The organism is Anaerospora hongkongensis (assembly GCF_004339805.1).
Lineage (GTDB): Bacteria > Bacillota > Negativicutes > Sporomusales > DSM-15969 > Anaerospora > Anaerospora hongkongensis.
The window spans coordinates 216,413-306,653 of sequence record NZ_SLUI01000006.1 but is presented as its reverse complement, the minus strand read 5'-3'; the positions used below and the strand labels follow the sequence as shown (position 1 = coordinate 306,653).

The 90,241-nt window shown below is 45.5% G+C and carries 92 protein-coding genes and 1 rRNA gene; 26 read left to right on the top strand and 67 right to left on the bottom strand.

Annotation, left to right across the window (positions count from 1 at the left end):
• The 5 genes from EV210_RS11120 to EV210_RS11100 all read right to left on the bottom strand — a co-directional run.
• Nucleotides 1-241: ribosomal RNA gene (locus tag EV210_RS11120) — 16S ribosomal RNA — on the bottom strand; the annotation flags it as partial.
• A 391-nt stretch (nucleotides 242-632) separates the two neighbouring features.
• Nucleotides 633-1,016 carry a type II toxin-antitoxin system death-on-curing family toxin gene (locus tag EV210_RS11115; protein ID WP_132080033.1) on the bottom strand — a complete coding sequence of 128 codons (384 nt, stop codon included), beginning with the start codon at nucleotides 1,014-1,016 and terminating at the stop codon, nucleotides 633-635.
• Nucleotides 1,016-1,258 (bottom strand): AbrB/MazE/SpoVT family DNA-binding domain-containing protein, encoded by a 243-nt coding sequence (locus EV210_RS11110; RefSeq protein WP_132080030.1) that lies wholly within the window; start codon nucleotides 1,256-1,258, stop codon nucleotides 1,016-1,018. Before EV210_RS11110 ends, EV210_RS11115 begins: the two co-directional genes overlap by 1 nt.
• A 98-nt stretch (nucleotides 1,259-1,356) precedes the next feature.
• Complete coding sequence (gene mnmL / locus EV210_RS11105) at nucleotides 1,357-2,298, bottom strand: tRNA modification radical SAM protein MnmL/YtqA (RefSeq protein WP_132080027.1); 942 nt, start codon at nucleotides 2,296-2,298, stop codon at nucleotides 1,357-1,359.
• Complete coding sequence (locus EV210_RS11100) at nucleotides 2,288-4,057, bottom strand: B12-binding domain-containing radical SAM protein (protein WP_132080024.1); 1,770 nt, start codon at nucleotides 4,055-4,057, stop codon at nucleotides 2,288-2,290. The genes mnmL and EV210_RS11100 overlap by 11 nt, the downstream gene beginning before the upstream one ends.
• Before the next feature lie 86 nt (nucleotides 4,058-4,143).
• Here EV210_RS11100 and EV210_RS11095 point away from each other — a divergent pair, with 86 nt between their 5' ends.
• The 6 genes from EV210_RS11095 (at nucleotide 4,144) to ligD (EV210_RS11070) (ending at nucleotide 10,192) form a co-directional block, all read left to right on the top strand.
• Complete coding sequence (locus EV210_RS11095) at nucleotides 4,144-4,926, top strand: N-acetylmuramoyl-L-alanine amidase family protein (protein ID WP_132080021.1); 783 nt, start codon at nucleotides 4,144-4,146, stop codon at nucleotides 4,924-4,926.
• Between the two features lie 116 nt (nucleotides 4,927-5,042).
• The gene (pepF, locus tag EV210_RS11090; RefSeq protein WP_132080018.1) at nucleotides 5,043-6,929 is read left to right on the top strand and encodes an oligoendopeptidase F; all 1,887 of its coding nucleotides are present in this window, start codon (nucleotides 5,043-5,045) and stop codon (nucleotides 6,927-6,929) included.
• 123 nt (nucleotides 6,930-7,052) lie between these two features.
• Nucleotides 7,053-7,358 (top strand): zinc-ribbon domain containing protein, encoded by a 306-nt coding sequence (locus EV210_RS11085; protein WP_132080015.1) that lies wholly within the window; start codon nucleotides 7,053-7,055, stop codon nucleotides 7,356-7,358.
• 143 nt (nucleotides 7,359-7,501) lie between these two features.
• Nucleotides 7,502-8,449 (top strand): non-homologous end-joining DNA ligase, encoded by a 948-nt coding sequence (ligD, locus tag EV210_RS11080; RefSeq protein WP_132080012.1) that lies wholly within the window; start codon nucleotides 7,502-7,504, stop codon nucleotides 8,447-8,449.
• Between the two features lie 2 nt (nucleotides 8,450-8,451).
• Nucleotides 8,452-9,288, top strand: coding sequence for a non-homologous end joining protein Ku (ku, locus tag EV210_RS11075; protein WP_132080009.1), 837 nt, complete (start codon nucleotides 8,452-8,454; stop codon nucleotides 9,286-9,288).
• Nucleotides 9,278-10,192: a non-homologous end-joining DNA ligase gene (ligD, locus tag EV210_RS11070; protein WP_132080006.1), complete on the top strand. Its 915-nt coding sequence runs from the start codon at nucleotides 9,278-9,280 to the stop codon at nucleotides 10,190-10,192. Before ku ends, ligD (EV210_RS11070) begins: the two co-directional genes overlap by 11 nt.
• A 54-nt stretch (nucleotides 10,193-10,246) precedes the next feature.
• Here ligD (EV210_RS11070) and pckA read toward each other — a convergent pair whose 3' ends face one another.
• From pckA to EV210_RS11045, 5 genes are all read right to left on the bottom strand, one after another.
• Entirely contained in the window at nucleotides 10,247-11,812 is a 1,566-nt protein-coding gene (gene pckA / locus EV210_RS11065) for a phosphoenolpyruvate carboxykinase (ATP) (RefSeq protein WP_132080003.1), read from the bottom strand.
• 169 nt (nucleotides 11,813-11,981) lie between these two features.
• Nucleotides 11,982-13,475 (bottom strand): threonine synthase, encoded by a 1,494-nt coding sequence (thrC, locus tag EV210_RS11060; RefSeq protein ID WP_132080000.1) that lies wholly within the window; start codon nucleotides 13,473-13,475, stop codon nucleotides 11,982-11,984.
• Between the two features lie 32 nt (nucleotides 13,476-13,507).
• Entirely contained in the window at nucleotides 13,508-14,179 is a 672-nt protein-coding gene (locus tag EV210_RS11055; protein ID WP_132079997.1) for a B3/B4 domain-containing protein, read from the bottom strand.
• 45 nt (nucleotides 14,180-14,224) lie between these two features.
• Nucleotides 14,225-14,695, bottom strand: a complete 471-nt coding sequence (ybaK, locus tag EV210_RS11050) for a Cys-tRNA(Pro) deacylase (protein ID WP_132079994.1) — start codon at nucleotides 14,693-14,695, stop codon at nucleotides 14,225-14,227.
• A 107-nt stretch (nucleotides 14,696-14,802) separates the two neighbouring features.
• Nucleotides 14,803-15,063: a CPF_0552 family protein gene (locus EV210_RS11045; RefSeq protein ID WP_132079991.1), complete on the bottom strand. Its 261-nt coding sequence runs from the start codon at nucleotides 15,061-15,063 to the stop codon at nucleotides 14,803-14,805.
• 176 nt (nucleotides 15,064-15,239) lie between these two features.
• Between EV210_RS11045 and nadE the strand changes: the two genes are divergently transcribed.
• Both nadE and EV210_RS11035 read left to right on the top strand, forming a co-directional pair.
• A complete protein-coding gene (nadE, locus tag EV210_RS11040) occupies nucleotides 15,240-17,153 on the top strand; it encodes an NAD(+) synthase (RefSeq protein ID WP_132079987.1) in 1,914 nt (637 codons plus the stop codon).
• A complete protein-coding gene (locus tag EV210_RS11035) occupies nucleotides 17,146-18,033 on the top strand; it encodes a radical SAM protein (RefSeq protein WP_132079984.1) in 888 nt (295 codons plus the stop codon). The genes nadE and EV210_RS11035 overlap by 8 nt, the downstream gene beginning before the upstream one ends.
• 4 nt (nucleotides 18,034-18,037) lie before the next feature.
• Here the strand turns inward: EV210_RS11035 and EV210_RS11030 are convergent, their stop codons facing one another.
• The 4 genes from EV210_RS11030 to EV210_RS11015 form a co-directional block, all read right to left on the bottom strand.
• The gene (locus EV210_RS11030) at nucleotides 18,038-18,394 is read right to left on the bottom strand and encodes a hypothetical protein (protein WP_132079981.1); all 357 of its coding nucleotides are present in this window, start codon (nucleotides 18,392-18,394) and stop codon (nucleotides 18,038-18,040) included.
• Nucleotides 18,395-18,419: 25 nt separating this feature from the next.
• Nucleotides 18,420-19,964, bottom strand: coding sequence for a hypothetical protein (locus EV210_RS11025; RefSeq protein ID WP_132079978.1), 1,545 nt, complete (start codon nucleotides 19,962-19,964; stop codon nucleotides 18,420-18,422).
• An 89-nt stretch (nucleotides 19,965-20,053) separates the two neighbouring features.
• Nucleotides 20,054-20,938: an SPL family radical SAM protein gene (locus EV210_RS11020; RefSeq protein ID WP_132079975.1), complete on the bottom strand. Its 885-nt coding sequence runs from the start codon at nucleotides 20,936-20,938 to the stop codon at nucleotides 20,054-20,056.
• A 151-nt stretch (nucleotides 20,939-21,089) separates the two neighbouring features.
• Nucleotides 21,090-21,293 carry a TOBE domain-containing protein gene (locus EV210_RS11015; protein WP_132079972.1) on the bottom strand — a complete coding sequence of 68 codons (204 nt, stop codon included), beginning with the start codon at nucleotides 21,291-21,293 and terminating at the stop codon, nucleotides 21,090-21,092.
• 352 nt (nucleotides 21,294-21,645) lie between these two features.
• Here EV210_RS11015 and EV210_RS11010 point away from each other — a divergent pair, with 352 nt between their 5' ends.
• Nucleotides 21,646-22,512 (top strand): hypothetical protein, encoded by an 867-nt coding sequence (locus EV210_RS11010; protein WP_132079969.1) that lies wholly within the window; start codon nucleotides 21,646-21,648, stop codon nucleotides 22,510-22,512.
• Here the strand turns inward: EV210_RS11010 and EV210_RS11005 are convergent.
• From EV210_RS11005 to EV210_RS23325, 4 genes are all read right to left on the bottom strand, one after another.
• Nucleotides 22,492-22,653: a DUF255 domain-containing protein gene (locus tag EV210_RS11005; RefSeq protein ID WP_132079966.1), complete on the bottom strand. Its 162-nt coding sequence runs from the start codon at nucleotides 22,651-22,653 to the stop codon at nucleotides 22,492-22,494. The two genes, EV210_RS11010 and EV210_RS11005, sit on opposite strands and share 21 nt — an antisense overlap.
• A gap of 191 nt (nucleotides 22,654-22,844) precedes the next feature.
• Entirely contained in the window at nucleotides 22,845-24,338 is a 1,494-nt protein-coding gene (locus tag EV210_RS23100; RefSeq protein ID WP_132079963.1) for a recombinase family protein, read from the bottom strand.
• A 49-nt stretch (nucleotides 24,339-24,387) separates the two neighbouring features.
• Nucleotides 24,388-24,531 (bottom strand): hypothetical protein, encoded by a 144-nt coding sequence (locus EV210_RS22635; RefSeq protein ID WP_165898873.1) that lies wholly within the window; start codon nucleotides 24,529-24,531, stop codon nucleotides 24,388-24,390.
• Between the two features lie 364 nt (nucleotides 24,532-24,895).
• A complete protein-coding gene (locus EV210_RS23325) occupies nucleotides 24,896-25,030 on the bottom strand; it encodes a hypothetical protein (protein ID WP_279388501.1) in 135 nt (44 codons plus the stop codon).
• A 538-nt stretch (nucleotides 25,031-25,568) separates the two neighbouring features.
• On the opposite strand from EV210_RS23325, the gene EV210_RS10995 reads away from it, so the two are divergent.
• Nucleotides 25,569-26,708: a hypothetical protein gene (locus EV210_RS10995; RefSeq protein ID WP_132079960.1), complete on the top strand. Its 1,140-nt coding sequence runs from the start codon at nucleotides 25,569-25,571 to the stop codon at nucleotides 26,706-26,708.
• 256 nt (nucleotides 26,709-26,964) lie between these two features.
• Here EV210_RS10995 and EV210_RS10990 read toward each other — a convergent pair whose 3' ends face one another.
• Nucleotides 26,965-27,441 (bottom strand): MarR family winged helix-turn-helix transcriptional regulator, encoded by a 477-nt coding sequence (locus EV210_RS10990; protein WP_132079958.1) that lies wholly within the window; start codon nucleotides 27,439-27,441, stop codon nucleotides 26,965-26,967.
• Between the two features lie 201 nt (nucleotides 27,442-27,642).
• Between EV210_RS10990 and EV210_RS10985 the strand changes: the two genes are divergently transcribed.
• Nucleotides 27,643-29,064 (top strand): MFS transporter, encoded by a 1,422-nt coding sequence (locus EV210_RS10985; RefSeq protein ID WP_165898872.1) that lies wholly within the window; start codon nucleotides 27,643-27,645, stop codon nucleotides 29,062-29,064.
• 321 nt (nucleotides 29,065-29,385) lie between these two features.
• Here EV210_RS10985 and EV210_RS10980 read toward each other — a convergent pair whose 3' ends face one another.
• On the bottom strand, nucleotides 29,386-29,925 hold the full coding sequence (locus EV210_RS10980; RefSeq protein WP_132079952.1) for an N-acetylmuramoyl-L-alanine amidase: 540 nt from the start codon (nucleotides 29,923-29,925) through the stop codon (nucleotides 29,386-29,388).
• A 215-nt stretch (nucleotides 29,926-30,140) separates the two neighbouring features.
• On the opposite strand from EV210_RS10980, the gene EV210_RS10975 reads away from it, so the two are divergent.
• Nucleotides 30,141-31,034, top strand: a complete 894-nt coding sequence (locus tag EV210_RS10975) for a LysR family transcriptional regulator (protein WP_132079950.1) — start codon at nucleotides 30,141-30,143, stop codon at nucleotides 31,032-31,034.
• Between the two features lie 57 nt (nucleotides 31,035-31,091).
• Here the strand turns inward: EV210_RS10975 and EV210_RS10970 are convergent, their stop codons facing one another.
• The 4 genes from EV210_RS10970 to EV210_RS10955 form a co-directional block, all read right to left on the bottom strand.
• Nucleotides 31,092-31,412 (bottom strand): thioredoxin family protein, encoded by a 321-nt coding sequence (locus tag EV210_RS10970; RefSeq protein WP_132079947.1) that lies wholly within the window; start codon nucleotides 31,410-31,412, stop codon nucleotides 31,092-31,094.
• Nucleotides 31,413-31,492: 80 nt separating this feature from the next.
• Nucleotides 31,493-33,541: an alkaline phosphatase family protein gene (locus EV210_RS10965; protein WP_132079944.1), complete on the bottom strand. Its 2,049-nt coding sequence runs from the start codon at nucleotides 33,539-33,541 to the stop codon at nucleotides 31,493-31,495.
• 38 nt (nucleotides 33,542-33,579) lie between these two features.
• Nucleotides 33,580-34,800: a thioredoxin-disulfide reductase gene (gene trxB, locus EV210_RS10960; protein ID WP_207900705.1), complete on the bottom strand. Its 1,221-nt coding sequence runs from the start codon at nucleotides 34,798-34,800 to the stop codon at nucleotides 33,580-33,582.
• Nucleotides 34,801-34,844: 44 nt separating this feature from the next.
• A complete protein-coding gene (locus tag EV210_RS10955; protein WP_132079938.1) occupies nucleotides 34,845-36,470 on the bottom strand; it encodes a BCCT family transporter in 1,626 nt (541 codons plus the stop codon).
• Between the two features lie 292 nt (nucleotides 36,471-36,762).
• Here EV210_RS10955 and EV210_RS10950 point away from each other — a divergent pair, with 292 nt between their 5' ends.
• Together EV210_RS10950 and EV210_RS10945 are read left to right on the top strand one after the other, a co-directional pair.
• Nucleotides 36,763-37,722, top strand: coding sequence for a permease (locus EV210_RS10950; RefSeq protein ID WP_132079935.1), 960 nt, complete (start codon nucleotides 36,763-36,765; stop codon nucleotides 37,720-37,722).
• A gap of 15 nt (nucleotides 37,723-37,737) precedes the next feature.
• A complete protein-coding gene (locus EV210_RS10945) occupies nucleotides 37,738-38,520 on the top strand; it encodes a TIGR03943 family putative permease subunit (protein ID WP_132079932.1) in 783 nt (260 codons plus the stop codon).
• A 43-nt stretch (nucleotides 38,521-38,563) separates the two neighbouring features.
• On the opposite strand, the gene EV210_RS10940 is transcribed toward EV210_RS10945, so the two are convergent.
• Nucleotides 38,564-38,866, bottom strand: coding sequence for a hypothetical protein (locus EV210_RS10940; RefSeq protein WP_132079929.1), 303 nt, complete (start codon nucleotides 38,864-38,866; stop codon nucleotides 38,564-38,566).
• A gap of 172 nt (nucleotides 38,867-39,038) precedes the next feature.
• Between EV210_RS10940 and EV210_RS10935 the strand changes: the two genes are divergently transcribed.
• Nucleotides 39,039-39,668: a CBO0543 family protein gene (locus EV210_RS10935; RefSeq protein WP_132079926.1), complete on the top strand. Its 630-nt coding sequence runs from the start codon at nucleotides 39,039-39,041 to the stop codon at nucleotides 39,666-39,668.
• Nucleotides 39,669-39,769: 101 nt separating this feature from the next.
• Here EV210_RS10935 and EV210_RS10930 read toward each other — a convergent pair whose 3' ends face one another.
• Both EV210_RS10930 and EV210_RS10925 read right to left on the bottom strand, forming a co-directional pair.
• Nucleotides 39,770-40,075 (bottom strand): MGMT family protein, encoded by a 306-nt coding sequence (locus EV210_RS10930; protein WP_165898871.1) that lies wholly within the window; start codon nucleotides 40,073-40,075, stop codon nucleotides 39,770-39,772.
• Between the two features lie 14 nt (nucleotides 40,076-40,089).
• Nucleotides 40,090-40,989, bottom strand: a complete 900-nt coding sequence (locus tag EV210_RS10925) for a LysR family transcriptional regulator (RefSeq protein WP_132079924.1) — start codon at nucleotides 40,987-40,989, stop codon at nucleotides 40,090-40,092.
• A 332-nt stretch (nucleotides 40,990-41,321) separates the two neighbouring features.
• Here EV210_RS10925 and EV210_RS10920 point away from each other — a divergent pair, with 332 nt between their 5' ends.
• Nucleotides 41,322-41,981, top strand: coding sequence for a LysE family transporter (locus tag EV210_RS10920; RefSeq protein ID WP_132079921.1), 660 nt, complete (start codon nucleotides 41,322-41,324; stop codon nucleotides 41,979-41,981).
• A 47-nt stretch (nucleotides 41,982-42,028) separates the two neighbouring features.
• A complete protein-coding gene (locus EV210_RS10915; RefSeq protein WP_132079918.1) occupies nucleotides 42,029-42,313 on the top strand; it encodes a putative quinol monooxygenase in 285 nt (94 codons plus the stop codon).
• A gap of 71 nt (nucleotides 42,314-42,384) precedes the next feature.
• Here the strand turns inward: EV210_RS10915 and EV210_RS10910 are convergent, their stop codons facing one another.
• Nucleotides 42,385-43,554: an MFS transporter gene (locus tag EV210_RS10910; RefSeq protein ID WP_132079915.1), complete on the bottom strand. Its 1,170-nt coding sequence runs from the start codon at nucleotides 43,552-43,554 to the stop codon at nucleotides 42,385-42,387.
• 70 nt (nucleotides 43,555-43,624) lie between these two features.
• A complete protein-coding gene (locus tag EV210_RS10905; RefSeq protein WP_132079912.1) occupies nucleotides 43,625-44,320 on the bottom strand; it encodes a FadR/GntR family transcriptional regulator in 696 nt (231 codons plus the stop codon).
• Between the two features lie 161 nt (nucleotides 44,321-44,481).
• Between EV210_RS10905 and EV210_RS10900 the strand changes: the two genes are divergently transcribed.
• Nucleotides 44,482-44,856, top strand: a complete 375-nt coding sequence (locus EV210_RS10900; RefSeq protein WP_132079909.1) for a hypothetical protein — start codon at nucleotides 44,482-44,484, stop codon at nucleotides 44,854-44,856.
• Entirely contained in the window at nucleotides 44,840-45,781 is a 942-nt protein-coding gene (locus tag EV210_RS10895) for a hypothetical protein (RefSeq protein ID WP_207900704.1), read from the top strand. The genes EV210_RS10900 and EV210_RS10895 overlap by 17 nt, the downstream gene beginning before the upstream one ends.
• Before the next feature lie 82 nt (nucleotides 45,782-45,863).
• On the opposite strand, the gene dmpI is transcribed toward EV210_RS10895, so the two are convergent.
• From dmpI to EV210_RS10870, 5 genes are all read right to left on the bottom strand, one after another.
• Nucleotides 45,864-46,055 carry a 4-oxalocrotonate tautomerase DmpI gene (gene dmpI, locus EV210_RS10890; RefSeq protein WP_132079906.1) on the bottom strand — a complete coding sequence of 64 codons (192 nt, stop codon included), beginning with the start codon at nucleotides 46,053-46,055 and terminating at the stop codon, nucleotides 45,864-45,866.
• A gap of 114 nt (nucleotides 46,056-46,169) precedes the next feature.
• The gene (locus EV210_RS10885; protein WP_132079903.1) at nucleotides 46,170-46,571 is read right to left on the bottom strand and encodes a MerR family transcriptional regulator; all 402 of its coding nucleotides are present in this window, start codon (nucleotides 46,569-46,571) and stop codon (nucleotides 46,170-46,172) included.
• 415 nt (nucleotides 46,572-46,986) lie between these two features.
• Complete coding sequence (locus tag EV210_RS10880; RefSeq protein WP_132079900.1) at nucleotides 46,987-47,598, bottom strand: DNA-3-methyladenine glycosylase; 612 nt, start codon at nucleotides 47,596-47,598, stop codon at nucleotides 46,987-46,989.
• Nucleotide 47,599: 1 nt separating this feature from the next.
• The gene (locus EV210_RS10875) at nucleotides 47,600-48,097 is read right to left on the bottom strand and encodes a pyridoxamine 5'-phosphate oxidase family protein (protein WP_132079897.1); all 498 of its coding nucleotides are present in this window, start codon (nucleotides 48,095-48,097) and stop codon (nucleotides 47,600-47,602) included.
• Between the two features lie 12 nt (nucleotides 48,098-48,109).
• On the bottom strand, nucleotides 48,110-48,745 hold the full coding sequence (locus EV210_RS10870) for a helix-turn-helix transcriptional regulator (RefSeq protein WP_132079894.1): 636 nt from the start codon (nucleotides 48,743-48,745) through the stop codon (nucleotides 48,110-48,112).
• Between the two features lie 181 nt (nucleotides 48,746-48,926).
• Between EV210_RS10870 and EV210_RS10865 the strand changes: the two genes are divergently transcribed.
• On the top strand, nucleotides 48,927-49,310 hold the full coding sequence (locus EV210_RS10865; protein WP_132079891.1) for a RidA family protein: 384 nt from the start codon (nucleotides 48,927-48,929) through the stop codon (nucleotides 49,308-49,310).
• Nucleotides 49,307-50,401 carry a threonine synthase gene (locus tag EV210_RS10860; RefSeq protein WP_132079888.1) on the top strand — a complete coding sequence of 365 codons (1,095 nt, stop codon included), beginning with the start codon at nucleotides 49,307-49,309 and terminating at the stop codon, nucleotides 50,399-50,401. Before EV210_RS10865 ends, EV210_RS10860 begins: the two co-directional genes overlap by 4 nt.
• A gap of 65 nt (nucleotides 50,402-50,466) precedes the next feature.
• Here the strand turns inward: EV210_RS10860 and EV210_RS10855 are convergent, their stop codons facing one another.
• Both EV210_RS10855 and EV210_RS10850 read right to left on the bottom strand, forming a co-directional pair.
• Nucleotides 50,467-51,168 carry a response regulator gene (locus EV210_RS10855; protein ID WP_132079885.1) on the bottom strand — a complete coding sequence of 234 codons (702 nt, stop codon included), beginning with the start codon at nucleotides 51,166-51,168 and terminating at the stop codon, nucleotides 50,467-50,469.
• Nucleotides 51,155-52,384, bottom strand: coding sequence for a sensor histidine kinase (locus tag EV210_RS10850; protein ID WP_243650514.1), 1,230 nt, complete (start codon nucleotides 52,382-52,384; stop codon nucleotides 51,155-51,157). Before EV210_RS10850 ends, EV210_RS10855 begins: the two co-directional genes overlap by 14 nt.
• Before the next feature lie 166 nt (nucleotides 52,385-52,550).
• On the opposite strand from EV210_RS10850, the gene EV210_RS10845 reads away from it, so the two are divergent.
• Together EV210_RS10845 and rnk are read left to right on the top strand one after the other, a co-directional pair.
• Nucleotides 52,551-53,171, top strand: a complete 621-nt coding sequence (locus tag EV210_RS10845) for a beta/alpha barrel domain-containing protein (RefSeq protein ID WP_132079882.1) — start codon at nucleotides 52,551-52,553, stop codon at nucleotides 53,169-53,171.
• A 135-nt stretch (nucleotides 53,172-53,306) separates the two neighbouring features.
• Nucleotides 53,307-53,720 (top strand): nucleoside diphosphate kinase regulator, encoded by a 414-nt coding sequence (rnk, locus tag EV210_RS10840; protein WP_132079879.1) that lies wholly within the window; start codon nucleotides 53,307-53,309, stop codon nucleotides 53,718-53,720.
• Nucleotides 53,721-53,776: 56 nt separating this feature from the next.
• Here rnk and EV210_RS10835 read toward each other — a convergent pair whose 3' ends face one another.
• The 5 genes from EV210_RS10835 to EV210_RS10815 all read right to left on the bottom strand — a co-directional run bounded on the left by EV210_RS10835 (nucleotide 53,777) and on the right by EV210_RS10815 (nucleotide 58,181).
• Nucleotides 53,777-54,550, bottom strand: a complete 774-nt coding sequence (locus EV210_RS10835; RefSeq protein ID WP_132079876.1) for a TyrR/PhhR family helix-turn-helix DNA-binding protein — start codon at nucleotides 54,548-54,550, stop codon at nucleotides 53,777-53,779.
• Nucleotides 54,551-54,592: 42 nt separating this feature from the next.
• Nucleotides 54,593-55,603, bottom strand: a complete 1,011-nt coding sequence (mreB, locus tag EV210_RS10830; protein WP_132079873.1) for a rod shape-determining protein — start codon at nucleotides 55,601-55,603, stop codon at nucleotides 54,593-54,595.
• A gap of 314 nt (nucleotides 55,604-55,917) precedes the next feature.
• Entirely contained in the window at nucleotides 55,918-56,172 is a 255-nt protein-coding gene (locus EV210_RS10825) for a hypothetical protein (protein ID WP_132079870.1), read from the bottom strand.
• A gap of 183 nt (nucleotides 56,173-56,355) precedes the next feature.
• A complete protein-coding gene (locus tag EV210_RS10820; protein ID WP_207900703.1) occupies nucleotides 56,356-57,576 on the bottom strand; it encodes an MFS transporter in 1,221 nt (406 codons plus the stop codon).
• A gap of 158 nt (nucleotides 57,577-57,734) precedes the next feature.
• Complete coding sequence (locus tag EV210_RS10815; protein ID WP_132079867.1) at nucleotides 57,735-58,181, bottom strand: MarR family winged helix-turn-helix transcriptional regulator; 447 nt, start codon at nucleotides 58,179-58,181, stop codon at nucleotides 57,735-57,737.
• Between the two features lie 125 nt (nucleotides 58,182-58,306).
• On the opposite strand from EV210_RS10815, the gene EV210_RS10810 reads away from it, so the two are divergent.
• Nucleotides 58,307-59,377, top strand: coding sequence for a uroporphyrinogen decarboxylase/cobalamine-independent methonine synthase family protein (locus tag EV210_RS10810; protein ID WP_132079863.1), 1,071 nt, complete (start codon nucleotides 58,307-58,309; stop codon nucleotides 59,375-59,377).
• Nucleotides 59,378-59,407: 30 nt separating this feature from the next.
• Here EV210_RS10810 and EV210_RS10805 read toward each other — a convergent pair whose 3' ends face one another.
• From EV210_RS10805 to ccmA, 11 genes are all read right to left on the bottom strand, one after another.
• A complete protein-coding gene (locus tag EV210_RS10805) occupies nucleotides 59,408-60,712 on the bottom strand; it encodes a DUF512 domain-containing protein (RefSeq protein ID WP_132079860.1) in 1,305 nt (434 codons plus the stop codon).
• A 197-nt stretch (nucleotides 60,713-60,909) separates the two neighbouring features.
• Nucleotides 60,910-62,679: an urease accessory protein UreH domain-containing protein gene (locus EV210_RS10800; protein ID WP_132079857.1), complete on the bottom strand. Its 1,770-nt coding sequence runs from the start codon at nucleotides 62,677-62,679 to the stop codon at nucleotides 60,910-60,912.
• A gap of 99 nt (nucleotides 62,680-62,778) precedes the next feature.
• A complete protein-coding gene (locus tag EV210_RS10795; RefSeq protein WP_132079854.1) occupies nucleotides 62,779-64,068 on the bottom strand; it encodes an ammonia-forming cytochrome c nitrite reductase subunit c552 in 1,290 nt (429 codons plus the stop codon).
• A complete protein-coding gene (locus EV210_RS10790; protein WP_132079851.1) occupies nucleotides 64,061-64,534 on the bottom strand; it encodes a cytochrome c3 family protein in 474 nt (157 codons plus the stop codon). The genes EV210_RS10795 and EV210_RS10790 overlap by 8 nt, the downstream gene beginning before the upstream one ends.
• Nucleotides 64,535-64,615: 81 nt before the next feature.
• Nucleotides 64,616-65,080: a siroheme decarboxylase subunit beta gene (gene ahbB, locus EV210_RS10785; RefSeq protein ID WP_132079848.1), complete on the bottom strand. Its 465-nt coding sequence runs from the start codon at nucleotides 65,078-65,080 to the stop codon at nucleotides 64,616-64,618.
• Entirely contained in the window at nucleotides 65,037-65,564 is a 528-nt protein-coding gene (gene ahbA / locus EV210_RS10780; protein ID WP_132079845.1) for a siroheme decarboxylase subunit alpha, read from the bottom strand. Before ahbA ends, ahbB begins: the two co-directional genes overlap by 44 nt.
• 61 nt (nucleotides 65,565-65,625) lie before the next feature.
• The gene (gene ccsA, locus EV210_RS10775) at nucleotides 65,626-67,809 is read right to left on the bottom strand and encodes a cytochrome c biogenesis protein CcsA (protein WP_132079842.1); all 2,184 of its coding nucleotides are present in this window, start codon (nucleotides 67,807-67,809) and stop codon (nucleotides 65,626-65,628) included.
• The gene (locus tag EV210_RS10770; RefSeq protein ID WP_243650513.1) at nucleotides 67,806-68,183 is read right to left on the bottom strand and encodes a cytochrome c maturation protein CcmE domain-containing protein; all 378 of its coding nucleotides are present in this window, start codon (nucleotides 68,181-68,183) and stop codon (nucleotides 67,806-67,808) included. The genes ccsA and EV210_RS10770 overlap by 4 nt, the downstream gene beginning before the upstream one ends.
• Complete coding sequence (locus EV210_RS10765; RefSeq protein ID WP_132079839.1) at nucleotides 68,184-68,858, bottom strand: cytochrome c biogenesis protein; 675 nt, start codon at nucleotides 68,856-68,858, stop codon at nucleotides 68,184-68,186.
• Nucleotides 68,859-68,869: 11 nt separating this feature from the next.
• On the bottom strand, nucleotides 68,870-69,547 hold the full coding sequence (locus EV210_RS10760) for a heme exporter protein CcmB (RefSeq protein WP_132079836.1): 678 nt from the start codon (nucleotides 69,545-69,547) through the stop codon (nucleotides 68,870-68,872).
• A complete protein-coding gene (gene ccmA, locus EV210_RS10755) occupies nucleotides 69,519-70,142 on the bottom strand; it encodes a heme ABC exporter ATP-binding protein CcmA (RefSeq protein WP_132079833.1) in 624 nt (207 codons plus the stop codon). Before ccmA ends, EV210_RS10760 begins: the two co-directional genes overlap by 29 nt.
• A gap of 163 nt (nucleotides 70,143-70,305) precedes the next feature.
• Between ccmA and EV210_RS10750 the strand changes: the two genes are divergently transcribed.
• A complete protein-coding gene (locus tag EV210_RS10750) occupies nucleotides 70,306-70,548 on the top strand; it encodes a chaperone NapD (RefSeq protein ID WP_165898869.1) in 243 nt (80 codons plus the stop codon).
• Here the strand turns inward: EV210_RS10750 and EV210_RS10745 are convergent.
• The 6 genes from EV210_RS10745 to EV210_RS10720 form a co-directional block, all read right to left on the bottom strand.
• Nucleotides 70,545-72,806 carry a molybdopterin-dependent oxidoreductase gene (locus EV210_RS10745; protein WP_132079827.1) on the bottom strand — a complete coding sequence of 754 codons (2,262 nt, stop codon included), beginning with the start codon at nucleotides 72,804-72,806 and terminating at the stop codon, nucleotides 70,545-70,547. The two genes, EV210_RS10750 and EV210_RS10745, sit on opposite strands and share 4 nt — an antisense overlap.
• Before the next feature lie 27 nt (nucleotides 72,807-72,833).
• A complete protein-coding gene (locus EV210_RS10740; protein ID WP_132079825.1) occupies nucleotides 72,834-73,367 on the bottom strand; it encodes a cytochrome c3 family protein in 534 nt (177 codons plus the stop codon).
• Complete coding sequence (locus EV210_RS10735) at nucleotides 73,339-74,133, bottom strand: 4Fe-4S binding protein (RefSeq protein WP_132079823.1); 795 nt, start codon at nucleotides 74,131-74,133, stop codon at nucleotides 73,339-73,341. The genes EV210_RS10740 and EV210_RS10735 overlap by 29 nt, the downstream gene beginning before the upstream one ends.
• Complete coding sequence (locus tag EV210_RS10730; protein ID WP_132079821.1) at nucleotides 74,133-74,678, bottom strand: 4Fe-4S dicluster domain-containing protein; 546 nt, start codon at nucleotides 74,676-74,678, stop codon at nucleotides 74,133-74,135. The genes EV210_RS10735 and EV210_RS10730 overlap by 1 nt, the downstream gene beginning before the upstream one ends.
• Nucleotides 74,679-74,854: 176 nt before the next feature.
• On the bottom strand, nucleotides 74,855-75,553 hold the full coding sequence (locus EV210_RS10725; RefSeq protein ID WP_424218037.1) for a response regulator transcription factor: 699 nt from the start codon (nucleotides 75,551-75,553) through the stop codon (nucleotides 74,855-74,857).
• Complete coding sequence (locus tag EV210_RS10720) at nucleotides 75,547-77,214, bottom strand: ATP-binding protein (protein ID WP_243650512.1); 1,668 nt, start codon at nucleotides 77,212-77,214, stop codon at nucleotides 75,547-75,549. Before EV210_RS10720 ends, EV210_RS10725 begins: the two co-directional genes overlap by 7 nt.
• 314 nt (nucleotides 77,215-77,528) lie before the next feature.
• Here EV210_RS10720 and EV210_RS10715 point away from each other — a divergent pair, with 314 nt between their 5' ends.
• Nucleotides 77,529-80,606, top strand: coding sequence for a carboxypeptidase regulatory-like domain-containing protein (locus tag EV210_RS10715; protein WP_132079817.1), 3,078 nt, complete (start codon nucleotides 77,529-77,531; stop codon nucleotides 80,604-80,606).
• 132 nt (nucleotides 80,607-80,738) lie between these two features.
• Here EV210_RS10715 and EV210_RS10710 read toward each other — a convergent pair whose 3' ends face one another.
• From EV210_RS10710 to EV210_RS10670, 9 genes are all read right to left on the bottom strand, one after another.
• Nucleotides 80,739-81,263 (bottom strand): GNAT family N-acetyltransferase, encoded by a 525-nt coding sequence (locus tag EV210_RS10710; RefSeq protein ID WP_207900709.1) that lies wholly within the window; start codon nucleotides 81,261-81,263, stop codon nucleotides 80,739-80,741.
• 165 nt (nucleotides 81,264-81,428) lie between these two features.
• Entirely contained in the window at nucleotides 81,429-82,037 is a 609-nt protein-coding gene (locus EV210_RS10705) for a TetR/AcrR family transcriptional regulator (protein ID WP_132079813.1), read from the bottom strand.
• Nucleotides 82,038-82,148: 111 nt separating this feature from the next.
• Complete coding sequence (locus tag EV210_RS10700) at nucleotides 82,149-83,387, bottom strand: HAD-IIA family hydrolase (protein WP_132079811.1); 1,239 nt, start codon at nucleotides 83,385-83,387, stop codon at nucleotides 82,149-82,151.
• Nucleotides 83,388-83,673: 286 nt separating this feature from the next.
• Nucleotides 83,674-84,936, bottom strand: a complete 1,263-nt coding sequence (locus EV210_RS10695) for a hydroxymethylglutaryl-CoA reductase, degradative (RefSeq protein WP_132079809.1) — start codon at nucleotides 84,934-84,936, stop codon at nucleotides 83,674-83,676.
• Nucleotides 84,937-84,951: 15 nt separating this feature from the next.
• Nucleotides 84,952-85,266, bottom strand: a complete 315-nt coding sequence (locus EV210_RS10690; protein WP_132079807.1) for an AtuA-related protein — start codon at nucleotides 85,264-85,266, stop codon at nucleotides 84,952-84,954.
• Nucleotides 85,266-86,627: an acyclic terpene utilization AtuA family protein gene (locus EV210_RS10685; protein WP_132079805.1), complete on the bottom strand. Its 1,362-nt coding sequence runs from the start codon at nucleotides 86,625-86,627 to the stop codon at nucleotides 85,266-85,268. The genes EV210_RS10690 and EV210_RS10685 overlap by 1 nt, the downstream gene beginning before the upstream one ends.
• A gap of 42 nt (nucleotides 86,628-86,669) precedes the next feature.
• On the bottom strand, nucleotides 86,670-88,043 hold the full coding sequence (locus EV210_RS10680; protein ID WP_132079803.1) for a tripartite tricarboxylate transporter permease: 1,374 nt from the start codon (nucleotides 88,041-88,043) through the stop codon (nucleotides 86,670-86,672).
• Nucleotides 88,021-88,473: a hypothetical protein gene (locus EV210_RS10675; protein WP_132079801.1), complete on the bottom strand. Its 453-nt coding sequence runs from the start codon at nucleotides 88,471-88,473 to the stop codon at nucleotides 88,021-88,023. Before EV210_RS10675 ends, EV210_RS10680 begins: the two co-directional genes overlap by 23 nt.
• Nucleotides 88,474-88,740: 267 nt before the next feature.
• Nucleotides 88,741-90,147 carry a sigma-54 interaction domain-containing protein gene (locus tag EV210_RS10670; RefSeq protein ID WP_207900702.1) on the bottom strand — a complete coding sequence of 469 codons (1,407 nt, stop codon included), beginning with the start codon at nucleotides 90,145-90,147 and terminating at the stop codon, nucleotides 88,741-88,743.
• Between the last annotated feature and the right edge of the window lie 94 nt (nucleotides 90,148-90,241).

Sequence of the window (90,241 nt, the reverse complement as noted above, 5' to 3'; positions counted from 1 at the left end):
TCGTTTCCAAGTGTTGTCCCCATCTTTGAGGCAGATTATCTACGCGTTACTCACCCGTTCGCCACTATCTAACACTCAACACTCAACATTCAGCTTATTAGTCACTCTTTTAATGCGTAAAGCTGCTTCGCAGCTTATGCGCTTGGCTGAACACTCAGTGTTGAGTATTAGACCGTTCGACTTGCATGTGTTAGGCACGCCGCCAGCGTTCGTCCTGAGCCAGGATCAAACTCTCCATTAAAGTTTTATCTTTATGGAGCCTTGATGGCTCTTAAAGTTACTTGTTTTGTGTTTCAAAGCTTGCGCTTCAAAACGTTGTGGTGTTTCAGTGAAACACCTAACATCTGGCGTTTATTTCATCTTACATTGTTCAGTTTTCAAGGAACACGTTGCGTTATTTTGCACATCACCGCTTGTTGCAGCGACGTTTTATAGTTTAACACGTTTGTTTCAACATGTCAACTTCTTTTTTATTTTTCTTGCATCGCTTGTTTTGGCGACTTGTATATACTATCACAACATGCAATGTTATGTCAATATATTTTTTATCATCTCGTCAAATCTCAGCGACGACTTACAAATAGTAACACAGTTCGATAGTTTATGTCAACTCTTTTACGAGAATTTTATCGTTAATAAGGAACTGTATTTTTACGAAACCAGTTTACAAGATGATCGACCTGCAGTTTCCCCGCTTCTGTACCCATGACTAATTCATACAAACTGTCCTGCGAAGCCGTCACTTGATAACCATTCGACCGCAGTAGAAACATGGCACACAGAATTGCAATACGCTTGTTGCCGTCCAGGAACGGCCGGGAATGAATAAAAGCATACGCTAGAACAGCCGTTTTCGTAAACAAGTCCGGATATAACTCTTCACCCTCAAATGTGACTAATGGTTTAGCCAATATACTCTCCAGAGCTTTTTCGTTAGTAATCCCTGCTTGTCCACCCGTGCGCTGAATAATCTCCGTATAAATGTAAATGACTTCTTCTAATTCGAGGTATCGCATTACTTTGCTAACCTCCTGATTACATACTCATAGTCCAGGAACAACTTATCCACCATCCGCACAAATTCCAATGACATATTGCTCTTCTTGGTAACAACCGGTTTTAGGATTAACTCGTTTCTCTCCCGGTTAATTTCTACCGATACGTGAGAACCGTCACGCAATCCTAATGATTTTAGCATTTCCATGGGCAAGGATACGACGCAACTATTACCGGCTTTAAAAACTTTCCGCACTTCCATGTACTTCCCTCCGACAGTTCAATAATCTGTATGTAGCTTCGAACTATTTTCAGTATAGAATAGGCTTGGCTTACTGCCAAGCCTATTCTATCGAATGCTTACAAAAACTTTTGTACGGCCGGACCGTTAAGATAGTTGCACTTTTTCCCCTGCCAGGTATCCCGCTCTTCCAGTGTCCGTTCAATATCATCGCGAATTTTCCACCAGCCTGTCTGCCAATTGCTAAACAGAGTATTCGCTTCCGGAGCACGGCCAATCAGACGCTGCACGACAATATCGCTTTTCAGGTGTTCCAAAAAGGCAACCACACGTTCTACGTATTCTTCTTTACTAATCAGCGTTAGTTGGCCTTGCTGATACCAGTCGGCCATAGCCGTGTTTTTTACAATATATAAAGCATGCAGTTTTACCTGATCAACACTAAGTGCTGACATAACCTTGGCATTTTCCACCGTGTCAATCATATCATCCCAGGGAAGATTCAAAATAAGATGGGTACAAATGTCGATACTGTAGCGTTTTATCCTCAGAACGGCGTCAATATATTCACCTAGCGTATGACCGCGATTTACTTTAATCAAAGAATGATACTGAACCGACTGTAGACCTAATTCAATACTGATATCGATCTTGGTTCGTTCACGGAACTCAGCCAGCAGCTCCAAATAGCTGTCATTAATACAATCCGGACGGGTAGCCAAGGCAATACCGACAATATCAGGTTGACTGGCCTCATCAAGATAAGTCTTCAGCCTCCCTAACGGCAAATAGGTATTACTGAAGTTTTGAAAATAGGCAATATATTTGCGCGCTTTATACTTAGGCGCAATATGGGCAATATTTGCTTCTATCTGATCCCTGACCGTCATCGATTCAGGCAGGTTTTCATAACCGGCTCCAATTTCACCGCAAAAAACACAGCCTGCAGTCCCACAGGCTCCATCGCGATTCGGGCAGGTAACCGGTATGCTTATTGGCAATTTGTATACTTTTTCCCCATAGCGCTGGCGCAAATAATCGGAATAAACATTATAACGCAAAGCGAGTTCCTCCAAAATTAAAATCGGCTGCCTTAATAACCTGCCACAGCACTTCATCCTCAGTATAGATAAACAGGACAGGGATATTCGGTCCTGCGTCGTCAGGTATTTGCGCAATTTGCGCAAGTACAGCGGCAGGAAATACCTCAATATGATAAAGGCGCTTTAGTTCACGCCAGGTAGTAAAGGTATAGCCTTCAATATATTGACGGACAATTTGATCGTTACGCCAAAATTGATTTTTTTCCTCTCCCCACTGTTCTTCATTCCATGGTAAAAAGTCCGGACGCAACGTTCCCTTGGCGCCGATTAGAGCATCAAATTTCAATAACTGCTCCCCTAAGGCAGCTTCCTGGGGATAATGCATCCGGCAGAAATTCCAAATATAACGGATGATTGATTTAGGGCTATGTGCTACCCGATGCAGATTTTCATTCTCCCAGTATGCCGTTAATGTTTCAAATAAATGAAATGCATCGCCAGCGTTCATTTCAGTCAGCCACTTTACTGTAGCGGTAAAACGTCCACTATTGTAGATGTGGTCAAACACGTCTTCCAGCAAGTGCAGCCTGCGAATCTCATCGTACGACATATAGCTGTTTTTCAGAACTTCATAGGGAGCGTATGCCGTAAACTCATAACCATGCCTGTCCGCACTCTTACGAATTCCCGACCCTTTCAGCATTTTTAAAAAGCCGATTTGCAGCATATGCGGCTGCAAGCGAAAAACATCATTAAAGGATTGGCCAAACCGGTCGTAGCCTTCGTAAGGCAACCCCACAATCAAGTCGAGATGCAAATGCATATTTCCATACGAGCGCAGCCGGGTAACATGATCAACAATGCGGGGCCAGTTATTTTTCCTTTGTATTTCTGCTAGTGTCGGTTCGTATGTAGATTGTATCCCAATTTCCATCTGAAACCGGTTGTTAGGAGCATCCTTTAAAAACGCTAAACCTTCTTCATCTAAAATATCGGCAGCGATTTCTAAGTGGAAGTTAGTCCGGCATTGTTGTTTGGCAAGGAATTGTAAAATCGGCAGATAATGCTCCTTCTTGGCATTAAACGTACGGTCAACAAATTTTACCTGCCGTACATCTGCATCAATGAGCCTCTTTAGATCCTGAAAAACACGGTTAAGACTTAAAAACCGCACACCGCTGGTTGCGCTGGATAGGCAGTATTGACAAGAAAACGGACAGCCCCGGGAGCTTTCATAGTAAACGATCTTTTCCTTTAGTTCACTTAAATCCTTGTCACTGTAGGGAAAGGGAAGACTGTCAAGGCTGGCAACTTGCTGTGGACAGCCGTTTGTATAGACTTGTCCCTTCTCCCGCCAGCTTAAACCACTGATGGCTGCAATTTCACCACTGCCCTGCAGTGCTTTCAGCAGTTGAAGCAGCACTTCTTCTCCTTCTCCCTGCACCACAAAGTCCACTGCGTTATTGGCGCGCAAAACCTCTGCCGGATCATAGGAAACCTCTGGTCCTCCTAAAACAATAATACTCTCAGGCATGACTTGCTTAAGCATCGCCGCCAGTGCCAGGGTCAGATCAATATTCCAAATATAACAGGCCAAACCAATAATCTTCGGTTTTTGTACATAAATATCGGCAAGCACATCCAGCAGCTTATGATTGATGGAATACTCGCTGATGGCGATTTCTTCTGAGGAGCTCTGGCAATAGCTTTGCAAATAGCGCAATGCCAGCGAAGAATGAATATACTTTGCATTTAATACGGTTAACAAAACTTTCAAATGATCACCTTCCTGAATTTATAGACCGCACCGCCGCCCCTTCGCCTGCATAGTATAAAACAAGTAACTGCGAGGAGGGTCAAGTCATGCAAATTATTATAGATGGCCGTAAGGTTCCTGTCAGCCCAAAGGTTTCAAAAGATTTGCTTCTTACTCTACGCAGCATTGCCAAAACGCAGCGCTGGGGGACATTATACGATACAACCCGTGAAATCGTCTATATTAATACGAAAAATTCCAAAACCCCTGTCCCCACAGCGGACCGCCCGGCAGTCAGCGAAGAGGAAACTGAAAGCAACCGTCTGTCCGGTAAAGTGATTTGTATCGATCCTGGGCACGGCGGCAGTGATCCGGGAGCTACCGGTCCCACCGGAACAGTAGAAAAAGATAATAACTTAGCCATTGCATTATTATTAGGTGACAAGCTGGAAAAGAACGGAGCCACCGTCATTCTCACCCGCGACAGCGATGTCGAAGTGAAAGTCAGTGATGCTTCCAGCGAAGCAGAACTGGGGGCCCGCGTGGATATTGCCAATGATCATGGCGCAGATATTTTCATTAGCATTCACAACGATACCTTTACCAATGCCCAGGCTGCCGGCACCACGACTTTTCATTACGGCAGCGCCGACAGCATTCGCCTGGCTAATGCCATACAGAAAAGCTTAGTTGAAGGCCTGGGAACCAAAGACAGAGGAGCACGTTTTGCCAGCTTCTATGTTATTCGCTATACCAATATGCCTGCCGTATTAGTGGAAGCTGCTTTTATATCCAATCCGGAGGAAGAAGTGCTGCTGGCAAGCATTGACGGACGTTACAATATTGCCGATAGTATCTTCCGGGGAATTGTTAAATATTTCAAAGTATAAGCAGAACAACGAGAGATTTCTTCTTTTTCGGGTAAACTAGTAAAAAACATAGAGGAAGATATTCATTTATTGCCAATATATACTATACAGCAAAATTTACCCGAAGGAGAGTGTTCATGTTTAAAATGGCGCAAATTATTCCTTTTGTCGTAGGTGCCTTGCTGGCTACTCAGGCAACCAGCAGCGCTGCTGCTTCCAACTCAAGCCTGCCTGCTCGCGAAGAGGTAGCCGACCAGTATAAATGGCGTCTAGAAGATATTTATGCCAGTGAAAGTGCCTGGCAGGCTGACTTCGAAAAGCTGAGAGCCGACTTGCAAAAAATCAGCAGCTATAAAGGCCGGTTAAGCGAGTCGGCACAAACCTTAGCAGATTGCCTAACCTATCGTGACGAAATCGGTATTATTGCCGGTAAGCTGTATTCATATGCCCGTATGCATCGCGATGAGAATTCAGCCAATACCCACTATCAGGCTATGACAGGCAAGGTTGAAGCACTGCTGGCCGAAGCCGGGGCGGCAACTGCCTTTATCGAGCCTGAAATTATCGCACTGCCTGAGGAAAAGCTCAATCAATTCCGTAAACAGGAAAACCGCCTGAAAGACTACGCCTACTATTTCACTAATTTAGCCCGTCAAAAAAAGCATGTCCTTTCTCCTGCCGAGGAAGAGATTCTTGCTCATGCCAGCGAAGTCACGCAAACATCTGAGAATACGTTCACCATGCTGGCCCGGGCAGATATAAAATTCCCCAAAATTCAAGATGAAGAAGGCAATACGGTCGACTTAAGCGAAGGACGATACCGTACTTTTATTATGTCTCCCGACCGGCGAGTGCGTGAACAGGCTTTTACCGGCTTGTTTAGCACATACAATCAGTATCGCAACACATTTGCCGCTACGTTAGGCGGCAATGTGAAGAAGAATATCTTTTTCTCGAAAATTCGCAAGTATGATTCGACATTGTCTTCCGCGCTGGAAGGAGACAATGTGCCTGCAGCGGTTTACGACAACCTGATTAACACCGTTCATCATAATCTGGCACCGCTGCACCGGTATGTTGCATTAAAAAAGAAGGCCCTCCAGTTAGACGAAATCCACATGTATGATTTGTACGTACCGGTTATCCGGGATGTGGATTTTACTATTCCCTATGAAGAAGGACTTGAGCTGGTGCGAGCTGCCCTGGAACCACTGGGCCCTGATTACAAAAAGAATTTGGAAACAGGTCTGACCTCAGGCTGGATTGATGTATATGAAAATCAAGGTAAGCAAACTGGGGCCTATTCCTGGGGTTCTTATGGTGTTCATCCGTTTGTACTGCTTAACTACAACAACCGTTACGATGATGTTTCCACGTTGGCTCACGAGATGGGGCATGCATTGCATAGCTTTTACAGTCAATCGAATCAGCCGTATCCTACTTCTTCCTATGTTACGTTTACCGCAGAAGTAGCATCAACTACCAATGAAGTCCTGCTGATCGATTATATGCTGAAAAAAACAACAGATAAACAGCAGCGTCTCTTCTTAATCAATCAGTATCTTGAGTCCATTCGCGGTACTATTTACCGTCAGACTATGTTTGCCGAGTTTGAAAAGCTGCTCTACGAAAAAGCGGAAAGCGGGGAAACGATTACTGCCGACATGCTCGATAGCTTATGGCATGACTTAAATGTCAAATATTACGGGCCTGATATTATCGTCGATAAGGCTGTCGATATTGAATGGGCACGGATTCCTCATTTTTATTCAAGCTTTTACGTGTACCAATATGTTACCGGTTATTCGGCAGCTACCGCCTTTGCTGATCAAATCGTCAAAGAGGGTACCCCCGCACAGGAACGATATATCAATAAATTCTTAAAAAGCGGCGGTTCGGACTATCCGTTAGTTATTTTAAAAAATGCCGGTGTGGATATGTCTTCACCTAAGCCCATTGAAATCACGCTGCAAAAATTTGCCGCCCTCCTGGATGAGCTGGAAAAAATGATAACCGAATCTTGACAATTCTGGATGGGTCAGGTTATTATTGAGTTGATACGAAAATAATTGCTACAGGCTCGCTTGCGTAGATCTTAACCAACCGACCGGCAATTGTTGGAGTCAATTTAAGGAGGTTGGTTACTAATGAATTACCAAGACAAAAATCTTTCCTGCAAAGAATGCGGCACTGACTTTGATTTCACTGCTTCCGAGCAAGCTTTCTACGCAGAAAAAGGCTTCCAGAATGAGCCTTCCCGTTGCCCTAGCTGCCGTGCAGCTCGTAAAGCTCAAATGAACGGCGGCCGTTCCAACAGCGGTTTCCGTCAACAACGCGAAATGTTCCCTGCTACTTGCAGCGGCTGCGGTATCGAAACGCAAGTTCCTTTCCAGCCAACCGCTGGCAAAGCAGTATATTGCCGCGATTGCTTCCAAGCTAACAAACGCTACTAGAATGTAAAGGCCGGATAACCCGGCCTTTTTCTTTTTCCGGATATAATATTCTCCCAAGCCAATTGCTGTTTTAGCGATTGGCTTTTATTGTTTTTACAAATACTATGATATAAAAGATTTACTGCTTTCCTCAGGAGGTTGCCATGCCTGTAATTACTCCTATGCTGGCCAAAGCTTCCCGGCTTCCCAAAGATAATAACTTATATGCCTTTGAAATTAAGTGGGACGGTATCCGGGCTTTAATTCACTACGATGGAAGGAATATAAAGATACTCAGCCGCAACAGCAAAGATATTACCAGCCAGTACCCCGAAATTTTGCAAATCGCTCCTTCTTTACCTTATCCCGTAATTCTTGATGGGGAAATTGTTGCCTTCGACCAAAACGGACGTCCTTGCTTCTCCCAGCTTCAACATCGTATGGGTCTGGTATCAGCCAAAAAAATTGCTCTTATGATGCAGCAAATACCTGTCACTCTGGTTATTTTTGATCTGCTGTTTGCCGACCAGCAGTTCTTGACTGAGCTTCCCTACCTGAAACGCCGTGAGCACCTGGAAGACCTGGGGTTAAATGGCCGCTATTGGCAAACTCCCGCTTACTCGCTTGGCAGCGGAGCTGACTTACTTGCCGCCAGCCGCAATTTAGGGTTGGAAGGCATTATTGCCAAAAAGCGCGATCATCCTTACGAGCCGGGTAAGCGCAGCGGCGCATGGCTAAAAATTAAAAACCAAAAGCGTCAGGAATTAGTCATTGGCGGCTGGATACCAGGACAGGGAGCACGCTCCGGAAAACTGGGAGCATTATTAGTAGGCTACTATGAGAATAAAAAACTGCGCTACGCCGGAGCGGTTGGTACAGGCTTTACCTCCGCCACTTTGCAGGAGCTGGCCGGCCTGCTGCAGCCCCTGCATCAAAAGGATAATCCTTTTTGCGAACAGCCGCCGCAAAAAGAAATCCAATTTGTCCGTCCTCAATTAATTGGCGAATTCGAGTTTACCGAATGGACACCCAATCATACGCTGCGCCATCCCTCTTTTAAAGGGCTGCGCAGTGATAAGCAGCCCCAGGAAGTAATCAGAGAAGAGGTGTAACAATGGCAAGACCGATGTGGAATGGCTCTATCAGCTTTGGTCTGGTAAATGTGCCGATCAAAATGTTTAATTCCGTACGAAAGAAAACGCTCCATTTCAATCAATTGCGGGCCAGCGATGGCTGTCGCATCCGGTTAAAAAAGGTTTGCTCCTCTGATGGCACCGAGGTAGAGAACGAAAATATCATTCGTGGTTATGAAATTTCTCCCGAACGCTATGTGACCATTACGGATGAAGAGCTGCAGGTATTGAACCCTAAAACCACCCGCAGTATTGACATTGAAGACTTTGTCAGCCTCGAAGAAATCGATCCTCTCTATTTTGAGCAATCTTACTATCTCGTACCTGATAAAGGGGCAGCCAAAGCGTATTCCCTGCTGTTCACTGCCATGAAGAAAACAAATAAGATTGCTATTGCCCGTATTGTCATGCGCAATAAACAGTATCTCGCCGCTATTCGTCCTGCCGGACGGGCTTTATCGCTTTCCACCATGTATTTTGCTGATGAAATTATCTCCCAGGATGACTTAGAAGCTCTTCCAGAAGATATTGAGCCAAGTGAGCGGGAGCTAGCGATGGCGGAGCAGCTGATCTCCAGCCTGTCCGCACCCTTCGAACCCGAAAAATATAAGGACGAATATCGGGAAAAAATGCTCGATTTAATTGAGAAAAAAGCTGAAGGTCAAACAGTTACGCTTCAGCCGGCTGCTCCGGAAGGCGGCAAAGTAATCGACCTGATGGCCGCCTTGGAAGCCAGCCTTAAAGCGATGAAGAAAGAAGGTTCTCCAGAAACGGAAAAACCGGCCCGTACAAGGAGGAAAAAAGCTAGTGCCCAGTAAAAAAGTCACCGTTGATATTCAGGGTACTTCCCTTACTTTATCCAATTTGGACAAGGTATTCTATCCGCAAACCGGCTTTACGAAAGGTCAGGTAATTGATTATTATATCCGCATTGCCCCCGCCCTGCTGCCCCATTTAAGCAACCGTCCCCTGACCATGAAACGCTATCCGGATGGAGCCACCGCCAAGTTTTTCTATCAGAAGCAATGTCCTGATCACCGGCCTGACTGGCTGCAAACCGCCCCGGTCTGGAGTGAGCATAATGATGATCACATTGACTTTTGCTTAGCGAATAATCTTCCTTCCCTGGTTTGGGCAGTAAATTTAGCTGCCCTGGAACTGCATACTTCCCTTTCTGCCGCTAATGATGTTCTTTGCCCGACTATGCTGGTCTTTGACTTAGATCCCGGCCCGCCTGCTTCTGTTTTAGAATGCTGTCAGGTAGCCCTCCTTTTAAAAGCAATCTTTGATCAGCAGCATTTGCAAAGCTTTCCCAAGACCTCCGGGTCCAAAGGGCTGCAAGTTTATGTTCCTTTAAATAAACCAGTGACATACGACATCACCAAGGCCTACGCCCGGGCTATTGCCCAACTGCTGGAGCAGCAGCATCCGGAACTGGTCGTCTCCAAAATGACAAAAAAGCTTCGTACTGGTAAAGTCTTCGTCGACTGGAGTCAAAATGACGATCACAAAACAACGGTATGTGTCTATTCGATGCGGGCGAGGGAGCAGCCTACCGTCTCCACGCCGGTTAACTGGTCGGAAGTGGAACAGGCTTTCAAAGATAAGAACGCACAGCTGCTTACTTTTGAAGCACCCCAGGTAATCAGCCGCTTTGAACAGCTGGGTGATCTCTTCGCTCCTGTACTGACACTCAAGCAGGAACTGCCCCCGCTAAAATAATTCTATAATCGTAAAAAAGCCACCGCACTAATTTTCTTAGTGCGATGGCTTCTTTTATGCTTTAGGGCCTGCTGCTGCAATAGTTTCCGATAATTCGGCACCAAATTTTGCGAAATTCTTCGTAAAGCGCTGCGCCAATTCTCTGGCCTGCCGTGCATAGGCTTCTTTATCGCTCCAGGTATTAACCGGCTTTAGGATTTCATCAGGTACGTTAGGGCAGGTTGTCGGCACATAGACATTGAAGACCGGATCGAGCTCATATTCTGCGTTATCCAGTAATCCTTCTATTGCTGCCGTAACCATAGCGCGGGTATACGGAATACTCATCCGCTGACCTACGCCATAGGCCCCACCCGACCAGCCGGTGTTAATCAAAAATACATTCGTATTGTGCTTCTCAATTTTTTCCCCTAACAGTTTGGCATAGACCAATGGGGATAAGGGGAGAAACGGCGCACCAAAGCAAGTGGAGAATGTAGCTTCCGGTTCTGTGATTCCCCGCTCGGTACCGGCAAGCTTGCTGGTATAACCCGATAAAAAGTGATAAATAGCTTGTTCTTTGCTTAACTTAGCAATAGGAGGCAAGACGCCGAAAGCATCTGCCGTCAAAAATACGATCGTCTTCGGATGACCAGCAGCACCGTTGGCAACAATATCAGGCATGTACTCTACCGGATACGCTGCACGGGTATTTTCTGTAATCACATCACTGTCATAATCAACTGTGCGCAGTGTCTCATCGATAGCTACATTCTCCAGTACAGATCCGAAGCGGATGGCATTCCAGATTTGCGGCTCATTTTTCTGGCTTAGCTTAATGCATTTGGCATAGCAGCCGCCTTCGATATTGAAAACGCTTGTATCAGACCAGCCATGTTCGTCATCACCAATTAAATGGCGGTTGGGATCGGCAGATAACGTAGTCTTGCCGGTTCCGCTGAGTCCAAAAAACAGGGCAGTATCTCCGTCAGGCCCAACATTGGCTGAGCAATGCATGGAAAGTACCCCTTGAAGCGGCAGTAGATAATTCATTACGGTAAAAATCGATTTTTTCATTTCACCGGCATAATGGGTTCCACCGATCAGAACGATCCGCTGTTCAAAATTAATGACAATGAATGCTTCTGAATTAGTGTGATCAATTTCCGGAATTGCTTTAAAACCTGGCATACAAATAACCTGAAAATCAGGTGCTGTCTCCGGTTGTTGTTCCGGACAAATAAATAACTGATGAACGAATAAGTTTTGCCAGGCAAATTCATTAATGAAGCAAACCTGTAAGCGATGGTTTTCTTCCGCACCGGCAAAACCGTCAAAAACAAATACCTCGCGATTCTGCATATAAGCCAGCATGCGATTATAAAGACGGTTAAAGTTCTCTTCCGAAAATGATTTATTATTACCCCACGATATATCAGTATGCACAGCCGGTGAATCAACAATGAATTTATCGTTAGGCGAGCGGCCGGTATATTTGCCGGTAGTTACCCGCAAAGCACCATTCTGTACCAGTACACCTTCATTTCTCATCACAGCCTGCTCAACTAATTGCGCTACAGTGAGGTTACGATGCACGTCGCTAACAAGAGTAAACAATTGGCTCGGAGCTAAAACAGTCATATTATTTCCTCCAGTAAAAAATAACTTCGCTGCATCATTATAGCATAAATATATTGTATACAACATACTTAGACATAATTTTTATTATTTTTGCTATTTTTTATTTTATTGAGCCTATTAAGCAAATTAAAAGACATTCAGGCTAGCCTGAATGTCTTTTAATTAAAACTTATTTATTCTGCAATATGTCCTGTACAGTCTTCGCCATTTCTTCCGGCTTGCAGCTTATAGAATGTAGCCGCTGCTTCTGCTCCAACTCTGCCAGCTGCTTGGGAATAGGCCAGCCGCTGAGTCTGCTCAACTGTTCCAGTATAACAAACTCATTTGCTTCTTCCGCCGTTCCCTGCAGCGCCGTTACTACGCTGGTATTAAATTTAAAAGGACTCGCCGTAGAAAGAATAACAGCCTTTGTTGGGTCAGCCGTTTGCTGCCGGTACTTTTCACAGACTTCCCATGCTACTGCCGTATGAGGATCACAGGTATAGCCAAATTTGTTGTATACGGCAGCAATCGTCTCAGTCGTTTGCTGGTCACTTGCCCACTCGGCCCAAAATAAGCTTTGCAGCGCTGTCAGTACCGTTTCATCAACTTGATAGAAGCCTTCTTCGGTCAGCTCTCTCATCCACCTGTCAACCTTGGCAGTATCTTGACTGGTCACATGATATAGTAATCGCTCCAAATTGCTGGAAATCAAAATATCCATGGATGGCGACAGGGTTTTATGGAACTCACGCCGGCGGTCATACCTGCCGGTTTGCAGAAACTCAGCCAAAACATTATTGTTGTTTGCCGCACATATCAGCCTGTTGATCGGTAAGCCCATCCGGTAAGCATAATATCCGGCCAAAATATTGCCAAAATTACCTGTTGGAACAACAAAATTGACTTTTTCCCCTGCGCTAATTGTACCTGTCTTCAGCATATCGGCATAAGCACTAAAATAATAGACAATTTGCGGAACCAACCGTCCCCAGTTAATGGAGTTTGCCGAGGAAAATTGATATCCCTGCGCTGCCAGCCGAGCATTGAAAGCAGTGTCATTAAAAATTTGTTTGACTCCCGTTTGTGTATCATCGAAATTGCCCGTTACGGCAACAACGGATACGTTGCCGCCTTCTTGCGTAACCATTTGCAGCCGTTGGATTTCGCTTACGCCATCCTGGGGATAAAACACAATAATGCGTATCTGGTTTACGTCTTTGAAGCCTTCTAAAGCTGCTTTGCCGGTATCCCCCGATGTTGCTACCAAAATAACAACCTCGGCCTTCTCACCGCTTTTTTTCAGCGACAGAGACAGCAGATGAGGCAATAACTGCAGGGCCATGTCTTTAAAGGCGCTGGTCGGACCATGCCACAGCTCCAGAATGCTGCTGTCCTCAGCAAGCTTCACTACAGGAGCAACATCACTGGTATCGAACTTATCCGCCCCATACGCAGCCTGAATGCAGGCTGCCAGCTCATCGGCACTATAATCGGTTAAGAATAGGCTTAGTACGGCTTGCGCCCGCTGGCAATAATCCATAGCTTGCAAATTGGCTATCCAAGAGCTGTCAATTGCAGGAATATCCTCCGGGACATATAGTCCGCCGTTGCCGGCGATGCCCTTCAGGATGGCTTGTGCTGCAGTCAGTTGTTCTTCGCCGCCGCGAGTGCTTATGTACATCAAAAAATCTTCCTTTCATCCTCAACCGATTTTTAACTGGAATGGACAATTTTTTTATCTGCTACTGTTCCCCCATTGTAGCGTACCAGCATATCTGCTGTGAAATCTACAATTTCAGCTAATTCCGCATCTGTAACTTCCTCATCGGCATAAACCACTGACAGCAAATTGCGCGTCCCGAGCGTAACGGCAGTTCGCCGGGCATCAGAAGTTGGATTGCCAAATGGTCCGGCATCATCTGTTAGAAACGGCTTATTTTCAGTGGAAACCTCATTGCCTGCTATATTCACATACGTGCCGGCTGCCGCCAACCGGTAATTTACATTCCCTTTGATATGGCTAAGATCATAAATGCCAAAAGGGAGCAAATATTTAATAGAGCAGTAATTGTTGACATCAACCGCACTATTCACGTAATAGAGCCCTTTGTTCTGCAAAACGCGGCGTACCAGTGCCTCTGATGCGGGTCGGTAACGGGAAGGATCAAAATTGAGCTTCTTATACATTGTACGCACTGCAGCAATTCGCGGTGTAGTGGGCAGAATATCCAAGTGATAGGCCTTTGCAACCGCTGCCTGCAGCTGCAGGAATTCTTGCGTTAAAGCCGGAGGAGTTCCTCTTACGGCCACATCAGTAACAGTTACATAGGCTAACCGGCAATTCGGAATGCTATTGCCTATGCTTGCATCAATTAGAACATCCATTATATCCTCTCCCATACGACAGCGAAAAATTGAAATTATCCGTTCTTATTTACCAAACTTGCCAACTCCGGCATTAACAGCCCGAATCAGGTCGGCAGGCGCAAGCAGCAGCTGATAACCTCTGGCACCGGCGCTAAGCGAAATAACCGGCCAGTCCGAAATGCTCGCATCCAGATAAACAGGATAGCGCTTTTTCGTGCCGATAGGGGAAACACCGCCACGGATATACCCGGTAAGCGGCTGTACCTCTTTTAGCGGCACCATCTCAACCTTCTTATTATTGCTAAAGGCTGCAAGCGCTTTTAAGTCAAGCTCGGCGTCGCCGGGAATGCAAACAAGAAGAATTCCTGTTTTATCCCCCCTTACCACCAGGGTCTTAAAGACCTGTGCTGGCGGCATTCCCACTTTAGCAGCAACATTTTCAGCACTAAGATCATTCTCATCTACTTCATATTCACGGATTGTATAATCAATGTGAAGCCCGTCCAAAATACGGGCAGCATTTGTTTTCACCAGACTCCCTCACTCTTATAGAACGTATTTATATCATTTTCCACGTCTGCTAAGGCTTTCCTGCCAGGCAAACAAAAAAAGGGCGGATTTCCGCCCTCTTTCATGGTGCCTTAAAAATCCAGCGACATGGATTTTACTTTTACGTATGGAACAGCACGCAGTTCTTTTTCAAATTCGGAAATAGGAATGTCATCACCGCACAGCTGCAGTAAAATCAGACCCGTATTGGTACACTGGTCAAGAGCGGCGTCGTGCAAGCCCAGGCGAACCCGGATAAAACAGCCATAGCGGGTAAGAATATCCTGCACCTGGGGAGCCGTTTCCGTACGATTTTCCTGCAGTATAGCTAAAATAGTCGAGCAGTTGCCCATAAAAAACACTCCTTACAACAAACTTTATTAACTCTTCCATATTTTAACTAAAAATCCTGCTATCTATGTATTATAATCATAAACAGGCGTATGAAAAAAATCCTGCTAATGACAGGACATGCTGCTCAGAAAAGAGAAGAACTGATAAACAAAAACGAACTAAGAAGGTGGCTGTATTGATACGTATTGCGTTAGGACAGTTGGAGGTTATCCCAGGACGGCCTGACCTTAACAGTGCCGCTATGCTGCAAATGATCCAGGAAGCCCGGGACCAAAGGGCCGATATGATTGTTTTTCCTGAAATGGCTATTCCCGGCTACCTGCTTGGTGACTCCTGGGAACAGGCTGCTTTCCTAAGGGACTGCGAGTATTACGGACAGCAGATTGTTGCTGCCTCTGATGAAATAACCATTTTGTTTGGTAATGTAGCTGTTGATTGGACAAAACAGGGCGATGACGGCAGAGTTCGCAAATACAATGCCTTTTTTGCCGCTCAACAGGGGAAACTGGCTGGAATCGATAATTTTCCCTATCCCTTCCGCATCAAAACCCTGCACCCTAATTACCGCGAGTTTGATGACAGCAGGCATTTTTTCAGTTCCCGAAAGCTAGCTGCCGAGTTAGCGACTACTCCCGACCAGCTATTGCAGCCGATCAACCTTACCATTGGGGGAAAAGTCCTTTCAGTGGGCTGTATTTTATGTGAAGACGGCTGGAGCGATGACTATTTTACCAAACCAATTGATATTCTTAGTCAGAATCATTCCTTAGATCTGCTTGTGAATATTTCAAGTTCCCCCTTTACGCTAGGCAAAAACAACAAGCGGAACCGGGTATTTTCCAAACAGGCCCGCGATATAGCAGTCCCCTTAATTTATGTCAATAATGTGGGACTGCAGAATAACGGTAAAACCGTCTATACTTTTGACGGGTGCAGTTCCGTATACAGTCCGTCCGGTGAAATTGCCGCTTATTGTTCCCCCTTCACTGCTCAGGTTCAAACAGTTGCTGTTTCCTTGACAACTGACTTTCCTCACCTAACCAGCCCGGCAATAACGGAAGATAATACGATTGACCGTTTATTTGAAGCCATCAATTATGGAACAAAGAAGTTCCTCCAGTCCATTGGCATGAACCGGGTTGTAATCGGGGTCTCGGGAGGGATTGATTCAGCCGTTGCCGCCGCCCTGTATACGCATGTACTGGGACCGGAAAATGTACTGCTTGTCAACATGCCCAGCCGCTATAATTCGGAAACTACAAAGGGCTTAGCTGCCAAATTGGCGGAAAATCTTGGCTGCCGCTATGTAGTTGTACCGATTCAGCAAAGCGTTGAACTGACACTTAGCCAGATAGCCTCAGCACCGCTGCTCAACCCCCGTACCGGCGAAGAAAGTACGTTAACCGTTACCGGCTTTATGGCGGAAAATATCCAGGCACGCGACAGATCCTCCAGGGTGCTGGCCGGGCTGGCAGCTGCCTTTGGCGGCGGATTCACCTGCAATGCCAACAAGTGTGAACTGACGGTTGGCTATTCAACACTATACGGTGACCAGGCCGGCTTTCTCGCGGCCTTGGCCGATCTCTGGAAGCATCAGGTGTATGAACTGGCTCATTACTTTAATACCACAGTTTACCGGCAGGAAGTCATTCCCGCTCAGACAATTACCATTGTTCCGAGTGCAGAGCTCTCCTTTGACCAGTCCGTCGATGAAGGCAAAGGAGATCCCCTGATTTACCCCTATCACGACTATTTATTCCGGGCATTTATGGAATATTGGAACCGGGCTACGCCGGAAGACATCCTGCTGTGGTACCAGGCAGGCGTTTTAGAAGAAAAGCTTGGCTGTGCTCCGCATCTGGTTAAGCAGCTTTTTGCCACACCGGCTGCCTTTATTGAAGACCTGGAGCGCTGGTGGAAGCTTTACACCGGTCTGGCTGTTGCCAAACGGATTCAGGCTCCCCCCGTATTGGCTGTCAGCCGCCGGGCCTATGGCTTTGATCATCGCGAAGCCCAAAACTCTCCTTACTTTACCAAGCGCTACCAGGAATTAAAATCTGAACTGCTAAGAGGTGATGCAAATGTTTGATAACGCTGAGGGTATGGTTTTTCGCCCTCCCAGTGAGGCCAATAGTTTTATTCTGCGGGTCACCATTGGCTGCTCACACAATGCCTGTACGTTCTGCAGCATGTATAAAGGAGTGCGGTTCCGCATCCGTCCTCTAGAGGAAATCATGCAGTTAATTAAGCAAACTGCCCTGTTTCATCCTCAACTTAGGCGGGTGTTTTTAGCGGATGGCAACGCCTTGTCACTTCCTAGTGAGCAGCTGCTGACCATTATGTCCGCATTACATGAATCCTTTCCTAAGCTGACACGTATTACCTGCTATGGCGGACCAAAGGATATCCTGCGCAAAACGCCGGAGGAATTGCTCGCGCTTAAACAAGCAGGCTTACAAATTATTTATCTCGGTATTGAGAGCGGCGATGACGAAGTACTAAAACTGGTGAACAAAGGAGCAACTGCCGAGGAAATGGTTCAAGCCGGACGTAAGGTAGTAGCCGCCGGAATTAAATTATCAGCAATGGTTATTCTGGGCTTAGGAGGGCAGGCACTATCCAGTCAGCATGCTGTGAATACCGGCAAAGTCGTCAGCGCGATTAACCCTACCATGCTCAGTGCACTGACACTCATGCTTCACGACCAGACCCCGCTCAGAGCCGCCGCAGAAAGGGGAGAATTTACACCGTTGTCTCCCTATGGCTTTCTCGCTGAGCTGAAAGAACTCTTAACCCACACCGATGTTACCAGCCCCTGCATATTCCGCAGCAACCACGTTTCTAACCTGCTGCCGCTGGCAGGCACTCTGCCGGCAGATAAAGATAAGCTTCTGGCTGATGTGGCGGCAGTATTGAAGAGTTTTGAAAATAGAAAAACTCCGACATACAACGACGTCGGAGATTTTTGACATTTCAGCGGTTAAGCAGTTTGCGGATCAGCCAGCCAATGGCAAACAGAACAAACACTGCGCCGCCGATTACAACGGCACCGGAGAGTACTGCCAGCAAACCCAGGGCTATTAAAATCTTGGTCAAAAGGCTGGCTGAATTCATATTATACTGCCGTATATAAATACCATTGCCTCTGGCACCGGATTGTTGATATTCGGTGCCTTCTTTCTGCCTGTTATCACCTTGTTCAATGGTAACGCCCGAAAACCCGTCACGTTCTTCCCGGGTCATCACCTGTACTTCAGACTGCTTCTGCCGGCAGGAAGCGCAGCAGCTATCATCAGCATCCGTTGGGGTACCACATACAGTGCAGCGCATAGTCAATCCCTCCTCTTCGTGCGATTCAAGTAAACAGCGACAAAACAAAGCCCTCTTCATTCAAGTAGCGAGGATCAAATTTTTGCAGTTGCAGCTTTTCATACAACTTCGTCCGGTTTGAATAAATAGCGGCTTTGGAAATAGCCAAATCTGCAGCAATATTGTCAGCAGGAATAACGTTATAGGAGTTCAGTAAAGAATAGCTGAAAATGACGGCCGCTGCCCAAACTTGCGGTTTGCGAACTGTTACTTTAGTTAATTGGCAATAATCATGCCACATTTTTTTAGCGAGCCGCACGTCATGTTCGGAAAAACCATACTCGGGCATCAGGTGCTCTAATGTTTCCATTACAGCCTGAGGAGCAGGATTATTCTCCTGTGCAATCGGATAAATCCGGTCTACCTGATTAAAAGGAGTCACATTAACCTTATCCATTGTTGACAATGCATTAATCGTATGTCTGATGACAAGAGCATGCCGGCTGAACATATCAAGCCAGCTCCCCTCCGGCTCCTGAATATTAAAAATTGCTTTCTGCCGGGTTACCTCGTCTTTGATACGCCGCCTCAAATTGCTGCTGACCTCAATACTTGTTACATAATTAATCATGACATTCTCACGGGAAAATACATGCCCGAAGAAGAGCATCTTTTTAATTTGCTGGTAACTGGATTGAGGATGGGGCAGTCGAAACGTTTCCTCAGTAAACAAATTAATACATTCTACCCAATCGCCGTTAATAACCCGATCGATATAAAAAACACAAAAGGTGGCGCTTAGCAGCTCCTGTAGAATATGACGTTCATCAGGCAGCAGCTTGCTGCCATAGTGATTCTGAAAATGGGCCAGCGGTGTTAAATCATTGAAAAGCAAATGATAATCAAACAAAAAATAATCCCAGAAACCCAGCCAAAAATCATCCTGATCTTCACCGGGAATAATGGCTAAAGGCCCATTATACAAAAAGAGCGCCCGGTGAAAATCGTCAGCAAATTCTCTTTGCTGAAAATAATTCCCAAGCTTGGTCATCAAATGCTCCACAGTCTCCCCCACAACCTCGGGATCATTCGTGGACAGGCTCTTCTCCCCGGAAAGCACCAGCATGCTTGGTCCGCTTAGTTCTTCGACCTCTTCCATAAGCGAAGCAGGAAAAAGCTCCAGCCGCTTGCCGCTGGCAATTTCCTTAGCAGCCAACTCCAGCTCATCATAATTCAGAAGTATTTTTTTAGCTACGAGATATTGATAAAGATCCAGCAATATATCAAAAAACTGACGCGCTGCTTTTAATGATTTCTTATACCCCTGAATATTATCTGTCAGCCAGTATATCGCCAGTCCATATTCCCGGGCAGGCATATCCTCAAGACAATCGGTGTAATCATTTTCAGTCGCATCAAGATAGAGTTCAAAATAGCGGATATAATTCCAAAGCCGCCGCAATTCATTGTCATCAGCACCTTGCCAGGCTTTCTGCCTAAGATAGCCTTCCACCCATTCCCGTTTCAGTACCGGCTCTAGTACAATTTCTTCCTCATAGAAAGTATGCACCTCATCATAAACATTTTTCATTTATAAAAATAATCTCCTTTGAGATAAAGCTAATTTATTTTAACATTATACCATTTTTGCCCCTGCTTCACTATCACAATCTGCCATCGCTAGAACAAGGTAAGCTGACTGTTGCTATAACCAGCTTTGTAGTTATTGATGATATCCTCCATCCTGTAGAGAATGCCCCTTAGCGCGCATTCCTTTTGAAACAATTGCCATAGTTCCTTTGCCCTTGGTGAACGGCATTCATAAGCATTGCCATACTGTTCTATATATTTATTCTTTAGTCCGGGAAATCGTTCATCCAGCTTGTCAAAAAACCACTGTCTTTGATTTTGCCGCAAAGTTACACCAAAAGCAGGATAGATAAACCTAGCCTTATGCTCAGCGGCAAGACGGATAATTTCTCCCACATTAGCGTCACTGTCCTCTATAAAGGGAAGCACCGGCATAAGGAGAATGCCTGCATATATTCCCGCCACTGCCATCTCTTTACTTGCGGCAAATCGTCTTGTGGATATGGCTGCATGAGGTTCAATTTTCTGGCAAAGTTCATCCTTAGCTGCTGTAATGGTAACCTTAACAAGAACAGGTGAATGGCTTTTGATTGCTTGCAGCAAATCAATATCTCTTGTTATCAAATCGCTTTTTGTTGTAATTGCAACCCCATAACGATATTTATTAATTAACGCTAAGGCGCCTCTTGTCAAACAATAATCCTTTTCAAAAGGATTATAAGGGTCACTCATGGCACCTATACCAATTACGCCGCGCCGGCGTTTCGCTCTAAGATCACGTTCAAGCAAACCAAGCGCATCAGCCTTTGCTCTTACTCGATCAAAATCCTCAACTTTGTAGCACTCACTGCGGCTGTCACAATAAATACATCCATGCGAACAGCCTTTGTAAATATTCATATTATAATTTTTTCCAAACCAGGCATTTCCTGCTTCATAGCCTGACAGAATTGTTTTTGCCGGTATGAATTCCATAGTTTCAGCCCTTTTCACGTATAATTGCGGTACATTTGAACGACTTGGCCTGCCCACAGACCTTATAGGCAGCCGGAAGCAAAAAAACAAATAAGGGCAGCAGCCCGCCAGCCGCTACCCTATATAACCTTTTATCACTTTATCGTTATGGTTACTTTATAACCATCATTTCCGTTGCTTTAATGAGCGCTGTAACAGTATCTCCTGGTTTTAAATCCAAATCATCCACAGAGTCAACAGAAATAGCCGCTACCAGCTCATCACCTTTGTAATCCATTACCACCTTCGCCATAACCGTTCCTTTAATGACCTCTTTTACGGTAGCCTGCAGCTTATTTCTTCCACTAATTTTCATTGTCTACCCCTCCTCAATTTTGGTGACTGCTGAGTTATAAACATTGCTATTAGTCTTTCTTAAAAATCAATATTATACAAGTTCTAGAAAAATCCTTTATTTATCGGGAAAATAGCCAAGCGAAAAGCAAATATGCTTTCTATGTAACCCCGCCAAACTAAACCAAACATTACAGATAAATAAATCATTATCAATTCTTTCAAAGACGGTTTTGTTTGTTTTTATTTGACCACCAATAGTCTTCTTGCTTGCTATTGGTTAGCTTTCGTTATATACTATATTCACGATCTTATTACACAACGAAGTGCCGCCCGGAAACATCCGGGCGGCATCTTTATTTGGGAGGCAGATTATGAAACTTGCTGAATCACCCAGTGCATTGCAGGTGCTTTTGCTGGAAGATGCACCTGCTACCGGAGATTTTATTGATTCTATAAACGACAGCACGGCACTGGCAGGACTACTTTCTCCGGCGATCGGCCCGCTGCATCGTCATTTAATTTCGCTTTATCTGCATAACCCCTATTGGAATGATTTTCGCATTCTCAATCATTTTCATCGCCGCCGGATACCCCTAACACGCGATGATTTATGCCGGTTAAAAGCACAGTGCGGCCTGGATAACGGAGAAATAATCTGCAATACACTAATACGACTGTCTGTTCATGGCGGGTTGACATTAAATTCCCGGCAAATCAGCTTTATTGAAAAGAATAAGCCCACCTTTCGCGATCGGGATCTACTGCCTTCCCACCCGGGGGAACTGCTTGTTTATGAATGTCTTTTTGGACGGGGCGTCGGCAGCCTGGGCCGGGTATACATTCATTTCTTCGTTGATCTGTTTACCGGCTATGCATTTGGCGGTATAAGCCAGCGCCGTTCTCTCGGCACCGGTTTGGATATTTTGCTGAACACCGTCATTCCCTTGTACAGGTCACATAATTACTTAATTCATACCGTTTATCATTCTTCCAAGATCATGCATGAAATTCATGACTTCAACAGGCTGGAGTCAGAAGAAGCTTTCTCGCGAGTTGGTTTGCAGTGGCAGCCTACCCGCCGTAAATTCGGTGCTATTGAGAAGTTCGAAAAAAGCGCCGCAGCCGCTCACTTTTTTGAGACTGCAGCCTATGCCGCTTCCTTAGAATGTATCAAGCCACTATTTGATCAATGGCATGTGCATAATCAACACCAAAAGTTAGCTATACCCAATAGATAAGAAGATAGGTTTATCTTCCGCTTTAGCCTTTTGGAAAGCATCATCTCCCCAAGGAAACCAGTCAACGGGATTGTTAGCATGTTGCATGAGGTACGGTGACTTTTCCTGAGCTAATCTATTGGGTATCTTGTATTTTGGCATATGACCACCTCCTTCTATATCTTATACTGAAAAATAGCATAGTTTATTAGCAATAGCATACTCAATATCTTGGCATTCAATTCTCCTAGCAACACTGGGTCGTTTTGTGTGACTCGCCGCGATAAAAAAGCCTCTTAATAGCCAGCTAACGGCCATTAAGAAGCTTTTCACATCTTTGGTGGGTAACGTTGTCACTTATAAATTATACGCAAGTCAACATCATCGCCGTTCCTATCATATAGTATCCTGGTGACAACAGACTTAATTAGACTATTTTGCTGTTTGGGGCTGCTTGCTCGTTTCCAGTCCTTCTTGAACTGCTTTAGTTGTTGCTTTAGCTCAGTGCCACTATAATGTCCAGACATAGTCGCCAGTTGTTCATTCAATGCCTGTATTTCCTGCTGCAAAGCTTTGATAGCGGCCTCTCTGCCCTGTCGACGTAGGGCAAACTCATCTGCTGAATATACCCCATCCTCATAACTGTTGTATACCCGTTTGAGGGCTTTGTCTTCCTGGCTGACCTTATCCATTTTCTGTCCTATCACGGTACGTAAATCGTTAATGGCGGCTTCATCCTTGCTTCCGGCAGCTGCCGCACTAACGTTAGATAAAATTCCGTCAAAAAGAGCATCAAAGAAATGTTGGTCTAATCGGTGCCCCACCTGCTCGCAATGTTTTCCATCTGGATAGCGATGCGTACATAACGTGTATAGAGCTTTACTACCATCTCTGAGTGTCTTTTCCCGAAACTGCATCCGGTGATTACACTTGGCGCAGTACAGTATGCCAGTTAACGGTCTCGCCGCCGCTCGTGCCTTCTTTGGAATCAGCAAATTTTGCTGCAATTTTGTCATGATTTTAATATGTTCGTCTTCGGTCTTGACTGGCTCATGCTGACCATCAGCCATAATCCATTCATCTTGGCTTCTTTTGGTAACTTTACCGTCCTTGCGAAAATTACCACGGGTTTTCTGGTAGACAATCTTACCTAAATGTATCTCGGAAGTTAAAAGACGGTGAAGCTTGGTTGATGACCAGGGTGAATCCGGCGTTAAAGACGGAACACCTGCAAGGTTGAGCCACACGGCCAGTTCTTGTAGCCCAATTGGTTCGTTGATATACTTTTCAACTATCAATCGGTAGGTAACTAGTTTCTCAGGATTGATAGACACCGTTTTGATATCCCGGTTGTACTCATACGGAAAGGGTGGCTTGCCGTTCGTCCACTTGCCTTGCTTGGCTCCTGCAATCTTCCCCTGTTTGAGTCGTTTTTTAATCATCATATACTCGCAGCGGGCCATGAATGACTTAAAACCAACATGCATTGAGTCATCTTCGTCATTGAGGTCATAATGTTTCTGTGGAGTAATTACCTTAACATCATAGCGGGCCAGCTTCTTAAGGATTTTTCCGCGGTCTTCATCATCACCACGGCTAAGGCGATCAATATCCATTACAACAACGCCGTCATATATTTCGTCCTCTACGCGTTCCAAGAGCTTCTGCATCTCGGGCCGGTATTCTAAGCTGTCTCCTGATACAATTTCCTCATAAACGTCATATGTCCATTTCTTTTGTTCTACAAATGCGTACAGTGTCTGCCGGTGTTTGGACAGCACGTCCACCTCATTCTCATCGTCTCGTGATTTACGCAGATATATCGCAACATGGTTGATGCTTGCCATTCTGTTGAACCTCCTATAGTTGGTGTGCAGGAAATACTATTGCTACATCTTAAGCCGGTTTCTTGAGTTCAGTTGTCGGCTTGCTCATTTCTTTATATTGTCGTAAAAATGTTTGTGTGAGCGCGGAAATAGCTTCGATAGATGGTATGTTGTCAGCAATAACACGAATTTTAATAGAACTACGTTTTGGCATAAGGCGTCACCTCGGCTGTTATTCGGCCTTTCGTTTCGCCTGCGCATGACCTGACCGTTTCGGCCAATGCGTGGTGACTTATCCTTCGTTGTATCTTATTGCTGCTAAAAAGCAACAAGGGCGCGTCCGCGGCAAGACATTAACAACCAAACCCTAAATAGGGTTAGATTGTTTAATCTTGACGCGAACGCGCCCTTTATCTTCAAATAAGTGTATTCTCAAACTGCTGGTTGGTATTCAATTGTCTTTGGCAGTTTGCTTTATCAATCTTACTACATCTACATGATAACAGTTTGTCCTTACAGGTGTCAAGCAGGTAACATCTCCTTGCTCACGGTCGTATTTTTTCATCCTGGTTACTTGTTCAACGCTTCCTGCCTAACGCCACAGTTAAGCGGCGCACAACTTCCACGTCCTTCTTATACAGTGTGACGCAGATAAGCACATCTGCTTCATCATAGACCGCCCAATAGCGGTCGCTGTATTTGCGGATAGTCATGGCAATCACCTCCTGTCATTGAATGGCTGGGAAAATAAAAAAAAGCCACGCGATATGCTCGCACAGCTCAAACTGGACCCCCGTACCCTCCAAATACTGGTAACGTAAAGTTCAATAAAGACTAGGAAGGGTCAGCAAAATTTGATATTTTGGGTTGCCTATTAGGGTTGTTACATTCTGTACAATAGGGCCTTATTTGGGATGCTAAACCAGGTGCAGACGGCGAAATTATGCTCATTTCGCTAAAACGGCGAAAACGTAGGAAAATCAAGTACTTTCAAAATATCCTAAGCGTTAGAGTCCAGTACTGGTGCGGCAAAACCATTGATTTACCTAGATTCTTGAAATTCGTTGTCGACAAGCATGTTCAATGCCGAAAAATCGCGGGTAATCTATCTCTGTACTTTTTATATGGAAATTCCTAGGATAATTGTGGTTATAGCAAGTTGTGAGTGGTATAGAAAAATCATAAACTAGCCCAAATGCAGATAACTCTTTCCCCTTCCCCACACTCTGGTGTACAATGGTGCTATTGATTATGTCGACACCGAGTATGATAGTGGGGATTTCCGTGATACATACCATTGAGATAGGACATGGCATGAGTAGAGACAAGCTCATAGACTTCACCAGAAGCCAGAGCGCTTTTCCTGACAATCAGATGGAGCAGTTTCTGGCAGGCCGTATAAGCGAATTACAAGCGCCGGAGTATCAGCTTCCTGGTTTCAACAAGTTCACCCTGTACCGCAGAGGCAACGAAAGCTACTACTTTCTGCGCATTGTTATCAATCCGCAGGTGCTGCTCACAGACCGACCAACAGTTTCACTGTTTTGCTGCACGCAGGACAACGTAGAAGCGCTTCAGGAACGTTTTGGGGAGGGTCTACGAATAATCACCGCAACCACCTTCGATCCACTTCTCCAGTGGTCTGTCCATCGCATTGATTATGCCATGGACTTGTATACGCCACATGCTGCCTTGTTTGTTGAATTGGCTAAGCAGGCTAAGCACCCCCGCGATTTTATTGACCGGGTAAATAGGCCGGGCAGCTTCTACTTAGAGTGTGGCTCAGTTACGCTGAATTTTTACGATAAACTCGACCAGATGAGCAAGAAGCGGCGACAGCTAGGGCGGCTTTATAACGCTCTCTGCCGTGAGGCAACCAACGTGTACCGCTTGGAAATCCAGTGCAGCAAGTCCAAACGGTTTGAAATCATGAATGATTATGGGCTAAGTGACATCAGTGTGTGCGGCTTCTTGGATGAGCGCATAGCGCAGGAGAAGATACAATACTACTATCGGACAACCATTGGTTACGGCGACTATTACAGCCTTGCTGCTGTGCAAAGGCGTATTGAGCAAGCACGATGGCGCAGGCCGAAGAAGGCAGGCATTTATAATTGGCTACGGCTAATAGCGCAGGCGGGGTCTTATCCTGACAGCGTTAATATGGCTTTGGGCGGTACATTTCTTGATGATGAGCCAGAAGTTCTGGTGCGTATTGGCGAAAGGACACTTCCTGATTATGTTGATAGCTGCAGACGAGAGGGTATCAACATAGTTACTATACCGGCCCACAGGGACATTGACTATCTGCCTAATCCCATGCCGGAAGAACTGCGCCAATATCCGCCACCTCGTAGAAGACGAACAGAGGTCTGCTCCCCTCCAGCCTAGCGGGAGGGGTTAGGGGTGGAGTTTCCTAGCTGCCGCAGGCTATGGTGGACGTCCGATATTGCTCTTTATGTCCATGGGGCAGCCCGTAGGGATACAGGACATAAGGTAGTAATATCGTTGATGTCCGCCATCACTTTCAATAGGCTCGTAAGAGCCACGCCGCAGGCACACCGGAATAACCGAAGGGGTAATTCCGGCCTCCCGAAGGGAAAACCCTATACTTATTTGTCTACAGCGAATTTATGCTCCTAAAACGTTATTTTAAATCCCTTAAATGTTCTTCGATATGTTCGTCAATATGCGCTTCAAGTGCATGCAACATCTTAAATAGTGAGTTAACTTGTCCGGGAGTTAGTATTCCAAGATGATCATCAATATCTTGGTAAAGATTTTGTGAGTGACGCTCTTTTTCTTCATAAACGCTAACGCCCAATTCTGTCAATGACAATAATACTTCCCTTTCGTTTTCCGACGACCTACATTTTCTTACCAAACCTTTATTTACTAAGTTTTTTACCATTGTAGATATGGCTCCTTTAGTCGCACCATATCTAGCCGCCAAATCCGTAACCTTAAGATTTTCGTGCTGCCCAATCAGAATAATCAATGATACTTCGGACGAGCTTAAATTACCTGCTGGCGTAGATTCGCTTGCATGCTTACTAAGTTCGTGAGTCTTCGTCACTATTCGTTTCATTATTTCCATAAATTTTTTGCCATTATTCTCATTCATAATAACATTATTGAACAACACGTATGAAAAAGCAAGCTGATGTTGCGATTTTTGTTTTATTATGATACTATTTTACAAGAAAACAAATTGGAGGTATTGTTATGAAGTATACAATTATAATTAGGGCACAAATCCGAGGAGGAAACGCATAGCTGGCCCTACAAACCGCGTGATTCTCCTCAATACAAAAGGAGCATCATATTGAACAAAGATTGTAATATATTAATAAACCAAGAACAAAATGTAGAATTGACAACAACAGAAACTACAAACAAGCAGAACTTCTCGCTTGATTTTAAAAAGTCCTTACCATGGGTGATCTTCGTAGTCTTTTTAAGTGTACTGAACGAAACGGTGTTCAACGTAGCGACACCCAGCATTGCAACCCAGTTTGGTCTACAACCTTCCGGAGCAAGCTTGGTGATCACGAGCTTTATGATTTTTTTCGGTGTTGGCTCGGTGATTTATGGAAAAATGTCCGACACTTATAGATTGAAGCCGCTGATTATAATCGGCCTGTTAATCTATTGTGGAGGTTCGCTTTTCGGGTTTCTTGCACATGAAAACTACTCGTTGGTTATTGCAGCCCGAATCATTCAAGGTGCTGGGTGTTCAGCAATTTCGGCGCTTATGATGGTTATCATTGCCCGTTATATCTCGCCTGAGAATCGCGGTAAAGCCTTCGGCATTTTAGGCTCAACGGTGGCTTTTAGCGAAGGTATAGGTCCGGCAATTGGTGGCTTTGTTTCGGCTAATTATCACTGGGCGTTTTTGTTTTTAATCCCACTATTTACGCTTCTCTCAATTCCGTTTTTCTATAAAGTACTACCAGATGAAATGCCTGGCAATGGTAAGGTAGATTTTCTGGGAGCTGCCTTGCTTGTAATTGGAGTTGCGTCGCTAATTTTGTATATAACAGAGCCCAGATGGCCGTTTATCGTTATTGGCGTCGCACTTCTTGGTTGGTTTGCCGTACACATTCGACAATCGGAGCAACCGTTTATCGAACCTGCAATGTTTGTGAAGCGTAAATACATTATTGGCGTCCTGTCAGGGTTTGTTTTATTTTGTACAGGGATGGGCATCCTATTTATGACGCCTCTCATGCTCAGTCATGTACACCAGTTGTCAACCGATGTGATCGGATGGATTTTATTTCCCGGCTCCATGAGCGTAATTGCTTTTGGAGCAGCGGGAGGAAGCTTGGCCGATAAACGCGGGAATCCTTTTGTACTACTTCTAGGGCTATTCCTTCTTATCATTAGTGTGCTGACTATATCATTATTAGTAGAAAAATCACAATGGCTGATATCGGCTGCGTTATTACCAACTTTCATCGGGTTATCATTTATCAAAACTGCCGTATCTAACAGCGTCACGCAGACTCTGGAAATGGATGAGATCGGTGTTGGCATGGGGTTGTACGGTTTAGCCAGCTTCTTGTCAGAAGCGGTTGGTACGGCACTTGTAGGTAAAGCCCTGGATAAACGGATTCTTGATTTCTCTCTGCTCCCAACGGTAACCGAGCCATCCGCTTATATGTACAGTAATATGTTTCTTGTTTTCGTTTTTTTCATCCTGTTTGGTGGAGCCGTATACATGTCAGTATTCCGACGCGGTTGATCCAATGGTAGAATAAGCAACTTCCTGTATGGGGGTTGCTTATTCTTATTATATTGGCTCCATAGCTTCTTCTTTCTAAGTTAGTGACTAACATACATGCCATCAGACAAAATGTAGAAGGTCAAATCTGCAGTAGAGCAGATTATAGGGCTATAAATAACAAAAGAGAATCTGGCAACCTTAATCCACCTTAGTTTCTCTTTATCTTTGGGACCACAATTTTTATGGTGTCTATTACGAACATGCCATCAATGCCTAGTAAAATACAATGCTGCCAATCGCTTGTTTTCCAAACAATATCTGCCGGAAGAATAAAAGAGTTTAAACCAGATTCTGCTGGTACCAGTTCGCTTTGCCGCGGATAACATTACCGCCTTCCCCCACAGCAGTGCCGGCAAAAAACCACAAATCCCATCTTTCGCAGGTAGTAGCAGGCCCATAACCATCATCATCTGCCGCTTCTGCATGAGTCATTACATGATAGCGGTCTACGGTCAAACCAACGGCTTGCGCCAGAACAGCTACGGCCTGCGCCGTCGCTTCAATTTGCCGACTAGTAGGCGGCTCTGCTCCTAAATCGCTGGTGACAGCGCCGTAGGCACAACATAAGCCGATGCCGACAGCCCCTGTATTACGCCGGTAAGTGTGTGACTTAGTTTCAGAAAAATCTTCTGTACTAATATAGATACCTCCATCGGCATCAACATTAACATGGTAGTCGGCAAAAAATTGTCCATAATGGCCTGCAGTCCAATGCAGATATACCATTACATCACGGTCTAAGGACTGGGCCTGTTCCCAAAGGCTGCTTTTCGACTGTAATGCGAGCTGTCCGAGTTCTGCCAGTGTCACTTTCCTCATGATCCTCTCCACCTCCTATCCTTCCATCATTCTGCCGTCGCAGCATTAGATCTATCTTATTGTATGAGTGTTGCCGATAGCAGTTGACACTTTTAGAAACATAAGATAACTGCGATGCAAATTAGATGGCTTAAGTACTATTCCTTTGCAGCCAGATATACTATAATAATAGTAATATTACAAATAATTCAACTATTCACGTTGTAGGTGATACTGTGCGTTTAGAGCAGCTGCAATATCTGGTCGAAATCTACCGCTCCAAATCAATATCATTGGCTGCTGAGCGTGCCCATATTTCTCAGCCGGCCCTTAGTACCTCCATAAGCAGACTGGAGGATGAATTAAAGGTGCAGCTGCTTAAAAGGACCAATCAGGGCGTTTACCCTACCGAGGCCGGTGAATTTGTTATTCAAAAATCGTTACAAATCATCGATGCTCTTGAGGAAATTTCCGCCTTGTCCCGTGCCAACTCCGACTTGGGTGGAGACATTTCCCTAGCCGTTGAACTCAATGTAAACATGACTTTTATGCCCAAGGTTTTTGCGATCTTCAGACAGCACTTCCCGAAAGCGAATATCCTGCAAAAGGTTGGAGAATCCAATAATATCCTACGCGATGTCGAGTCAGGCAAAGCCGATATCGGCATCATCCTCCAAACAGAAGAGTTGAGCAAGGCGAAAGATATCTGTGCTAAGGAAATCCTGCAGGACACACTGGTCATACTCACCAGCAAAAACAATCCTCTCGCAAACCAACGAGAAATCAGCCTCGACTCTGCTATGGCCCAATCCATTATTCTTTTTAACTCAGAATATATTACAAACTGCGGAATTTCAGGCATTCTAAAAAAGTTTGGCAATTTTACCGTCAACTACCGGGTCGATACAATTGTCATGTTGGAAAAATTACTGCTCCAGGAAAACGGCATCGCCTTTATCCCGCGTTTTGTTGCACGCGAATATATGAATATGTTTAAGGACTTAGTTGCCATTACGATTCAAAACTCGCCTTTAAATATCTCGATTGCGCTGATTTGGTCCAACCGGCATCATCTGTGCGCCACTGAAAAAGAGCTGATAAAAATTATCCGTTCGGTACTGGCAACATAAAAACTACCCGGCTGCAGTTCATTCCAAAACCAGCCGGGTAGTTTTCTGCTTTTCTATTCAGATACCAAGAGCAGCGGCAATTTTCTCTTCCACTTCGGCCCCTTCGATATTCCCTGCCAGCTTTCCTTTCAACACTCCATCGTTAAAAAAAAGAATGGATGGAACGCCCCGTAATGAGAAGCGTTGCGAAAAGTTTTTTTCCGCTTCAATATCAACATAATAAAAGCCAAATCTCCCCTCATATTCAGGCTGCAATTCAGTCAGCACCGGTATGACTTCCTGGCATACATGGCAGTTTTCCCGTGAAAAGATGACTAAACATGGTTCACCATTGTCATATATAATTTCTTCAAAGCTATTTGCCTGTAATTGATGCATCCTCTTCTCCACTCCTATTCTATAATGCGAGTTCAAAAGCAGCACAATGAGTGCTGCTTTTGATCATGTCCGGTAATTTCTCAAACTTCTTCCGAGAAAATCTGATAAACCGGAGCTCCTTCACATTGTGCAGGATAACGCAACCCTAACAATACGGAAACAGAAGGAGCAACATCAACTTGCCGGATAATACGCTCTGTCGTAAAGCCGGACTTAATACCGGAACCTGCGGCAACAAAAATCGGCGAAACAGAGGTAGCATGATAGCCTTCTGATGTTGAAATGCTATCACCATGCAAGCGATTATAACCTTCCTCAACGGAAAAGAAAATGTCCCCGCATTCCGGTCCGTGCGCACCAATCAATACAGCATCTTTATTTCTGAGGCAAATACCGACGACGCGTTTGCCTGTTTTATCATCCCGGTAATTATACAAATCACTGATGATTTGTTCTTCTAACTCATATTTGTCCTTGGGATCAACAATCCCATACCTGTCCCGGCCCTTCAGATTAATGTAGATATAGTTGCTGCGAATTTGAACCGCTCTGGTTTTTTCCCAATCGACTTCGCGCAGCGAATTACCGTTTTCATCTTTCTTTAGTACCGTATAGCCTAGTTCTTCCATTATTTTTGTATTCAGACCGCCATATTCTCCTAAAATGGGCGGTACATTTTCCCCGACAATAAGTCCATGATCACTTACCAGTAATACCGTCCAGCCTTCATCCAGTAAATGCATGAATTCACCGAGATACTCATCTGTCTGGATGTAGAATTGCTCAATGAACCCCTGATACGTTTTCTCATCGGTATGATCCCAAGGAGGCAGTGTCTTAGCAAGATGCCATAACTGATGACCGGCGCAGTCAATGTTATGCAAATGAGAGAATACCACTTCATAGCCTTTTTTACTAATGCAGTAATTCATGCAATCTGCCTGCCATTTGTTATACAGCCGCCAGGAGGGTTCAAATATTTCGCGCACTAATTCGTCATCTTCGCCGCCGATCAGACTGACAGGCGGAACGACGCCGATATTTTCGACAATGTCTTTAAACAGAACTTTTGGATGCCATAACTGATCATTGTCAACATCAAGCGCATTGCTGATCCACAGCCTGATCTTGCTGCCTTCTGGATCAAGTTCCAAAATTTTCATCGAGCGGCAGGCCGGTTTGGTAACTTCTTTCTTGGTAACATCATCAATAACGCCTGATACCATCTTGCCGCACTCTAATATGACAATCGGCTCAGCCGCTTTTTTATTTTTATAAATAGCCACACGGTCATAAAAACCCGCTGCATTTTTCAGGATCAGCGCCGGTCGCCTCATTATCCCGCCGGAGGTCAATATCGTAAATTCTTTTGCCCCTTCCGGTGCATTTACCCAGCCTTGGGCCTCCTTAAGCGGCGAATTTACAATATCATAAGCTACCTTGCTGCCAATAACAACTTCCGTGTCCTCGTCATCCATAACGTAGGTACGGATCTCGCCCCCCTGACGGGCAGTATCGCCCCACCATAGCTCCATCATTTCATCATCAACATTATCGTCGAGCGTATCTTCGAGATCAGTAATAATACAGCCTACGCCCGCCGGTTTATCTACCCTTGGCGCATAGCGTACTTCTTTAATGTCCGGTGTCGCAACAATCACTTTTTCCCAGTCAAGCTGGGCCACGCCCATATTAACGGAGCCTGGCTGTGTGCCGTCTACTACGCTGAGATTTTCGCTTTGGGATGTCGGAGGCCAAGAGCTCCCCGGCCAATGCCAAACAAGTGTCTTTAATCCGGCTTCGGCTGTAATATTCCAAATTTGTTCTGCTGTACAATTGCGGGAATCCAGATTGTAAACAACAGCATCAAGGCTGGCAGGCGACTGCCGCCAGTAGCAGGTAATACCATGGGTTCCCGGGTAAGCCCCGGTGGCCAGAGTCGTCCAGCAGGGCGGCGTAATCGTTGGAATGGCTCCGAGCAGTCGCAAGTCTTCCCGTGCGGCTCCCCGGTTAATTAGTCGCTGCAGGTTAGGCATTTTCCCTTCGGCTAAGTATTGACGGCTAATGCGCGGATCCATGCCATCAACACCTAATACCAGCAATTTGTGGGTAAGGGCTGTTCTTTTCATCGTAGTCTCCTTTTCTGTATATAATATTGGACTGGGCTTTAGCCTGCGCTAATTGTATCGGCTAAACATAAACAGGTCGCATTGACCTCACCGGTAACTTTTTGCAGCAATATTCCCTTATTTAGTACTAGTACGGCAGGAAATTGCTCTATACCGTACATCTGTGCCAGCCGCTTTTTCCGGGAAGCATCAACCTTGACCAGTTTAACTTGCCGCTCCCTAACGCTTGCCAGCGCTTCAAGCTGAGTAAGCAGACTGATACATTCCGGCTTATTCGGACTCCAGAACGCTACAAGCACCGGGGTGGCGGCACTGAGAATTTCGCGCTTAAAGCTGTCCTCTTCCTCCAGATACCGCTCAGCGGCAACAGCAGCAATTGCGCCATCGTTTGCTGCCGTTACCACCTGACGCAACACCTTCGCTGTGGCATCGCCGGCGGCAAAAACACCGTTTATCGATGTTTCCATTGACGGTTCTGCAAGAATATAGCCACAGTCATCCAGCTCAACCTGGTTTTTTAGGAAACCGGTGCCTGGTATCATTCCCACGTAGATAAAGACACCATTAGCAGGCATTGTAGACAGAGCACCAGTCTTAAGATTTTTGATTACAACGGCTTCGACCTCAAGCTCTCCCTTGATTTCAGCCAGAACCGAATTCCAGACAAACTCAATCTGCGGGTGCTGAAATGCCTTTTCCGCACTCGCCCGGTTACAGTCGACAATCCCCTCGTCATGAATCACAATAATGGTTACTTTACGGGCATATTTCGTAATATACAGCGCCTCTTCGATCGCTGCATCTCCATTGCCTACGACGACAACATCCTGATCCTGATAGAATTCTGCATCACAGGTAGCACAATAGGATACGCCGCTTCCCCGCAATAGCTTTTCACCAGGGATATTCAGCAGCCGGGGCTGTGCGCCAGGCGCGAGAATAACAGCCCGCGCCTGATAGGTACGCCCTTTTCGGGTATAAACTTGCTTAAGCTCCCCCTGAAGCTCGACAGAAGTCACTTCTTCCGTAATGATTTCGGTACCAAAGCCTTTGGCATGCTCAGCGAGTGCCTTCATTAGCGTTGGGCCGGAGGTGCTTGCAAAGCCCGGAAAATTGACAATCTCGCGAGTCGTAAAAGCCTGCCCGCCAACAGCGCCTTTTTCGAGCACAGCTGTCCTGAGCCTGGCTCGCGCACCGTAAATTGCAGCGGTTAATCCGGCAGGACCGCCCCCGATAATAAGCAAATCGTATTGTTGCATCAAAGCCTACACCTCACTGACTTAAATTCTCTTACCCCGGACCCCTAACTTGCCGATATACCCGTACCTTCCACATTTTCGGGAGGACAGGCAGCGGCTTGCACTTCCATACGGTCATCACTTGTCAGTATCGCCGGACGCAGCTGCTCGCCAAAATCTTCCTGAATCCATTTGTACAAGGAAAGAGCCAGTATGATGGTAATAAAAAGAATCGGCACGCTTGTCAAAACGGAGGAAAGCTGAACTACCTTCATTCCGCCTACCATTAACAGCCCTATGGTGGCGAAGAGCAGCATAACCGCCCAGAAAATACGGGACCACTTGGGAGGCTCCTGCCCATCTCTTATTTCATAACAGGCCATTGCCGACATGGTATATGCCATTGCATCAACGCCAGTTGCCTGGGAAATAAGCATAACAACAATAAAGACTGGTATCACAAGAGAACTAAGCGGCAGAGATTGCAGCAATGCGGCAATAACTCCCGGTCCGCCGGATTCTTTTAAAACTTTGCCGAGGTCGATTCCCTGATTCATGATCATATCAACCGCATAGGAGCCAAAAATCAGATAGAACAGAGCGGCGCAGCATGTACAGGTAACAATCATGTTAAGAACTAATTCCCGGATTGTACGCCCTTTGGAAATGCGGGTAAAAAACAAGCCTACGTAAATTGCCCAGGCAAACCACCAGGCCCAGTAGAACACAGTCCAGTCCTGGGGAAATCCCCCTTTGGCAATCGGATCAGTATAAAAGCTCATTCGCAGGAAGTTCTGAAACATGATACCGACGTTTTCGCTGAACAGAGAAAACATAAACGCTGTAGGCCCAACAATCATAACAAAAAGCACAATAATAAAGGATAAATACGTGTTGTAATCCGCCAGTTTTGCTATGCCCGAATAAAGGCCCTGATAACAGCTGTAGCCATACATCGCGGCAAATACGACAGCTACCAGAATTTGAACCGCCAGCGTATCAGGCACTCCGAAAAATATAGCAGTGAGCCGGGAAATCATCGGGATAACGAAGCCCAAGGCCGTAGCACAGCCGCCAACCATACCGATAATATTCAGCACATCAATCGCTTTGCCAACCCAGCCGTCAACACAGTCTCCCAACAAGCCCCGACAGGCATAGCTTGGGTACAGATAAGGCCGCTTTCTGACATAGTACATATAGGAAAAAGCAACAGCCGGGATGGTGAACGTTCCCCAGGCACTAAAGCCCCAGTGAAATATCCCGTAAGCCAATGCCCACGATCCGGCTTCCGGACTCATTGGCTTAATTCCAAAAGGTGGTCCCTGCAGATAAAAGATAGGTTCCACCATCGCCCAGTAAACCAGGCCTGCACCGGAAGCACCGCAAAACATCATTGCAATCCAGGTAAAGGTGGAGAATTCCGGTTTATCGTCACGACCGCCAAGCTTGATATTGCCATAACGGCTAAATGCCAGCCAAAGAGAAAATACCAGCGCGGCAAACGCTACGCTCTCCCACATCCAATCCGTACTGTGAGTGATGACATACATGACCTTATCAATTACCTCTTTTGCTGACTCCTGAAATATAACCATTGGTGTATAAAATAATAAACAAAAGATGGCACTGCCCCAGAACACTGGCAAATTAATCTTTGCGACTTTATTGCGCAGATCCAATTGCTCCATGATTACGTTCCTCCCTGCAGATTAGGATTCTTATTTTCCTGTACCGCCTTTCTTGTTATTTCACGTGATTGCTGCATACGGTAAAATTCGTCAGCAAGGAATGTTATAACCTTCACGCACTCTCACTAATTATAGAAACTTTGGAGTTTTCAGTAAAATACCCTGTTGTTATACCCGGTATAACAACGGCTATGGCTGACAAAATTTTGCAGCTGAGTTCTCATATTTACAGGATTAAGGAATACAATGAACCGATACCACTCTACTGCCTGCCAGACCGGAGGAGATTCATTTGGATAAATTACCGGCAAATCTCGCTGCACTATCGGTTTATATCGATTGGGGAACAATCAATAATTTTAAAATTATCCTGCTGAGTATTGTCCTGGAAGCCTTGCCGTTTGTCCTCTTCAGTGTAGTTGTTTCTGGGATTATAAATAATTTCGTCTCCGAAGAGACGATCCGGAAAATTATCCCCCGCAAGAAGCTGTTGAGCATCATACCTGCCGCTTTGCTGGGCATCATTTTTCCCGTATGTGATTGTGGTATGGTTCCGATTATCCGCCGGCTGGTTATGAAGGGGGTTCCCCTGCACACGGCAATTGCTTTTATGCTGGCAGCGCCGATTATTAACCCGGTAGTAACTGCTGCTACGTCCTTTGCCTTTAAGCTAAACGGCACTATGGTGATCTTCCGTTTGGGAACAACTTTTCTCATCGCCTGCCTGGCAGGCTGGTTAACCAGTATTTTCTTCAAAGGCAATGAACTGAGAGCAGATTCCGGTCATCATCATGCCTGCAACTGCTGCGGACCACATGCAGAAAAGCATCGCTCAAGCAGAATGTCGCTTTCCGGAAAGCTCGTCCAAACCATTCATGATGTCAGCAGCGAATTTTTTGAAATGGGTAAATATTTATTGTTAGGGTCGATGCTGGGAGCACTTTCCCAGGTCATGCTGCCCCGCTCGATATTGCTTAGCGTTGGACAGGATACTTTCTTGTCAATTGGTGTAATGATGCTGTTTGCCTTTGTCATTTCCGTCTGCTCCGCTGCCGATGCTTTTATCGCCGCTTCTTTTGCAACCAGCTTTTCACCGGGCTCACTAGTCGCCTTTATGGTGTTTGGTCCGATGATTGACCTGAAAAACACCCTCATGCTGCTCCATTCCTTCCGGACCCGATTTGTCATTGTTCTGTCCCTTATTGTAACAATTGTTTGCGGTGCGGCGGCTTATCTGATTAACCTTTGGTAAAAGGATGTGACCATTTTGAGGCACAAGTTGCGAAGCAAATATGTATTGGACTGGGATGCGCTCTTACGGTCTGCCATTTTGCTTGGCTTTATCATTTTGCTGATCTGGCTCATTAAAACAGAGCAATTGACCCTCTATATCAATCCTAAGTTTTCCAGTATGCTGGAAATTGCGGCTTATCTTCTCATCCCCATGCTTGCTGCCCAGTTGCTGACCATTTACCGTCCCATTGCGCCCCTTCATGAACCGCACAAGCACGGCAGCCGCTGGTCGTATCTCCCCTTTATAGTTGTTCTGCTGCTGGCCTTCGCACTGCCCGATCACGTTCTCAACGCCAATCTTGTTGGCACCAAAGGGCTCAACAGCCAAACGGCTGCCTCTACAATGGCCGTTTATGAAATGTCACGTCCCCTGGCTGCTACGCTCCGCCAGGCACCGCTAATTAAAGTTACTGACAAGGATTATACAGAAATTATGAATGAACTGCAGTTCTTCACTCAGGATTATGTTGATAAAGAGATTACCATGACCGGCTTTGTCTTCACACCTCCAGGAGCCACTCCTAAGCAATTTTCCCTGGTACGCTATGTAGTTGTATGCTGTACAGCAGACGCTCTTCCTTATGGAATTTTATGTGAAGCAGAGGATAAGGCCGATTACGAAGAAGGGATGTGGCTCACAGTCACAGGCCGCATTCAGCAAGTTCCCTACGAAGACAAAATGGTACCGTCCATAAAACTCACTTCCGTAAAAAAAGTCCCCGAACCAAAAGCCCCTTATGTCTTTCCACCTAGTTAAAAAAAAGCCTAAACCGTTTGGTTTAGGCTTTTTACATATGAATTTATTTTACTGCTTTATTGCCTGCTGAAGGCAGCAAGTATGCCGGTTCAGCAAGTATAGCCGCCATAATTTGCTTCTTCTTGTCCTGGTGCTGTCCACTGGATACATCAATTGAGGTACTGCCATTTACTTTAAAGTGAAAATCAACATAAAAATTCATACCATCCGCTTCAATTTCCACTCGATGACGATGTCCACCTTTATGAATTAATCCTGACACAGCAAATTTCTTGTAATTCTCGGAACAGAATTTTTCAACAGCAGCCACAAGCAGCTCTCTATTTAGCATTTTTTCTCTGCTCATAATCAGTTCTCCTCATATGTACATTTTGATGCAAGCTGTTGGCAAACAGCAGTTATAGTATACTGATAAATTATCCGTTTCGCAAATCCGCCCTTGTATCTATTTCAATTTTGCTTGTTACATAAAACATTTAGCCCTGTGGAACCCTATTTTGATAGGAGGAGGTGTCTAAGTGGATCTTATTGAGTTAATTCACCAAACCAGACTTGAGCTATGGTTTTATCAGCTCACGGAGTGGCGCATTAACCTGTTCACTATTCGCTGGTGGATGATTATTGCTGGTATAGCTGCTGCCTACACAGTCTGGTGGAAATATGTAGACAAACATCGTTTAAGCCAGATTTTATTATTTGGTTCCTTTATAGCGGTTTTCCGTGTAATTATGGATGATTCAGGTGCCTCCGCCGCACTTTGGGTTTATGCGGTCAAGCGCCTTCCGCTTGGCCATGCCCTATTCTTAAATGATCTAACAATTGTTCCTTTAGGCTTTATGCTGGTCTACCAATATTGCCACTCCTGGAAAACTTTTTTTCTCTGGTCAGTCATTACAGAAGCAGGCTACTCTTTTATCTTGCTGCCTGCCTTAGCCTACTTTGATATTCTCAGGATATACAATTGGCAGTATAGCTACACATTTTTTATCATGCTTGCTGTCGTATCGATCATGCGTGCTATTATTCTCACTGTTTTAAGAATAGAGCGCTCCAGTAAATACACGTACTCCCCTGCTCCTTTTCCGTCCTCCGTACACCCTGCATTGAAACCGCTTGAGCCAGAACGCATTAAAAAGCAAGACGATTAAGTACATAAATCAAACGACGATTCACCCAAGAGCACTTTCAGCAGTACTATTACTCTGAGATGTGCTCTTTGCTTATCAATGAGCTATCAAAGCATTCGTTTTTAAGGGTTCCAGCGGCACTTGCCCATATCCACACAACCTTCGTCTGTAAATCGTACACCCTCCGCCTCCAGCAGCTGACGCTGCACACCTGAGCCACCAAATACAAAGCCCTTAGCCAGCCTGCCATCCTGAAAAACGACCCTGTGACAAGGCACCTTTCCCTGATAGGGATTGCGATGCAACGCATAGCCCACAGCGCGGGATGCCCGCCAGCTTCCGGCCATACAGGCAACCTGCCCGTAGGATAAAACTTTGCCCTCAGGGATCTGGCGAACAATCTCATAAACTCTGTCGTTAAAGCTCATAAAACCACCTTCTATCACTGATTTCCGGTGCCATTCCCGGGAATCATTTCTTTAAATAAATTCAAAAAGTGTTTGCTGCTTGCTGATAAATTGCGGTTGCGTACCCAGACAATTTCTGTATGAGTAGCTATCGTTGGCTCGGCTACGGTCTTATATATCAGTCCCGAATCCACAACAAGCTCTTTACTGAAGTCAGGCACTAAGGCTATACCAATGCCCAGCTTGGCCCATAATAGATTATGAATGATACCGTCACTTACACAGATAATTGTCGGTTTAAATCCAGCCCGCTCACACCAGCCTAAAACCATGCTTTTCCACCGCAGCGGGATAATTAACGGCTGACCCGCCAGTTCACTAAGCCGGATCTTGTCAGGATCTTCACCGCAAATACGTCCATCCCTTTTCATCGCTACTACTAACGGCTCATCAGGCAGTGTGATGGATTCATAAATTTGAGAATCAAAGGGTGCTCTGATAATCCCAATTTCAATAACGCGGTTATCTAATAATTCTAAGATCCGGTATCCGTCACCTTCCCACAGTTGAAATGTAACATTCGGATACAAAGTATGAAATTTATTAATCCAATTAGGCAGCAAGGCAGCCCCCGAGGTAGTTACCGTTCCGATAGACAAAGTACCTGTCAAGCCGGAGTTAAGGTCGGTAAGCTCTTTAACCGTACCATCCACTAAGCCCAATATTTGCTCTACTCTTTCCCGCAGCAGACGGCCGGCTTCCGTGAGCCTTATTCTCCGGCTGCCGCGTTCAAACAATTGAACACCAAGTTCATCTTCCAGTTGCTTCATTTGTTTACTGAGAGGTGGCTGCGCTATATTAAGCCGCCTGGCAGCATGGCTGATATTTCCTTCTTCCACAATTGCAGCAAAGTGTTTCATATCCCTTATATCCATATCAATGCCTCACATTCTATACTTTTAAGGTATAGTAGCTATATATTTTCGATAATTTTATTATAGTTTGTGCTGTGTTATAATTGCAACAACAATAAATGCACTGCACAGTACCAATGGAAAGGGATGAATGTGATGCGCGCTTGTAGCTTTATTTGTCTTATAGGCGTAGTCTTTTTAATTATTGACCAATTTTATAGCGGCCTTAGCTGGGAGCGGCTTTTTATCGGCGGCTTTGTTGTCATTGCTCTATGGACTGACTGCAGCCGCTGGCTTTGTTACAAGTTCAGAAAAAGCAGGCACAGTTAAAATAAGTTTACGTTAGACTGGAGATGAGTTTTATTTTTATACAGGGATCAGATTTGTATTCCTTTGTCATCATCATTCTCTTGATGATCATCTCACCGGGAGCCAATCAGGTGTTAATTTTGCAGTCCGGAATGGTTTTAGGTCACAAAGCAGCTGCTTACAATGTCCTTGGTGTTGCTTGTTCCATGTTTCTTCACGCTTTATTTGCCGGTTTCGGCCTTTCCCTTATCATCATGCAGTCGCCAGGACTACAAGGAGTAATAAAAGGATTGGGTGCCGCTTACATTTTGTATTTAGCTGTAAAGAGTCTGCTGAATGCCTACCACCTCTATGGCGAAACGCAGTTCTCCCTGCATTCGGACATACAAACAGCTGTGCCAACAGAGGAACCCTTTTTCCACTCGTTTAAAAAAGGCTTTATCTCCAATATACTGAACGTCCAAACCTCTTTTATTTTTTTATCAATTTTTCCGCAGTACATGAATCAGCAAAGCAGCCTATTTATCCAATCCTTTCTGCTTACCGGCATTTTTATCGGCTTGCTCTTTGCCTGGTATGCCCTGCTTATCTTCCTAATAACCTTAGTACGGGAGCGCCTTCTCCATCCCAAAATCCAGATATCGATCAAGGCCTTTACCGGTCTTCTGCTATTCGGTATGGGATTTCGAATGTTTCTACGGTAACATATTAAAAAAGGATTTTTAACTAAAAGTCAGCCAGGAGAATTTCAATGATAAAAGTAATTGCACGCAGCATAATAAAAGAAAACTCTTTACCTGAGGCTCTTGTTCTTTATCAGTTATTGGTGCAGGAGACTGTAAAAGAGCAAGGTTGTATTTCCTATGAATTATTTCAGGAATTAGACAACCCAAACAACCTTACCCTGATTGAGGAATGGGAAGACCTTGAAGCTTTAAAAAGACATACGGAAACTTCGCATTTTATTACCTTAGTACAGCAACTAGCACAATTTGAAAAAGAGCTGCCAGTTCTGCTTTATAAGAAGCTATTCTAATTTATGGCTTTAACAAAGTCGAAGACCTCCAACCCTCTTACAAGGATGGAGGTCTTCGACTTTTCTGCTTATTACTGCTTTGCTGACCCAGTTCGTCCTGGAACCGGTAAAGTAAAGGCCATGACTGCTGCTGCGATGGGGACATACGCCAACAGCTGCATAGCGGCTGGCAGGCCATAGTGATCAGCATACCAGCCCAACATAGGTGTTACAATGCCGCCTACACTTACAGCTAGCCCCAGGGTAACACCAGAAGCCAGTCCAATACGGTTAGACAAGTACTTTTGCCCCAGTACAACCATAGGGCTGTAAGGCCCGAAAAGAGCCAGCCCGATCGGGATAAGGAGCAATGTCGCTAGCGTAACATTATCAAGGTAGGCAAAAGCCAGCAATAAGGGAAGTAATGCTGCACAGCCGATCCGGATCATTTTAATATGGCCAAAGCGATCTGCCAGGCGGCCTCCAAACAAGGTTCCCACAGCCCCAATACCAAATAAAATTGTTAAGGCTGTTCCACCGGCAGCATTCGATTGCTGGAATATATGAATCCAATATAAAGGAATAAAGGTATTCAGGCCATAGAAAATAATCGAACGGCAGAAAACAATGATGGTAAGCTTAGAAAACGGTCCCCATTCATCGCGGGCAGTCACAAGCTTAGTCACATGATCTGGCACTTTGGCACCCGGCTGAAATTCTTGCATACGCTTTGCAGCAGCCATTAGGACGGCTGCCATTAAAACAGCCGGTACGATTAACACAATGGTTCCTTTCAATCCCCAGATTAATAATGCACTTGTGGCGACAACCGGGCCTAGTGCAAAGCCAACCGTTCCGCCAACGGCAAAAATGCTGATGCCGGTTCCTTTTTTGGCGCCGGAAACATGGTTTGCGATTCGGGCTGCTTCAGGATGAAATGCGGCAATTCCGATACCACTAATCGTAACCGCGCCAAAAAGAGACCAGTAGTCTGCCAAAAATCCTGTTGCAGCAAGCCCTAACCCTGCCATTAACAGCCCTGCCGGCATCAGCAATGGCTTTGCTGCTTTATCGGCATAATGACCAAAGACTGGCTGAATAACAGATGAAATAAAGGTTGCGGCGAATACCAGACCGGCGGCAGCTGTATAGCTAAGATCTCTCTCCATAATTAGAAAAGGTAATATCGCGGTTAAGGCTCCCTGATTTAAATCTGTACACATATGTCCTGATGACAATAACCAAATAAAACGGTTTTTCATAACGCGCCTCCAATTCAACATATCATCTGATGTTTATAATCACTATCCGCCAGCTGATTCTGCCGGCCTCTTAGCAAGTTGCACCTAAGGACGCCTGCAGGTCTTCCATAGTCCTATCCAGGTTCTGCGCTGCCCAATACACGGCAGCCTGTTCATCCTGCCGCTCAATAGCGGCCAGCAGCTGTTCGTGAATTGATATCTGATTTTTGTGCAGTTCCTGATCGGATATTAATTTATCCAAAGCATCGCGCACTGTATTGGAAAAACTAAAATATAAATCAGTTAACACACTGTTTTTACTAGCAGCTGCAATAGCAAGATGAAACAGCAGATCCGCATCAACATAGGAGCGCTTGTCATTTACGCGTCTTGCTTCCCGCCGTTTTGCCAAGCTCTCGCGCATTGCAAGCAAATCTTCTTCCGACCTCCGCCGGGCGGCCAGCTTCGCTATCTCCAGTTCGAGAGCTCGACGAACTTCGTACACTTCCAATATGGAAGCCCGTCGCAGACGATGCTCCAGCGGCTCCAGATTATTCGTTCTATCCAGCACATAGGTGCCGTCTCCCTGGCGAACTTCCAGCAAACCTGCCTTAGCTAAAACGCGCACCGCTTCGCGGACTGTAGAACGTCCTACCCCAAACAGCGTCATCAGTTCTGTTTCCGTGGGAATTTTTTCTCCCGGTTTGAGTTCTCCCAATGATATTTTTTCCTGCAGCTGATGAATAACCTGATCACCAAGTTTTTTACGTTCTATATTTTTAAACATCAGATCATCTCCTGTTTAAAGTAAAAATATCATACTACTGAAACAAAATCAAGTAAGAACGTAATCTATTTTACGTTTTCTTCTTACGTTATCTTCACATTCAAAATAAACACTTCATATAAATATATTAATGAAAACAAAAAGATAGGAGTATGTACGTAATGGATAAACAGCTTCGTACAAATTATAAGGTATTTAATGATGAAATCCGTCCGTTATACACGCGCGAACAAACCTCAAATACCATCCTGTATAATACATTTTCTACTGCCCAAACCAATACCGTTCTCTGGACACCAGCCACCGGCAAAAGAATCTGTCTTACGGCAGTAGAGACATCCTCGCTTGCCGCCTTGGTTGTCACTCTGACCAGAACAGGCAATGCCCCCTTCCTCTCAGTTGTTTTAACAACAACACTGTCCGCTTTTAGCGAAAGCTTCCCTTCACCTGTTATCTTCGCAGCCAACGAACGGATTTCCCTTACTACCAATGCTTCAGGCACGATGTATATTACCCTTATTGGCTATGAGGTCTGACCGAAAGAAAACCGTCCGCAAAGGAGTGCTTACAACGAAAAATATAAGATTAAATCAGAATATTTTTGCCTCCAGCCTGCAGCCGCTCTTTACCAAAACAAAGACAACAGACCCAGTCAAGTATTCTACTTTTAACGTCCTCTCTTCACCTATCGCCGTTTGGACACCAGCCTCCGAGACAACTATTAATCTCACGGCAGTGCAGGCCGCTGCACCACTAGGAATAACAATTACTTTAAGCAGTGATAGCGGCAACCCATTTTTATCCTTCCGGCTTACTCAGGCAGCTGCAGTTAAAAACTTACCACTACCCTCTGCCTACAGATTAGCAAAAGGCAATTCCATCTTCGTCCGCACCTCGGACGAACAAAGCACCTGTACTACCTTTGGCGGCGCTACCGCTACCCAGGTTGCCTTTAATGGGAGAAGTGATTTTACCAATGTATCCAATGCTGTGGGTCTCGATAACGGCCAGGTTGCCACATTAAGTTCCGCCGTGCTTAACCAGACCGGCGGCAGAATCAATTTAACGTACAGCATGTCAATGGGCGACATTAATCAATTCCAGATTAAAAGTGTTGTTGTTAAATGTTACTGTCGCCTTGCCTTAACGCTTGCTGTTGGAACCAGTACAATGACCTTTTACTGGCGGCCATCCTCTGCAGTTGACTGGCTCCAGCTGCAGCAGGTAAGTCTTTCCCTGGTTGGAACAGCAGACTATCTAACCACTCCGCTCACCCAGGATATAACGGCATCTGTATTGGCAGCAACTAACCCCTGGGATGTAATTGCCAATATGCAGACCTCTTTTACCGGGCTTCATACCGGCCTGGGATTAGGAAATTCAATCCAGCTGGATGCTATCGAAGTGGAAGTTTGTGTTACAGGTATAAACAAGCTTACTCTTTTTGGCTATGAGACATGAAGGCGAAAGTTTCAATACAGGAAATATAATAAAAGTAAAAGACGGTGGTATTGCCAAATAAACAACACCACCGTCTTACTTTTTAGTTTGGGATTTTGTCCGCTAATAATTCGCCGCCAACACCAACATTGTCGTGACTATTCTCTTTTATTAGAACTGTGAAAGCCTCTGCAGGAAGTGGAATCACAGCCCTGGCTGCTTTTGTAAGATCCCTCACAAGCTGCCGCTTCTGATCCGTACTTAAGCAGGGCCCCTCAATCGTAATTATCGGCATACCGCACCTCCTTCTATTTTCTTTTCTTCATGCTTATCAAAAAAACTCCTGCAACGTTATTGCCCTTTTTTAAGCAACAACATCCACTGTTCTTTGCCGACAGCGGGATATTGTTTATACACCATGATGGTTTTCCATTTTTCGTAATGTTTGTTCTGCTTTGACGATTCTCTGATCGAAGCTGGCAATTTTATAGTCCATGCGCTCCAGTGTTCTTTCCATCTCTTCCATCCTTAGCATGAGCTGCCTCCGCTGTTCAATCAGCAATTCTTTTCGTGCTTCAACCGTTTCATCATCACCTTCAAGGAACAGCCTGACATACTCAATCAATACTTCAATGGAAAGACCTGCTCCCCGCAGACATTTGATAAATTCAACCCAATTGCAGTCTTCCTCCGTATAATTCCTGATTCCACTTTTATTCCGGTTCACACGGGGAATCAGTCCAACACGTTCGTAATAGCGTAGAGTATCCTGTGAAATATCAAATTTTCGGCTTACTTCTGTAATCGTCACCCAGTTTCACCTCTTGATTGTCCAATTTTAACTAGTATAATACCTGGAGCTGGCTTCAAGTCAAGGGTTAAATAAAAAACGTCCCGTAAAATAAAAAAACCGGACCGAAGTCCGGGGCGTTGCCACTTAGTTAACCATCAAACATTTTCCAGACAAAGATCGCAAATAACAGCACTTCCAGCAGAATAATCAGCAGAGGAATTTGATCATCACTACGACGGACCTTCAGTAAATTTATAAAGGACATTGCAAAACCTCCTTTACAGTGCTTCGTTTCCATTATATCGTACCTGTGTAACCGGGATGTTAACATTCCGTAAATTCTCTGTACAAAACCAGTATACAAGCAGATTCTGAAAAACAACTGAAAACAGCTTACAATAAAAAACCTTCGCCAAAGCGAAGGTTCTCTACTTTATTTTACAGATACATACTGATTATCTTTGATATAAAATCGCCAATAAAACTCCTTAGCCTCCTCGGCATAATCAATGCCTACCCGCTTTGCAGACACTATCGTAAAATTTCCAGGCCCGCCTTCTTCGATATAGAGCCTGCTGCCACATAAATCTTCACCGTTTAAGCGTTTATCAATTGCCAATGCTTTGCACAATTTACCCGGGCCATTCGTTAATCCCTTCGTTTGACTTTTGCTTAATTGGCGACAGGTGAGCTGAAAGCGGCTCTGGGCCATTACATCAACCCCCTCCAGCGGCTCAACAGCTCTTACCAAAACGGCTTGCGGGGTTCCTTGCTCCCTTGTAACAACATTAAAGCAGTTATACATTCCGTAAATAAGAAATACATATGCATATCCCGGCCCGCCATACATAACCTCTACTCTTGGCGTTCTTTTGCCACCGTAAGAATGAGCGGCTTTATCTTCAACCCCCATATAAGCTTCTGTCTCAACAATTTTTGCTGATATTCTTTGCCCGCCTATTTCGTGAACAAGTACCTTGCCAAGGAGATCCTGTGCAACAAGCAATGAATCTCGGTTATAAAACTCTCTGTCTAACAGTTTCATATTAATTGTGCCCGTTCCTCATTTTTACAAGATCCATTGCTTCTTTGCCTGTTACATGGTCTATTTGTATTACAATTACCGCCAAAGCTTTCCAGGCGCTGTGAATTTCTTTTTCACCTTCCAGTTCTAACCCGGGAGCGTATTTGCTATTCAATAGCCGCATGACACGCAGCTTTTCTGCATCATCTTCAATCTCACTCGCCTGGCCGAACGCAATGGCACTCCGGAAATTAGTGGTAAATTTCTCCGGATTAATTTCCTCTTTATCGATGACACAAAACGATACTTTATTATGCCGACGGATTGCATCCAGCTTGTGCCCGGTTTTGGCACAATGGAGATAGATCTTCCCCGTTTCATACACAAAATTTAACGGTACGGCATAGGGGTAGTCTCCTGTACCGCTAACAGCTAAAATGCCGGTCACTCCCCTTTCCAGTATCTCCTCGGTGAGCTCTTGAGATAAAAACTGTTTTTTTCTTCTCATTTCATGAAACATGGTATGGCCTCCTTAACTCTTTCTGATTTCATCCAGATAGCTGTATACGGTGACTTTGGAAATCTGTAATTTTTCAGCCGTTTTCTCCACGGCTCCCTTAATTAAAAATAACCCTTTTTTATCCATAAACGAGATTAGCTCAATTTTATCCTTCCGTTTCAGGGTTTCTATCTGGGTATTACCAATAATTTTATCAATTAAATCATCCACTATTTCCATAATATTTTCAAAGGGTTCAACTATAGTCTTTGGCTCTTCCTGTTCAGCTGCCATAAATTCATCCAAAAAATTCTTCATATTATGTAAATGCTCTAAGTCATAATTAATACATAAAGCTCCGATCACTTTGTTCTCAGAATTTCTTATAAGTGCCGTTGACGATTTTATCTTTCGGCCATCTTCGGTTATCGTTACATAATTTGCCGTACAATCATGTTCAAATTTTTTCGATAATAAAACGTCTTTTATTAAATGCTCGAAAGATTGTCCCACTTTTCTGCCGGTGACGTGATTATTTACCGTGTAAACCACAGAATTCTGCGGAATTGATAAATCATGGATGACCACTTCGCAATATTTCCCGAAGGTTTGGGCAATTACATTGGCAATGGATATATATTTTACTAATTCATTGTTCATCTGTGCCATTCACCAAAACTCCTCTTTTGTATAAAAAATTATACAAAACTCTTGTTATCCTATATTTTTTTATATAAAATATAGGATATGCAGATGTATATAGAGTCTATTATATATTTTTTTATACAACAGTCAAATTTACCCGAAAAAGTTATGCGAAACGAAAAAATTATGCAGAAAGGACAGGATCATGGAAAAAATTTCACCAAATTACGCCAGTCCAAATACGGGGCATTATACGCCGGGAATACTCTCTCACGGCATGCTGTATATATCCGGCCAATTATCGATTGATCCCGATACCCGTAAAGTTCCGGGAGGCGATATCGCAGCGCATGCCAGGCTGGCCTTAGCAAACCTGGACCGTGTTTTAAAAACTGCCGGGCTTGCCCGCAAGTCTGTTGTTCAGTGCCGAGTATATGTGTCGGATATTGACCAATGGGACGCCGTTAATCAGGTTTACGCTGATTTCTTCGGTGCACATAAGCCGGCACGGATTGTAATTCCCGTAGGAAAACTTCACTTTGGCTGTCTTGTGGAAATTGAAGCCGTTGCGGAGGTTCATAAAGCATGAATTATATCTGTTCAAAATGCGGCAAAACAGCAGCAACCACCACACGGGCTGCCAAATGCGCTTGCAGCGGCCTGTGGAAACTGGCATATAGCCCTCCGAAATTTGACCTGTCATTAATTGATCAGACTACTTGGAGCATCTTCCGTTACCGGGCTTTCCTGCCCTTAACAGAAGAAACGTGGCGGGATATCAGTCTGGGTGAAGGCCTAACACCTGTCATTCAGTTTACCGAGGATGTACTGCTAAAAATGGATTACTTTATGCCGACTTTGTCTTTTAAGGACAGGGGCGCCGCTGTATTAATCGCCCATTGCAAAGCAATCGGGGTGCATTCTGTTGTTCAAGACAGCAGCGGCAATGCTGGAAACAGCGTGGCAGCTTACTGCGCGAAAGCCGGTATTGATTGTGAAATCTTTGTGCCGGAAGGAACTTCACCGAAAAAAATTGATATGATCAAAGCTCATCAGGCACGGGTCAATATTATTCCCGGTACACGTGATAACTGCGCCGATGCCTGCCGTGCCAAGGTAGATACAGAAGGAAAATATTACGCAAATCATGTATACAACCCGTTTTTTTATGAAGGCACAAAAACATATATGTATGAAGTCTACGAACAATTGCACAGAATCCCTGCCACCATTTTCGTTCCCCTGGGTAACGGCACTCTGTTTATCGGTATTGTAAAAGCACTGGAGGAATTTCTGGCAAGTGGAATCATCGAGAAAATGCCGCATATTATAGCGGTGCAAAGTGAGTATTGCGATCCTTTCGTAAAAGCTGTCCTGGCAAAAGATAAGCTGCCTGCTGCTGTGATTCCTAAGCCGACAATGGCAGAAGGAATCGCTATCGGCATTCCCATGCGCGGTCAGGAAATTCTAGAATACACCTACAGACACAACATTGAAATGATTACTGCTCCAGAGGATCGTATTCTGGAAGCCAGAATGGCACTTGCTGCTAAAGGCATCTACTGTGAGCATACCACTGCAGCGACGTATGCCGCTTATTTGCAGTATTGCGAACTGAATGGGAAAACGGCCGATTGTTTAATACCGATGTGCGGTGCGGGCTTAAAATCCGATCATTAATTTCATTTAAAAAAGAAGCCAGGCTTAGCCTGGCTTCTTCTTTTTTATGTAGCAGCTATTCCGCCCTACTCATCAACAAGACGGTAACCAACTCCTATTTCGGTCAGGATATACCGCGGTTTTGCAGGATTTTTTTCGATTTTCCGCCTAAGCCCCGCCATAAGCGCCCTGAGAGCCTGCGTATCACTGCCATAGCCGATACCCCATATCTCTTTCAAGATCTGTTTAGTTGTCAGCACTTTGCCTATATTCTTAAAAAAGAGGGCCAGCAAATTATATTCCATGGGTGTAACATGAGTCTCGCTGCCATCAACATAAAGCAGCCGTTTTTCCAGATCAATCTGCAGTCCTCCTACCTGAAGAATACTCTGCACTTTGCCGCCGTGGTTCTGCTTATATAAATAGCGCAACACCACACGGATCCGGGCAAAAAGCTCGGTCGCCGAAAAAGGCTTGGTCAAATAGTCATCGGCCCCCAAATCCAGAGCGGCAGCTTTCTCTTTATCCTGATCACGTGCCGAAATAACGATAATCGGCATATCCGACCATTCGCGCACTTTTCTAATGATCTCCATACCATCGATGTCCGGCAGTCCCAGATCAAGCAGCATCAGATCGATTGGTTCCGAAACCAGCAGGCTTAATGCGCCCTCACCAGTACTTGCGGCAATATGTCTGTAGCCTTCGGCATTCAATAAATAACAAATGTAATTGCGTATCTGCCTGTCATCCTCAACAGCAAGGACGTACGTATTATATTGCTGCATGTTCTTTCACCTCCAACGGGAGCGTAAAGATGAACTCCACTCCTGGCCCGTCTCTACGATTATGGGCTGCTATGCTGCCACCATGAGCCTTTACCACTGCATCGCATATGGGAAGGCCCAGCCCGATGCCAGGCTGTGCATCGGAATGCTTAACGCGTGACGTATAAAACATCTGAAAGATATTGGGCAGCTCAGAAGATGCAATCCCCTCACCACCGTCACGCACCGAAAACACGGCACAACTTTTATCTGCATCCTTTGTCACCGAAACGCGGATTTCATCCTCCAAAGCGGTATGCTTAACAGCATTATCCAACAGATTGATTAACACCTGCCTAATCAGCTTGGCATCCATCGGTACAAGCAATAATTCATCCGGAACATTTACGGCAATTTCCCGGTCCGGGTAGTGACGGGAAATATGACGAATAGCAGCTCCAACCACCTCTTCGGCGGCCTCCTCCTGTTTGTTCAGTACCAGTTTCCCGTCCTGCAGCCGGGTCAGGCTCAAAATATTTTCAACAAGAGAATGCAGCCAATTGGCATCTTTGTGAATTCCTGCCATAAGAGGGTAGCGCAAATCATCCTTCGCTGTCATATTCAGCAGCATCTCCGATGTTCCAATAATACCGGCCAGCGGAGTACGCAAATCATGCGAAATCGATCGCAGCAAATTCCCCCGAAAGCGCTCCTGGGCAATTTCCTCATTGGATTTTATGCGCTGCTGCATGGCCCGAAAACGGTCCATAGCCAGAGCGATGCTTTCAATCATGGCGTGCAGCACTCGTGTTTGCGAGGTATTCATGGCTTGGGCCGCTGCTGTGGGAACCCGGATGAGCCCAAGCATTGTTTCCTTGCCATAGATCGGCCATTCATAGAACTGGGTTCCTGCAGCATAGTCGGTTTTTTCCTCTGCCAAGAGGCCCAAAAGTGCATCCACATCCGGTATTTCCCGGTGAGGCTCCTTATAAGAATCTCCCTGCTGCATAAAAGTCTGTTCCGGTTTGCCATTCGTATCAAACCACAGGCAGCCGACATTATTGTCCAGCAGCTTACTGATTGCGCTAGCCGCTATTTTGGCAATATCCCGAATATCGGCAGCATCTGTAAGGTGATTTGTTAGAGTATAAAGGATTTTTGTTCCCGCTTCTTTTTCACGAGTTTCTGCTGTTTTTTGGTTTACTAAGGTCGTAATGCTTTTAATGCGCTTTAACATCCTTAAGCCCTTTCTTGCAAAATTCACGCTTTCTCACAATTCTCTCACACGTTTGTTTGCTTTCTCACACCGTACTCACAACATTTTTGCTATAATAACTTTCATTGAGCTAATTGCTTGAAGGGGCAAATAACCTGCCGGATTTGACGGAAGGAGGCGTCTTCCAGTGAAAGTAACCGATTACCAGATTGCTATGACCCAAGCCGGTTTCCGATTAATTACTATTAAAGCTTGCCCCGTTACTGATCCGGCAGACAATGCAGAACACCACACATGCTTGTGGCCGGATGCCCAGCTTGCCGAATTAAAAAGCTCAGTCGCTGAGCACCATAAATATAGCGCCAAAGTCTTGGTACAACTCCATTATTCAGCTATAGCACCCGCTACGGAATACCCACTGGACATGCTTGCTCAGGAAGTGGCTGCGGCCGCTGGAAACTGCCGGGATGCCGGTGCTGATGCTGTCGAAGTCTATGTACAGTATCAACTCCTGCTCCCCCTTATTGAGGGTATCAAACAACAAGTAGGCACTGAATATCCTGTCATCGTAAGAACAGATGACCTAACTATGATAGAAATAGGCTCAATTACCAGGCAGGTGGAAGAAGCCGGAATCAATGCGCTTCTCGTCTCAGCCGGTTCTGGATATTTATGTTATCTGGAAGAAAAGATCAGTAACTCCGTTACGATCCCTGTTTTGTTAAAGTTTTTGTTATTGCCAGTAACCAACACGCTTACTTTTATCTCGCGAAAGATATCTTGCCGGTTGGCAAGGCGAATGTATTAATTACGATCTGAACAGTCTTACTATCTTACTTTAGTATAACAATCCCCAGAAAAAAAGTACAATTCTTGAGGAACGGCGCAAAGAGTTACCGCTCTGATTATATACTGTAACAATTTGAACGAAAGGGGAATCAGCGTGTCGAGAACTATTTTTATTACTTGCACTGACCGGGAGAGACTGGAGAAATTAATCCAGACAGAAGAAGAATTTGTTCCAGGCAGTAAAACACACCTGACAGAATTAAAGTCTGAATTGAAAAGGGCTGTGATCGTAGAATCGCAGGCTATTCCCGAAGATGTCATTACAATGCGCTCACAGGTTTTACTGAAAGATTTAAGCAGCAACGAAGAAATGGTCTGTACACTGGTTTATCCAGATGAAGCCGACATGCTGGAAGGGAAGATTTCCGTACTGGCACCAATAGGCATGGCTATTTTAGGGTACCGGGAAAATGACAGGGTCGAATGGGCTACACCCGGCGGAATCGCCCAGCTGCAGATAGAAAAAATTCTCTTTCAGCCTGAATCCAGCGGTCATTATGATTTATAACAGCAGCCATATAAAAAAGGCCATTGCATTTTTTTTGCAGTGGCCTTTTTTATGTCTCAATAGCTGCCGGATTGTAGACCATGCTTTTTTAGCTTCTTCAGGATTGCTGTATGCGACAGCCCAAGAACAGCTCCAGCTTGCCGGGAGGAGCGGAATTTATAGATAGTGGCCTGTAATATCTCTCGTTCTACTGCCCCCAGCCGGTCCTCCAGGGTCTGCCCGGCCATAACCGGTCCCTCAATCGCCTTAAGCGGCAAAATTTGGGGCTTAAAAGCCCAGGCACCCTGGCTTTCACATAGCACAATAACCACACCAGTAATTTTGCCGTTATTATTTCGCAACGGACGGGTGCTGACTGTACAGTATCTGCCGGTCGTACCCATAAAGACTTCCTGATTGCGAAAAGAATAGCCTTCCTTTATTGTCCGGGAAATAAAAAGAATATCCATTAGAGCTGCCGACAATGGTTGATCCAGATTATCTGCCTTTAAATTCAGAATAGTAAGTGCCGTTTTATTGTATTTCTCTACTATGCCTGACAGGTTTACAGATAATAAGCCATCCTGCAAAGCGCTGAGCACGGCTTCAAGCTGCTCCGCCCATTCCTTTGACGGCATAGTAGTGACTTCCTTTACGGTATGAATATCTTTAACCCGCAGTAATTCGCGTATCAATTCTGGCATTTGCTCCGCAACCGCCAGGTGGCATTCCAGATAGACTGCCCCTTCCACCACTTCGACCGTTACGATAGTGCATTTCTGCTCTACCAGCACCTGCGAGATATCCAGCAATAGGCCCGGCCTATTTGTACAGGTCATACATAAGCGCACAATATCGCCCCCGTCTTGCAAATTTTCTTCCCAAAGGATTTGCTAGTGACGCAAAACTTTGAGGTTGTCCAACATTTTTCCGCTGCCACGGGCTACACAAGTCAAGGGATCATCGGCTACAGAGACGGTAATACCAATCACCTGGCTCAGCAACACATCCAAGCCCCGCAGCAAAGCACCACCGCCGGTTAAAACCATACCACGATCAATAATATCGGCGACAAGCTCAGGCGGCGTACCTTCCAGGGTGCTTTTGACCGCCTCAATAATGGCTGCAACCGGTTCAGCTAATGCCAGACGCACTTCTTGCTCCGAAAGCATCAGCGCTCCAGGCAGTCCGGTTAGCATATTGCGTCCGCGAACCTCCAGTCTTGCTTCATCCTGCCGCAGCACCCGTGTTGAACCAATGGATATTTTGACAGCCTCCGCCGTTCGTTCCCCAATTACCAGACTATGTGTCCTTTTTACATATTGAATGATTGCCTCATCCATTTCAATGCCGCCAATACGAATAGCCTGACTCCTGACAATTCCTCCCAGCGAAATAATAGCCACATCGGTTGTTCCTGCACCAATGTCAACTACCATGCTGCCTGAAGGTTCCTCTACAGCCAATCCTGCCCCAATAGCTGCCGCCATGGTTTCTTCGATTATATACACGTTCTGCGCTCCGGCCTGCATTGCCGCCGTCACTACGGCTCTTTTCTCCATTTCGGTATTAATCGAGGGAGTGCCGATAATAACGCGGGGTTTCTTATAAAGGCGAGATGTAACAGTTTTCCGGATAAAGTATTGCAGCATATGCTGAGCAACATCAAGGTCCGCAATAACTCCGTTTTTTAACGGTCTAAGTACCGCAATATCGCCCGGTGTCCTGCCTACCATGGCTCTGGCTTCCTCGCCTACCGCCAGTACCTTACCGGTATGACGGAGCACCGCAACTACTGATGGCTCTTTCAAAACAATTCCCTGATCCTTACTATAAACCAGAGTATTGGCAGTTCCCAAATCAATCCCCAAGTCACAGGCTGATGTCCGAAAAATCTTAAGCATTACCATTCACCGCCTGTATCACCTATTTTACCCACATCATCAATGCAGGAACTTCCGCCGGTAGCACAATATTTCCAGAATAAGCACCCCAAAATATTCATCATCGTATGTAAAATTCTCCCCTATTTTTCAGGTCAGTAGTAACAATCATCATAACAAAAATGCTGTGAGATCGGTGTGAGAAAGCATTAAACCGTGTGAGCACGGTGTGAGAACAGCAGTAAAAGGTCCATTAACATCAAAAAGGAAGCAGTAATCTTTTCGATTTCTGCTTCCTTTTGCTCACTATTATCAGGTTGTCTAGTGCGAACTATTTATGGCACTTCAATTGGGTCAACGCTGTTTTGCTTCAGAATGCCTGCTGCTATTAATTGTTTGACGATATCCTGCTGAGTAGACAGCGACTGAATAAAGCCTTCCAGCGGCATAATAATCCTCCGGTTCACCTCAACTACAGGCTGCCCGTTATCACTTTTTAATTGCGGCTGTACAGTCATTAAATCCAAACGAACTAAATTACCGGTTACATGAATAGCACTAATCCCGTCAGCAAAAATTTCTTGGTTCATGGTAATCCTCCTCCGTTATTACTATGCCAAAAAGCAATCCAGAGACAAGTTATAGCTGGTCTTTGAGAGCTACTTGCTCCTGCTGGATATGCGTGTACTTATACTACTTTAGCATAAGGTGGACTACCTATTCATTGCAAGTAAAAAAGAATAAAGAATTATTAAGACCCTCTTTATTCTTTTTTATGCTTTCTTCCTGATATGATTTGCTTCATCGTCCATACGAATAAAAAACGAAGCCGCTAAAGCAGCACATAAGCACAGCGCCAAGGCTGCAAAGCTTAAGGGGCATCCTCCTATTTCGATTACGTTTAAAGCAAAAATCGGTCCAATGCTGGCACCGGTAAAAAGGATAAATGTGTACGCTGATATAGCGGCTCCTCTGGCACTTCCTGCCAGCCTGCCGATAAGGGCGATAAGCGTAGGAGCGGCAATAGCTATCCCGGTAACAAAAAGGATGCTGGAGATGATCATGCATAATAGATTCAAGCTAATTCCCAGCAGCAACAGTCCGCTGATGGCCAGCACTAACCCTGTTCGCAGTACGAAAAAAGAACCATGTTTCTCCACTAATTGCCCGGCATAAGGGGATATCAGCATCCCGATAATTCCCATAGACCGCACATATAGTATCTGTTGCGTAGTAAATCCGAATAAAGGACTGCTCAGATAGTTATTCAGCACTGTGTACATGCCTACGAAAGAAAAAAGCAGTGTTAAGGCAATCGTATAGGAACAAAGCAGCGCTTTTTGAGTTAGAAGTGTTCCCATCTGTTTAAACACCTGGCGAATTCTTACATTGTTAGAGGAAACCGGATTATGCGGAATACACTGCCAGATCAAAAAAGCGGTGGCCACATAAATAGCTCCCAGCAGATGAAAGATAAGATGCCAGCCGTAATGCTGACTGATATAGCTGCTAAAAAGCTGTCCGCTAATACCGGCTATCAGAAAGCCTGTATTGATAAAGCCGATTGTCATAACGCGCTTATGCGGCGGAAATACGTCTACAATGTAAGCAAGAGCAACGGGAGAAAACGTCGCTGCTGCCGCTCCCTGTAACCCGCGGAATAAAATCAGCCGGGACAAATCCGTAATAAAACCCATCAGCAATGAAAGGAAAGCCAGAATTGATACTCCTGCAAGAATAATGGTTTTGCGGCCAAACCGGTCGGACAGCGGACCGTAAAAGAAACAGCCAATTGCAAAGCAAAAAGAAAAAGCGCTGCTCGTCCAAACTACTTCTGCGGTCGTTGCTTGAAAAGCGGCGGTAAACGTGGATAGTAACGGAATCGTAATATAGAGGCTAGACATAATTACCAATCCTGACCAGAGTAAAACGACTGTCATAAGGGAATAGTTTAGTGAAGGTTCCTTAAGTAAACGGTGTCGATCTTGCATCATAATCCCCCTAAATCTAATGTTTGATAAAACACAATAATTAGCTAAGCTAATTATTTGCCAAAAAATTAGTATTTAAATTATCAACTCCCTTAAGCAGTTAAAAGTTAGCCAGGCTAATTATCAAGCAAGAAACTATGCACGCCATATGCTTTTTATTGTTACAAATCCATTTTTATCAACAATTGAAGCAAACAAGCCGTTTCTTCTTCTGTTAGTTTTTCAGTAAGACCGGCGCAGGCCTGCCAGTAATGCGGCAAAACAAGGTTCAGCAGGTGGTATCCTTTCTCGGTTATTGTAACATTGACCATGCGTTGATCTTCCCGGCTTATCGTCCGGGTAATTAATTGCTGCTCTTCCAGCCAAATTAATTGCTTGGTTACGGAAGCTCGCCGTATCCCCAGCTTATTGGCAATTTCCGAAGGCTGTAACGGTTGATCGGTACTTGTATTAAACAGCAGTAAAAGTAACGAGAATTTACTTTCAGAAATCTGATATTCTTTTAGCGTCTGATTAATAGCATCCAAAACTTCATCGGATATTTGTAATAATACTTTGCCTAACTGTGCTCTTATACTAGGAGGAATCGTAACAGCATGTTTTTCCATCGGTATCTTCCTTTTCTTAGTAGTTACCCTGGCTAACTATCAGTATAGTAATAAGAAGTAAAAATGTCAATAAAGATGCAAGCAATTTGCTATAATTGAAAGGTACCTCTCTCTAAGGAAGTGACATGATGAGCTGGATAAAAGCAAACAGGGCTACTGGTATCGGCAGCTTACCCCATACAGAACCAAACGAGGCATTCGAACTAGTGGCTAATACCCTCCCCTATTGGCCCCACTGGCCTCAATTCCCACAGCGCGGTGTTGAACAAGGTTTTGTCCTGCAATATATACAGCCACTCGTAAAAGCAGGCCTGCTGCGGACTGGAAATCTTACGTTTACCAGAAATGCAGCCGGTTGGAGTAATAAACTAGCCCATTTTTATGAATTATACGCTGCATTTCTGTCAGGTGATTCTCAAGCAATGGACTTTTTTGCCTTAGAGCCAAACTCCTTTAGCAGCCTGGACTATTTTTCAGCCAGCTGTGCTGCTCATTTTCCCTTGGCAGAAGGAGTAAAAGGCCAAATCAGCGGGCCGCTGTCTGTTGGCATGCAGCTAAAAGACGAATTCGGACAAGCTGCATTTTATGACCAAAGGCTGCGTGACGTGCTGGTTAAATGCCTCGCTGCACAAGGCATTCTCCAAGCCCGCAAACTCCTGTCAACCGGTCTGCCGGTCCTTTTATTTATTGATGACCCCTGTCTTTTCTTTTTAGGTGATCCAGCATATAGTACTCTAACTCATGAAGCGGCTAGTACTGCGCTCCTGGAAATCATGCAGCCGCTTAAAGCGCTAAACGTAAAAGCCGGGGTCCATGTCTGTGCCCCGGCAGATTGGTCCATCTTATTTAAATTGCCTTGCGATGTTGTCAGTTTTGATGCCTATCACTATTTTGCCAGCATGAAGGAGCAAACGCGACATTTGCAAGACTTTTTGCTGCGTGGTGGAAAGATGGCCTGGGGACTGGTCCCCACGTCTGCAGAGGCCTGGCAAACTACCTCTGCCGATTTAGCACAGCTATTTGAGCGTCAGTGCTTTAGCCTGCATGCCTGCGGCCTGGATATCAGCCTGCTGCGCCAAAATATTCTCTGGACTCCCAGCTGCGGTACAGGCATGCTTGACCAGGAGCTTGCAGCACACATTTACTGTTTGTTGCAAGAACTGGCTCACTCCTTCGAAAGCAATACTACTTCGTGATCATTCAAAAAAGCGGCAATCGCGCTGTATTCAACTATGCTCGTTAATAAGCTGAATTAGATCTTCTCCGGTATACTCACAGAGTAAAATCTTTTTATTAAAATAGTTTTCCAGTTCGGCTATCGTAACATCATCGAGCATAATGCTTTCGCCACTCTTGAACATATTCTTCGGCATAATGATATAATCGAAAACGTTGCCCGCTTGCACCTGTTTCATAATATCTTGTCCGGTCAGCAGCCCACCGGCAGTAATTGTTGGTCCGAAAAAGTCATTTACAATCCGCTGGATATTGACGGTAATTTTATCGTTTTTCTCTGTAATAGCATTTGCTGCCCACTCAATTTCGTCATAGGCGGAAACACCTGTAATCAAGGTAAACGACCCTTTTGCCTTCTTATTGAGTTTTTTTAGATTTTTCGAGATACTATCCCGGAAAAAGCGGATCATTCCAATACCATCTTCGATTTGTTCAAAATCGCCATAAAAATCAGTACTTGGTACTTCGACCCCTGCCATGACATAAAACTCGTCTGCCAATCGAACAAAAGGTGAGCCGATTTTCTTCAAAGCCTTTTGCTGAAACTGGCTAATCTGCTCAATTTCCGCTTTGGCACTTTGTGCATCGTATAGCGTTATTTCATTTAGAGTCTTTCTGAATTTCGTTACACCAACCGGTACTGCCGCTACATTTTCAATAGCTGGATATAATTTATATAAGTCACTGACTGTTTTAACTAACTCTTCGCCATTGTTATACCCAGGACACAATACAATCTGACAATTCATTGTAATGCCGGCCTTTGCTAACTTTTTCAGTTTGTCATAAATGTCTCCGGCAAACCTGTTATTTAGCATCTTTTTCCTAAGTTCGGCATTTGTCGTGTGTACTGAGATATTGATAGGGCTGATTCTGTATCGGATAATTCTGTCTAAATCTTCATTGTTCATATTCGTTAACGTAACAAAATTGCCCTGCAGGAAAGATAATCTGGAATCATCATCTTTAAAATACAGCGTATTGCGCATGCCCTCAGGCAATTGATCAATAAAACAAAAAAGGCAATTATTATGGCAGCTTCGTGCTTCATCCATAATCGCATTCTCAAATTCAATGCCTAAGTCCTCTTGATAGTCTTTTTCAACTTCAAACGTCCAAATTTCGCCGTCTTGTTTTTCTATTTCTACTTCTATGTAATCATCGGCCATTAGAAATTTATAGTCAATTATATCCTTAATCTCAGTCCCATTTATGCTGATTAATTTATCACCGACTTCTATCTCCAGTTCTTCGGCAATACTTTCCTCGATAATCTTTGCAATTTTATTATTCATACTCTCAATCCTTGCTTAAATATATAGTTCGAATTCGCAGCCACCTTATAAAAAATACCGGCTAAAACAGCCGGAAAGATCAAAGGGTCAATCAGGAATTGCCGTACAGACAATACCAGTGCGCAGTAACATTTTTACTTGGAGATATAATACCATAATTGCTTCGAAATGTCGAGAAACTGCCTAGCAATCTACCTTCAAAATAATTTTACCCGCACATTTTCCAGGTCGGCTGCCGTTACATCTTCTACCACTTCTATCACCCCCAGTACATTTCCGTTCTTGACAATGCCGTAGCTGCCACTTTGCACAGGTGTGAACTGAACAACAGTTGTACCTCTATTGCCGGGAAAACTGATCAACGTCTTCTTACTGACACCTTCTATAATTTCAAACTTGCCCTCAGGCGAATCAAAGTCAGTCAGTTCAAAGATAAATTTAACCGGCTTTCCTATGGCGATAACGGCAACAAGCGGTTCAAACTCATAGCCGCTGCCTTTTATCGAAATTGTTTGCTTCTCACCGGCAATTGACGCCTTATGAATCAGACGATTAGTCGGTACCTTGCTGAAATCATCGCCATAGATACTTGGGCGCTTATCGGCCCCCATCCCGCAGGTACCCCCGCTGCAGCAGCCGCCTGCCGCCGGCAGTGCCTCCAGTTTACTTATATCTGTTGTTTCGAGATTGTCGACTACTTTGATTAATCCTTGAATCATGCCCATCCAGCAGCTGAACCGGATATCGCCGTCACCGGGCGTAAATTCAATACTATTTTCTCCCTGGCTGAGCTTAGTTTGTATATGTAACGACGGCACAATAATTTCGTTATTGCAGGAGTTGATTTGCTGCCCCTCGACAATCCACTTAACCGGAAGATCCTTTTGTACCACTATGATATTAGGTACATACCCCTTATCATTGGCAGCAATCCTGACCACTTGCGTACCATCCTTGATTTCCGCTTTAATCGGCGCACCGTGTGCCACTGCATTAGTCTGCCAAACGCCAAAGCCCGGCAGATGAATGCCGGCAATAGCCAGCCCGCGGTTCGCCATAATCACGCCAAGCATGATAACCATTATCCCGCTGGCTTTTAACACTCTGCCGGTAAAGCTGCTGCTCATCCAACTAGTCGCTACCCCCAGTGGCAGCATCAACGGCATGGTTCCGAGTCCGAATAACAGCATCGCCGCCGCCCCGCTAGCAGCACTGCCTGAACCGAGAGCGAACACCTGCATAGTCTGCAGTGGGCCACAAGGCAGCAATCCATTTAACAAGCCAACCGCGAAAGGCCCCTGTGCTTTTACCCGCGTCGAGATCAGCGTCCGAAGCCCTGTCGGCAGAACCACCGGCAGCTTAAACCCAAGCAAATTTATGCCCATCAGCATCATAAAACAGCCGGCAAAAATGGTTATGCCCGCCTTAACTGACAGCGATATGGCAAATATGGACCCCAAAGCTCCCACAATACCGCCTGTCAACCCATACGACAACAATCGCCCGGAATTATACAACACTGCTGCCTGCCAAGGCGGTCCGGACGAATTTCCTTTACCGATAGTCTGTGATACCATAATGCCGCCACACATACCTATACAGTGCAAGGAGGTAAACGCCCCTATAACAAACAGCATAAAAAAAGAAATGGGCTGCTGCAGCATGGTATCAATATCCGCGCCAACCGTGTACTTGCCAAGCCAAATAACAGCCGTAATAAGGAAGACCATTCCCAGCGCCCTGCCTCGCTCCGGTTCACCGACGCGATACCCGGCCTGCCTTACTGCATCTTGAACCATCTGCAGTGAGCAAACTGCAGAATCATACGTAACCTCCAGACTATTATGCCGCCATATTGCCTTAACACTGTGGACACCCGATAAACGCCGGACAGTACTTTCCAGAATTTGCTCACAAGAGCGGCAATGCATATCTTTTATTTTGATGGTCACGCTCAGCAGGGCCAAATTAATCACCCCATATTACAAATATATAGGCTCACTACCTTGCTAAAACGCCGGCTGCTTACACCAGCCGGCGTTTTAGCCTTAGCCAATAAATTACAACTACAATGTCCCGCTGCCGGCAGCCCGGTTAGCAGCGTCAATAGCCTGACGAGCCAGTTCGTTTGCCTGAGCAGCTGTATTAAGGCTTTGATCCGGATTGTGGAAGCCCATACTGTTTTCCGCAGCAACAAAATCCCAGTACCATTGGGCTTTGCGCAGCAATTCCCGGGCTTTGGCCAATTCCGCCTGATCCACATTGGCTGCCATAGCAGCCTTGTTAATCACTTCATGAGCCCTCGCCACATTTTGACCGGCAGTGTGCAGTACTTCAAACGTATAATCCTGGGTAGTTTTTACCCGGTCCAGCAGCCAGGCACTTCCCTGTGTATGGCAAGTACCGCAAGCGGCATCAAGGTTCTTGAGCGGACTGGTCATCCAGTGGGAACTGTATTTCTGTCCGTCCTGGCGCATATAAGGCATATGGCAGTCAGCACAGGCTACGCCGGCTTTCCCATGCGTTCCAGTCGACCAGGTCTCGAAATCAGGATGCTGCGTCTTCAGCATTGCGGCTTTTGAGTCGGGATGCTGCCAGTCCTGTGTAAAGCCGTTGGGTATATCCGCATAATAGTCATACATGTCGCCGGCTTTCATGCCTTTATCCCAGGGGAATACCACCCGGAACGTATTCGGCTCGAAATAGTACTCGGCATGGCATTGTCCGCAAACATAGCTTCGCATGTCCTCACGGCTAGCCTTCGTCACATCAATACCTTTGCGCTGCATGGCTTCATTAAAAGCTGGATTGATGACCCGTAGATTCATCGTTTCGGGATCATGACAGTTAGCGCAGCTGATAGAACCGTGTGACGGCACTTGATCCATAAGCTGGGACAAGGGCTGCTTGGCATAGCCCCAGCCCGATTCCTGATAAAATTTTTCGAGATAGGGGGTTTTGCAGGTTATACAGGCTCCCATAGATTTAGGACCAATCCGTTTCGTTTCCCGGATATCCTCCATAGCGTAGAAATGACCGCGATCCTCGGTATAGTCCACGCTAAAAGGCATCCCTTTAAAATTTGCTGTAAGTTCGGGCATTTGCTCCGCTTTCTGCACTTTGCTGCTGCCGCCGTAGCCTGTAGGTGATGGCGACATATTTGCATTTTTCATATAGCTGTCATACTGCAGCGGGTAAAATTTCGCCCATACCGCCGGATCATACTCCCCTGCCGGAATTTTTGAAACTTTGACGGTAGTTGCGGGTTTGACAATACCAATCCTGGTAATAACAAAACCAAAGAAGATAAGCAGCACACCCAGCAAAGCAATTAAAGATTTCTGCGTTTTATTCAACCTTTATCCCTCCTTTGCTCTTGTTCCTGTCATGTACCAAGCTACGATGACATTTGGTGCAATCCTGCCCGCCGGCTCCCATGCCGGTTTTCTCAACCGTAGACTGATGACAGCGCAGGCAATTGTCTGCTATATAGCCTTTTCCTGTTGCTGTTACCTGGATTGTTGCCGGATAATTCCTCAGTACTTCATGATATACGTCGTTAATACCGGTCTGGGCTTTAGCAACCAGTTTGACCGCTATATTGCCGTTCGGCAGATGGCATTCGCTGCAGGCAAGCTGCTTGTGATTGGAAGCATGCCAGGTGTTATAAGCTTGCTCCATGGAATGACAAGTCCCGCAGAACCGTGGAGTTTCCGCATAGGCATATCCAAAGCCCGCAAACAGCATGCCTGCCACCGCAACCGCGCAGCCAATCAGCATCAACTTTAGTGCGTTATGGTTTACGTACTGACCAGTATCCAACCATATCCCTCCTTTCCTTATTTTTGGGCATAACAATAATGTCCCGGCAGTAGGACAACGACCCCGGATAAAGTTCAGGAATTATTCAAAATAACGCATACTGATTTTCTTCAATTCCTGTGTGCTGTAAAAGATTCGAACTGCAGCAACGCCGCTCATATTACTCATGGTGGTAATATGACGCTGGCACGCTTCCCGGTCAATCGCATGAACCATGGTGTACAAATTGTATGGCCAGCCCGCATGGGTCACACGTTCGTAGCAATGGGTAACTACGGGCAGGGCGGCAAACATTTCGCCTACCGCCTGCACCCGGTCTTCCGGAACCTGCCAGACACATAATGCATTCGCACATATACCAATGCGGCGGTGTTGCAAAACCGCTCCTATCTTGCGAATAACTCCATGACCGAGCAGTTTTTTGATCTGTGCCAGCAGTTCAGCTTCACTAATATTAAGCCGTTTAGCTATCTCGGCATATGGTTGGGCCGTAATTGCCAAGTCATTCTGCAATTCCCTGATGATTGTGCGTTCCAATCCGGTCATACTGACTCACCCCCGCCGGTATGGGAAATTTGACACTCACCTTGAAAACCTGTTTGGCGGGCAACGGCAGAATTTCTTCCACTCCAGCCAAGTCAGCAATGCTGTTAAGCGTGCGATCTAAACTCTCCTGATTAGGCGCAATGACGGTAAACCACATATTGTACTCACCATCCCGCAAATAGTTATGGGTAACCCCGCTAAAACCATTAATCGCATCAGCCACGTCTGTCAGAAATTCATCGTCGACCTTAAGAGCTACCAAAATACTGCAATAGCCAATCCGGCGGCTATTGATGCTTGCACCAAGACGCCTGATCAAGCCTTTGGCATTCAGCTCTGCTGCCCGTTCCAAGACTGCTTCTTCAGTAATATCCAGCTTTGCGGCTATGGCCTGATAAGGCCTCGCCACAATCGCGAAATCATACTGCAGAGCATGCAGGATACGGCGGTCAAGCTCATCCAGTTCTAACAGTTCAGTACCCATCAGTTGCACCACGTCTCCTCTGCCATATAATCGTTACCCGAGCAGTAATAAGCCCATTTCCCTACATCGCGGAAGTCTCTATATGCCCGGCAGTATGCTTCTTTCTGCGGCCAACTCCGGCCCAAGCCACTCCCACCGATACCAGGACCGTTCCCAGCCAGACAAGATTAATCAACGGCTTTTCGGTAATTTCCACATCGATCCGCGGTTGCTCTGCCGGGGCAGCTAAGTCCTTAACACCGATGCTGATTGTTTCCGCTCCCAGGTTTACGGCAGCGACGATCAATTCATAGCGGTCAAACACCTTAAATGGCAGCGGCAGCATTTGCCCGTTGCGGGAAATCAGCTCCGGCTTCGCTTCCGTAATACTGCCATTTTGTGAAACCTCCAGCAAAACATATACGCGAATGTCGCCGCTGGCTCCGCTGCCGCCCATTCCATACCGGATCAGCTTGATCGACAGACTGTCCGCCTGTTTTTCCTCCCCTTTACGCAAGGTTATTTCTTTAGTGGGATTTTCTTCGTGCTCCATAGATGGCGCCACATAAAGGTCGGCAGCTATCCCACGGTAAATTCCCGGTTCATGGACCGCCGGTCTGCCGTCTTTATTCAACTTGGTGTAAGGCTCCAAGACGGTATTGGGATATCCTTCTAAGCGAAAGGTCTGATAAATTCCTCCGGCTTCTGTCCTTGTACCGAGATAAGTAAAATTCGTCCCTAAGACCTGCTGGCTCTCTCCGGTCTGAAAACTGGTATATATCGATTGGCTGTTAAGCGAAGAAAACAGGATCCCAATGAGCGCTACCGCAGTTCCGGCATGAGCAATTGCCGCACTTGCTCTGATGCGCTTTAGCTTAAGCGCCAGCAGGCTGCCAGCGATTGCCGCCGCCGCACCGCCTGCAGCCAACAAAGCAAAAGGCTGACGAATTCCGGAAAACGCGGCAATTATTATAAAACCAAGCGCTAATGCGCCCATCCACCAATATTGCTTTGTCAGGCGGGCAGCATCTTTCCCCCACCCCACCAGTGAACCAATAGCCATCAGAACGGCCAACGCCGCAGCCAGCGGCAGCGTTGTTGTATTGTAGAAAATAGTGCTGACATTCTGCGGATTGCCCAGCAGCATGGTAAGCAGCGGTGTCGACATACCGACAAGCACGATAACGCCTAATGCTGCGAATAAAATGGCCGCCGCCGCCAGGAAAAATTCCCGGCTTTTTACCGCCGGATACAACTCTCCCTCCGGCAGCCTGGGCCAGCGAACAATCAGGATACTCAAAGCAACAACGGCCGTGATCATGACGAAACTCGCCAATAACCCTCCTACTCCTTCGTTGGTAAAAGAGTGAGTGGAAAAATCACTTAATACTCCACTGCGGGTAAGGAAGGTTCCATACATGACCAACACAAACGTAAAGATTGCGGCAAGGCTAGCCGGCTTAACTGCAACAAGTCTGACCCGGGCAAGCAGCAGGAGATGCAGCAATACGCCACAGGACAACCAGGGAACAAACGAGGAGTTTTCCACCGGGTCCCAGGCCCAATAACCGCCCCAGCCTAAAACTTTATAAGCCCAAAACCCGCCAATAAAAATGCCTGCTCCTAAAGCTGCCCAGGAAAACAGTGTCCAGGGCAGCGCCCGGTTCACCCACTCTTTATGGTTTCCTGTCACGATACCGTCAAGAGCGTAAGCAAAAGGCACCGCCAGACCTGCATATCCCAAAAACAGCACCGGCGGATGAATCATCATCCAGGGATCTTGCAGCAGCGGATTTAAGCCGTAGCCATCCGGTCGCGGCGCCGCCAGCATCATAAATGGATTTTTGGCCAGCAAAACCGCCAGCAGCATCAGCTGTACCCCGGCATATACCGCCATAGCGCACGGTGAATTTGTCCGTGCCAGCAACAGGCCGAAGCTTGCATGAAACAGCGCCCATAAGAGAAAAGAGCCTTCCTGTCCTGCCCAAAAGGCGGAGAATTTATAAATCAAGCTGAGATTGCTGGACGAATAGCCAAACACATAAGCAAACTCAAATTTGTTGGTTAAAATAATATACAAGAGATACAAAGCCGCAACTGCAATACATACAGCGGACAGCCGGTAATAGAGTAACCCATTGCCGCTGCTCCCGGCTTTCTCCTGGGCGGATTTCTGGAGTGAACATGCCATATGGGAGTTCAGATAACTAAACATTGCGATTGCGGTTACTACCAAGGCCAAAAAAATTGCTCCGTAACCTATCATGATGGCTTCACGCTCCCCTGGTATTTAGACGGACATTTGATCAAAAGCTTTTCGGCAACAAACCGACCGCTTTGGTATTTGCCGATAGCGACAATACTGGAAGCCTGTTCCAGACCTTCCGGTTTTGCCCCTTGATAGACTACCGGCACTTCTTCTCCGGCTTCATCCCGTAATAGAAATTGCATGGTCTTACCGCTTTCCAGCACCGCTATCTTGTCAGCAGCCAGCACCCCGCGCACTTGAACTGTTCCCGTCATTTTTTGGGCCTGGGCGAAACTGACATACGGTGTAAGCGAGGATTGAAAAGCGGTAAAACTAAAGGCCACAAAAGCCAATACGATCAGCCAGCCCATCATGTGACGCCGTTTCATCATCTATCCCTCCCTCCGGGCTCCACGCTCCGCAGATTTTCGCCTGCGCCTGTCATCAACCTGGTAGTTCAGCGCCTGCCAAAAAATTGCCGTGCAGGCACCCAGAGCAGCCAGCAGCACCGCCAGCATCATTCTATCCATGTCAATTTTAGCAGCACTGTTGATGATCGGCGCCGGATGCAAGGAAAAATAATAACGTGGTACAATAAACACTAAAAAGGGAACGGTAACAAATGAGCAAAGCGAATATACCGCTGCAATGCGGGCTTTTTGCTCTTCCTCTTCAATTGCCGAACGCAAAGCCAGATAAGCTCCATAGAGTAAAAGCAAAATAAAAATCGTCGTCTGGCGGGGATCCCAGTTCCAATACGCCCCCCAGGTTAACTTCGCAAAAATTGCGCCGCTGACCGTTGCCAGTATGCAAAAACCAAAGCCAAGTGAAACTGCGGCCTTACTTTTCCGGTCATATTCCATCTGCCGGGTGCGCAAATACTGCAGTGCCCAAACTGCTGACAACAAGAATGCCAATACCGATACCCAAGCCACCGGGATATGAAAAAAAGCGATCCGAACCAAATTTCCTAATCCTTCGGCTGGTGGTACGATATAAAACACGGCATAAATAACCCCTGCCATCCAGCAGGCAATCAGCCATTTGCTACCATTGCTGCGTTCCATCACAATCCCCCTTACTCGCACCAGAGATAATCAAACAAAATTGATGCCGCAATTAAAACTGTAATATCATAACCGGCCATGAAGACCAGTTCCTGTATGCCCGGTACGCTGCCTCCCAGAATACGGGTAGTACCTGCAATCACCATTAGGAATTGCGGCAGCAGCAGCGGAAACGTAATAACGGTAAACAAGGTGCCTTTGCCTCCGGCATGGCAGACCATCAGTGCCGTCAAGGTTGCTACTGCAGCAATCCCGATGTCGCCTAAAATAAGGACAACACCAAGATCCAGCCAGAGCTCAATTGTGTAGTTTAACAAAATAACAAATAAGGGAAGCACCAACATGGTGAGTGCTACCAGGAGGAGGATATTAAACGCCGTTTTCCCCCAAAACACAGCCTGGCCATTCGCGTAGAGGCGCAGCGTAAACAGCGTTCCTGTCTCCTGCTCCTGAACAAATACCCGAGCTAAACCTGCCATAGCACAGAAAAAAAGAATAATCCATAACAGCGCTGCCGCCAATGCCGGACTGAGCTCTGCACCAGCTAAGCTCAGGCTGATACTGGCCAGCGTAATAAGGGCAAACATGGCAAGTGAGCTGATTGCGTGACGGCTGCGTAATTCGCAGACCGCATCTTTGCGTACTACCGCCCAAACCATCCTATACCAAGGCAAGCTGTTGTCCGGCATGATCGGCCTCCTCCGCTTCATTGGTAGCAATAATTACGGTTGCCGTTTTCGCCAGAGCCTCTTCGATCAAAGACTGTATGATTTGCCGGCCGGACGCATCGAGGTTGGATGACGGTTCATCAAGCAGCCATATCGAGGGCTGCAGCGCCGCCAACAGGGCAAATTTCAGCCGCTGCCGCATACCGGTTGAATAGGTATTTACCAATTCCTGCTGCCGTCCGGCTAGCCCTACCTTGTCAAGACAAGCTACCAGCCATTCGTCATTTATTGTAGCGCCGCGAGCCCGTGTCAGGAATTCAAGATTTTCATAACCGGTCATCGTTTGGTATAAAATGATTTCCGGCGAAACTAAGCCACAACTTGCCAAACGCTGCTCACTTACCAATTCTTGGCCGTTACGCCACACCTTCACCATGCCGCTATTTGGCCTGACCAGGCCGGCGATAATCTTGAGTAAAGTCGACTTACCCGAACCATTGGGCCCTGTTACTGCCAGGCATTCTCCCGGACCGATCCGCCGGGTAATATTACTGAACAAGCGCCGCTGACCATAGCTTTTAGCAATATCACTAAGTTCCACAATTACTCCTTGCATTGCTCTCCTCCTTGAAAAAGCCGTATGCAGTCATTTTCGGCGCGCATACCGTTTCCACCTAGCAGCCTCATGAATTGTTATACTTTCTTAAGATCTTGCGCTATTGTGCGTTGCTGTCCCTCCCGCTATACTAAATGGAGAGCATAGTATCGGGGGGATGTCAATGGCTATTGCAAGTATGATTATTCAGCCAGCCGCAAATGCAACAGAACGAGTCGCAACGGAGCTATCGGGCCTTTGTGGTGTCACCGTGAATTCCATTACATCTAAGCAGGAAATTATTATTGTGGTAGAGGCAGCCTCGCTGAATGCCGTCAGTGAAGTGGCACATGCCGTAGAAGCCATCTCCGGCGTACTAGGCGTCTTTCCTTCTTACATAACCGTTGCAGACGAGACTGCGGACTAGGCTTTTGTTACATTTACGGCACAAATTTTGTATTCGGGCTGCTTTGAAGTATCATCAAAAGCATCAATTGTAACAAAATTAATCATCCGGGATAATTCCGTATCATGAAACGGCACATATACCATCCCCGGCCGCGGTTGTCCGCGGCCGTTTACTTTGGCCTTTAATCGACACTCGCCTCGTCGTGATGTAATTTTAACCATATCGCCGTCTTTGACATTCATATGCTCGGCATCGTCTGAATTCAGTTCGGCATACATTTCGGGCATAGCCCGCTTCAGTTCCGGCACATTCATTGTCATAGTAGTCGTATGCCAATGCTCTAAAACCCGGCCGGTTGACAAATAAAACGGGTAGTCTTCATCCGGCATTTCCTGGGGATCGGCGTGAGGCCTGGCAAAAATAACAGCACGCCCATCCGGTTTACCATAAAAATTAATCCCTTCTTGAACAAACGGATCATAGGGAGCTGCATAGCGAATGCCGGTTTCGGCCGAGTCAGGCATGGGTACAGGCCAGGTAACGCCGCGCTCCTTCTTTAACCGGTCATAGGTGGCCAGATCCATTTTAGTGCCAATGGTGCATCGTCGATACTCTTCCCATATCTCATCATTGCTTTTATAAGGGAATAGCGCTCCGTGCCCTAACCGCTTGGCTACCTCAATTAACGCCCACACATCAGGTTTGGCCTCTCCCGGCGCTTCTACTGCCTTGGCAATGTGTTGCGTACGGCGCTCGCCATTTCCGTATACCCCTTCTTTCTCCATCCATAATGCTGCCGGCAAAATAACGTCAGCCAGTTCCGTGGTTCGGGTAGGATGATACGTCTCGGAAACAACCAGAAAAGTCTTTTCCATGCCTTCCCGGTAAAGTGCTAAGTTAGGAATAGACTGTCCGGGATTGGTACAGATGACCCACAATGCTTTTAAAGCCCCGCTCGCTGCCGCCCGGAACATTTCAATCGTATGGTAGCCGGGTTTAGCACTTATTTTAGCGGGATCGACACCCCAAATTGCTGCCATCTCTTCCCGGTGTTTTGTATTACCGACGACCCGGTGCGCCGGCAGCAAATGTGATAAGGCCCCAACCTCACGAATACTGCCGCAGGCACTGGGTTGACCAGTTAAGGAAAACGGCGTATTGCCCGGACGGCATATTTTTCCTGTCAATAAATGCAGATTATGTACCAGGTTATTGGCCCAAGTTCCTCTTATGCGCTGATTAAGTCCCATTGTCCATAGAGACATGGTATTTAAGCCCTTAGCGGCAAACATGCGGGCCACTTCCCGGATCTGCTCGGCTGGAAGACCGACAAGTCCGGCTACCTTCTCGGGTTCGAAATCAACAATAAAGGTCTTGAATTCGTCAAAAGTCAGTTTCTTTTCACCATGCATGAAATTTGTATGTTTCCCGATAAAATCCTTGTCGGCCAAATCCTCTTCGATAATGACATAAGCCATGCTGTTTAACAGTGCCAAATCCGTTCCTGGTACGAACTGCAGCAGAACATCCGCTATATCGGCAGTTCGTGTCCGCCGGGGATCAGCGACAATAATTTTAACCGCTTTATTCGTGTTTTTTCGGTCAATAATCCGCGAGTACAGAACAGGGTGAGCCTCGGCCATGTTGGAGCCGATAATAAAAAATACGTCTGCCTGTTCAATATCAGCATAGCTGCCCATTGGTTCATCCTTGCCAAAAGTCGAAACATAGCCGGCTACTGCACTGGCCATGCAAGTGCGGGGGTTGCCGTCAATATTGTTAGTGCCAATACAGCCTTTGAACAGCTTGTTAGCAATATACGCTTCCTCGGCTACATTCTGCCCCGAACCATAATACCCCACTGCGTCTGGACCATATTGTTCAATTATTTCCCGAAATTTTTCACTAACTAACTCTAATGCTTCATCCCAGCTTACTCTGACGAACTGACCGTTCTTTTTCACCATCGGGTAGAGCAGCCGGTCTTTAGTGTCCATAATTTTAGGCAGCAAAATACCTTTAACACATAGACGTCCTTTATTGACCGGGTTTTCAGGATCACCTTTCACTGTAATAATCTTTCCCCTGCTAACGCCTGCCAATACACCGCAGCCGGTTCCGCAATAGCGGCAGACCCCCTTGACCCACCTTTGGGCATCCTCAGACACAGCCGGTCCCTGCGTTCCTCTGCCGCCGGCTTCAAACGAACAGCCAGAACCAGCCAAAGCGGTGCTGACTGCAACGGCCTTCAAAAAATCCCGTCGGGAAACCATCATGCTACTCACCTTCCGGCAATATTTTTTCTACTTTCGCATCGCGTCCAAATGGCAGCTCTCACAGCTATCACGTGTGGGAATCGAATTGTTCGTTTGTATATTGTGAACAAGGCCGCTATGACAGGTTACACACGTCATGCCGTTGCTAAAATGTTTGGCTGTATGTGGATCTTTAGCAGTAAATGCTTTATCCGTATTCATTTTCACTTTTTCTTGGTGACAATTGTAACAATTGATGCTCCGCTCGTCAGCTTTAGGGGTAACCTGAGCGCCAGCAACATGCAAATACAATTCTTTCAGTCCCTTGGCCTTGGCTTTCACAGTCCCCTGAATACCCGGCTCGGCATGACAATCATAACAGGCCACATTTTTATGCGCAGACAACTGCCACGATTGGTACATCGAACTCATTTCATGACAAGAACCGCAAAATGCGGAACGGGATGTGTAAGCAACTGACCAGGTAGTGGTGAGTAGCAAAACTACTGTGATGCCAGCCAGCATCAGCAAATGACGACCAGTTGGCTGCCCTTTACCCTGCAGCATCTTCAAAATGTTCACATTTGCTCCCTCTTTTCTGTCGTTTCTTCCAGGAAAAACTGATTTTTTTCCGTGGGCAGGCTGCTATACAGGCACCGCAGTTTGTACAAGCCATCTGATCAAGCAAGGCCGTTCCACCGGGTTTTACGTTCATCGTGCAGGCATCAGCGCAGCAACGGCATTGCTCACAGCCATCAGTTCCCGCAGCAATCCGCAGTTTGCGCCACCTGCTCACGATTCCGTATAAAGCGCCGGCGGGACAGATCATCCGGCACCATATTTTTTTACGGTAAAACCACTCGGCTGCCACTATTGTCAAAAGTACTACCAGCTCAATCCCTGCACCGAACGCCACACCTCTGTTCAATATGCCGACTGGTGACAAAAGAGTAAACAGCGGTACTCCCATTATCCAATCGACAAACAGCAGCACCACCAGCAAGCGATAAGGCAGCCATCCGTTGGGAACAATGCTGTTGCGCGGAGATTTTATCAGGTAGATCAGTTCGAATAAGGTATTAAGCGGACAGATCCAGCCACAAAAGATGCGCCCTAAAAGCAGGGCCGAAAGCAGCAGCGGTACAACGGACCAGGCCAGGGGCCACCCTATTTGTTTGGCTGCCAAGCTAACCTCCAGCGCCGCAAGCGGATCGGTAAGAGCGACTCCCGCCAGCTGAGCTGAAATATAGCTTCCCAGCCAAACTGGATTGATTGGCCATAATACAGGGATTAGCATCAGAACAAATGCAGCAATCTGTATCCATTTTCGCAGCTTCATAATTTGCATCAGCAGCGTCCCGCCTTAATGGAAATAGCCGGAGGGTCGAGGATGCAGACATATTCACAGATGCCACAGCCAACACAGATTGTTCTGTCAACCATCGGCCGCTTATGCTCCTCAAGCTCAATAGCTTGAGGGTAAAATGGGCAGCTGGTGTAGCATAGCTTGCATTCATCCCCTTTCCAGGCCAGGCAGCTCTCCTTATCGATTTTTGCTATTCCCATCTTAACCTGGGGCTTTTCCACCTTTCTAAGCGCACCGCTTGAACAGACTGAAGCACACTCCAGACAAAGATCACAAGGAACTTTTCTCGGTACTATATACGGCGTACCAATTGCCAGCCCTAATTCTCCCCGGCCAATTTCAATTGCCCTGCGCGGACATCTTTGCGCACACTTGCCACAACGGAGACAGGCAGCTAGAAATTCGGGTTCACTTAGAGCTCCAGGCGGACGAATGAGCGTGTCTTTTGACAAATCATTCTTAAAGCCACTTAATACGAATGACAGTAACCCACCAACAAACAAAATAATCTTCGCTCTCCTTTCCATAACAGTCCTCCCATCTGTGGCTCACTCTCATCATACCGAATGGTAATTACAGCTCTATTAAGCAATTCTTACAAAAGTATTACATTGTTGGAAAAGTCAGAAATATTGCTAAAAAAATAAAGAAAGGATACCGCAAAACGCTTTTGGAAAAGCAATGCGACACCCTTAAATGAGCTTCAACAGCTGAATTTATAACCGATCCCCCATACCGTGCGAATGTAACGCGGTTCGGCCGGATTCGGTTCGATTTTTTCCCGCAGCCGGCGGACATGTACGGTAACCGTATTTTCATCTCCCTGATAATCACTCTGCCAAATTTTATTTAGCAGCTGCATTCTGGTAAATACTTGCTGCGGACTGCCGGCCAACAGCCATAACAGTTCGAATTCCGTACTGGTAAGGCTGACTGGTTTTCCTTCTACAGATACAGTCCGGGTTCCATGATCAATTGTAAGTTCACCGCATACCAGCACCTGGTTTTCCTGACTTTTGCGGCAGCCCTGAACCCGACGGATAACCGCCTGTACCCGGAGGACTAATTCAGTAGGACTAAACGGCTTTGTCATATAATCATCCACCCCCAGCCGAAAACCGACAATACGGTCAAGTTCATCCCCTTTGGCTGACAGAATGATAATCGGAATACTATACTGATCGGTCAAAGCCCGGCAAACATCATAGCCATTGAGCTTGGGCAGCATTAAATCGAGCACCACCAAACTGGGTTGTTCCTGTTTTACCATATTCAGTGCGCTTTCACCATCTACTGCCGTAACAACCTGAAATGCCTCTTTTTCCAGGCAGTGCTTAACAATCTTAAGTATCCTGGCGTCATCATCCACAACAAGTATTTTTTCATTAGGCAATGCTAACACCCCTTTGCAATAACCGGCAGTGTAAAAATAAACAGGCTTCCCTGCCCCAATTCACTTTCAACCCAGAGCCGTCCGCCATGCAGCTCAATCAGATTACGGGCCAGCGCCAAACCTAGTCCGCTGCCCGGATAGCCCCGTGTTTCCGCACTATCGACTTGCCGGAATTTCTCAAAGATATACGCCTGATCAGCTAAGCTGATTCCAATACCAGTATCCTTCACAGCTACTTTGATCACCGGCAAATTCAGCTGTTCTTCCAGTGCAGCCGAAATTGTAATCTTACCTTGTGCCGGAGTAAATTTAAGCGCATTGCTGATTAGATTCCGCAATACGTGCATAAGCTTTTCCCGGTCAGCCAGCACAAGAGGAATAGCCTCCGCAAATTCAGTACGAAGCAGCAGTCCTTTCTTGTGGGCAAGCGGTGTTACATTCCGCAGCAAACTTATGACTATTTCCCGGATATCCACCTCTGTACAATTGAGTTTAATAAGACCGGCTTCAATCTTAGACATGTTAAGAATATCATTAATTTGATCCAGCAGCTGGTGGCCGCTTTCAAATATATCCTGTAAATATTCGCGCTGCAAACTGCTGAGACTTTGACCTTCATCCAGCAAAATTTCGGCAAATGCAATAATTGCCGTCAACGGGGTTCTGAGTTCATGACTCATAACCGTTAGAAACTCAGACTTTAGGCGGTCGGTTTCCGTAAGCTTTTCGTTCATTGCCTTTAGCTTCTGCCCCTGAATGGCTAACTGCCGGTTAGCCTCCGACAGCATCCGGGTCCGTTCCCCCACCTTATCTTCCAGGTTAAAATAAAACTGATTTAATTTGCTGGCCATGGTATTAAATTCATTAGCCAATAAGCGCATCTCATCATAAGTCTGGACATCTGTAATTTGTGCTGACAGGTCGCCTTTCCCCAGTGCTACAACTTTATGAGTAAGTTCACGAATCGGGATCATAACAATGTGCTCCATCATTAGGTACGTCAAGCCGATGTTGGCAAAAACCATAAACACAATAAAGATGATTTGACTCATTACATTATTGCGTTGCGCCGCTTCAAATAGCGCCAGAGGAAATACCACACTGATTGCCCCGGCAAACTCACCGGCACTAAATCCCTCCTTAGCAAAACCGGCCACATCGATTTCCCCCGCCGGTTTACCATGACACGACAAACACGAATCATCGTAATATAACGGCACAAGATAGCGGAATACCCGGGTACCGTCAACTTCATGGTATCCCCACAGTTCTTTTAGTCCTTGATCAGCAGCAAGCTGCTTTAAGGCATCCACTTCAAAATTATCCGGCGCATTGCCGGGATCGCGCGAAAGCATCCGCGTTTGTTTCAGCCGGTAACCCGAATAGCCGTTAAATATATCGCCGATTCCTTTCCCCACTGCTGCCGGGTTTAGATGCTTAAACTCGTATCCGCCGCCGGAATCTTTATTAATGTCATCTTGCTTCAAGGCAATAAACGCCCTGGTAGCAATCAATTGCTGCGCAAGCACTGCCGCCTTTTCCTTCATTTCCGACTCGGCCTGTAAATTATACTGTCTGATATTCCACAACAAATTGATACTCATTAGGATCACTGTGATCGTAGCTATGCCTAACATGAATTTTGCGGTAAGGCTGCTCTTAAAGCGCATATCCTCAGAAACTCACTCCTAATAGCCTCTTCTTTTCTGGAAACATTCCCCATTAAAACATAAATCCCCTTTAGCAGGGGATTTAGTTTTGCATTTTATTTGCATTTTTCACAGTTTTTCTGCGCCATCCTGCTCTTTATTATTTCATACCTTACTAAATTTAGCTAAAATCACAAAGTACAAAGAAATATAAAGAATCGCAAAACATCTCTTTATATTTCTTTGTACTTCTTTAGTTGAAGTAGGCAAATAGTCCTATTATGATGAGATACGTAATAACTTGTCAATAATTATCACAAAAGGAGGAGTAAGTTTTGCTTTTTACACCCAAACGGTTCACAAAACTAATCGCAGTTTTCTTAACGTTTTTAATGCTTATCGGTAATCCCGCTGTCATTGCTACAGCAAATGCTGCAGACTCAGCAAACAGCACGCTAGCCAATGAATTTCCCGTATTAACCGTAGAAAAATCGGCGGTTAATGCAAATCAAATCGTTCTTAATCCCGATTCCAGCAGGTTAAGTACCGATCAAAAAACAGAACAATTTCTGAATCAACTCATTCCCTATTATCTGCAAAATGGGAAACAGCATGGGCCAGCATGGCTGAGAACTACCGATCTTAACCTTTCTTTTACAGAAGATTATAAGCCGGTATTTTCACTGGAAACCATCCAGCCCTTTTCTCAAACCTCGAAAAACAATGCTCTTTTGTTTTGGCAGGGCCGTTATTCCTATCAGAGCAGTGCCAATGCGACCGCTAACCTGGGGATTGGCTGGCGTAAACTTGCGGAAGATAAAACCAGTATTGTCGGCTTGAATGCTTTCTATGATTATGGCTTCCAGCATGATCTTTCCCGGGTTGGCGTCGGTGCAGAATACTTTAATAAATTAGCCGAATACCGGGCCAATTTTTACTTTCCCACCTCAGGCGACCACCTAATAGGAAAATCTACTTCTACCGCTGGCACCTTATATACCTATATAAGAGCAGTACAAGGTCTAGATTATGAAGTAGGATCAAGCTTAGCAAATGCTCCGTGGCTTGGTTTCTATGCTTCCGGATTTTATTACGATAATAAACATCACGATGACGAAAAAGGCTATCGACTGCGCAGTACGCTGCAGCTCTCTCCCCGCTTTTCTCTGGAAATGGGTTATACCAATTCCAATCTGTCCAACGGGGACTTATACGGAAAAATCCAATATCAATTGGCGGATAAACTGGGACCTTCTTTGTTCGGCGACAGCCATAAAGATAAGAAAACGAATGATATCAGCCATAAGCTGCTTCAAAAAGTACAGCGTGAAAATGAGATCAAAACTGAGACCTTTACTAAATTTGCAGCCGCTGCAGGCAGCGTCAGTACGACAGTTATCAATAGCAGTAATCATCAGCCAATCCAGGGAGCTATCCTGCAGGCCTACCAAAACGGTAATCCCGTCGGTAATTCCGTCACCACCAATGCTGCCGGAACCGGTGTTATCAGCGGTTTGACTGTAGGAGAGTATACAATTAAAGCCACCTATTTTGGCTACTCCAACGATAGCACGGTAACAGTACAAAAAGATCAGACCGAGAATACCTCAATCAGCCTAGCAGGAACCTGGGGAAATATTGTCGTGAATGTTTTTGACGCGCACGGCGCCTCGGTAAGCGGTGCAACAGTTACGGCCAATGTAATCAGTGAAGGCCACGCACGGTCTGAAGGAAATCTCTTTGACCGTATCTTAGGGGTAAAGACAGCATTTGCTGCTGAGACCGTATTTACACTCAGCCTGACAACAGGCTCGGATGGAACCGCTCATTTTAATAATCTGCCACCAGGCAATTACCGCTTTACGGTGCAGGCAAGCGGTCAGAGCATGAACAGTATACCGGCCAGCGTTCCTCTTAATGGCGGTACCAGCAAGGTAAATGTTGTGCTGCCTTCGTCCAATAACACAACCGGCAGTGCAGCAATTACCGTTACCGACGGAACCTTGCCGGTAAGCGGTGCCACTGCTAGTGTCACGGTAAACGGCACAACGCAGACAGCTACCACCAATGCTGCCGGTGTAGCAACCTTCAGCGATTTGCCGGCAGACAGCTACACCTTCTCGGTCAGTAAGGAAGGCTATAACAGTAATGCCGGTATTGTAGCAGTTACCAGCGGCGTGACCGCCGCCGGGACAATCGCGCTAACCAGGCAGATCAGCACAGTAACCATCACGGTTACTGACGGAACCAACACAGTCAGCGGCGCAAGTGTCACGTTAAATGGCACGACATCCGCTACGGATGAAATGGGTCAGGTCATCTTTACCTCTCAGCCGGTTGGGTTAACCAGCTATACAGTAACGATTGAAGGCTATGACACAAAGAGCGGCACCATAACGATTGTAAATGGAGGCAGTTCTGAAACGATTTCCATCATCAGACAAACCGGTACCGCCACCATCACTGTCATGGATGGGGATACTCCGCTCAGCGGCGCCACGGTTACGATCGGAGGCTTTGCCAATTGGACGGAGACAACTGACGCATCCGGCCATGCGACCTTTTCGAACGTTCCAACCGGTACTTATATTTTCTCGGCAACCAAAGCCGGTTACAACACTGTCGATGGAATCTTTGATGTACATCTAAATACAACTACAAGCGGAACCATTACCGTAGCACAACTCGGCACCGCCACAATTATAGCCAAAGAAGGAGCACTTCCGATTCAGGGAGCTATCATCAGCGTAAGCGTAAACGGTGTAACGCGGGCAGAAGCAACAAATTCATCAGGACAAGCACAATTCCTCAATCTTCCTATCGGCAACTATACCTTTACAATCTATAAAGAAGGGTATCAACTAAATACCTGCGGCGCCACTTTTATTAATGGAGTTGCAACTACAACGGTTTTATTAACCCGGCAAACCGGTAATGCAACCATTACTGTTATGAATGGAGAAATCGCGCTCAGTGATGCAAGCGTAAACGTAACGGTGAATGGTTCAGCGCAGACGGTGACAACAAATTCATCAGGGCAGGCTACCTTCACTAATCTTCCTACCGGTACGTATACCTTCACAGCAACGAAGAGTGGTTATGACAACAGTACCACTAGTGTAACGGTAGCAAATGGTACAACGGCCACCGGAAATATCTCGATGCAGCTACAAGCGTATGGAAATGTAACAATCGAAGTATGTGATGTGATTCAGATGCCTAGAAAAAATGTGACTGTATCTGTCAATGTCAATGGCACCATTCTATCAGGTGTAACGGATTCTTATGGGCGTGTAACGCTCATGAACATACCGGTTGGCACCCATAATTTCTATACGAATTTGACAAATAAAAATATAACTGTGCTTAAGAATCAAACTGTAAGTACAACGATTCAGGAAGGTTTTGATTAATCTTTTAAATAAAAAGTGCCGGAGTATCTAGTCACTGCAGAGTACATATCTCTGCAGTGACTTTTTCATTTTTTGAAGAGAAGCACCTGGGGTCAGGCTTGACTTATTTGGTTTTCTATCTGCTTATCACACTTAGTTCCATTCCTTTTTCAAAATGGCGTACTCAAACGTATTTTCATACTTTGGTGTTCCATCTGGATTTTTTACGAACGATATAAACTCTATATAATATGCTTCTCTGCGCATACCGAGCCGCTCACAGAGTTTTTGTGAACGAACATTGTAATCTTCTGTATAAGCATAGATCCGTCTTGCATTCTTATCATTAAACAGAAAATCCAGAAAGGCTCTTGCTGCTTCGCCTGCGTATCCTTTTCCTTCGTATTTTTCGTTAAACTGCCAGCCAACACTGTACGTATCAGGCTCATCTTTTGCTAAGAATAAATTCCCAATTACTGCATCAGTTTCTTTTAAGCATATAGCGAACTGGGTTTCATCGTCGCTTCGTTTCTTCACCTCGGCCACAGCATCGTCAAATGTGTTGAGTTTTTCATTAGCAAAGCAATTTACACGCGGGTGGGAGAGATAATCCCATAGTCCCGCTGCATCCTGCTCCTGAAATTTTCTTATAATAAGTCTTTCGGTTTCGATTCTCATCACGATAAATACCACCTTTTGAGATACTCTGTATTCAAAAGTTCAACTACTCCGATTACGTCTATTCGTAAATCACAGGTTGATTGCCACTAATAAGGACTCCATTTTAATGACCCAGGTCAGTTAAATAAGAAAAAAAACTGCGCATAGTACGCAATTTAAAACTTAGGGAATCGATAATTCGAGCATACCCTCCTCAATTCCCAAAATTCGTTCCAGCACCGATTCGGCAATTTTTGTTTTAGTATGATAGGTTTCCTGAGGTTCTTTTGAATACGCAACTTCCAATAAGCAGTCTATTGTACTCCAGAAAAAAGCAATCGTTTCCTTGATATAATCCACATGCATGGTACCCTCTTGATTTCCCTGACGGATAATCTCCTCCAAAAGAGGGTTAAATACGGTTTCGACATGCTGTTGCCAAATACTATAAACTAAATTGAATTGTTTTTCATCCCATAGTCTGTCTATAAGCACATCAACCTGACTGGGAAGTAACAGTTCGGAAATGAAAGTTTGCAGTTTGTTGATTGCCGTATGCTGGCGGCTTTTTAATTGGTAGGAAGTCGCCATTTCAGCAGCCCAGCGCGTGCAGATAGCTTCTAAAACAGCTTCCTTTGTGGGAAAGTAGTAAAAGAACGTCCCCTTGGCTACACCGACTTTTTTAACAATATCAACAACCATTGTTTTCTCATAGCCAACAGAAATAAATAACTCTAGAGCCGCATCAATTAACTCTGATTGCCGGACTTCGGGATCTTTTCGGACTCTCATATTTGTAGCAACTCCCTGACTAAAGATAAACTTACACTATCGCTTCTCAAGCATTACTGACCTTGGTCAATTATATAATAATCAATTTTGCATTGTCAATAAACAAAACATTCACCGGAGAAAAGAAAAACTTTGGTTCGCCAATGCGTCTGTTAACCATTGGGGGTGCATTTTTAGAATATTAGCCGGCAGATGATTTGTATCAAAAAAAGTAGCTTCAGCAATTTCACGATCATCTGCCTGCAGGTCTCCACCGATTACGCAGCATAAAAAGCTCAAAGTGATGAAGTGAGTGGCTGAACCGGACGGATAAGTAAAGACTTGCGAAACCGGATCGGAATAGACGCCCACTAACTTCTCTACCTCTACTATTAACCCTGTTTCTTCTTGTATTTCCCGTTTAATTGCGTCGGTAACCGTTTCACCAATTTCGAGGTGTCCCGACGGAAGGCCCCACAAACCATTATCCTTACGTTTAACCAACAATACCTGCCGCTGACCATTAAATATGACTGCCGCTACACCGGGTTTTACAGCATCGGGCCATACAAAGCCTGGGTTTCTCCAAGGTTTTACCTCTTCAGTGGGTTTAAACAGCTCCCACAAATGAGTGATAATCTTGTCAGGCATCCGGTAATCGTGTTTTGACGGAAAGCAGCACCTATCTTTGGATAAAAGAATCGCATCAATTCCCTGTTTGTGTGCACCTAACATATCTGTCTCTAGGCTATCACCAATCATTACGACCCGTGAACCGAAGGCAACGTTCTTTAAAGCAGCAGAAAACAAATAGGAATGCGGCTTGCCAATAATAAGTGGTTGTTTACCACTAACCTTGCGAATCAGCTCCACCATGGCTCCTGTCGCAATACACCGGCCATCGCGCCCCGGAAATGATTGATCCCCATTTGTGGCAATAAACCGGGCTCCCTGCTCTAAGTAGCGTATCGCCTGCTGGATTTGCACTAAATTTGTATTTTCATTATAACCTGCTACAACGGCTTGACAAGTACCGTCAACTTTAGTTTGAATGCCAAAGGCCTCCAACTCGCTGGCAAACCCTGCAGTGGCAATTGCAAAAACGTCGGAAATATTGTTTTTCGCAAGATATTGAGCGGTGGCCCACCCGGAAGTAATAATTTCTTCCGGTGATACTACAATTTTCATGGAATTTAAGCGATTGCACAGCTCTTGTCTGGTTGGCCGCGGATCATTCGTAACAAAACAAACCGTTTTACCCATTGCCCGGAGTTTTCGAATACATCTTCTGCTTCCTGCTAAAACAGCATCATCGAGGTAAATCACACCATCAAGGTCAAATAGGAAAACGTCATATTGATCGGCAATCATAAACAACAACCCCTTCAAAAAAAATAAGCCCGGAGAGATATCTTGACGCACTTAAATACGCCAAGCTATCCCCCTCGGGCTTTTTGTGCCAATAGGTGCCCCCGCGAAAGCGGGCTGTAGCGCTCGGTCGCAGCCCTCGTAAGAGGCGGAACCCTAGCTACCTTTTCCAAGCTTGAAAATGAGAAAATATATTGTTATTTATTATTGTAGCATGGTCATAGTATTTTGTCTTTGATTTTAGTTCGATGCACAGGAACCATAAATTTTAAATTGGGCATACTCATATTTATTTCTTTACCTGTTTAACCAGCTCTTCAGCATAATCTTGCCTTACCTTACGTGCTTTCACCATTTCCGCTACAACCTGATCGATAATATCTGGAGTAGCACCTGCTGCCACTGCTACGTTCCTTGCATGGAGGGACATATGGCCGCGTTGAATTCCTTCGGTAGCTAATGCCTTTAATGCAGTGAGATTCTGCGCTAAGCCAACAGCCGCAATAACTTCTCCTAACTCAACGGCTGACTTAACATCAAGAATCTTTACTGCTAATCGCGCCACAGGATGAACTTTGGTTGCTCCTCCGACTAAGCCAACTGCCATCGGCACTTCGATCGTACCTACCAAATCACCATCTTTATTCTTTTCCCATACCGTTAAAGAAGTATACCGGCCATTGCGAGCTGCATAGGCATGTGCACCTGCCTCAATAGCGCGTGTATCATTCCCTGTGGCAGTCACGGCAGGAATGATGCCGTTCATAATTCCCTTATTGTGCGTCGCGGCGCGATAAGGATCTACAGAGGCAAAGGTATATGCCCATACGATACCGTCAACAACAGCCTCTCCTCCTACTGTCTCTTTATCTATCACCGTTCGTACGCGGACCAGCCGTTTATCAGCCAAGTTAGACAAAATACGCAGATAGACCTTGCCGCCAGTAATTTGCTCAATATAAGGAGCTAACGCTTCAGCCATAGTATTTACCGTATTTGCTCCCATGGCATCCCGGGTGTCCGCAATCAGGTGCATAACTACCATTGTTCCCAATGGTGATGGTACTATTTGTACTTCCAGGTCTTTCATCCCGCCGCCTAAGCTAATCAGCATAGGGTCCTGGGAATTTGCTATTTCTATGAGTTTTTCACGAGCTTCAAACAGCTTAAAGCGGGCTGCATACGGATCTGCTACATTCACAATTTGAATTTGAGCCCGCATGATTGGTCCAGTATTACTTGTAAAGAACCCGCCCTTTACCCGGGCCATCCTAGCAGCATTGCTCGCCGCGGCAACAACAGAAGGTTCTTCAACTGCCATTGGAATGAGGTAATCCTTACCGTTAATCGTAAAGTTAACTGCTATCCCCATAGGCAGTGGCATAACACTAAATACATTTTCAATCATATGGTCTGCCGCTTCTATGCTGAGAGCACCGGTCTTAGCAAGTAACGAGACTTCTTCTTCAGTTAAGCTGCTAAACTTAGCAACTTCTTCAAGACGCTGCTGTGGTGATAGCTTATAGAACCCCTTAAACTCACTCGTTTTCATTTGCTATGCCCCTTTCTATTTTTCAATTTCCATTCGTAACAATGCTGATGCCATTGTTTTGCCCAGTGTATCAAGCCGTAAAGACTGGGTGGCACCCCCTCCTAAAGCCTCTTTCATCACAAAATTAAACCCGCTTAATGTAGGAACATCATAACGAATTACCTCGCCCAATACTACCCCTTTAAAATGCTCCTTTACCTTCTCTGCTGTAACTTGTTCTTGTAACAGTTCATAATCCTTCGGATCACGAGCGTATAAGCAAATATTACTGATGTTTCCTTTATCCCCTGAACGGGCGTGGGCCACATCTTTAAGTAAACACTTAGCCATTACTTCACCTCCAAAATATGTGGTGTCAATTTCACAGCATCACGAGGAATAAGGGTAGGCCAAAGTGCAATAATCTCGCTTACTTTCGGTCTTCCACCGAAGAAGCATGCACCCGGTGGTCCATTTAGTTGCAAGGGAGCAATCTCCGGTGCTAGTTTTTGAGCCTCCTTCTTATCCTTCGTTCGTATTGTCATCCGCATGACAACCTCATTCGGTTCGCTAGTAAGCGGGGCAGCTATCGGTCCATGCAGAGCATTTACCCCTAAGTAATCTACCCGTATTTCCTCTGCCTGGAGTCCCTTTTTAGCCAGCCGCTTTTTCAGTATTTCTGCTGCACACTGTGCCTTCTCATAAGCATCAGGCCAGGCAAAAGGTAAATAGCCCTCAATTTTATAACCGGCCTGGTAGCCAATACATAACTTTAATTGCTCAGGCCGCGCTTTGCCAAACACATCGTCAAGACGAACCTGATCCTTGCCGGTTTGGGTCAGCCTTGCTTTACTGACATCGACACTAACATCCGGTGTAATGTAATTAGCCGGATCATGAATTTCATAAAGGAGCTGCTCCTTGCAGGTTTGTTCAGAGATTAAACCACCGCAGCCAGGGGCTTTAGTAATAATAATCTCACCGGTTTCACTGACTGCCGCAATTGGATAACCAAGTGAATCAAGATCCGGTACATCTCGCCAGCCATAATCAAAGTTCCCGCCACTGCCTTGGCCACCGCACTCCAGAAGATGCCCTACTATAATACCTTTCGCCAAGTCATTCCAATCCTGCGGCTTCCAGCCATACTCATATGCTAAAGGTGCAAGGAACAAGCTGGAATCGGTGGCACGACCGGTTACTACTACGTTTGCCCCCATTTCCAGGCACGATAGAATAGGCTCATGACCGTAGTAAACATTAGCGTTCACAATCCGGTCTTTAATTTTGTCAAAATCCCGGCCGTTATCTAAGTTTTTCATTGTGATTCCCTGTGACTGCAAATCCGTCAACTGCTCTAACAAGTCATCGCCTGTTACATACCCTATTTTAAAATTACTAATTTGTTGGCTAATGGCAAATTTTTTAATTTCGTTGACCGCTCCTGGCACATTCATTCCGCCGGCATTAGATAGAACTTTGATATTCTTATCCAGGCATTCTTTTAGAATGACCCGCAGCATATCAATGAAATCCTGGGCAAAACCCCGCTCAGGGTTACGCTGCCGCTGACGCTGCATAATGGATAAGGTTAATTCGGCTAAGTAATCACACGCCAGATATTGCAGATTACCTGTCTTGACCATATGAATCGCAGCATCGTTACTATCACCCCAGAAGCCTTGCCCACCACCAATACGTACTGTTTTCAAAAAATCATCTCCTTTGTAACCTTACAGAAAACATTGTTGTATTTACTTGATTCCGAATAACGTAAGAACTATGTAACTTGATGCATAGTAAGTCATATACTGCACTCCTGTATGAATGCCAAAGAAGCGATTTAAAATACCCCCGAGAATCGCGATAGTTATGGAAATACCGATACCCACAATGCCAGCTTCATAATAGGAGAGAACAATAATCAACCCCGTGAACATGCTGATAATCGCTTCCTGGCTAACTGTTTGCAACACCCAGACGCTCGCTTTACGGGCATAATTCATCGAAAACGGATAGGCTACCAAAGACGCTACGATAATCCCTATAAAGCCATACAACAGATACTGATAGGGAACCATTAAGTTGTGCAAGTTATGAATCGGTTGAGAGGTAAATACAGGTGGGGCATTAAATAACGGAGCGGCCGGACCAAGCGCCATGGGGCTAAGCGGTATACCAAAGGCCATCAATGGAATGATCGTCTCAGCAATATACGTCGCTTCTGTCACTCCGTTCATAGCAGCCAACGAAGTAGTTAGCCTCTGATATAAGCTCTTTACCCGGGATGAGATAATCTCGCCTACCATAACAGTCATCCCGACAGGACTAAAGGTAAAGGTTAAGGCCGACACCGTAGCAGCTGCGGCAGTATACATCTTCTGCTCACCTGATAAAATAGCAAGCGGATTGGGAAAATACCCTTTCCAACTTTTTAGTTCAGGTGCCAGCCAAAACTCCCGGGGCTGACTGCGGGTAAGTAAGTGCCTTGATATTGGTGAAAGCAGAGTCACCAAATCAGCGAACATCGGGCCTATGGCTATCCCTAAGAAGATACTGATGAAGACCCCCTTACCTAACGCCGCAATGGCCATTTTGTTTAGTCCCTGAATTAAGAATGCAAAGGGTATGAGGACAAAGACACTGGCCCATTTGCCACCTGATGTATAAGCGATAATAACAGCAGCGATGGTAAAGATGATGGGAGCCCACGATTTAACTGCTTCAGCAAAGGGAGCTAACAGCGTGGCAAAGCCAACGGAGATTGGCAAGGCAACAAAAGCAGCTATAATGCCTCCCGAAATCATCTTCCGCAGGGCAATATGCGGTACACCCAAGCGGCGAAGAATACTGGCATCCTGAAGCATCGGAACTGCCATCGTATCGCCCGGAACTCCCATCAGCGCTGTTGGTATGGCATGTGTCATATGTTTGGAAACAGCAGCGGCTATAAACCAGGCAAAAACTGCTACAGGTGGAAATCCCAGTAAGATTACTAGCAGGGTTAACGGCGCAATTGTCGCCGTTTCATCGGTTCCGGAAATCAACCCAATTCCGGAAAAAATTATCCCTCCTGCAAGAGCAGCCCCTAACCCCCAAAATAGCTCATTGAGAAACAGTGCGTCCATCTTGTACTTCACCTACCTTACTTTTAGGATTTTTCCGGGCAAACAAGTCATATATCTGCAAGTCTTTCATTTCTTGTATAACCTTTGGCCCGACAAATTGAAGCTCTTCCGCCTCTTTATCTATATCAATTTTCAGTTCTTCTAACACAGCAAGACGGTCTCCCTCAGAAAACTCCTCTTCGTTTAATTTCCGCTTTGGTTTAAACAGCTTTGCTGAAATAATGGCAGATAAAAGACATCCTGCGATTCCTATTAGCAGTGCATAGGCAGTCATTAAATTTGCTGCCAGCTTAGAGAAGTTTGCTTGTAGATAATTGAGGCCTAGGATATAAAACAATAAACTGATAATAATTCCAATTCCCATTGCAATTGCAAGATGCTTGAGGTCGACTGTATCTCCCCAAACATCGGCATAGGGCTTTTTCTCCATACATATACCCCCTCAAATACTTTTTCAGCTTCTCCTACTTCGCTTTGTGCCTACTCGATAATATCCCTCCTTCTTGAACTGGTTCTCACGCAGCTTAAATCTGCAATATTCATGCCAAGCACTCTATACCATTACAGCGCTTTATTTTGCTGAATATTCAAGATGCTTTTGTGATAATCCGCAGCTCTTTTGTATACGACAGTAAACAGAACAGGGTTTTCTCATTGAGAAAACCCTGTTCCAAACGTATACATATGTATACTATATCTACAAATATCCGTAATTTTTCAGTTTCTTATAAAATGCTCTACGACTTATTCCAATCATTTTCATAGCCTGAGTCTTATTATTATTACAAACCTCCAAAGCTTGTCTAATTAACTCGCGCTCTTCGATCTGCCTGTTACTTCTTAGTGTCTCCATAGTAGAAAGCGTTCCGGATAATGACGATACACTTTGCAAAACTGCCTCGTTACTAATATGCCCAGGCAGATGCTCGATACGGATCTCTTGCTCCGTACACATAATTACCGCATATTCTATACAGTTTTGCAGCTCCCGGACATTGCCGGGCCACTCATAGGCTGAAAGAAAGCGGATCGCCTCGGCAGAAAGGATTCGGTCCTTTTTGTACTTTGCACTATTTTGGTGTAGAAAATACTGAGACAGCAATCCAATATCTTCGCCGCGCTCACGTAAAGGTGGTATTTTAATAGATACAACATTTAGCCGGTAGTATAAATCAGTTCGAAACTGGCCCTGCTTAATCATTTGTTCCAGCGGCTTATTCGTGGCGGCTATGACTCTCACATCAATGGAGATGCTCTGAGTACGGCCAATTTTTTCTATTTCTTTTTCCTGCAAAACACGAAGCAGCTTTGACTGCATGAAAGGCGACATGTCACCGATCTCATCAAGAAAGATTGTTCCTCCTTCAGCTAACTCGAATTTGCCTAGTTTTCCACCCCGTTTAGCCCCGGTAAATGAACCTTCCTCATAACCAAACAATTCACTCTCCAGCAATGTTTCCGGAATGGCTGCACAATTTACGCTAATCAATGGTTTGCTGGCTCTACTACTATTTTGGTGAATCGCCTTAGCAATGATTTCTTTCCCGACGCCATTCTCCCCGCCAATTAATACCGAAGCATCTGTTTTAGCAACGATCATGGCTTGTAATAACGCTTTGAGAAAGGCGGGATGCTTACCAACAATCGAATTACTTAATAAATAATCATGTGCCTCTAGTTGATTCCGAAAGTATTCTGCTAAGCCTTCAGCCCGGTTGAGAGCTTCACTTAGCTTTTTCGTCTCAGTCACATCACGGAAGATTGATACTGCAGCGATTATCTTTTTGTCCTTTTGTATGGGATGAATATTTACTACAACGTCTCTTCTCAGTGACTTAATCTGCACAGCCTTGCCTAATACAGGTTCGCCTGATTTTACAACATCAAGTATGGTTGCTCCAGGTTCAACTCTTTGTATTTGCCTGCCTAAAACATGATCTTTTGCGACGCCTAAAATCCTTGAGTACATTTCATTCACATAAAAGATGCGACCATCAGCATCAACGGCAATAATGCCTTCCTGAAATTTATCAAGAATCTGGGTCAGAACCCAATTGTCACATGCCTGGGTTAAATAGGAGAGCATCTCGTCATTTATCGCCATTATTTCACCCCATTGGCCCTGGATTTAGAGGAAAGGATTCTCTTTTATGGCTACCATATCCTCCTGCTAGAATCTAGTTGCACACAAGATTACG

Coding starts and splice junctions, on each gene's coding strand:
- EV210_RS10995 (WP_132079960.1), top strand. CDS start 25,569: ATGTCGACACCGAGTATGATAGTGGGGATTTCCGTGATACATACCATT.
- EV210_RS10820 (WP_207900703.1), bottom strand. CDS start 57,576: ATGATGCAAGATCGACACCGTTTACTTAAGGAACCTTCACTAAACTAT.
- ccsA (WP_132079842.1), bottom strand. CDS start 67,809: ATGATAGGTTACGGAGCAATTTTTTTGGCCTTGGTAGTAACCGCAATC.
- pepF (WP_132080018.1), top strand. CDS start 5,043: ATGTTTAAAATGGCGCAAATTATTCCTTTTGTCGTAGGTGCCTTGCTG.
- ligD (WP_132080012.1), top strand. CDS start 7,502: ATGCCTGTAATTACTCCTATGCTGGCCAAAGCTTCCCGGCTTCCCAAA.
- EV210_RS10870 (WP_132079894.1), bottom strand. CDS start 48,745: ATGGCACAGATGAACAATGAATTAGTAAAATATATATCCATTGCCAAT.
- EV210_RS10700 (WP_132079811.1), bottom strand. CDS start 83,387: ATGATTGCCGATCAATATGACGTTTTCCTATTTGACCTTGATGGTGTG.
- EV210_RS10920 (WP_132079921.1), top strand. CDS start 41,322: ATGAGTTTTATTTTTATACAGGGATCAGATTTGTATTCCTTTGTCATC.
- EV210_RS11035 (WP_132079984.1), top strand. CDS start 17,146: ATGTTTGATAACGCTGAGGGTATGGTTTTTCGCCCTCCCAGTGAGGCC.
- EV210_RS10860 (WP_132079888.1), top strand. CDS start 49,307: ATGAATTATATCTGTTCAAAATGCGGCAAAACAGCAGCAACCACCACA.
- trxB (WP_207900705.1), bottom strand. CDS start 34,800: ATGCAACAATACGATTTGCTTATTATCGGGGGCGGTCCTGCCGGATTA.
- ahbB (WP_132079848.1), bottom strand. CDS start 65,080: ATGACCGGATTGGAACGCACAATCATCAGGGAATTGCAGAATGACTTG.
- EV210_RS10730 (WP_132079821.1), bottom strand. CDS start 74,678: ATGGAAAGGAGAGCGAAGATTATTTTGTTTGTTGGTGGGTTACTGTCA.
- EV210_RS23325 (WP_279388501.1), bottom strand. CDS start 25,030: ATGACTATCCGCAAATACAGCGACCGCTATTGGGCGGTCTATGATGAA.
- EV210_RS11010 (WP_132079969.1), top strand. CDS start 21,646: ATGAAACTTGCTGAATCACCCAGTGCATTGCAGGTGCTTTTGCTGGAA.
- EV210_RS10735 (WP_132079823.1), bottom strand. CDS start 74,133: ATGCAAATTATGAAGCTGCGAAAATGGATACAGATTGCTGCATTTGTT.
- EV210_RS10980 (WP_132079952.1), bottom strand. CDS start 29,925: ATGAGGAAAGTGACACTGGCAGAACTCGGACAGCTCGCATTACAGTCG.
- EV210_RS10955 (WP_132079938.1), bottom strand. CDS start 36,470: ATGGAGCAATTGGATCTGCGCAATAAAGTCGCAAAGATTAATTTGCCA.
- ccmA (WP_132079833.1), bottom strand. CDS start 70,142: ATGCAAGGAGTAATTGTGGAACTTAGTGATATTGCTAAAAGCTATGGT.
- EV210_RS10675 (WP_132079801.1), bottom strand. CDS start 88,473: ATGGAGAAAAAGCCCTATGCCGATGTTTGGGGAGATACAGTCGACCTC.
- EV210_RS11015 (WP_132079972.1), bottom strand. CDS start 21,293: ATGAAAATTAGTGGAAGAAATAAGCTGCAGGCTACCGTAAAAGAGGTC.
- EV210_RS10965 (WP_132079944.1), bottom strand. CDS start 33,541: ATGAAAAGAACAGCCCTTACCCACAAATTGCTGGTATTAGGTGTTGAT.
- EV210_RS10810 (WP_132079863.1), top strand. CDS start 58,307: ATGATGAGCTGGATAAAAGCAAACAGGGCTACTGGTATCGGCAGCTTA.
- EV210_RS10770 (WP_243650513.1), bottom strand. CDS start 68,183: ATGATGAAACGGCGTCACATGATGGGCTGGCTGATCGTATTGGCTTTT.
- EV210_RS22635 (WP_165898873.1), bottom strand. CDS start 24,531: ATGCCAAAACGTAGTTCTATTAAAATTCGTGTTATTGCTGACAACATA.
- ku (WP_132080009.1), top strand. CDS start 8,452: ATGGCAAGACCGATGTGGAATGGCTCTATCAGCTTTGGTCTGGTAAAT.
- EV210_RS10695 (WP_132079809.1), bottom strand. CDS start 84,936: ATGAAAACGAGTGAGTTTAAGGGGTTCTATAAGCTATCACCACAGCAG.
- EV210_RS10900 (WP_132079909.1), top strand. CDS start 44,482: ATGGATAAACAGCTTCGTACAAATTATAAGGTATTTAATGATGAAATC.
- EV210_RS10750 (WP_165898869.1), top strand. CDS start 70,306: ATGGCTATTGCAAGTATGATTATTCAGCCAGCCGCAAATGCAACAGAA.
- EV210_RS11030 (WP_132079981.1), bottom strand. CDS start 18,394: ATGCGCTGCACTGTATGTGGTACCCCAACGGATGCTGATGATAGCTGC.
- EV210_RS10930 (WP_165898871.1), bottom strand. CDS start 40,075: ATGAGCTTTAACGACAGAGTTTATGAGATTGTTCGCCAGATCCCTGAG.
- EV210_RS10915 (WP_132079918.1), top strand. CDS start 42,029: ATGATAAAAGTAATTGCACGCAGCATAATAAAAGAAAACTCTTTACCT.
- EV210_RS11115 (WP_132080033.1), bottom strand. CDS start 1,016: ATGCGATACCTCGAATTAGAAGAAGTCATTTACATTTATACGGAGATT.
- EV210_RS10765 (WP_132079839.1), bottom strand. CDS start 68,858: ATGGAACGCAGCAATGGTAGCAAATGGCTGATTGCCTGCTGGATGGCA.
- EV210_RS10670 (WP_207900702.1), bottom strand. CDS start 90,147: ATGGCGATAAATGACGAGATGCTCTCCTATTTAACCCAGGCATGTGAC.
- EV210_RS10855 (WP_132079885.1), bottom strand. CDS start 51,168: ATGCAGCAATATAATACGTACGTCCTTGCTGTTGAGGATGACAGGCAG.
- EV210_RS10990 (WP_132079958.1), bottom strand. CDS start 27,441: ATGAATGAGAATAATGGCAAAAAATTTATGGAAATAATGAAACGAATA.
- EV210_RS10905 (WP_132079912.1), bottom strand. CDS start 44,320: ATGTTTAAAAATATAGAACGTAAAAAACTTGGTGATCAGGTTATTCAT.
- EV210_RS10850 (WP_243650514.1), bottom strand. CDS start 52,384: ATGTTAAAGCGCATTAAAAGCATTACGACCTTAGTAAACCAAAAAACA.
- pckA (WP_132080003.1), bottom strand. CDS start 11,812: ATGACTGTTTTAGCTCCGAGCCAATTGTTTACTCTTGTTAGCGACGTG.
- EV210_RS10940 (WP_132079929.1), bottom strand. CDS start 38,866: ATGAGCAGAGAAAAAATGCTAAATAGAGAGCTGCTTGTGGCTGCTGTT.
- EV210_RS11025 (WP_132079978.1), bottom strand. CDS start 19,964: ATGAAAAATGTTTATGATGAGGTGCATACTTTCTATGAGGAAGAAATT.
- EV210_RS11005 (WP_132079966.1), bottom strand. CDS start 22,653: ATGCCAAAATACAAGATACCCAATAGATTAGCTCAGGAAAAGTCACCG.
- thrC (WP_132080000.1), bottom strand. CDS start 13,475: ATGTACATAAGCACTCGCGGCGGCGAAGAACAACTGACTGCAGCACAA.
- EV210_RS11095 (WP_132080021.1), top strand. CDS start 4,144: ATGCAAATTATTATAGATGGCCGTAAGGTTCCTGTCAGCCCAAAGGTT.
- EV210_RS10690 (WP_132079807.1), bottom strand. CDS start 85,266: ATGGCTAAGTGTTTACTTAAAGATGTGGCCCACGCCCGTTCAGGGGAT.
- EV210_RS11110 (WP_132080030.1), bottom strand. CDS start 1,258: ATGGAAGTGCGGAAAGTTTTTAAAGCCGGTAATAGTTGCGTCGTATCC.
- EV210_RS11045 (WP_132079991.1), bottom strand. CDS start 15,063: ATGGGCAACTGCTCGACTATTTTAGCTATACTGCAGGAAAATCGTACG.
- EV210_RS10925 (WP_132079924.1), bottom strand. CDS start 40,989: ATGGATATAAGGGATATGAAACACTTTGCTGCAATTGTGGAAGAAGGA.
- mreB (WP_132079873.1), bottom strand. CDS start 55,603: ATGCTTAAGATTTTTCGGACATCAGCCTGTGACTTGGGGATTGATTTG.
- ahbA (WP_132079845.1), bottom strand. CDS start 65,564: ATGGGTACTGAACTGTTAGAACTGGATGAGCTTGACCGCCGTATCCTG.
- EV210_RS10910 (WP_132079915.1), bottom strand. CDS start 43,554: ATGAAAAACCGTTTTATTTGGTTATTGTCATCAGGACATATGTGTACA.
- dmpI (WP_132079906.1), bottom strand. CDS start 46,055: ATGCCGATAATTACGATTGAGGGGCCCTGCTTAAGTACGGATCAGAAG.
- EV210_RS10705 (WP_132079813.1), bottom strand. CDS start 82,037: ATGAGAGTCCGAAAAGATCCCGAAGTCCGGCAATCAGAGTTAATTGAT.
- EV210_RS10710 (WP_207900709.1), bottom strand. CDS start 81,263: ATGAGAATCGAAACCGAAAGACTTATTATAAGAAAATTTCAGGAGCAG.
- EV210_RS10970 (WP_132079947.1), bottom strand. CDS start 31,412: ATGCATCAATTACAGGCAAATAGCTTTGAAGAAATTATATATGACAAT.
- EV210_RS10745 (WP_132079827.1), bottom strand. CDS start 72,806: ATGATGGTTTCCCGACGGGATTTTTTGAAGGCCGTTGCAGTCAGCACC.
- EV210_RS10805 (WP_132079860.1), bottom strand. CDS start 60,712: ATGAATAATAAAATTGCAAAGATTATCGAGGAAAGTATTGCCGAAGAA.
- EV210_RS10865 (WP_132079891.1), top strand. CDS start 48,927: ATGGAAAAAATTTCACCAAATTACGCCAGTCCAAATACGGGGCATTAT.
- EV210_RS10875 (WP_132079897.1), bottom strand. CDS start 48,097: ATGTTTCATGAAATGAGAAGAAAAAAACAGTTTTTATCTCAAGAGCTC.
- EV210_RS10760 (WP_132079836.1), bottom strand. CDS start 69,547: ATGCCGGACAACAGCTTGCCTTGGTATAGGATGGTTTGGGCGGTAGTA.
- EV210_RS23100 (WP_132079963.1), bottom strand. CDS start 24,338: ATGGCAAGCATCAACCATGTTGCGATATATCTGCGTAAATCACGAGAC.
- EV210_RS11020 (WP_132079975.1), bottom strand. CDS start 20,938: ATGGAATTCATACCGGCAAAAACAATTCTGTCAGGCTATGAAGCAGGA.
- EV210_RS11055 (WP_132079997.1), bottom strand. CDS start 14,179: ATGGATGTTCTAATTGATGCAAGCATAGGCAATAGCATTCCGAATTGC.
- EV210_RS10815 (WP_132079867.1), bottom strand. CDS start 58,181: ATGGAAAAACATGCTGTTACGATTCCTCCTAGTATAAGAGCACAGTTA.
- EV210_RS10680 (WP_132079803.1), bottom strand. CDS start 88,043: ATGGACGCACTGTTTCTCAATGAGCTATTTTGGGGGTTAGGGGCTGCT.
- EV210_RS10825 (WP_132079870.1), bottom strand. CDS start 56,172: ATGAACCAAGAAATTTTTGCTGACGGGATTAGTGCTATTCATGTAACC.
- EV210_RS10880 (WP_132079900.1), bottom strand. CDS start 47,598: ATGAAACTGTTAGACAGAGAGTTTTATAACCGAGATTCATTGCTTGTT.
- EV210_RS10720 (WP_243650512.1), bottom strand. CDS start 77,214: ATGCGCTTTAAGAGCAGCCTTACCGCAAAATTCATGTTAGGCATAGCT.
- EV210_RS11085 (WP_132080015.1), top strand. CDS start 7,053: ATGAATTACCAAGACAAAAATCTTTCCTGCAAAGAATGCGGCACTGAC.